Genomic DNA, 115,343 nt, shown 5'->3' on the forward strand with positions numbered 1-115,343 from the left:
TTACAATATCAAACTCTACACTTCTCAATGACTACTGTTGTTTCAGTTCTTAAAAACCAAAACGCAACCCCACCAGCTTTACTTATAGGGTTAAATATGGTGCATCCGGGAGGATTCGAACCTCCGACCGCTCGGTTCGTAGCCGAGTACTCTATCCAGCTGAGCTACGGATGCAGCTTCTAAAATGGCGGTGAGGGAGGGATTCGAACCCTCGATGCAGCTTTTGACCGCATACTCCCTTAGCAGGGGAGCGCCTTCAGCCTCTCGGCCACCTCACCGTTTTTAGTCACAGGCGATTTGTTTTTGACATCTCGTCTCTGTGTGGCGCACATATTACTTTCCTCGCTTTAGAAGTCAAACAATTTTTCCAAACTTTTTACTTTTCAATGATCGTTTGCACATTTCACAAGCAAGATGATTAGTTTAGCATCGAAAATCATATTCATCACGGGGTAATTTCACAATTTTTAAGGTCGTAAAAAAAGACTCATTGTGAAATTCTATCGTAAAAATATGCTAGCAAAACATGTTAATCATCATATGCAGTGCAAGAGAAGTGGTAAGGGCCATAGAATAAAAGGCCAATTAGCCACAGGGAAGCGAGAAAAAATTAAATATAGGAAGGGATATAGATAAAAGACAAGCGTCCATCTTTGCTGTGTGGGTCAAGATATGGACGCTTATTCATTATTATTGATTGTCTGGTTGAGTCTTTTCAGCCTGGATCCGTTGATAAATTTCTTCACGGTGAACAGAAACTTCCTTTGGGGCATTGACACCAATACGAACTTGATTGCCTTTTACTCCCAGTACCGTAACTGTTACCTCATCGCCTATCATGAGTGTTTCACCAACTCGACGAGTCAGAATAAGCATTCTTTGCTCCTTGAAATATTAAAAGAGTCGGGTCTCTAGGTTTCCCCCGCTATTGTCCATCACACACCGTGAAAACGTAAAGCAATGATATACACCTAAAGCATTGATGCCATCAAGGCAATCATTTTTAATTATATACATACAAAATATAACACCACTTACAACACTTTAACAATGTTGCAACAGCGAAAGTTACCTCACGGTGTATGAGGTAACTTCCCCAGTAGCTAGAGCCGTGAAGACACCCAATCTTCTACACTTGCCATAGCTGTTGGTAACGCACTCACATCCGTACCACCAGCCTGAGCCATGTCTGGGCGCCCACCGCCTTTACCACCGACTTGTTGAGCAACATAGGATATCAAATCACCCGCCTTTATTTTAGCAGTCAAATCATTAGTTACACCAACAATTATACTGACTTTATCACCACTTGTTGTTGAAAGCACGATAATCGCTGATTTCAACTGATTTTTGAGATCATCAACCATGGTTCTCAAAAGCTTAGGTTCAGTATTATTTAATTGACTAACAAGTAATTTAACGCCTTTGATATCTTTTGCTTTGCTACTTAGTGAAGCACTTTCTTGCGATGCTTGTTGATCTTTTAATTGCAAAATCTCTTTTTCTAGCTGACGAGATTTTTCCAATGCAGACTTAACTTTTTCAACTAAGCTACTCATATCGCCTTTGAGAAGATGAGCTATCGCATTAAGTTGCTCTGACTGGCTATGAACACTTTCCAATGCGCTCTCACCTGTTGTCGCTTCAATACGACGCACACCTGCCGCTGTACCAGACTCACTGAGGATACGGAACAAACCAATATCACCAGTACGGCTTGCATGCGTACCACCACAAAGTTCGATAGAGAAATCACCGCCCATACTCAGAACACGTACGCGCTCTTCGTATTTCTCACCGAATAGTGCCATCGCACCTTTCGCTTTTGCACTCTCTAAATCCATAAGTTCCGTTTCAATTGGTGTATTCTTACGAATTTGTGCGTTAACGATATCTTCAACTTCGCGCAACTGAGCGGCTGTCATAGCCTCAAAATGTGAGAAGTCAAAGCGCAAGTATTTATCATTAACTAAAGAGCCTTTTTGTGACACATGCTCACCTAGCACTTGACGTAAAGCGGCATGTAACAAGTGAGTCGCTGAGTGATTCAGACGGATTGCATCACGTCTTTCCACATCGATTTTGGCATCAATACGATGATTAATCACCAAAGAGCCTGATTCTACCTTACCAATATGACCAATCGCTTGACCATATTTTTGGGTATCCGTCACGATAAAGCTACCGCTATCATTACGCAACAAACCTGTATCACCGACTTGACCACCTGATTCTGCGTAAAACGCCGTTTTATCAAGGATCACCAAACCTTCTTCACCTGCGTTCAGGGAATCGACTGGCTGGCCATTTTTATAGATGGCAGTTATTGTTGCTAATTGTTCATTATAGGCATAACCAGAAAATTCGCTGTGCTTTTCGACCTTAATCAGTGAATTATAGTCAGTACCAAAGCCACTTGATTCTCTAGCACGACGGCGCTGGTCTTCCATTGCGCGCTCAAAGCCTTCTTCGTCAACCTTAATATTACGTTCACGACACACATCAGCGGTTAAATCCATCGGGAAGCCGTATGTATCATATAAACGGAATACCGTTTCACCATCTAAGGTATCCCCTTTAAGGGCAGCTAGTTCTTCATCAAGTAGCTGTAGGCCGCGCTCTAAGGTACGAGCGAACTGTTCTTCTTCAGTTTTAAGTACTTTTTCAACAGTAGATTGCTGACGAGCCAGTTCATCCGCTGCGGCTCCCATAACGTTAATGAGTGGCGCCACTAGTTTGTAGAAGAAAGTGTCTTTTGCTCCCAGCATATAACCATGACGTACTGCACGGCGAATAATACGGCGCAATACATAACCACGACCTTCGTTGGATGGAATAACACCATCACTCACGAGGAATGCACAAGAACGGATATGGTCAGCAATGACACGAAGTGATTTATTTGAAAGGTCGTTAGAACCTGTCGCTTTAGCGGCTGCTGCGATCAGCTCTTGGAAAATATCGATATCATAGTTAGAGTTGACATGCTGCAATACTGCCGCAATACGTTCAAGCCCCATCCCTGTATCCACTGACGGCTTAGGTAGTGGTTCCATCGTGCCATCGGATTGACGGTTAAACTGCATGAAAACGATGTTCCAGATTTCGATATAACGGTCACCATCTTCTTCAGGGCTTCCTGGAGGACCACCCCAGATATGCTCACCATGATCATAGAAAATTTCGGTACATGGACCACAAGGACCTGTATCCCCCATCTGCCAGAAGTTATCAGATGCGTATGGCGCCCCTTTGTTATCACCAATACGGATAATACGATCTACAGGAATACCGACTTCTTTGTGCCAAATATCATAGGCCTCATCATCGGTCTCGTAGACGGTCACCCACAATTTTTCTTTTGGTAAGTTGAACCATTCTTTCCCAGTTAATAGCTCCCAAGCAAAGTTGATTGCATCATGTTTGAAGTAATCACCGAAGCTAAAGTTGCCAAGCATTTCAAAGAAAGTATGGTGGCGGGCTGTGTAGCCAACGTTTTCTAAATCGTTATGTTTACCACCTGCTCGCACACATCTTTGTGCTGTTGTCGCTCGGGAATATGCTCTTTTATCCAGACCAAGAAAAACATCTTTGAACTGGTTCATCCCTGCGTTAGTGAACAATAATGTTGGGTCATTGTTTGGCACTAGCGAACTGCTACTGACCACCTGATGACCTTTTGTATGAAAAAAGTCGAGAAACGCTTGACGGATCTCAGCGGTGCTTTTACTCATAATTATCCCGATTTCAAGCTGGAAACTGAATTACGAATTGTTGAGATGGAATGTAACATCACCTCTAATCAACTCTCCGATTAAAAAGTGACTGATAAGATAAAGTCTCTTTGTGTAGAAGTAAAATTTATACTCTTCATACTTCAAGTTGTAGCATGGTTGACTATGTTCACTCGTCCTAGTTACAGACATGATACATGTTCTTAGCGACTTATTTTTTTGTCGCCTCGCTGCGCCTTGAATTTTTTGTAGTATAGATACATCCATTCGTGGCTTTCATTGTAAAGCGTCTGAATATTTTCTGAAAGTATGTTTATACCTTTCAATGGGCTATTTTTCCACAGAAAAACCATTGTTCATCCCATTATAGCTCAAATGAAAAACAAAAAAACGCCACTCATTTTAGAGTGGCGTTTATAATCTTCTTATTTATCAAACTAATAAGTTCGTATTAAAATTCTTCTGGTGTCTCATCTTCATCAGTTTCACTGATATAGTCAGCCGCTGCGCTGCTAAACTCACCAGTATGCGTTAAAAGCATTTCACGCAATTTTTTATCGAGTTCTTCTGCAATTTCCCGATGCTCTTTCAGATACGTTGTCGCGTTTGCTTTACCTTGACCGATTTTATCACCGTTATAGCTATACCAAGCACCGGCTTTTTCAATCAACTTATGTTTAACACCTAAGTCGATCAATTCACCATAGGTGTTAATGCCTTCACCATAAAGGATTTGGAATTCAGCCTGTTTAAATGGCGCTGCAACTTTGTTTTTAACAACTTTAACGCGTGTTTCGCTACCTACAATTTCTTCACCATTTTTGACAGCACCGATACGGCGAATATCTAAACGAACAGAAGCGTAGAATTTCAGAGCGTTACCACCTGTAGTGGTTTCAGGGTTACCAAACATAACGCCAATCTTCATACGGATTTGGTTAATGAAGATTAAAAGTGTATTCGAGTTCTTTAAGTTACCCGCTAATTTACGCATCGCTTGGCTCATCATACGAGCCGCTAAGCCCATGTGTGAGTCACCGATTTCACCTTCAATTTCAGCTTTTGGTGTTAATGCGGCCACGGAGTCAACGATAATGACATCAACAGCGCCTGAACGCGTCAGTGCATCACAAATCTCTAATGCTTGCTCACCAGTATCAGGTTGAGAACATAGAAGGTTATCGATATCAACACCCAGTTTTTTCGCATAGATTGGATCTAGCGCATGTTCAGCGTCGATAAATGCACAGGTTTTTCCGCTACGTTGTGCTGCTGCAATAACTTGCAACGTGAGTGTTGTTTTACCAGAAGATTCAGGACCATAAATTTCGACAATACGCCCTAATGGCAAACCACCTGCACCTAAAGCCACATCAAGAGATAAAGAGCCTGTTGAAATAGTTTCTACGTCCATTGAGCGGTCTTCACCAAGACGCATGATAGAGCCTTTACCAAATTGCTTTTCAATTTGACCTAACGCTGCAGCTAATGCCTTTTGTTTGTTTTCATCGATAGCCATGTTCACTCCCTTTGGTGCAATGGACTCTCCCACTGCAAATAGAACGATTGAATTCGGTTTGTTGATGATAAGTATACTGTATAATCATACAGTATCAAGAAGATTTTTAACTTAACATTTGTAAAAGTGTTTCAAGTGCATAAGCGGTTGATTGTAAACGAATTGCATTTCTATCACCTTGGAACACACAATGCTTAGTCGTAATATTAACAGTACCTGTAGAGTGTTTTTGAGCAAATCCAAACCAAACAGTACCAACCGGTTTTTCCTCACTACCGCCACCGGGACCTGCGATACCGCTGACGGAAACCGCCACATCAGCGGCGGCTTCTTTAAGTGCACCAAGCGCCATCTCCGAAACGACTTGCTCACTCACTGCGCCATACTTCTGCAATGAGGCTTCTGTCACACCGATCATCTGGTGTTTTGCCTCATTACTGTATGTCACAAACCCTCTATGAAAGTAATCCGAACTACCGGCAATATCCGTCAATACTTTTGCAATCCACCCGCCGGTACATGACTCCGCACAGGTTATCGTTTTACCTTGTTTTTTGAGGAGCTGACCAAGCTGAACGCTTAATGTTTCGAGATAACTTTCATTTTTCATTTGATTGTTTACCTTTACATGCCTATTTTTTGCGTGCGCGATCCCAGATCCACAACCCAGCAATTGCGATAGCAAATACCGAGCCAAAGCCAATACCGACACTAATCACAGACAACCCAGCTTTCATTGCCAGTGAATATAGCCCTAACATAATAAGCATGGCGCTATTTTCACCTAGGTTTTGCACCGCTATCGCGTTACCAGCCCCAACCGTTTCCTTACCTTTTTCTTGCAGTAACGCATTGAGAGGAACTACAAATAGCCCACCAAAAATCCCTAATACAGCCAAGATGGCGTAAGAAGGCATGAGTTTAGTTTGCAGAGCAAGTAATATCACCATAACGCCAATCACAATCCCTGCGGGAATACAGCGTGATACGGTTTTTAATGTAATAAATTTTGCGGCAAGCCCCGCTCCCACGACAATACCGACGGCAACCGCGGCATTTAGGTAGGTTGGCGTTGCATTATCTTGTAAGCCTAATGCGATAGGAACCCATGCCACTAATAAGAAGCGTAAAGTGACACCCGCGCCCCAAAACATGCTAGTTCCGACCAATGAAAAACGGCTTTCTTGGTTTGCCCACAGCGTGCGGCAGGCTGTCCAAAAATCAATGAATAGTTTTTTAAAATGCCAACCTTTACCAGGGCGAGCGGCAACTAATCGAGGAATATAAAAATTGGCAATTACCGCTAACGCATAAAGCACAGCACAGGTCGCAAGGGCTAATATTAGGCTAACATCAGATAAAATACCGCCAACAACTGAGCCAACTAATATAGCGGCGATTGTTGATGCTTCCATAACGCCGTTTGCTTTTACTAAGTTATCGCCACTGGTTAGTTCACCTAAGATACCGTATTTTGCAGGGGAATATGATGCTGCGCCAATCCCAACAAGCCCATAACAAAGGAATGGGTTAAGACCCAAGCAGATCCCCAGCGCGCCAATAAACTTAAACAAGTTTGAAACTAACATGACACGCCCTTTCGAGAAGCGATCAGCAACTTGCCCTACAAATGGCGCTAAGATGATATAGGTAAATACAAAGACCATCTGTAATACGGGATGGCTCCATTCAGGATAAAACTCCGCTTTTAACTGGGCTAAAATGGCAAATAACAGCGCATTATCAGCAAAAGCGGAAAGAAACTGCGAAGCCAGAACCGCTTTCATCCCTCGGCTCATGAGTGGCGCATTGACATCTTGCATACCTTCAATCCTCTAACGCCATCTGTTTAAGCGTAACGAAATCTGTTTTACCCGTTCCGAGCACTGGTAACTCTTTTACAACACGAATATCCCGCGGCACAGCTAATTCGGTTAAGCCCTTACTTTTTGCGGCAGATGAAAGTGCACTTCTATCCAGCTCTTTATCTGTGGTAAACAGGACCAATGCCTCGCCTTTACTGCTATCCGGTTTCGTAACCACAGCATGATGGGCGTTTGGCGACAAACTGAATACCATCTGTTCAATACTTTCGAGTGAAACCATTTCACCAGCAAGCTTCGCAAATCTTTTGACACGGCCTTTAATCGTGCAGTAATTGAGTTCATCAAGTACGACGATATCACCTGTGTCATACCATCCTTCTTCTTGCTCACCATGCTGGTTTTCTGCCGATGGTTTTTCAAGAATGCCGGGCGCTTCAACACGCAAATACCCTTTCATGATATTTGGCCCTTTGAGTTGCAACTTGCCTCCATTTTCAATCCCGGAAATTGGGATAATACGGGAGTCCATTTGTGGCAATATTTGCCCTACCGTGCCTTCTTTAGAGGCCATCGGAACATTGATAGAGACAATAGGCGCACACTCAGTCACACCATAACCTTCAAGAATACGAATACCGAATTTATCAAACCAAATCTTCTTGGTGCTATCTGATAATTTTTCGGCACCCGCAACGACATAGCGTAATCGTGCAAAATCATATTGATGAGCAAAACGTGCGTAGTTAGCCAAAAATGTTGATGTGCCAAATAACACAGTGCAATTTTTGTCATACACTAATTCAGGGATAACTCGGTAATGGAGTGGGCTTGGGTATAAAAAGACCCGGCTTCCTGAAAAGAGAGGAATAAACAGCCCAACCGTTAACCCAAAAGCGTGAAAGAGTGGCAACGATGACATAAAACGGTCACGAGGCGTAAAGTCTGCGATGGTTTTAATTTGCTCAACGTTTGCCATAAGGCTAGCGTGGCTGTGCACAACCCCTTTTGGCGTGCCTTCTGAACCAGAAGTAAACAGTACTAATGCTTCATCTTCAGCCTTACGAGGGATCACAGCCTTAGCTGGCATTAATAGGTGTTTAACTATCCATAATTTATCTTGCCAAGTTACGGTATCTTTTAAATCTTCAAGGTAAATCCAATTTGCTTCAGTAACTTGCTCTGGAATATGGGTTAAATTGCCTTTTTCAAGAAATTGTCGTGACGTAAAGATAACTTTTGCTTGAGAAGCTTTAAGTGCATTACGAATACCATGGCTACCCGCCGTATAATTCAGCATGGCAGGAACTCGTCCACGCATTAAAGCCCCGAAAATAGCGGCCGCCGTCACTGTTGTATTTGGTAATAATAGGCCAATACGCTCATTTTCATGGGTATAACGTTCGATTATTCGCCCAACGCCTAACGATTTTTTCAACAGCGTTTGGTAGTTATCTTCTTTAAAATTAATATCTTCAATACATGGTGAACGGCGTCCAAAGCATTTTACGCTCTGAATAAATTCTTCAACCAGTGTGACTTGAGGACGGCAAGCCATACGTGCTGACTTCATAATGCTATATAAATGAATACCGGCTAAACGACGGCGTTCAATCGCTTTTGCCGCTTCAGGCATAGGGATAGTTTCAGCGGGTAAAATATGCAGAGTGATTTGAGGAAACCATTTCAAAGGAATAATACCTTTTAGGCGGCTAAAATAACTCCTTTCAGCGCCTTCAATACGAATAGGTACCACTTTTGCCCCTGATTTTGCCGCAACAAATGCCGCACCGTCATAAATTTTCATCAGCGAGCCGTGAACGCTGATACGCCCTTCAGGGAAAATAACGATTGGACGGCCTTTTTCAACTTCTTTGACTAGTTTGCGGATCCCCAGAGGGTTTGCCGGATCAAGAGGAACAATATCAGCATAAGGTTTTAGTAGTTTGATCATTCTCGGTGTTGCAACAGTCGAATAAACTGCAAACACAGGCTTGATAGGTAAAAACAGCGCAATTAATATCCCATCAATGAATGAAACATGGTTAGGTGTAATTAGACATTTGTCTTGATATAACTCTTTTTCGTCTCCCAGTACGCGGATACGAAATAAAAATCTAAGTACTGCCCTGAGCATATTTGCCAGCATAATAAATCCCTATGTTTTGTCTTCTTTTATCATTCCAACAGATAATTATGTCTTGAAAACCAGAATTAAGCTAAGTAGTTTACTCCTAAAGTGCCTTGAAGCACGATGCTTTTAAGCCAAATTTGTTAATTGAGTGATAATTGTCTCGACGGGCAGCTCCGCATCAATCACATAATGTGCGGTTGCTTGATAAAGAGGCTCCCTTTGTGACATGACCTCTTCAATTTCTTCTAATATTGATTTGCCTGTTAAGCTTGGACGTTGATCAGCTTGCGGCTCTGCTGCTAGTCTCGCCGCCAAAACCTCTGGTTTCGCGCTCAAATAGATCACCGTGCCATTATCACGCATCACACGTTGGTTTTCTTCAGATAGGATAATGCCGCCCCCCGTCGATACCACGGCATCTGGATCGGCTATCGATTTTAATACTTCACTTTCTAAGTGACGAAAGTATTCCCAGCCATGTTGTTCTACTATCCGCGCAATACTGGTTCCTGCACGTTCAACAATCAATTTATCGGTATCAATGAATTGACATGCTTTATAATCAGCCAATCGCCTACCGATTGTTGTTTTCCCTGAACCTCTCGGACCTATTATGTAAAACATTTTGATTCATCCCATTGTCATGATCATTACGAGGCATACGCTACGCGTTATAGATTTTTTAGTCTCAAAACAACCAATAATCATAAAAACAAAGCCACACGCTAAGTGTGGCCTAATTATTATTATTTAACTTTTAAGCTCGGTTAAGGAAGTCTCCATAACCAATCCATTTGTATGTCGTCAAGGCATCTAATCCCATTGGACCACGAGAATGCAGTTTTTGTGTACTCACAGCAACTTCAGCGCCTAGTCCAAATTGACCTCCGTCGGTAAACCGAGTACTTGCATTGACATACACTGCCGCAGAATCTACACGTAGGACAAAGTAGTCAGCTTGGCGGATAGATTCCGTTAAAATAGCATCGGAGTGTGCGGTGCCATAGGTTCGAATATGGTCGATTGCCGCATCAATTCCCGAGACAATTTCAACATTCAGATCGAGTGATAACCACTCATCCACTAAGTTTTCAGGCGTGACATCGACCACTTTTGCAGGCCCTTTTTGCAAGTACGGCATAGCTTGCTTGCTGGCATGTAAAGTGACCTGCTGTTCAGCCATTTTTTGGCTTAGTAGAGGTAAAAACGCCGCCGCAATTTTTTCATGAACCAATACGGTTTCAAGTGAATTACAAGCGCTTGGACGTTGGACTTTTGCATTAATCAGCACGTTGATTGCTTTATCAAAATCAACTGATTCATCAACAAATGTGTGACAAACACCAATCCCACCGGTGATCACAGGGATCGTCGATTGCTCACGACACAATTTATGTAGCCCTGCTCCACCTCTTGGGATCAGCATATCAACATAACGATCTAATTTGAGTAGCTGCGCCACTAATTCACGATCAGGGTTATTAATCGCTTGAATAGCATTCGCCGATATGCCGCTATTTTTTAATGCTTTTTGGATCACGTCTGTGATAGCCAAATTGGTATTATGCGTTTCTTTACCACCACGTAAAATAGCCGCGTTACCTGTTTTTAAGCATAAAGCAGCCACGTCAACGGTCACATTTGGGCGAGCTTCATAGATCACCCCAACAACCCCTAGTGGCACACGGCGACGTTGTAAATTTAAACCGCTATCCAACAGATTGCCATCAATCACTTGCCCGACAGGATCGGCTAATTGGCACACTTTTCTAACATCATCCGCGATATTTTTTAGGCGCTCTGGCGTTAGTAATAAACGATCTTGCAGTGCAGGCGACATCCCATTTGCACGAGCTTGTTCTATGTCTTTTTCGTTAGCGGCAAGAATCGCTGCACTTTCTTGTTCCAGTAGATCAGCAATTTGCTCTAAAGCCGCATTTTTTTGTTTTGTACTTAATTGGGCGAGTTGCCATGAGGCTTCACGAGCCGATTTTCCCATTTGTTCTAACATAATTAACCCACTATCATATCGTCGCGGTGGACAGCTACAGAGCCATGTTCATAGCCCAGTATGCGGCCTATTTCCTGTGAATGATGGCCCGCAATCATTCTTAAAGCGTCACTATTATAATGAGTGACCCCGTGAGCAAGATCTTTACCTGCCATATTCCGTATCCGTACAACGGCACCACGGGAAAAATCACCTTCAATTTTTTTGATGCCTTTCGGCAGTAAGGAGCTTCCTTTTTCCATAATAGCAAGTTGAGCGCCATCATCGATATATATATCGCCAGCCGCTGGAGCACCAAAGATCCAACGCTTGCGGTTTTCCATTGGGTTTTTCTGCCCATAAAACCGCGTGCCTACTGGAATATCTTCAATCACCGCGTTGATCACATCTGGCTTATTACCTGCCGCAATAATGACATCTATTCCTGCTCTTCCTGCAACATCGGCGGCTTGCAACTTAGTTGCCATCCCCCCCGTCCCCAGACCAGTAACACTTCCCCCCGCCATTTCACGCAATTCATCATTGATGCCATACACTTCTGGGATCAGTTTTGCATTCGGGTTACTACGAGGGTCAGAATCAAATAACCCTTCAATATCTGTCAATAATAGCAATTTGTCAGCATCACCAAGGATAGCGGCAAGGGCTGATAAATTATCATTATCCCCCACTTTAATTTCAGCGGTTGCGACAGCATCATTCTCATTAATCACAGGCACAATGCCATTATCAAGCAGAGCCTGCAATGTATCTCGGGCATTCAAAAAGCGCTCTCTGTCTTCCAGATCGGCCCGTGTCAACAGCATCTGCCCAATATGAATACCATAAATAGAGAATAGACGTTCCCATAACTGAATAAGGCGGCTTTGCCCTACCGCTGCAAGAAGCTGCTTCGACGCGATTGTCGCTGGAAGTTCGGGGTAATTAAGGTGTTCACGACCAGCAGCGATAGCGCCAGACGTGACAATAATAATACGATGCCCTTTTTGATATTGTTGCGCACACTGCCTGACTAACTCAACAATATGAGCTTGGTTCAATTGCCGTGAGCCTCCGGTCAATACACTAGTGCCTAATTTAACAACAAGTGTCTGGCTATTTTTCATCATTTTTCTGCCATTAAAATTAATCAATACAAATTAGGTATCATTTTTATCAGTTGGCGCGCGTTATGCCAACAGGCATAACGCTAAATTCAACAAAAGTTGGCTTAAAACAATTTTATGCGCTTAATTCCAATTTAAATTCTGCCATTTTTGCGGAAGGAAACAAAGATAGCTCAAGCTCAGAAAGTTGTTTGGAAAGGGATTGATGGAAGGATATGAGGTTCTGCTCAATGATATCAAGGGTTGCATTATCTTTCAGTGGCTTATCTTGCCAAGTACCATGAACATTGTACAAACCCAAATGGTATGAATACTCAAATCCATCTTCATTTGGCGATAATAGCATCCACCAGCCCCAAAACTCGCGTCTTTCTGGTGCTGAATTGACATTAACGCAAACAGTCAGGCTATCGAAAAAATAGCAACCATCTAAACATTGCTTTTCTCGTAGATAAGGTCCTAAAGCAGAAAACTTCTTTAAATACTTCCCATTAGAGTAATCAGTAGGTAACGCCATGTAAGGATCTCCTTTTTGAGAAGATCCCTTTTTAACAAAAGTTAAAAAATAATCAAGTTATTAAATAAAATTAAACAATTTTACTTTTTAACCAATCTGTTGTTTCACTCAGTGACTTTTGGAAGTTTTCAAAAACAGGTGTCTCTGGCAGGGTTAATATATGGCTATCCATTGATGAACGCCTGATCAAATCGGATTCTGCTTTAGGACTATAAATATCACCTTTCCAATAAACCGACATCATAGGCACACGACAACGACGCCCTAAAAGCCCTTGATTTTTTAATGAATAGCAACTTAATTCATGCCGTAATGCCGCACCATCAACATGATAAATTCCTAAACGACTGGCGAAAACATCCAGCTCCATACGTGGAATATCGCGCTGATATTTTTCTTCATGCAATAAACTGTGTACAACTGGCCCTAAGACAGCGACAGCTTTGATTTTATCAGGGCACATATAGGCAAGCCTTAAAGCGACATTGGCGCCAAAGCGCAACCCAACAAGGCCAAAGCGTGTATGGTCTATCCATGGGATTGTGTTTAGCTGGCGAACCACTTGTTCATGGAGTTCACTAGTTTCTTGGGATAGCTTATATTTAATTGAATAGCCAATTGACGGCATATCTAATGTCAACATGGCAATACCAAGTGGCTCAAGGTAGTCACGGAAAAAACGGCAATAGTCGATTTGTAAACTATCCAGCGTTCCACATACCATGACTGTCGGATAAGGCCCCTGACCCGTTGAAGGGATATGTAAAAAGCCACATACCTCTTTATTACCATCGACCTTAAACGCGATTTTTTTCAGTTTATAACGCGAAAATTGTGCGGCGCTATCATAGGCTTTGCATGCCAAGAGAATCGCTTGATCCGCTAATTCATCGCCTTTTATAAAAGGGTAAGCGGCAATACTGTACAAATTGGCAGCACGCAACCATGCCCGACTGGCTTTTTCTCCTCCTTCAAACTGCAAGGCTTTTTGTTGCCATTGCATGGCTTGATGAGACCACTCAAAGCACCAGTTACCGCGACGATTACCAATGATGGTATCAAGTAAATGTTCATCGCTACGTTCGGCTTCTGTTACCGCAATACGGCTCAAAACCTCTTCAATTTCTAAAGCGTCAATACCACGCCAAATCCACAACAAGCGATTGATCATACGATACCAGCCCGCGTGCTGGGCACCACTTAATGCCGAATGGCTATTGACAATAGGGGCGCTATAAGCGGAGTAAGAAACTAATGTTGATGTTTCAGTTTGCTTAACTTTTGGCTTGAACAGTTTTTCGGAGAGATTTTGTTGAGTCATCCTGATAACCTGTCGATTGAGCTAAAATAAAAAGGGAATGCCATTGCATCCCCCTTATCATAACGTTTCGTGTTTAATTTTATTAGGTAATAATGTTTTAAGCATCATAATAAAGGGCACACCCCATATTAGCGCTATTTTTACCTGTCATTTAGATCTAACTCAAAACCGTTATGGTTTATTTATCTTGCTCACACAAAGGCTTTACAAACACCACGCCCATATCCCATGGCTGTTCAATCCACGTGTTTTGTGGAATATCAACGACATAATCATCCACCAATGGGCGGCCTGCTGGTTTTGCAAAAATTGTCACAAAATGTGCTTTCGGGTACATATCACGAATGGCTTTTGCAGTACCACCAGTGTCAACGAGGTCGTCAATGACAATGAAACCTTCCCCATCACCTTCGGCACGTTTAATGACTTTCAATTCACGCTGGTTGTCATGGTCATAGCTGGAGATGCATACGGTATCAACATGGCGGATACCCAATTCACGTGCAAGAAGTGCACCTGGTACAAGGCCACCACGGCTAACCGCGATAATGCCGGTCCATTGTTCGACTGGTAATAAACGTTGTGCGAGTTTACGGGCATGTATTTGCAACATATCCCACGTTACGACATATTTTTCGCTCATAAAATTCGGGTCCCGACTGCTGAGTAATACTGAAATGTGTCTTGCGGAAAAAAGGTTGCGCGAGATTATAGTGATTTGACACAGCAAAAACCAGCAAAAACGGACAATTGTGATGAATTAATATGATTTACACTGACTATTTATAACAATTAGGTGTATGCTGAGAAAATCAATCGTGTGGCCTGAATATCTGTGCCACACCTTTTAAGCAGAATAAGTAGCTAAAAATAAATAAGACCAAAGTCGCTTAAGGAGATCTAACGTGTCTGAACTAGCCAAATTGTCACCACAGCCATTATGGGATATTTTTGCCAAAATTTGTTCAATTCCCCATCCTTCTCATCATGAAGAAGCGCTAGCAACACACATTATCGAATGGTCAAAACAAAAAGGGTTTCATGTAGAACGTGACCAAGTTGGTAATATCTTGATCCGCAAAGCGGCAACACCTGGCTATGAAAATCGTAAACCTGTTGTGCTGCAAGCACACTTAGATATGGTTCCGCAGAAAAATAATGACACGGTACATGATTTTACCAAAGATCCTATCCGCCCTTACGTTGATGGAGAGTGGGTCACGGCAGAAGGCACAACTTTAGGTGCAGATAACGGTATCGGAATGGCATCTACCCTTGCGGTGCTAGCAGATGATAGCGTTGAACATGGGCCACTTGAAGTACTGTTAACCATGACCGAAGAAACAGGCATGGACGGTGCTTTTGGCTTACAAGCAGGTTGGCTACAAGCGGATATTCTGATCAATACTGACTCAGAAGAAGAAGGCGAAATCTATATGGGTTGCGCGGGTGGTGTTGATTTTACAACAACATTTGACCTCACTCGTGAAGCCGTACCGCAAGGCTACAAAACCTTCACCATGACATTAAAAGGCTTAAAAGGCGGTCACTCTGGTGGTGATGTTCATTTAGGTTTAGGTAATGCTAACAAGCTGTTGGCACGCTTCCTTGCGGGCCACCAAGAAGAGCTTGGTTTAAAACTGTTAGAATTCACTGGGGGAACCGTTCGTAATGCTATCCCTCGTGAAGGGCATGTGATTATCGCTGTTCCAGCGGATAAAGTCGCTGAACTAACAGCCCTAAGAGCACGCTATGAAGACATCTTAAAAAATGAACTGGCCGTTGTTGAGCCAAACTTAGTTCTTTTATTAGAAGAAACTCAAAGCAACTTGAAAGCGCTGACTGAAGAGTGCCAAAAACGCTTTGTGTTCTTCTTAAATGCGGCGCCAAATGGCGTGATCCGCATGAGCGATGTCGCAAAAGGTGTGGTAGAAACCTCACTTAACGAAGGCGTTGTCACGATGACGGAAGAGAAAGCCGAAGTGATTTTCCTCGTTCGTTCATTAATCGACAGCGGTAAAAACTATGTCGTGAATATGCTGACATCGGTGAGCAAGCTCGCACAAGCACAATACCGTGCAGAAGGCAGCTACCCAGGTTGGCAACCCGATGCAGACTCACCCGTTATGCATTTAGTTAGCGAAACTTACCAAAAACTGTTTGGTAAAATTCCTAATGTAATGGTGATCCATGCAGGTCTGGAATGTGGTCTATTCAAGAAGCCTTACCCTGATATGGATATGGTCTCTATTGGGCCAACCATTCGTGGTGCGCACTCACCTGATGAGCGAGTACATATCGCCAGTGTTGGTGAATACTGGAAATTATTAACAGCGGTCTTAAAAGCGATCCCTGTTAAAAACTAATTGTTTCTTCAAATACCCGTCTTAATGAACGGTCTAGCTTTATGGGATCAGCGTCATTAATGGCGGGTGTTTTTTAGAAATCTAGTAATAATTGCCTTTCTATCTGTGGGCTTAATAACGTTACATGCAGGCCCACTAGCCTAACACCTCGATCTTTACGGCGATGCTCCCACACTTGCTTAGCTAATGATATTAAGTCTTGCTTGTCTAAAATGGGATAAGCATGCTCTTGAGTTGTTTGCTGAAAGTCATTAAATTTCATTTTTATCCCTTGCCGAGCAATACGGCGGTCCGGTTTCACTTTCATAAGCCTGACTTCCAACTCTTCATATAATTGATTAAGTAATGGTAAGCAATCTTCCCAATGTTGAATATCTTCTGCCAGTGTGCGTTCGACACCAACAGATTTACGTAGCCTATCAGGATTGACTGAGCGTTCATCAATTCCATGGCAACGCTCCCACAGGACTTGACCAAATTTCCCCATCACTTTGATTAAGTTAACCACATCATAACTTTGTACATCACCACAAGTTTCTAGCCCCATATCGAGTAATTTTTGTGCGGTTACCTTCCCTACCCCAGGAATTTTCTTTAATGGCAATGACCAAACAAAGTCGGGCAACGCTTGAGGCGTGATCACGTATTGGCCATTCGGTTTATTTAGATCAGACGCTATCTTGGCTAAAAACTTTATTGGGGCTATCCCTGCCGAAGCAGTGAGTTGCAGTTCATCAAAAATTTGCTGGCGAATGGCTTGGGCAATCAATGTCGCTGAGCCATGGTAATGCTCACACTCACTGACATCCAAATAAGCTTCATCCCAAGAAAGAGGCTCTATTAAATCCGTATACTGGGAAAAGATTTTATGAATGTGTAAAGAGGTTTCTTTATAAAGGGCCATCCTACCCGGTACAACTTTCAGATGAGGGCACAACCTTAATGCAACCGCCGTTGACATGGCGCTATGTACGCCATAACGCCTCGCTTCATAATTCGCGGTACTGATGACACCACGGCGGTCAGCACTCCCACCGACGGCAATTGGAATATTGCGCAAACTTGGGTCATCACGCATTTCTATCGCTGCATAGAAGCAGTCCATATCGATATGAATTATTTTACGCATAGCAATCTGATCGACAAACAACACTGTTCAAATATACAGTATACTTATAGACTGTGCAATTATTCCTCAAGCAAGCAACATAGATGAAAATAATTATTATTTTTATTACCCGAAAAACCACCTCAAAACGACTCATTAAAGATGTTTATAGAATGGTTAATTAGTAGGAAAATAATGAATAAAAATTATATTTCATGGTTTAAAATCAATAACTCTACACATCTCTTTTTATCAACATTTAATCACCTTTCTCTGGCTGGATTACTTGTTGTTACCTCCTCTGCATTTGGGCAAAGTGCATCGGAAGAGGTTAAACAGACAAAACAACAGGATGATGTCGTGCAATTCCCCGCGCTCTCTGTTGTTGGTAATTTAAATTCCAGTGTCGGTGCCGGTAGCTCTGTATTAAAACTGAAGGATATTGAGCGTACTCAAGCTAATAACCTTGCAGAATTAGTTGATCAGCTACCGGGGATCTCCTCATCAGGTTCACCACGCCCCGGTGGACAAACCCTAAATATTTGGGGCATGGGCGATGTGGAAGATGTCAAAGTGACCCTTGATGATGCCCCTAAAGGGTTTGAAAAATATCGCCAAGGCTCTGTGTTTATCGAGCCTGAGCTGATTAAACGCATTGACGTTGATAAAGGACCACATAATATTATGGATGGTAATGGTGGTTTCGGCGGAACCGTTAAAATTACCACCAAAGATCCCGCAGACTTACTACTTGCCGATCAACATTTTGGCGCTATGTTCAAATATAGCTATCACACTAATGATCGCCAAAATATTTACAGTTCAGCACTATATGGTAAAACATTAAATGGCGTTGCAGATGGTTTGCTGTATGTCAGTAAACGAAAAGGGGATGATTTACGCCGCCCCGATGGCACTCGATTTGGCTTTTCGCAAGCTGACCAACTCTCTTATTTACTGAAAACCAACCTTTATCTCAATGATGAACACACGCTCAGTCTATCGGTAATGCGCTCCGAATCAGATAACTTAGTTCCTTGGGCAGCCAAACGAGATGAGTTAGCAACACCAACGCAAAAAGAGATTGAGCAATATGGTTTTGACGGTGCGATAAAACGCAAATTGGTCCAACGGGATCAACAAGATCAAAACTATAGTGTGAAATGGAATTATATCCCTGAAAATAGTGATTGGATAAACCTAACGACAACTTATGCTTGGTCTAAGAGTCAACAGCATGATACCCGACCAGAAAATGCTTCAAAATACTTAACCTCCAGCTTAGGGAATAAAAGTTGGGTTGACTATACCGATCAGCTATTTGATATCCATAATGAAAGTCTATTTGATACTGGTCGTTTAGAACATCAACTTACTATAGGTGCTCGTTGGCATAAAAATGATCGCGGTATTTTGATGTTTGATGCGGGAAAAGCGAAAAACCCTAAATATAACTATGGTTATTATCAGCCACAATTTATGCCAGCAGGTGTTCAAGAAACCACTAGTGTATATCTCCAAGATGCGATTAGTTGGCACACACTCACTGTCACACCGGGCTTACGTTATGACTATGTGCAGAACAAAGGTAAAGGAAACTTAGCCGCAACCTATATGGAGCAAGACCCGCTAATTGGTCATGACTACCGTTCTGTCACTTATAGTGGTATTTCACCTCACTTAGGCATTCTTTGGAAAACGACACCGAATCTCACTTTATTCGGGGATGTTAGCCGCACATGGCGTGCACCTGTTATTGATGAACAATATGAGGTGCAATTTGCCAATAGTAGTTTAACCGGAAGTAGTCGAAACTTGGGTAAGGAGCGCATGGATGGGGTACGTTTAGGCGCAATACTCGACTTTGATCAAGTCATACAGGCCAATGATCAGCTGCAAATACGAACCACGCTTTTTCGTAACAGAGGAAAGGATGAGATATTCCGCCGCCGTGGTGAATACTGTGAAGCCAAGAAAAATGGTACTGGCGATTGTGGTCGCCCCTTATCCAATTACCGTAACTTGCCCGGTTACACCATTGAGGGCTTAGAAATTGAGCTATTTTATGATAGCCCGAATGTATTCGGTAAAATGGCCTACTCCGCTATCAAGGGTGAACGTGACGCTTCCCCTCGAGACCCTTGGTTTGGGCAAAAAACATGGATTGGTGAGATCCCACCAGATACTTTACATGTTATGTTGGGGTATAAACTCCCTCAATGGAATGCCAACTTTGGTCTCACCGGTGACTTTGTTGGTCATCAAGTCCGCTCTCCCGCAGATAGAGATCCTAAAGCCGATTCATGGGGATACCCAAAGTCGAAAGGCTATGCACTCTATGGTGCATTTGCGCAATGGCAGCCTGAATTTATTCCAGATACCAATATTAGAGTGACCGCGACTAACCTCTTTGACCGTGACTACTATCCCTACTTAGGGGAGTCTGTCTCAGGCGTTGGTCGTGATGTTCGCTTAAGTATCACCAAGTACTTCTAAGCAATCGATGGACTCTCATCTCTGAGAGTCCATAATTGACAATAAAATAAAAATGATAATAATAATTATTTTTATTTATGACAACACACACTCCCTCTATAGAAAATAGCGACTTGGCAGAAGAAAGCCAACTTTTGCAACAGCACGCCCCTAGCCTATTTCGCTATATTCTTGCGCGCACACCTGATAGCGATATCGCAAACGAAATTTTACAGGATGTCTTTGTTCATACGATTGAAACATATCGCTGCCAAACTTTGCAATTTCCGAGAGCCTTTATGTACACACTGGCACAACGCAACATCGCCAATTTTTATCGTCGGCAACGCATCGAAGCGGAATATCAACGTTTGCTGGTGGAGCCTGAGCCAGAGTGGAATTTAGAAACTCAGTTAGTAGTCGAAGAGCAATTGCAATTACTGTCTGAGCAACTTGCCAAACTACCTGAAAATATGGAACAAGCTTATTTACTCGCGCAATTTGAAGGGATGACATACCAACAAATTGCAACTCAGTTAAAAGTTAGTCCTAATTCAATCAAGTACTACTTACAAGTAGCAAGAAAAGTATTACAAAAAGAGCTCACTGAAACGTATTTAACTCATTGAAATAACTATTATTATAGGTAATAAATATGACAAAAACAGCAATGCCATCTATTAAAAAAGGGGTGGCTATCAGTTTATTGTTTCTTGCCAGCTACAGTGCAGCCGCTCAATCACCACAAATTGTTGCCCATAGAGCAGGAACGGCAGATGCGCCAGAAAATACGCTTTATGCAATTGAACTGGCTAAAAAAAATAGCGCCGATATTATTTGGCTAACCGTCCAACTCTCTAAAGATAATCAATTTGTTCTATATCGGCCAAGCCAGTTAGAGGCATTAACCGATAAAAAAGGGGTTATTTCCGATTACTCCGCTCAACAACTCACAACGTTCAATGCCGCCCATCAATTTAATAAAAAGGCTCATTTTCAATTACCTTTACAGCAAACCACGATCCCAACACTTGGATCCGTCCTGAAAAAATATCCAGATACTGCGTTTTATATTGATTTAAAATCACCTGACGCCGATCCAGATACTCAAGCAGAAGCGGTGTACTCCCTACTCGAAAAAAATAATGCTTTTAAAAATACTCGGTTTTATTCAACCAATGATGCATTTGTAAAAGCCCTAACCAAGCGCTCCGATAAAATTAATACCTTTGAAAGCCGTGATGAAACACGCACTATCTTAGCGAATAGCGCGATGAATCATCATTGTTCAGTCAGCAGTGATGCACAATCTAAATCGCGTTGGTATGGCTTTGAATTACACCGTAAAGTCGAGGTTGTAGAGAAATATACGTTAGGAGAGGCTCGCTCACCTGCAACGTTGTCATGGGATAAAGAAGCCATTGATTGCTTTAGAAAAAATGGTCAGGCCTACATTGTTCTATTTGGTGTCAATAGTGCGGCAGATTATCAATTAGCTAAAGAAATTGGTGCGGATGCCGTGATGGTTGATTCCCCTAAAACTTTTAAAAGCGAAATCATTAAGTAAATTTTAGCTGGCTTTATCTAATCGGTTTTACGTTAAAGCTATCTATCTTAATTAGACCGCCAAATAAAAAATAAGCCTTAACTGTGAATGTTCGCAGTTAAGGCTGTCATCATACTAATATCGACTATTTAAATAATGCGGTGTTTTTCAAGTGCCTTTTGGCGAGCCTCTTCCCGTGCCATACGTTTTTTACGGGCATCGCAAGGTTCAGGGCAATCACAGACTTTTTCAACACCAATACTGCTTAACCCACCACAGCTACCTTGAATACTTTTGCGCTTAATAATATACCCTAGTGACATACCGAGAAATGCCAGTAGGAATAGGACGAAAGCTGCAATAAAAACATTTAGCATTCTTACATCCTCCTAATTACTGCTTTTTCTGTAAAAATGGCTCGAATGCCTTAGTATAACGCTCTTCAAAGCCTTTTTCTGTCTTAATGATCATAAACACAGGAATATCGAGCTTTTCAGCTAAGGCAAAACCTTCAACAGGCCCTAATACATTAAGCCCGGTCGATAGCCCATCAGCACTCATGCAAGTTGGTGCCAGTACCGTAATCGAAACGAGGTTATGTTTAATTGGCATCCCTGTTTTTGGGTCGATGGTATGAGAGAAGCGCACACCGTCTTGTTCAAAATAGTTGCGATAATCACCAGAGGTAGCTATAGACATATCACCAGGTTCAATCACTTCCTGAGCCGTTTGGTTTACGCCATCGGTTTGTGGTTTTTCAATCGCAATCCGCCAAAGTGCACCTTTACCATTTTTCCCTTTTGTACGTACTTCACCACCAATATCAACCATATAATTATTGATATTAATTGACTCCAAGTATTCAGCCACAACATCAACGCCATAGCCTTTTGCTATCGAAGAAAGGTCGACGTACAATTCAGGGATAGTTTTAATTAAGTTATTGCCCTGCACAGACAGCTTTTCTATACCAACCCATGCACGACGTTTCTCCAATTCACTATCTGTTGGTGCTTTGGTTACTCGCCCTTCTGGCCCAAAGCCCCATAAATTGACTAACGGCCCTACCGTGACATCTAATGCACCATTAGTTAATTCATTAATGCGTATGGCTTCTTTAACAACTTTCGCTGTTGCTGCTGAAACAGGAAAAGGAACATTAACCTCTTTAAATTGGTTGAAGCGACTTAATTCCGAGTCTGGACGATAAGTTGACATCTGATCATTCACTTCTTCTAAGCGCTTATCTATCTCAGCTTGGATAGATTCACTGCTTGGCGATGAAGATTCAGCAACATATTTAATGGAATAGTAGGTTCCCATTGTCTGACCCTGAAGGTTTGCCTGTTCAGGCCCACCGCAGGCAGCCAACAATAGTGTCGCTGCAAATAGCAGCACTGGGGTAATCACTTTTCTGTTCAGCATAATTTTCTCTGCTTCAATAATAAGCGCCCACACAAGTGGGCGCTATACTCGCCATACTTCAAGTTTCAACATTATTGATGGCATTCATTCACACGAGTCACAAAGCTGTTTAAATTCCTAGTCACTCATTGGCCTGCCGTCTCGCTGTACCTCGAATTATTTAAAGTATATACAAACAACTCTAGGGTTACTTAACCACCGAAATCATCCAACAAGATGTTTTCATCTTCTACACCAAGATCTTTAAGCATCTTGATAACCGCAGCGTTCATCACTGGTGGCCCACACATGTAGAATTCACAATCTTCTGGTGCTGGGTGATCTTTCAGGTAGTTTTCATACAATACATTATGAATAAACCCGGTATAACCATCCCAATTATCTTCCGGCAATGCGTCAGAAAGTGCAACATTCCAAGTAAAGTTTTCGTTTTCAGCCGCTAATTGATCAAAGTCTTCTGTATAGAACATTTCGCGCTTAGAACGAGCACCATACCAGAAGCTGATCTTACGTTTCGAATTTAGACGTCTTAACTGATCAAAAATATGTGAACGCATTGGTGCCATACCCGCACCACCACCAATAAAGATCATCTCTGCATCGGTTTCTTTAGCGAAGAATTCACCAAATGGCCCAGAAATTGTCACTTTATCACCCGGTTTTAGCGACCAAATATAAGATGACATGATGCCCGGTGGAACATCCGGATTACGTGGTGGCGGTGTAGCAATACGCACGTTCAACATGATGATCCCGTGTTCTTCTGGGTAGTTAGCCATTGAATAAGCACGAACTGTGGGTTCTTTTACCTCAGAAACATAGCGGAACAAATTAAATTTATCCCAATCCTCACGGTACTCTTCTGGAACATCAAAATCTTCATATTTCACTACGTGTGGTGGACATTCTATCTGAATGTAACCACCTGCACGGAATGGTACGACTTCACCTTCAGGAATTTTCAGTTTCAGTTCTTTAATGAAAGTTGCTTTGTTATCATTAGAAATAACTTCGCATTCCCATTTTTTCACTCCAAAAATTTCTTCTGGTAACTCAATTTTTAAGTCTTGTTTAACGTTCACCTGACAAGCTAAACGGCAACCATCTTTCGCTTCACGTTTATTAATGTGAGAAAGCTCTGTTGGCAGGATATCCCCACCACCTTCTTTGATTTTCACGCGGCATTGACCACAGGAGCCACCACCACCACAAGCAGATGAAACGAAAATCCCTTGGTTAGATAACATACCTAACAGCTTGTCACCTGCGGGAGCTTCAAAGCTCTTATCAGGGTCGCCGTTAACTTCAACTTTGATGTTCCCTGTATTGACTAACTTGGATTTAGCAAACAGGATCAGACCTGTTAGCACCAAGACAATCAGGGTAAACATCACTACGCCTAGAATAATAATATCCATGAATTCTTCTCGCCTTTATAGCTGCACACCGGAGAAGGACATAAAGCCCAGTGCCATCAAACCGGTGGTGACAAAGGTAATACCTAAGCCTTTCAGACCCGCCGGAACATCTGAATATTTCATCTTTTCACGAATCGATGCTAACAGCACAATTGCTAACATCCAGCCGATACCTGAGCCGAATCCATAAACGATAGATTCGCTAAAGTTGTAATCGCGCTGAGCCATGAAAGAGACGCCACCAAAGATTGCACAGTTAACGGTAATCAACGGCAGGAAGATACCCAATGCGTTATAAAGTGACGGGAAATAACGGTCTAAAATCATTTCCAGAATTTGCACCAGTGCTGCAATAACCCCGATAAAGGTAATAAAGTTAAGGAAAGATAAATCGACCCCCTCAACTAATGCACCATCACGCAGTACTAGGTTGTACACAAGGTTGTTGGCAGGTACAGAAATACCTAACACCACGGTAACAGCAATACCTAAACCGAAAGCTGTCTTAACATTCTTCGATACTGCCAAAAATGTACACATACCGAGGAAGAATGCCAATGCCATGTTTTCAATGAACACAGCTTTTACGAACAGACTAATATAATGTTCCATTGACTTAATCCTTCTCTACCTGAGCTGGTTTCAAGGTACGTAATCCCCAAATCAGCATACCAATGATAAAGAATGCACTAGGCGCTAACAGGAACAAACCATTAGGCATATACCAACCACCATTTTGCAATGATTCCATAACGGTAATACCAAACAATTTGCCAGAGCCGAACAGCTCGCGTAGGAAACCAACGAGGATCAGAATGACACCATAACCAAGGCCATTACCAATACCATCCATAAAGCTTTCTACCGGTGGCGCTTTCATGGCATAGGCTTCTGCACGACCCATAACAATACAGTTTGTAATGATAAGGCCGACGAACACCGACAGCTGCTTAGATATCTCATAAGCATAGGCACGCAAAATTTGGTCAACAACGATAACCAAAGAAGCAATAATTGCCATCTGAACAATGATCCGCACACTGCTTGGAATGTAGTTGCGAATTAATGAGATAAAAAAGTTAGAGAACGCGGTAACCAAAGTTACTGCGATGGTCATGACGACAGCCGTTTCCAGCTTAGTCGTTACTGCCAGTGCAGAACACACCCCGAGGATCTGTAACGCAATTGGGTTGTTATCAAACAAAGGCCCAAGTAGGACGCGTTTTACTTCTTTAGAATCAGCCATTATTCAGCGCTCCTTCACGAACTTTTTTCAGGAACGGACCAAAACCGTTATCACCTAACCAAAAATCAAACATATGCTGAATGCCGTTTGATGTTAGCGTTGCACCTGAAAGGCCATCGATACCATAAGGACTATCTGTAGAGCCACTACGGACAATTTTTATTGCCGGTACCCCCTGCTCATTGAACAGTTTTTTACCCGGCCATTGCGCCTTCCATTGTGGATTATCGACTTCACCACCAAGACCTGGCGTTTCACCATGCGAATAATATGTGATACCACGAGAAGTCACGCCATCCACATCTACCGCAACGAAGGCATACATCACCGACCATAGTCCTGACCCATAAACAGGCAGAATAATTTGTGAAATTTTGCCTTGTTCATCTTTCACAAGATAGATTTCAGCTGTATTTGCACGACGGCGAATTTTGGCGATATCTTCTTCAGGTGAAAGTGCAATGCTGGTTTCATCGCTACGTAATTCACTATTGAGGTCAAAGCGACTCTTGCTATCAGAAAGCTCATTAGTTTGGAAGTTCAACAGCTTAGGTTCAATACGGTCACTGTAAACTTTTTGAACTTCTTCCGCTGTCATTTTAGGTTGCAATAGACCTGCAACACTCAAAATATTACGTTGCGTATCTAATAAAATTTGTTCTTGCTGCTTAGATTTTAATCCTACAGCAGAACCGGCTACGACGATAGAACAGACTAGACATAGAATAAAAACGACTATGAACGTTCTTCCGACGCTATCTTTATTGGTTGTTTTTTCATTAGCCACGGGCTTTTCTCCGTTTAATATTTGCTTGAACGACCAGATAGTCAAACAGAGGAGCAAACAAGTTGGCGAACAGGATTGCTAGCATCATGCCTTCCGGATATGCCGGGTTTGCAACACGAATAAGCACACACATTACACCGATCAAAATACCGTAGGCCCATTTGCCTTTATCTGTAAACGAGGCCGAAACTGGGTCCGTCGCCATAAAGATCATCCCGAATGCAAAACCACCTAAAACCATGTGCCAGTACCATGGCATTGCAAACAATGGATTCGTCTCTGACCCGATAAAGTTAAACAGGTAAGACATCGCAATCATCCCAAGCATAACGCCAGCAACGATGCGCCATGATGCAATACGGAAGAAGATAATGAAGGCACCACCAATGAAAATCATCAATGTGGAAACTTCACCGATAGAGCCAGGCATATTCCCTAGGAATGCTTGCATCCAAGAGATTGGCTCACCAGATACCGTATTCATTAACGCGCGCTCACCGCCCGCAGCCCATTGAGAAAGTGGGGTTGCACCAGAGAAGCCATCCGCCGCTGTCCAAACAAGATCACCCGAAATTTGTGCAGGGTAAGCGAAGAACAAGAAAGCACGGCCTGCAAGTGCAGGGTTTAAGAAGTTGCGCCCTGTTCCACCAAAAATTTCTTTAGCGATGACCACACCAAATGTAATACCGAGCGCCGCCTGCCATAATGGGATAGTTGGCGGCACAATCAGGGCAAATAGGATGGACGATATAAAGAAACCTTCGTTGATTTCATGACCGCGGATCAGAGAAAACAGAATTTCCCAAAAACCACCGACTGCAAAAACAACCGCATAGATAGGTAGAAAATAGACTGCACCAAGCAGCATTTTACTACCCCAGCCTGCATCAGGTGTTAATGATGCCCCCAAGAATTGAGCTAAGCGATAGTGCCAATCACTCGCTAAAACTTGCTGTAGCTCAGCCCCACTGTATAAGTGGTAAAGTGCAGGAATGGCTTGGTTACCAACGTTATACATCCCCCAAAACATCGCAGGAAATACAGATAACCAAACCAAGATCATCATGCGTTTCAGGTCTATTGTGTCACGAACGTGAGAACGACCTTTAGTCACCGTTCCTGGCGTATAGAAGACTGTCGTAACAGCTTCAAACAATGGATAGAGTTTTTCTAACTTTCCACCAGGCTCAAAATGATGCTCATGCTTTTCAAATAAATTTTTCAAACCCATGGAATTACCCTTCTAGCTCAATCTTGGTCAGTACATCACGAAGTACAGGGCCATATTCATATTTAGCCGGGCATACATAAGTACACAGTCCCAGATCTTCTTCATCCAACTCTAGACACCCCAACTCCTGAGATGAATCCGTATCTCCAGAAAGGAGGTCTCGTAGCAGGTGAGTTATCATAATATCGAGAGGCATTACACGTTCATAATTACCAATTGGCACCATTGAGCGCTCACCACCATTCATGGTTGTGGTGAAGTTGAAGCGTTTGCCTTTCAAGAAATGGCCAACCGTTGTACGTGTAATGGTGAATTTATTAAAGCCCGGCCAAATCCAGCCGAAAAGCTCTCTTTCACGCCCTTCACGTAATACTGAAACCTGATTATGAAAACGCCCTAAATAGTGATGTGTATCATCACAAGGTACGCCCCACAGTACAGAGCCAGAAATAATGCGGTTATCTCCCTCTTTGAGCTGACCTTTTGTTAACTCATAGAGATCCGCACCAAGACGAGTTTTAACTAAACGTGGTTTCTCAACTTGAGGCCCCGCAAGGGCAATCACGCGATCAGTATATAGATAGCCTGTTGTGAATAACTTACCAATCGCAATGACATCTTGATAATTAAGGTGCCATACTTTTTTATTGAGGCTCACAGGCTCAAGAAAATGAATATGAGTACCGACTAAGCCTGCGGGATGAGGGCCTGCAAATTCGCTATAGCTCACTTGTGGGTGATTATCAGATTTCGCTAAATCCCCCGCGCCATGGCAAACATGCACTTTACCTTCGGTTAAATGGCTAATAATGGTTAAACCATCATTAAAAGCTTGTTGTTGTGAACGAATAATCACAAGTGGGTCAGCAGCAAGTGGGTTGGTATCCATCGCCGTTACAAAAATCGCGGCGGGTGAGGAACCCAGTGCCGGTGAGCGGCTAAATGGACGCGTTCGCAATGCTGTCCATAAACCTGATTTAACCAAGTTTTCTTCGACTTGTTCACGAGTCAATCCTGCAAGCTCTTCACGCTTATAAGCAGCAAAGGCCTCTTGCTCGTCACCATCAATTTCGATAACAACGGATTGGAGTACACGACGCTCACCACGATGAATAGCAATAATTTTACCGCAGGCTGGGCTAGTGAATAAGACACCAGGGTTCTTTTTATCTTCAAAAAGAACCTGCCCTTTTTTAACGTGCTCACCTTCTTTAACCAGCATAGAAGGACGCATTCCGACATATTCTTCACCTAGCAATGCTACGTGTTGAATTTTCGGGCCGTCTTCTATTACTTGGGCTGGCTCACCTGCAATAGGAAGGTTGAGTCCTTTTTTAATTTTAATCATAAGATCTGCACAAGTTTCTAAGTTAACCCTAAGCTAATGATCCTGACATAGACCATAGCGACTCAGTAAATAAAAACAGCTCAAGTTACTCACATAACTCAAGCAAATAATTCTCTTGATATCGTGAAGCTATTCTCTTTCTGCCGCTCGTAATTTTATCAGTTCCCCCGACTTCTGTCCGGATATTCAAGTGACTTAGCTCAAGCAAATTACAATAAATTTTCAACTTTCTTTATAATTATTCGTAAAAAACGAGCATTTACATCATATTTATCGAACGCTGTGCGATTTTCACACAATATCTATTCCGTACGAAACTATTAATAGGCTATATCAAATTACTTTTAGCTCATTTAAAATAGCGCCATAATGTCTTTTTTTTAGGCAAAAATACTCATTTAAATTTGGTTTAAGTATGAATAAAAATATCCTTATTAGCTTTATTTTCAACCTGTTTTTTCTGCAAATTACGGTTGCTGAAGCGAATAACCATTCATTTTTGCTTAATAGTAAAACAACTAACCAGCAAAATTCCGCGATCTTTATTCAGATATTTAAGCAAGAAGGCGTCTTGGAGCTATATCAAAAAGCGCCGAACGGAAAATATAACTTATCTAAAACTTATCCAATTTGTAAGTTTTCGGGCGGGCTAGGCCCTAAAAAGCGCGAAGGTGATCTAAAAAGCCCTGAAGGCTTTTATCAAATAACCGCCTCCCAACTAAATCCAAACAGTCGGTATTACCGATCTATTAATTTAGGTTTTCCTAATGAATATGACCGAGCACAGGGCTATGAAGGTAACTACTTGATGATACATGGCGACTGTGTTTCTGTTGGTTGCTATGCGATGACAGATAAATACATGAGTGAAATCTACCAAACTGTTGAAAGTGCTTTTAAAAGTGGACAAAACACGATTGATGTCAGTATTTACCCGTTTCGAATGACAAAAGAAAATATGTTGATCCACAGAAACTCCAGCCATTACGCTTTCTGGCAGCAACTAAAACCGGCTTATGATTACTTTCAGGATGCAGGCAAGCCCGCACAAATCTCTGTAACATCAGGAAAGTATGCTGTGAATAGCTTGCCAGAAAGGTCGGATACTTTATTGAGACTTCGATCACAATATACGTTGGCCGAGGTGAAATAGCACGAAACTACCCGGTTCAATTTTGTGCCAATTTTCATTACCTGTTAGCGGCTGCGTGGCAATCACTGAAACAATATCGGTTGGTGTTGTGCAACTTTGAAAATCGATCTCAATATCCTGATCGAGTAATTTCGCCTTACCGAATGGAGCTTTACGAGTGATCCAATAAAGATTGGTTGAACAAAATGCCATTACGTAACGCCCATCTGATAGCAGCATATTAAATACGCCTTTACGACGTAACTGCTCAGCCAGCACCGCAATAAAACGGAAAACAGCGGGCCAATTCGAGGGGGTTTTCGGATATTTCGCTGCAAGTTGGCTCAAAATCCAGCAAAATGCTTTTTCGCTGTCTGTTTCACCTATCGGTCGATAATGCCCTGTATTTAGTGAGCGATACCCTTTTAATTGCCCGTTATGTGCATAGGTCCAATTACGTCCCCACAATTCACGCGTAAAAGGATGCGTGTTTGCTAGTGTGACATCACCTCGATTCGCTTGGCGAATATGTGCTATCACCGTTTCCGATTTGATTGGATACTCCTGCACAAAGCGTGCCACTGGGGATAAAAAGCTAGGTTGAGGATCTTTAAAAGTGCGACACCCCAGCCCTTCATAAAACGTGATCCCCCAACCATCTTTATGTGGGCCAGTTTGCCCCCCACGGGATATCAGTCCACTTAGGCTGAAGTTAATATCTGTTGGCACATTTGCACTCATGCCAAGTAATTCGCACATTACAAGACCCTCTATAGTTTAAGAAACTACTTTACCATTTCTTTTTCAATCAGCTGGATCAGGATATGAATCACTTTAATATGGATTTCCTGAATACGATCCGCATAACCAAAATGAGGTACACGAATTTCAATATCTGCGCTACCCGCCATTTTGCCGCCGTCTTTCCCAGTCAGCGTAATCACTTTCATGCCCTTTTCACGCGCAGCACTAATAGCTTTGATAATGTTGCCTGAGTTGCCAGAAGTCGAAATGCCCAGAAGAACATCCCCTTCTTTACCTACAGCCTCAATAAAGCGAGAAAACACATATTCATAGCCAAAGTCATTACTGACACAAGATAAGTGGCTAACATCAGAAATGGCAATAGCAGGATAGCCTGGGCGATTTTCACGGTAACGCCCTGTCAGTTCTTCAGCAAAGTGCATGGCATCACAGTGGGAGCCACCATTACCACACGAAAGCACTTTTCCTCCGGCTTTAAAGGAATCTGCCAGTAACACCGCCGCTTGCTCAATAGCCTGAATATTTGCATCATCACTAAGGAATTTTGCCAACGTATCGGCCGCTTCTGATAATTCACCACGGATCAGGTCTTGATACATGAGATTTCCCCTTAAATTTAACGAGTTTTGTGCCATGATAAACGGCATCAAGATAGGTAATTAATCTTTACTACTCAGATTGTTACACAGGGTACATTTTCTTTCTACATCTGATTACGCTTGATTTATGCATTTAGGGCTAATCAATGCGTTTTGCCTCTTTTTCTCCCTTTGCGCCTACTTCATCTATCTCACAAATTTTTTTATGAAACAATCACCAAACATTATTTGGTGATTTTGTGAGCCAAGTTGTAATTAAGATGTAAATGTCTTGCTAATTGTTTATTACTGGATATAGATTAAGAGAAACAACAGGTCAGACCTCTTACAAGTAGACAGGAGTTTCCCTATGACCCTACTCAGCATAATTCTATTTCTCGCATTAATCGGTATTCTCTGTTACCACAAGACTTCGTTAACATTGAGTACCGTTCTGTTACTTGCCTATACCGCCGTTATGGGGGTACTTGATGTATGGAGTTACTGGATGTTACTGCCAGTAGCTCTTGTATTATTCCCTTTTGTTTTCACTCCCGTGCGTCAATCACTGGTTTCAGTGCGTGCACTGAAACTGTTCCAAAAAGTCATGCCTCCCATGTCTCGTACAGAGAAAGAAGCCATTGATGCAGGAACAACATGGTGGGAAGGTGATCTTTTCCGTGGCGCACCGGATTGGAATAAATTACATAATTACCCAAAACCACAGCTGACGGCTGAAGAACAAGCCTTCATTGATGGCCCTGTAGAAACGGTTTGTGGCATGGTGAATGATTTTGCAGTAAGCCATGAATTGTCCGATCTCCCCCCAGAAGTTTGGCAATATTTACGTGAGCACCGCTTCTTCGCCATGATCATCAAAAAAGAGTATGGCGGCCTTGAGTTCTCTGCCTATGCGCAATCCCAAGTTTTACAAAAATTGGCGGGTGTCTCCGGTATCTTAGCTATCACCGTTGGTGTTCCTAACTCATTGGGGCCAGGTGAGTTGCTGCAACATTATGGTACTGATGAACAGAAAAAACGTTACCTCCCTGGCTTAGCGACAGGTGAAGAGATCCCTTGTTTTGCGCTTACTAGCCCAGAAGCTGGCTCTGACGCCGGTGCTATCCCTGATACTGGCGTTGTCTGTATGGGTGAATGGCAAGGAGAGCAAGTGTTAGGTATGCGTTTAAATTGGAACAAACGCTATATCACTCTTGCCCCCATCGCGACAGTTCTTGGGTTGGCTTTCAAATTATCGGATCCCGATCGTTTATTGGGTGGTGAAACACAGTTAGGGATCACCTGTGCGTTAATCCCCACTAATACCCCAGGCGTCGAAATAGGCCATCGTCACTTCCCACTGAATATTCCATTTATGAATGGACCAACGCGCGGAAAAGACATCTTTGTTCCTATCGACTACATTATCGGTGGCCCTAAAATGGCAGGCCAAGGCTGGCGTATGCTTGTGGAGTGTTTATCTGTAGGTCGTGGAATTACTCTGCCATCTAACTCGACAGGTAGCTTAAAGAGCATTGCAATGGCGACAGGAGCCTACGCTTATATCCGTCGCCAATTTAAATTGCCTATTGGTAAGATGGAAGGGATTGAAGAGCCGCTCGCTCGTATCGCAGGTAATGCCTATTTGATGGATGCTGCTGCTACATTGATTACCTCTGGTATCATGTTAGGTGAAAAACCTGCCGTGCTATCTGCTATCGTTAAATACCACTGTACTCACCGTGGGCAACATTCAGTCATCGATGCCATGGATATTACGGGTGGTAAAGGCATTTGTCTTGGCCCATCTAACTTTGTTGGTCGAGCTTACCAAGGTGCGCCAATCGCCATTACCGTTGAAGGTGCCAACATCTTAACCCGTAGCATGATCATCTTTGGCCAAGGGGCTATTCGTTGCCATCCTTATGTGCTGGAAGAGATGGCGGCAGCACAAGACAATAATCTGCACAAATTTGATAAAGCGGTATTTGGTCATATTGGACATGTTATTAGCAACCAAGTCCGTAGTTTCTGGTTGGGATTAACCAATGGTCGAGGAAGTAGCGCGCCAACAAAAGATGAAACACGTCGTTACTATCAAATGTTAAATCGCCAAAGTGCTAACCTTGCCTTACTTGCCGATATCTCCATGGCTGTTTTAGGTGGTAGCTTAAAACGTCGTGAGCGTATCTCTGCACGCTTAGGCGATATACTCAGCCACTTATATTTAGCAACCGCAACACTTAAGCGTTATGAAGATGAAGGTCGTCAAAAAGCGGATTTACCACTGGTAAAATGGGCTGTAGAAGATTGTCTGTATCAATCTGAGAAGGCGATGGATGATTTATTGAAAAACTTCCCAAATAGAATGGTTGCAGGTTTAATGCGCATTACCTTGTTCCCGACTGGTCGTGCTATGTCTGCCCCTTCTGATCGCCTAGACCACAAGCTAGCACAACTGTTAATGGAGCCATCTGAAACTCGTGACAGGATCGGTCGTGGGCAATATCTGACACCAACAGAGCATAACCCGCATGGTTTAGTGAATCAGGCGCTGTATGACATCATTGCTGCAGAGCCAATTTTTGAGCGCATCTGCCGTCTGAAAGAGCGCAAGTTTAGCTTCACTCGCTTAGATAAATTGGCAGAGCAGATGTTGCCTGAAAATATTATCACACAAGAAGAAGCTGATATTTTACGTAAAGCAGAGGCAAGCCGTCTACGCACCATCAATGTTGATGAATTTGAGTTTGATGCTCTAGGCGTACACAGTGAAAAAAACCCTCGCGAGGAAAATGAAAAGCAAGCTAAGAAAAAGCAAGCCGCTTAATTAGCTGCCTACATTGTCAGCGCCATAAAGCCCCAAGCATATTGGGGCTTTATTTTTTGCATGGAAACTGGCACATAAAAGGAAACTGAATATTTATTAAAGAGTCATAAGGTAGAGGATGGTGTGTCTTTTTATACAATAATCATTTTGTTAGTGGAGCAATCACGCTCGCTACCCATTCCTGCTATAAGGCCCGTTTGTATGGGCATTTCACTGTTCGACACCACTCCCTTTCAAACAACAGATGCTATGTGACTATTGCCTTTAGGTCGAAATACTAAGAAGTTTGGTTAGTAGATAATTACAGCGGCGTTTTTATTTAGCGCTAAAATACAAAACTCCCGATAAATATTACCGAGAGTTTTATCATCAAAAGGCGGTCAGCCTATATTAAGGCTGGAAATTGATTGCTAAAACGGCTTATTTTTTAACCGCAGTAACTTCAATTTCAACCAACCATTCAGGGTGAACCAGAGCCTTCACTTCCATTGCTGATCTAGCTGGTGTCAGAGGCTGAGCTTTAGTACCGAAGAATTGAGTATAACCTTTCATAAAGCCGTCAAAGTCCATTTTTCCTGTTTCTGGTGTTGCAACAAGGAAAACTTGCATTTTAACAACGTCACCTAATCCTAGGCCTTGTTTTTCCAATGCAGACTTAATTGAGTTAAGCACATTGACGGTTTGTTCTTCTGTGTTTTTACCGAATGAACCATCAGCTTGTTTTGATGGAACAACACCGCTGAAATAATAGGTTTTCATATTCGCAGGTACTTCAACTACGCTCGAGATTGGGAAGTCAGGTACTGCGGTACGAACGATTGAAGAATTATCAGCCATCGCTACGCTGCTGGCTAATAGTGCTGAAATTAGTAATGCTTTTTTCATATTCAGTTCCCTATTTTATGATATTGCTTTTTATAAAATCTAGAAATGACCTCTAGTGAAGATGCCATTACACCTTCTCATCAGTCATTCATATAAGAAGCCACTTTGCCCATAATAAAAATGGTCATCAAAGCAGCATAACATTTATGTGTTTATCTCTTACTATTTCAGTTCAAAAGATATCCACTAAGTGCTTAAGAGATATTATCCCTTACTGCAATATTTATGTTGTCAAATTTACCTTTAATTTGGCGATATATTTACCAGACATAAACTATGGTTTTTTAGCCTATATTCAGACGCTACCGGAGTAAATTCAGCGCCATTAACCTATTTTAGTACCACATCCTTTCCATGACTTAACAATGTCATGAAGGTGATGAATAAGCTAAATACGAAATGAGTCAGTTTGTCAGAGACTCTCCCGCTAAAATTACACCAACGTATTTGCTGCGCCACAGATTAATGCTCGTCCTCAAAGATATCGTCTAGTTTAAGGGTATTTAACAAAACGCTTTTTTCTTCATTGTTGAATTCATTATCTATGATAATTAATATCAGCAACTTTAGACAGCCATTCACTTATCTAATCATTAAATCAGCAAAAAACTCTCTAAAACACTGAAGGTTACCATTCGTCCATTCAGTAAATGAATGGTGAGCATTAAAGTGCATCTGAACGAATGGATCAAGGGTAATATTCAATTCTTTACAATAATGACGGCTAATTTTATGGCAATCTAGAATTCACTAAGTGAAGTCATCTACACTATCCAGAATTTATAATATTTTAAAATAACAACTTATTTTTTCAACCCATAAACCGCAGTCTGAATGTAAAAGTAATAACTTTAATCCGCCTACCTGAAAGCGCCCTAATAATAGAAACTCAAAAGATAGATACCAATATCCCTACAGGTTAATTGGACATACGTCTACTTTGGATAAAAAACAATCTATTGGTTTACTCTAAAATAGGGAAACCTACTGCTCTCGATAAAAATAGTTAAACTCACGATACAAAAGTAATATTTATCATTATTCAATAGACTGGCCGTTTTTTATTTATAGGTGGCCTTATTTCAATATAAACAAATAATTTTAGTTATAGGTTCAAGCAATAATAAATTAACCTTAGTTATTACAATGAATATATGTTTATTTTTTCAACATATAAACTTATTTTTTATCGCTTAATTTCTGAGATAGGATGAGTTAAAAACCGAAAGAAAATAGGTCAGGAATAGTATTTTAATAAATGAATTTTAATATTAGTTGGTAACGATACTGCTTTAAAAAGCAGTATCGTCAAAAAAGATTAAAGCTCTAATGCCAATAATTCCTCAATCGTTTGGCGACGGCGGATAAGTTTTGGCGTACCCTCAATTAATAACACTTCAGGTAACAGAGGGCGGCTATTGTAGTTTGATGACATCGACGCCCCATAAGCACCAGTATCATGGAAGACCAAATAATCCCCTACTTGCACATCAGGCAGTAAACGGGTCTCGACCATTCCTCCTTCTTGCTGGGTAAACACATCCCCCGATTCACACAAAGGCCCCGCGACAATAGTCTCTTTTAAAGGTACATTTTCTAATGAGCGCCCCTCAGCAGGTAATACAGAGATATGGTGATAACTCCCATACATTGCAGGACGCATCAGATCATTAAATCCACTATCGACCAACACATAGTGGCGGCTTCCCATCGTTTTAACCGCTCTCACTTCCGCGAGCAATACCCCCGATTCAGCAACCAAATAGCGACCCGGTTCAATTTCCAGTTCAATAGAATGACCTAAATGACGCTCAATTCGTTGGCGAGCAGTGTTCCAAAGGCTGTAATAGTGCTGAATATCGATAACTTCATCTTGTTCTCGATAAGGTGTCGATAACCCACCACCGGCTGAAATCGCCTGAATATCCGCATTTGACGAGATCACTTGTTCAACCATTGCATCACAGACATTTGCTAAGTGTTGATAATCGACCCCAGAGCCAATATGCATATGTAGCCCAACCAATGACAGATTATAACGGCGAATTTGTTCCAGTGCTTTTGGTAGGTCTTGATACCAAATACCGTGTTTACTGTTTTCACCACCTGTATTGGTTTTTTGTGAATGGCCATGACCAAAACCAGGGTTAATACGCAACCAAACAGGATGACCCGATTTTTGCTCACCAATCTGGCTTAATATATCAATAGATCCAGCATTCACCGGAATATCTAACTCAGTCACCCGTGCCAAAGTAGCTCTATCCAGTACATCAGCAGTAAAAACAATTTCTGAGTTTTCACGACCAGCCTGGAAACCAGCTACAAGCGCACGCTCTATTTCACCTAGCGAAACAGAATCAACCTTGACTCCCTGCTCACGCATTAAGCGCAAAATATGAATATTTGAGCAAGCTTTTTGAGCAAAACGCACGGTATCAAAGGGTTTGAGCTGATTTATTCGTTCAATAATCACTGAGCTGTCGTACACCCAAACAGGGGTGCCAAACTGTTCAGGTAACGTCGATAAGTATTCGGGCGTTAAATATTGGCTAGTAGTGGTGGCAAATGAGGTCATGTTTTTCTCGCACGTAAATTTTTCTTATATTGTCCTATTATTCAGAGAAAGTTCGGGAAAAAAAATATCCATTTTGCTAAAGTCTATTCATTTTTGATATAGAAAGAAAAACATCATGCAAACTCTCTCTTGGCGACATATTGAAATCTTTCGGGCGGTAATGACGACGCCGAATCTAACAGAAGCAGCGTTACTGCTAAATACCTCACAACCGACCATTAGTCGAGAGCTTGCTCGCCTTGAACATCTGCTACAGTTCAAATTATTTGATCGCGTTAAAGGCCGATTGCGCCCGACAGCACAGGGATTGCGCTTTTTTGAGGAGGTTGAGCGCTCTTATTATGGTTTAGAGCGGATAAAAAACTCAGTACAAACCATCCGCCGTTTTGATAATGCACAGATCTCCATCATATGCTTACCCGCCTTCGCCCAATCATTACTACCACAAGTGTGCCAAACATTTATGGCTGATTATCCTGACGTCAATCTGACAGTGATCCCTCAAGAATCACCAATCCTCGAAGAGTGGCTATCGGCTCAACGTTATGATTTTGGTCTAACCGAACACTTACAAACGCCACCAGGCACAGAACAACTCACATTAGGCTCGCTGAATGAGGTTTGTGTCTTACCGGCGGGTCATCCCCTTGAGCATAAACCCGTTTTAACACCGATTGATTTTCAGCAACAAAACTTCATTAGCCTGTCACTAACAGACAGCTATCGGCAGATTATCGATACCATTTTTGCCCAACATCAAATTGAGCGAAAAATGGTGATGGAGACGCATTCAGCATCGTCTATCTGCGCAATGGCGTTAAAAGGCATCGGTATTTCAATCGTCAACCCTATCACCGCTTTGGATTTCCACCAGCAATCAGCAGGTAAGCTGATCATTCGCCCATTGAGTTTTTCGATTCCTTTTACGGTGAGTTTAATTAAGCCGATTCACCGGCCATCATCACAACTATTAGATATTTTTACCCAATACTTACGGGCTTCATTTGCCAAAACTGAGCAGGATTTAAGTAGCGCGTTGCTGCATCAGTGACTGCCAATATTCTGAAGTTGTAAACCAGTTACCTAAAAAATCCAGTACAGCTCTTAATGTTGTCGGCATATTTTGGCGACTGGCATACACTGCATAAATTCCCAATGGCTGCGGCACATAGTCGGGTAATAGCTGGAGCAGCTCCCCTGATTCTAAGTATTTTTTGACCGATAAATAAGGCTGCATAGCAATACCTGCACCATTTAATGCCGCTTGAGCCAAAAATACAGATTCATCGGCACTGAGTCGCCCTCCTACTAATACGGAAAAAGGCTCCCCATCTTTTTCAAAACGCCATAAACTGCGCCCAAAAAAATTGTAGGTCAAACATTCCAGTGGCGCTAAATCCTCCGGCTTAATCGGTATTTTTTTATCTTTGAAAAAAGATGGCGCTGCACAAATCACAGAGTGGCACGTTGAAAGCGGCTTGGCTATCAAACTCGGCTCTAATTGATTCGTAATACGGATAGCCAAATCAATCCTATCTTCAATCAGATTCACCGCCTTATTTGTAATACTTAAATCAATCGCCATATTCGGGTAGTGTTGTAAAAACTCGGTTATTGCGACAGAAAGCGCTTGGCTGGCAATCGACTGAGCACAACTAATACGCACTAGCCCCGTCAATTGAGTCGCATCATGTTGCTGTTGTACAGGCAGAGTTAAAGAGAGTGCATTTAACTTTAGCGCTTGTTGATAAACCCCTTCTCCTGCCGATGTCAAACTCAGCCGCCTTGTCGTACGGTTTAATAAACGTACCCCAGCCCACTGTTCCATTTCAGCAAGATATCGGGTCACCATCGCTCGTGACATATCGAGTTTATCTGCGGCAGCACTCATACTGCCATGCTCAACAATACTAATAAAAACCTGTACCGCCGTTAATCTATCCATCTATTTGACCGATTTGTGCAACAAACATTTGCTAATTATGGCGTTTCTCTCATCATTATTGCAATTTAATATACACCCAACTTAACGAGGTTTTTAAAATATGGCTAACAATTAGGAGTTAATGATGAAACAACATGCTATCGCCGCCGCCACTTTACTTGCAATGAGCGCTACATTTGCCCATGCAGCAGAGCTTAAATTAGATATCTATAACCCAGGAAATAACAGTGTATTTCCCGTTTCCTCTGAAATTATCAGCGGTGATAAAGAAGTTGTACTGATCGATGCACAGTTTCAAAAAAATGATGCGCAGGCCTTAGTGAAAAAGATAAAAGCGCTCAATAAAACCCTAACAACCATTTATATCAGCCATTCTGATCCCGATTATTATTTTGGATTAGATACGATCACGAAAGCATTTCCTAAAGCTAAGGTGATAGCGACGAAAGAAACCGTTGAAGCTATCAAAGCATCGAAAGATGGCAAGTTGGCATATTGGGGTGAAGTGCTTAAAAACGAAGCGCCAACAACACTTATCGTACCCGATGTGATACAAGGCAATAGTTTTACTGTCGATGGTGAAACTCTCTTTATTAAAGGAAGTGATGGTCCAGCTCCAGAGCGTACTTATGTTTGGGTTCCATCATTGAAAGCTGTCGTTGGGGGAGTCGTTGTCTCTGATAATATCCATGTTTGGATTGCAGATACTCAAACTCAATCATCGCGACAACACTGGCAACAAACTTTAGAAAGCATTCAAGCTTTACAACCTAAAACCGTTGTACCAGGGCACTTTACTGGCAAATCAAAAATGGATCTTAGCTCTGTTACCTTTACTCAAAATTACTTGAATACCTTTGAGACCATGGCTGAACAAAGTAAAGATGCCAAAGAGCTTACGAGCAAAATGGAGAAGGCTTACCCTCATCTTGATGATAAATCGAGCTTAGAGCTAAGTGCCAAAGTCATTAAAGGCGAAATGCAGTGGCCACAATAAAATAATCTCAATTAGCCTATCTCTATAATGGATAGGCTAATTGAATCACTGAATAGTTAAGGAGCTATCATGAATAAAATCACCTTACATTACATTTATGACCCTTTATGTGGCTGGTGTTACGGTGCTTCACCATTGATTGAAATTGCCAATTCTCACCCTGACATTGTGTTAGAATTACATGGCGGAGGCATGCTGGCAGGCGCATCACGCCTTCATATGGATAATCAATTCCGTGAGCACATCAAACAATCCGATAAACGCATTGCCGCCATGACAGGGCAAATTTTTGGTGATGACTATTTAAAAATGCTGGATGAGCCAAATCTTGTTCTTGATTCAGCACCACCTTTACAAGCCATTCTTGCTTCTGAAAAGCAACAAAAAGCATTAGCGATGTTAAAAGCAGTTCAGCATGCTCATTACGTCTCTGGTCGTCATATCAGCAACCCAAATGTCTTATTAGCGATCGCACAAGAAATCGGGTTAGATAGCGAGCAATACCAGTTTGATTATGCCGAACAAGGAGGGAATAACCTTGAACACCATATTCACTATAGCCGCCAGCTACTGGCTCAATCCGGATCTTCCGGCTTTCCGACCTTACTCATAAAACAGCAGCATAAGTGGCTGCGCGTACCGTTACAAAACTATTTAGGTGATCCTCAAAAATGGCAACAATTTTTGGATTCACTAGTAGCAGCCAATCAATGATGCGCTACGACATCGCGCCATTGAACATCACTAAACACACCAATGGCGCAAATAACCAATAAGTTGCACTCAAAATGATAGCTGGGCCAAAGGGGATACGGGCGATAGCTTTGTGCCGATGACGTAAATAAATGGCCCAATAGTGAAGCCCGCCAATGCCCGCCGCTAACGCAAAAAACTGAGGTAAATTCATAAGCCCGAGCCAAGCTGCACATGCGGCAATCAGTTTAAAATCCCCTCGCCCCATTTGCGGGGATTGGCGGATCTTCTCCATAATTACCGTTAGCAGCATGATGGAAAGGTAACTGGTGATCACCGCATAGATAGCCGAAACCACATTACCTTGCTCAGAGCACACTTGATACACTAACCCTACCCATAATAGTGGGTAAACAAGTATGTCTGGTAAATAGCCTATTTTCATATCAATAATAAATAGACAAACTATTAAATTGAAGAAAATACTAAATAAAATAACAATAATTAATTCATCATTTAATGAAAAATTAAATATTAATAAAGGAAAATAAATAAGTACCAGCCATTTATAACCTATCCTTATCCCATCTTTATTTAAATATTTTTTAGGAATATGTTGTAACATCAACTGTGAAATTTTCGCTGATATAACAATGATAAAAGCCATAAGTAATAGCCTATAGCCACATACATCCCCCAAAAAACAGTATGAATTATCGATAGTTACATTTCCTGAACTTAAGTTGCCTCGGCATACTGTTAGCATTGGAAAAGTTGAAGTAATAAAATTATTAAGATCACTAAAAGATAAAAAAGAGAGATGATGGATAATTTTATGATAGATCCTTTCAATCGGTAATATCATATATTCTCCTTATTCCATTATGGAGTTATATACAAATATACCGTACCTCTATTTATTTCCCTACACAGTAATTCCGACACAATTTATCGTTTTAACCGCGATGATTTTTTGTCGTATTTGATAATATATTATCATTCATCACACCAATACCACACAGGCTAGACTACAAAAAAACCATAAACCACTATAAAATTGAGCTAGCTCTTGATTTTGGCGATTGCATCCCCATATTTTTGATCTGCTATTGCTCTTTTTTAACCTTGTTCTTTTTAAGGAAACTGTATGCGCATTCCACGCATTTATCACCCTGAGCCACTACAAATTAACACTACAATCGCTCTTGGCGATGATGCAGCCAACCATGTGGGGCGAGTGCTTCGCATGACTGCGGGCCAAAAACTGGAATTATTTGACGGCAGTAATCAGGTGTTTTGCGCTGAAATATCAGAGGCGACAAAAAAGAAAGTCTCCGTCAATATTATCGATAGCCATGTTGATGATAGAGAATCGCCATTAGATTTACACCTTGGGCAAGTCATGTCGCGTGGTGAAAAAATGGAGTTTACTATCCAAAAATCGGTGGAACTAGGAGTTAATACAATCACCCCTTTACTCTCTGAGCGCTGTGGTGTTCGTTTAGATCCTGAAAGGTTAGAGAAAAAACGACAACAATGGCAAAAGATTGCCATTGCTGCGTGTGAGCAGTGTGGTCGTAATCGGATCCCACAAATTCGTCCTGTACAGTCACTCGAAGCATGGTGTGCTGAGGAGGATGGGGCATTTAAGGTCAACTTACACCCACGAGCAACACAAAGTATCAATACATTACCTGCCGAATTAAATAAAGTTCGGCTATTAATCGGCCCCGAAGGTGGGCTAAGTGAAGAAGAAATCGCCATGACAGCTAATTATCAATTTACTGATATTCTGTTAGGGCCAAGAGTGTTAAGAACAGAAACGACTGCGCTAACTGCAATCACCGCACTGCAAGTGCGCCTAGGTGACCTAGGTTAAGGAGAAAAAATGATCAAGCTCGGTATAGTAATGGATCCTATTTCATCCATTAAAATCAAGAAAGATACTAGTTTTGCTATGATGCTGGAAGCTCAACGTCGTGGTTATGAAATCCATTATATGGAGATGAATGATCTCTATCTGTATCAAGGTGAAGCTCGCGCAACGACAAAAGTCGTCACTGTCGAAGAAAACCCAAACAAATGGTATGAGTTCAAATCTGAGCAAGATATCGCGCTCGGTGATCTTGACGCTATTTTAATGCGTAAAGACCCCCCTTTCGACACTGAGTTTATCTATGCAACTTATATTCTTGAAAGAGCTGAGCAGGCTGGCGCACTGATCGTCAACAAGCCACAAAGTTTACGCGACTGCAATGAAAAACTGTTTACAGCGTGGTTCCCTGAATTAACGCCACACACATTAGTCACACGTAGCGCTAAACAGCTACGTGAGTTCCATCAAAAGCATGGCGATGTAATTTTTAAACCACTTGATGGAATGGGCGGAGCGTCTATTTTCCGTTTGAAGCAAGACGATCCTAACGTTGGGGTTATTATCGAAACGCTCACCGAGCATGCTAGCCGTTACTGCATGGCACAAAACTATTTGCCAGCAATTAAAGATGGTGACAAACGTGTACTGGTCGTTGATGGTGAGCCTGTGCCTTACTGTCTAGCTCGTATCCCAGCACAGGGAGAAACCCGTGGTAATTTGGCGGCAGGTGGTCGCGGAGAAGCTCGCCCATTAAGTGAAAGCGATTGGGAAATTGCCCGCACCGTTGCCCCAACTTTAAAAGCAAAAGGCTTATACTTTGTTGGGCTTGATATTATAGGCGATCGTTTGACTGAAATTAATGTCACTAGCCCAACTTGTGCCCGCGAAATTGAAGCCGCTTACGATATTTCTATCACGGGTATGTTGATGGATGCCATTGAGCGCGATATAAAAAAATAGTGCCTTCAGCGCTAAAAATAGCGTATTGGTAATGAGAAAAGGCTCATTAAAGTGCCTTTTCTCAACCTTTAAAGGCAATTCTTATCATTAAAATAGGTTACTTACTACACTGAGCCTAAAAATTATGAATTTACAAAATCATTTTTTGATAGCAATGCCATCTCTTACTGATCCCTATTTTGAGCAGTCTGTTGTTTATGTGTGTGAACACAATGAAAAAGGCGCTATGGGGATCGTTATCAATAAACCTATTGATGATTTTTCTGTGAGTACCATGCTCGAGAAATTAGAGATAGCGGTTTCAACAACCAATACCAGCAACCTTGCTAAACCAGTGATTGCTGGTGGCCCTGTTGCTGAAGAGCATGGTTTTATCCTCCATACGCCGATTAAAGGCTTTGCTTCAAGTCTGCATCTCAATGATGACATGATGGTAACGACCTCTAAAGATATCTTAGAAACACTCGGCAAGGACCAGCAGCCTATGCAATCATTAGTCGCTCTGGGATATGCAAGCTGGGAGCCCGGTCAACTCGAAAATGAAATTATGGAAAATAGTTGGTTGACGGTAGAAGCCACACCAGAGTTAGTGTTTGATACCCCTATTAAAGATCGCTGGCAAGCTGCTGCTAACCTTCTAGGCGTGAATATCCATACAATTTCCATGCAGGCAGGGCACGCGTGATGTCTAGCAGAACCCTTCTTGCATTTGATTTTGGTACGAAAAGTATTGGTGTTGCTGTTGGCCAAGAAATCACAGGAACAGCCCGCTCCCTCGCCTCACTGAAAGCCAATGATGGCCGCCCTGATTGGCAACAGATCGAAAAGTTGCTAAAAGAGTGGCAACCTCAATTGGTCATTGTTGGCCTTCCTTTAAATATGGATGGCACTGAACAACTTGTCACCAGCCAAGCGCGTAACTTTGCTAATCGTATCCATGGGCGATTTGGTGTCAAAGTCGAGCTACACGATGAACGCCTATCCACGGTTGCCGCAAAAGCAGAACTATTTGAGCGTGGTGGTTACCGAGCACTGAGTAAAGGCAAAGTAGACTCAGCATCTGCTGTCGTGATCTTAGAAAGTTGGTTTGAGCAACACCTTTAAGCCGCACAATGTTTTCCGAAATGTAATTTTTTTTAATCTACACATGCAAAGGTGCCGTTATCAAGCAATATGCTTTACACTATGGGCATTATGATTATCCACCTAACGTAATTGAACAGAATAATGACCATTCAACGTAATATCTCTGATGTAAAAGCACGTATTGAACGAGCGGCAGCAGAATGTCATCGCTCTGCACAGGACATCACACTACTTGCAGTAAGTAAAACCAAACCTTGTGACGCTATCTTGGAGGCTATCGAGGCTGGACAGCGTCAATTCGGTGAAAATTATGTTCAGGAAGGCGTTGAGAAAATTCAGTTTTTCGCGGATAGACAAGATCTGGTTTGGCATTTTATTGGCCCATTACAATCAAACAAAAGCCGTCTTGTCGCCGAGCATTTTGACTGGTTCCATACGCTGGATCGGCAAAAAATCGCCCAACGTCTAAACGATCAGCGTCCAAGCAACAAAGCACCGCTAAATGTGCTGATCCAAATAAATATCAGTGATGAAAACAGTAAGTCAGGCATAAAACTTGAAGAGCTTGATGAGCTAGCAAAACAAGTTAGCCAAATGCCTAACCTAGTTTTTCGTGGTTTGATGACCATTCCAGCACCGGAAAGCGACTACCAGCGCCAATGCGAAGCTTTTCGCAAAATGGAGCAAGCCTATCAACAGTTACAAACACACTACCCTAGCGTCGACACCCTATCTATGGGGATGACCGATGATATGGCTGCTGCCATTCATTGTGGGTCGACCCTCGTTCGTATCGGAACGGCTATTTTTGGTGCCCGTGACTATCACAAATCATAAGGAGTACAACATGCAACATCGCAAAATTGCATTTATAGGTGCCGGAAATATGGCCCATGCTATTATTGCAGGGCTTGTTAGCCACGGTTACCCCGCCTCAATGATCACCGTCTGTTCGCCAACCCCTGTTCGCCGAGAAAAAATCGCCGAACAATATGGCGTTATCAGCAGTAGTGATAATGTATCCGCTGTGCAACACGCCGATGTGATTGTACTTGCTGTAAAACCACAAATGATGGAAGAGGTGTGTCAACCTTTACAGCATGCCGTGGATTTCAGTAAAAAACTGGTATTGACCATTGCTGCGGGTATCCCCGCTCACCGCTATGCCGATTATTTAGCCCAACCATTGCAGTTGGTTCGTATCATGCCAAATACGCCATCACTCGTCGGTAAAGGCGTGAGTGGTTTATTCGCAGAAGAGAGTATTAACGCCGAAGACAAACAATTTGCAGAGCAATTGATGCAAAGTGTTGGCTCGACAATTTGGTGCGAAAAAGAGCAAGAGATCAATAATATTATTGCGATTACTGGAAGCTCTCCTGCTTACTTCTTCTTATTTATGGAATCCATGCAGCAAGAAGCCGAGAAACTAGGCTATACGCCCGATCAAGCCCGTCAATTGGTCTTAAATGCCGCGGAAGGTGCTGTTGCGTTGTCGAAATCACAAGGCGACACCCCATTTTCCACATTGCGCGAACAAGTGACTTCTAAGGGAGGAACGACAGCGATGGCATTAGCGCAATTTTACGATAGTGGTCTTCCGCAAATGGTAGCAAAAGCGATGCAACGTGCTATCACTCGGGCAGAAGAGATGGAAAAACTTTTTTAATTAACAGCGGGACGAGACATGCAGACTTTACTTTTTGTCGTTACAACCATTATTCAACTTTATATTTTTATCTTACTGCTACGAGTCTGGATGCAGTGGGTACGTGCAGATTACTATAACCCCTTCTCCGTGTTCGTGGTAAAAGCCACGAAACCTGTTATTACACCATTACGCCGTGTTATCCCTTCTATCGGGCCTATTGATACAGCAACAGTTACTATCGCATTTATCTTATCACTTGTTGCTATTGTCTTTAGCTTGTGGATCACCCATACATTGGCCCTTCTCAGTTTTAGTGTTATTCCAATCAGTATTATTCTGTTACTAACCTATGCCGGAAAATTAATTTTCTGGATGATATTGATTAGAGCGATCATGAGCTGGATTAGCCAAGGCCGTAATCCTGTCGACTATTTGTTATATCAATTAACAGAACCATTAATGGCGCCAATCCGTCGCATTATCCCTGCTATGGGTGGGCTTGATTTCTCAGCAATGATTGTCATGTTCATCTTAATTGCGCTGAATTATCTACGTTCTGATATTTCACTGATGATTGATCCAACATTAACAGGCATTCTCTACGCTGTTGGCGTAATGTAATAAGAGCGATTAAAAATGCAAAAGGTTGTTTTAGCTACCGGTAATCCGGGAAAAGTCAATGAACTTGCTGACCTGTTACGTGATTTTGGGATGGATATCGTAGCCCAAACTTCTCTCGGTGTTGAGTCTGCCGAGGAAACAGGATTAACATTTATCGAAAATGCGATTTTAAAAGCTCGCCATGCTTCTCAGCAAACTGGTCTCCCTGCTATTGCGGATGACTCTGGGATCTCCGTTGACGCACTCGGTGGTGCTCCGGGGATCTATTCCGCTCGCTATGCTGGTGAAGAAGCAACGGATGAACAAAACCTGCATAAATTACTCGATGCGATGAAATCGGTGCCTGATGGGGAACGTCAGGCACAATTTAACTGTGTGTTGGTTTACTTACGCCATGCAGAAGACCCAACACCTTTGGTTTTCCATGGACGCTGGCATGGCATCATCACTCATGAACCGAGTGGGCAAGGCGGTTTTGGTTATGATCCTATTTTTTATGTGCCAGAACTGAATTGTACCTCTGCTGAGCTGACGAAATCAGAAAAACAAGCGATTTCACATCGAGGCAAAGCCTTAGCAATGCTATTGGATGCACTCAAGAATGCTTAAGTTGCCACCTCTAAGCCTATATATCCATATTCCTTGGTGTGTACAAAAGTGCCCATATTGTGATTTCAATTCGCATACTCTTAAAGGTGATATCCCCCAGCGAGAGTATGTTGAGCACCTGTTGCACGACTTAGAGATTGATGCAAAATTCATCGGTGATCGCGCCATCAAAACACTATTTATTGGTGGAGGTACACCAAGCTTATTAAGTGCGGAATCCATGCAAGCGCTGATGGATGGTGTACGTCAACGAGTTCATCTTGACCCACAAGCTGAAATCACGATGGAAGCTAACCCGGGTACTGTGGAAGCCGATCGTTTTTCAGGCTACCAAAAAGCAGGGATTAACCGGATCTCTATTGGTGTACAGAGCTTTGGCGATGACAAATTGATTACTCTTGGCCGCATCCACGGCGCTGAAGAAGCGAAACGGGCTGCGAAGCTTGCGACACAGCTTAATTTACGTAGTTTTAACTTAGACTTGATGCATGGCTTGCCTTCACAAACTCGTGATGAAGGGTTATCTGACTTGCGCCAAGCAATTGCGCTTTCCCCTCCCCATTTATCTTGGTATCAATTGACTATCGAGCCTAATACACAATTTGGCTCGCGCCCTCCGACCCTGCCCGATGATGATACATTATGGGAAATTTATTCCGAAGGGCATAAGCTGCTCACTGCGGCAGGTTATCAGCAATATGAAACATCGGCTTATGCTAAGCCTGGTTTTCAATGTGAACATAACCTCAACTATTGGCGTTTTGGTGATTATCTCGGTATCGGCTGTGGCGCTCATGGTAAGATCTCATTCACTGATGGACGTATTATGCGTACCATCAAGACTAAGCATCCTCGTGGTTATATGGAGGGGCGCTATTTGCAAAAATCTTACGATGTCGATGCCCAAGATAGGCCGTTCGAATATTTTATGAACCGCTTTCGGTTATTGGAGCCAATGCCCCGAAAAGAATTTAGTGACTATACGGGGTTGCCTGAATCGGTGGTAAGAGACTCACTTAATGAAGCGCTAAATAAAGGCTATATCACTGAGAATGAGCATGAGTGGCAAATTACCAAACATGGCAAATTATTCTTAAACTCATTACTAGAGCTTTTTCTTGATGAAGAGTAATTTATTTTTGCAATAAAAATATCCCTATCCCGCACCATAAATCACAAAAGCCCGCAGATTAAAGTGCGCTCATAAAATTAGGCGCTTTTAACTGGTGCGGGCTTTTTTAGATCACTTATAGTGCTTTAGCGACTGCATCAACTTGTTCTGTTAGGCTCACTAAACCACCACCTGACAAATACCATAAATCAGACTGCAAGTATGTGATTTTGCCATTTTTGTAGGCTTTCGTTTCTTGAATATTTTGATCTTCGAAAACGGTTTTATCCAGCTTACCTGCCCCGATCGCTTCACTGCGATCCACGATTAAAATCACATCGGGATCTGCCTGTGCGATGGTTTTCGTATCAACGACACGGCGCTTAGACTTATCCGCTTCTGCTGGCTCTGGTAACTCTGCGCGTTGTGCTTTAACAACATCATAAACAACACTTTGGTTATTTGGGATCAATTTGCCATCGTTATGCAGCAGAACTAACACTTTAGACTGTGATTTTTTCGCTTTTTCTTGGGCTACCGCAATAGATTTATCCAACTGAGCCAGTTGCTCTTCTACCGCTTTTTGATTGCCATACAGCTCACCGATTAAATTGATATTCGCTTTCACTGAATCAATGTAATGCTGGCTATTTGTACCTAAATTAATGGTTGGAGCAATTTTAGATAGTTCATCATAAGACTTACCTTGGCGGCCAGTGATCACGATCAGATCAGGCTTTAATTCTGCAATTTTTGCAAGATCAGGCTGTTTCATTCCACCTGCATTTTGCACATTAGCAGCAATATTGCCTTTAATGTAAGCAGGCGCATTGCCCATTGGCAGCGCAACGACCTTATCGCCAAGCCCTAATTTTTGCATTGAATCATAAACACCAAAGTCGAATAAAACCACTTTCTGTGGAGCCTTATTCACTTCAGTCTCACCTGACAAATGTTTGATATTCACTTTTTCAGTGCCTTGTGCAATGACGGCGTTAGGGGTAAATGCCGCTGATTCAGCACTCAGTGCATATGGCGCGGAAAAAGAGAGTAAGGAAACAAGTACAGCAGGAATGAATTTTTTCATATTAAACAATACCAGTTAGTCACTAAACCAAACTTGCATTCTAGAGTGAGCCATTAATAAGTCAATCAAATAAGAATCAATTTCATTTTGATTATTATTATTGATAAAAACATCACATTTTTGCTGTGCTAAATAACAAAGAGGCAGAGCCCAAAATAGGCCTCTGCCTCTTAAAAAAGAAGAGAATATCTCTTACTTCAGTGAATTCATTAATGAAATACGTTGCTGTTCAAGGGAAGTCACTTTACCACACACTTGTTGACCAAACTGTTGGAAGCTATTTTCTTGTTTTTTCCACTCCGCTTCGAGGTCTTGCTGAAGCCCACCTAAATTCCCTAAAAGGCCTTGCAGCGCTTTACTGCTATCACCGCCAGAGAGCAGTTGCTTACGCCCCATTTCATTAATACTGTCCTGTAATATGCCACCTAGACTCTCATTGACCAATTGACGCCCTTGCGTTTCAACTTTGCTCATTGCTTGGTGATGGAAAGCATAACCATCAGGGCGTGTCTCTATGACTTGATTGATCTGACCATTAAGGTCACTTTCTAACTTCGTTAAGCGTTTACGTACATTGCTATCATTACCGATTACTCGGATCACCACTTTATCAAGGGTATTTTTCGAGGCCGATAATTTATTTTGGGTTTCCAATTTGATCCATGGAATATCATTACGGATAGCGGCTTGATAACGAACAGCTTGCTGCCTTTGCTGCTCGGTTACCTCAATTTTTTTGCCATTAAGAGTCACATCACCATTAGGCGTAATATTCAAGTCGCCACTGCGCCCAACCACTTGAACACTTGCTGGGGTTAGAAAGATATCGTCTTTAGGCGTCACTGAACATTTATAATCTGCGGCCTGAGTGCCTGCACTAGCCAATAAAGAAAGAACAATTAAAGTACGGCGTAACATAGTAACTCCTATTAGATCGTTTTACCGATTGATGATATCTAAAACACCGAACGACCAATGCGTTTTGATAATAATTCAAGAGCTGCGCAACCCACCAGCGAGTTCCCCGCCGAATCTAATTCAGGTGCCCATACCGCAACAGAAAACTGGTTCGGTACGACACAAACGATCCCACCACCAACACCCGATTTCCCTGGCATGCCAATACGAAAGGCAAATTCACCAGAACCATCATACATCCCACAAGTCATCATTAAGGCATTAATTTGCCGCGACTGTAGTGGCGTAATAATAGGGTCGATAGAGCAAGATGACATCCCTTGTGATGTTAAGTAAGAGAAGCAGCGTGCCAGCTCTACACAGTTCATACTTAGAGAACAATAATGAAAGTAAGTTTCGAGAACTGTAAGGACATTATTCTCAAAATTACCAAATGATTTCATCAAAAAGGCAATGGCGGCATTACGGCTGGCATGTTCAAGTTCCGAACGCGCAACCGCAATGTCGTAGCTAATATCTGGCTCGCAAGCAAGTTTTCGGACAAACTCTAGCATGCGTTGCTTGGGCGCACTTAAACGTGATTGCAGCATATCTGTAATCACAATCGCTCCCGCATTAATAAAAGGGTTACGCGGAATACCTTTTTCCATTTCAAGCTGGATCAAGGAGTTAAATGGTAATCCTGATGGCTCTTTCCCGACGCGTCGCCAAATTTCATCTTCTTCATAACGCGTCATCGCTAAAGTCAGGCTCAGTACTTTTGAAATTGATTGGATAGAAAAACGTGTCTGAGCATCTCCCGCCATAAAAATTTCACCGTCAGCAGTATGCACCGCAATCCCCAATTGATGAGGAGGGACATTCGCGAGAGCAGGAATATAATCTGCGACCGCGCCTTGACCAATTAAAGGCCGTACTTGGTCTAAGATATCGTTCAGTAGTTGATTAGAAAATAGACGGCTCACTGTACTTCACTCCAGAAAACAAAGGCATCCTAAAAGGATGCCTTTGGTCGTAATGACCATTAGAGTTCGTAAAACAAATAAGAAACCCAATAAATCGATTACCGACTTAAGAAATTATTCCCACCAAACATCAAATAGCTCTGAAACAACGATATCTTTCATGCCTTTTGATTTTAGCCAGTTTTCGACAATGGTACGGTGTTCTTCAGTACATTTACCGATTTTTTGCAGGCAAACAATACCTTCCCAGCTCATATAACCACTTGCTTCAAACGCTAAGCCATTAGGTTCAATTGCTTCAGCAATCAATGCATCAACGGTACGATCGACTTCTTCGATAGGCGTACCTTCTTCAAAGCTCCATTTTACAATGAACCCTAACTCTTGGAATTCATCAATACGTAGTTTTTTACGTAAACGACGACTGCGTTGTTGCTTAGCCATTATTTTGTCCTCTCAAACATTAAATCCCATACACCGTGCCCCAACCGCTGGCCGCGTTTTTCAAATTTTGTTTCAGGTCGTGTTTCAGGCCGAGGTACATAATCCCCTGATGCAGATAAGTTTTTATACCCATCTGCATGGCTCATCACTTCCAACATATGTTCCGCATATGGCTCCCAATCCGTCGCCATATGAAAAACACCGCCCTTCACTAGTTTAGCGCGAATTTTATCGGCAAAAGGCCCTTGCACAATACGGCGCTTGTTATGTTTTGCCTTATGCCATGGATCTGGGAAAAATAGCTGAACCATAGATAAACTTTCATCGGGGATCATACGGTCCAACACTTCAATTGCGTCATGACACATGACACGTAAATTTGTCACATTTTCTTCTTTTGCGGAAGCAAGGCATGCTCCAACACCAGGCGCATGGACTTCAATCCCTAGAAAGTTTTTTTCAGGATTTTGTGAGGCCATTGTGACTAAAGAGGCCCCCATACCAAACCCTATCTCAAGTACAACAGGATTTTGGTTATTAAAAATTGCGGCAAAATCTAAAGGCTGTGCAACAAAATCGATCCCCATCGTTGCCCATTCACTTTGTAGCGCATCTTCTTGGCGTTGCGTCAAACGTCCTTGACGACGGACAAAGCTGCGAACGCGGCGCATAACCCGCCCTTCTTCATTATATTCTGGGGAGATGACGTTATTGATCATAATATAAAAATTCTACGAATTGATTGCCTAATCAAGTAAATAAGCGAAAATGACTACCCTTGCCGACTATTTTCAACAAGTTAGTAAAACGATTAATAATACAAACTTCACATGAAAGTGCAGGGAGTTTATCAAAACTCATCCAAGGTTGCAGGTGAAAATTGGATAACTTTACACTCCAGCACACAATAAGCGGTTTACAGCTTGTCCGGTCTATGTTGCAATCCTGACTATCTCTGATTTTAATAGAATTACCGATAAAAATAATATACTCAATGGAAGCTCAACAATTTTCGCTCGCCGTGCTTAATTGGTATCACCAATATGGCCGGAAAACTTTGCCGTGGCAAAAAGAAAAAACGTCATACCATGTCTGGCTCTCGGAAGTCATGCTACAACAAACCCAAGTCAGTACGGTTATTCCCTATTTCGAAAAATTTATTCGCCGTTTTCCCGATGTAAAAGACCTCGCGAATGCCCCCTTAGATGAAGTATTACATCTATGGACGGGGCTGGGCTATTACGCACGCGCTCGCAATTTGCATAAGGCCGCAAAAGTCATAGCAGAACGTTTCAATGGGCAGTTTCCAACTACATTCGATGATGTTGTGGCCCTTCCTGGTGTTGGTCGCTCTACAGCAGGCGCTATTTTGTCGTTATCACAACAACAGCACTATCCAATATTAGATGGTAATGTTAAACGCGTGCTCGCTCGCTGCTATGCCATCGAAGGATGGCCAGGGAAAAAAGAGGTCGAAAATCGCTTATGGGATATCAGTACTGAGGTTACCCCTAAAGAAGGCGTCCAGTTCTTTAATCAGGCTATGATGGATTTAGGTGCTATGGTATGCACCCGTAGTAAACCGAAATGCGAACTTTGCCCCCTGCATTTAGGTTGCATAGCCTATGCTAACCACTCATGGCAGGATTACCCCGGTAAAAAGCCGAAACAAAAGATCCCTGAAAAGACAGCTTGGTTTCTAATTATGCAGCAAGGCGATCTCGTTTGGCTTGAACAGCGACCACCTTCAGGTATTTGGGGAGGGCTATTTGCCTTCCCTCAATTTGAAACCCAAGAGCAAATGAATGCGTGGCTTTCTCAATCCGGTATTCAACATGATACGCCAGAACAATTAATTGCGTTTCGCCACACATTCAGCCATTTTCATCTGGATATTATTCCTGTTAAAGTTAATATTCAGGCATTTACTTCAGCCATGGATGAAGGTAAAGGACTTTGGTATAACTTAAATCTCGGTGCAACAATCGGCCTCGCTGCGCCGGTTGAAAGCTTACTTCAACAGCTTGCCGTGCCGCCTGATATTCTGAGGAAAAAATAATGAGTAGAACAATTTTTTGTACTTTTTTACAACGTGACGCTAAGGGGCAAGATTTTCAGCTCTATCCGGGTGAGCTAGGAAAGCGCATTTTTAATGAGATTTCGAAAGAGGCTTGGGGTCAGTGGATGGCAAAACAAACCATGCTGATTAATGAGAAAAAGCTCAATACCATGAACCCTGATGACCGTAAAATGCTAGAGCAAGAAATGGTTAAGTTCCTATTTGAGGGACACGATATTCATATCGACGGCTACACACCTGAAAAATAATTGATTGGTCTACCTATCTTAGGTAGACCATGAGCTTGAATACTGTGGAATGTATGAAAAAACTGTTAGCCTTAACGCTGCTGGTGCCTCTTCTTATCTCCTGCTCCAGCAATAAAGAGTCTGATTTTAATCCTAACTATGTGAAAGACACCAATGGGTTCGATATCCTTATGGGGCAATTTGCCCACAATATCGAAAATATTTGGGGGATCAAAGAAGTTCTCATTGCAGGCCCTAAAGATTATGTTAAGTATACCGATGAGTATCGTACCCGTAGTCATATCAACTTTGATGCTGGGACGATTACAGTAGAAACCATCTCCGCCGTAGAGCCTTCAGAACATTTGAAAAAGGCTATCATCACTACCCTATTAATGGGTGATGACCCAAATTCTATCGATTTGTATTCTGATATTAATGATATACCTCACAGCCAAGAGCCTTTTCTATTTGGGCAGGTATTAGATAACACAGGTGAACCCATTCGTTGGGAATGGCGCGCAAATAAATACGCTGAATACCTTGTTAATAATAAGTTGCAGCGCCGGCAATCAGGTATGAATGTCATTTGGTCTGTGACCATGCAACTGGTTCCTAACCACCTTGATAAACGCGCTCATAAGTACCTTCCTTTTATCAGGAAGGCATCGGCTAAATATGGGGTTGATGAGTCACTTATTTTAGCCATTATGCAAATCGAATCGAGCTTTAACCCTTACGCGGTAAGTCGTTCCGATGCGTTAGGCTTGATGCAAATCATGCCAAATACCGCGGGTAAAGATGTTTTCCGTTCGCAAGGTAAGTCAGGGGTTCCGAGCCGTAGTTACCTTTTCGATCCGGAAAAAAATATTGATACGGGAACTGCTTATTTGGCAATTTTACAAAATAGCTATTTAGGTGATATTCAAAACCCAGTGTCACGCCGTTATGCCGTAATAACCGCTTATAACGGTGGTGCTGGTAGCGTCCTTAGAGTCTTCCACAGCGATAAAAAAGTGGCTGCACAGAAGATCAATCAGCTCGCCCCTGGCGAAGTTTATCAAACGCTATCAACAAAGCATCCTGCTGCCGAATCGCGTAATTATCTGATAAAAGTCGATAAGGCTCAAAAGAATTACCGTCTCTAAAGGCGATTAATATTAGTACAAAAAGCACTCGTTTCAGTATATAACTGGCGAGTGTTTTTTATTTTATCGTCTTTTTATTAGCCTTACTGTTCAATAATCAGCTAACCTGTTGAAAAAAAGCGCATACGAAATAAAGTTTTTCGAATGTTCCTTGACTCCAACTGTGAAATCAGGTTTAATACGCCTCGTTGCCCGGATAGCTCAGTCGGTAGAGCAGGGGATTGAAAATCCCCGTGTCCTTGGTTCGATTCCGAGTCCGGGCACCACTTTCACTTCTACAGTGGTCTCCTCAGTTAGTTTAGTTCCTCATAATGATTAAGTTATCTTCTATTCCACCTAAACAAACTCAATACGATATTTGCTATTTAAGCATAGCTTGTTCGATATAATTTAAAGACCATTTTATAGCGTACCACTCCCGACAGATATGAGCCTAAAACAAAGAACATAAGGCTTCTGGTAAGCGTACTCCGAGCAAACCTAATAGTTGCCGTTACTGATTGCTTTACGAGCAAAAAGAAATAATTATCGATTGGTGTTTGCCCTGATATTTCTCTTGCTGATGCCCGCGTTATACGTGATGAAGCCAATATGGTATTAAAACGAATGGGGTATAATAGTAAAGCAACGGGGCATGGTTTCCGCCACACTATGAGTACTATCCTGCATGAAAAAGGGTTTAACAGCACTTGGATTGAAACTCAATTGGTGCATAAAGATAAAAATTCCATTCGTGGAACCTATAATCATGGTCAGTATTTGGAAGGAAGAAGGGAAATGATGCAGTGGTATGCGGATTATATTGATGAGTTAGAGCATAAATCAAACTGAATAATATCATTTAGCCACCTTTGCGAATATTCGTAAAGGTGGTCATTACCTAGACTTTATTTTTTCCTAAGTACTGATATCGCGCTATAATTTAACCTACTGCGACAAGTATACAGCCACCTGAACATCCACAAGCGACTTTATGGCCTTTTAGCGCGACAGGAATACCATTAATTTTCATTAAATTATCCCCTTCAACGATAGTTCCTGTTTTTTACATAAAGGGTAATAAACTGGGTCGCCCACACAGGCGACTCTTTGGGTTTGTTTGGCGAGAGAGGAAGCAGTCAGCACCGTACCACCAGTATTCGTCGTATCATTTTTTAAAATGATTTTTCTGCTGTTTACGGTGCTACGCATTAAGATATTTCTCCTGATACAGTTTCACTAAAATCTGTTCGACCTTTTTCTAAAACGTCAACGAAAAATGTTTTTTTATCAAATGATAAAATATTTTACTAGACTGGTAATCTATAAAAGAATCATATCTGAGTTAGTCATTTATAAAGTGAAAATTCTACGACACTAGTTTATTTTTATATATCTTAATAATAATCATTTCCAAATACATCATTCAAAAAAGATTCAAAATTACTATATTCCTTTTGGAATAAACCATCATAAGAGTGAAAGTAAACTTCGCCATAACTATCTTTCTTAAGGGATAAAAGCAAGGTATTTCCCCCATTATCATAACCAAAGGGTATAAAACTTCCCTGCTCATAGTGTACTGATTTATTATTCAGTATTACATCCAAATCACCAATATCCTCAATAAGCTTTTCAATAGGTAACTTTCCATACTTTATAGGGTTAAAACCTCCAAAATAAGAATTTATATTGGAATCTTCACCAATAAAGCCACCATTAATGGTAAGATAGTGTCGCTTAAATGCTTCTGGCAATTTAGCTATAAACAACAATTCAAATTGATTTAACTCATCATTAGATAAGCTTTTTTCAGGAAACACTAATTCTATTGTCATATAATTGGCTCCTTATTTATTGGGTAATCTAAATGGATATTCACTAACATTATTTGTGTCCTTGAATTGGCTCACTCCACCTTTATGCTGAATCCCATTATGTGAATCCGAAACAACTAGCTGCATAGTACCTTCATTAGTAATTGGATCATAATCATCTAGGTGGTGCCAAAGATAACGTTCCCCATCTAACATAGGTGTGGATTTTTGTCCAAATCCAGCCATATTTGCAGCTTCAAAATCATCAGGATAATTCCCTGTATACTTAATTTTTACTATAGGCTCAACTGGAGTACCATCTGGCTTCAATCTATCAGGATTATGATATAATGCCTTGCTTTTCGAATAGTCTAATCCACCATTCTCATTAATAATAACATCATCATATCCACGAGCCTTGAGTTTTTCTTCAACTGATTTACCGCGTAAGCTTACATACGTAGGTTTTACATCCTTTCGCTCAACCGTCAGAATATAATCGCGAAAATCCACCGGCTCAACATCGTGCCCCGTATGCCGCCAGACAATATCGTCATCCGCAACAGGCAGTGTCTCAGGTCGATAATCGAAATCATGAATATCAAACCCTTCAGGCTTATCGACTTTTTGTGGCAGAGGGGAAGGCCCTGCATGAATAATCGGCCCTTTTGGAATATCATCAATCCGCGCTGAGATATTAATAATATTGCCTGACGCCGCTACCCCCATATACAGCTGAGTACCACCATCCACATCAAATCGGTATACTTCAATAGGCGCCAGCAGACTGAGTGCATGACCAAGGGATTGATACGCAGGTAAGCTGATGACTTCCATTCTTTCAGCTCCAGATGCCAGCTGACCTTTAATCACAGGAACTTGCGCTTTATCACTATCCGGCTCAGTATGAAGAGCAATCAGCTGTGATGCCGCTGCCATTGCGACTGCGGTTTTATCAGTTGAGGCAAAGCCCACTCGCAAACGTGTCGGTGCCGTTCCCCATATCCGCAATTTCCAATAAATCCTGCTGGGTTAAACTATCGCCTTTATAATAGTGAGCCACCATAGCGAAAAAGATCTTCCTGCCGTCCATGGTGACGGGAAATGATACCCGCAAAACTTGTTCTAGCTCATTGGAAATGTTCTTACTTGAGCTCTGTTGTGTTGTACCCCAACCAAAATCGTTCTCTTGTTGCCCTACAGCAGCACCGGCAACACCACCACTTAAGGCTCCTCCCATTCCCATGCTCCCACCCAAACCACCGAAGAAAGGAAATGCCTGTGCAGTCCCAATCGGATTGAGTGCATTGCCAATGGTACTGAATAAGGATGAAACCCAGTTAGCTTCAGACTCAGATTGTTCAGTTGCTGACGGAATACCACAGGTATACGCACTGTAATCACACTCCCCAAAATTCGCCAAGTCTTCGACCGCATCACCAGCATCTGTATTGCCTTCGCCGCGCAAGATAGATTTGGCAAATACCGGTTCGGCAATGCGTTTAATTGCTATCACGCGGTGGAGGTCGTAGGGGAACCACAGTTGATAGCCTTCATCTCGCTGTTGATAATGGGCTGAACGGCTGATTTGCCCTGCCGTCATACGGTGAACGGTCTCGGGCAATCCGGTGTTAAATTCACCCGCGCGGTGCTGTTCACTGAGTGAATAGCCCTGTTCGCGACAAAAATCTTTCAACGATTTATCTTTGCCTTGAATCGCCGTCGGAGGAGATAGGGTGGTCAGTGCATCCGCCAGTGACTGCGGCTCAAGGGTTAAAGTATACGGGCGTGCCGTCATGCCTTCGGCGTGTATTAGCCCTTGCGTATCACTGCTGCCCGCTAAGGTGCGCCCTGTGCCACGTTCGGATAAAGTATAAGCCACGCCAATTAATGGTTGTCCTTTATCATCCACCAATTGCAGGTTAATCCAAAATCGGTAGTTGTCACAGATAATGCAAGATTCTGTTTTTTGACTCATGACGGCTCCGTTGTCGAGGGTATCCAGCCCAATTGTTGGGCATAGTCGGTAAACTGGGCGAGGGTGCGTGTGGCGACGTTACCGGCTAATATGGGGGAGATATGCAACCAACCGACCAAGCGTTCGTGCAATTGCCCTACAGGGGTGTCGAGCGCCAGTGCGTTATCAGGTTGGTTCTCCCACAATTCACAAGCGAGGTTTTCTGCCATCAGTTGGATGCACGTTTCAGAGTTCTCCCACGCCGTTTGTAAATGCTCACCCAAGGTAAACGGGTGCACTTTCAGCTCGGGTATCAGCGGCGGACGGTCACGGGCGGGCGATATCAGGCAGACAGGTTGTGTGTCAGTATCCAGCATCACTTCATGCACCGGGTTCATCAACACATACCAATCCGCTTCGCGCATGCTGGGTATCAAGATATTGGCGATGCGGCTGTCCATTAAGCGTAATACCACCATTTCGCCATCCAGTTTCACTAATTGACGTTGTTGCCAATGGTGTAACTGCGCGTCCCACGCCATCGGGCTGCGGTAAGCCCAGCCCCAACTGGGGTCACTGAAGCCTTTGCGGTCAAGCAGCTGCCCGAGTGGGACGGCGGCGCTCGGTTTCAATTTCACCAACCACGGACTTTGTGCGATTAAATGGGCCAAGGGGGTGCCGTTATACAGCGGAAACGCCTGTTCAATCCAATCGTTGGCAAACAGCACATCCGTCGGGTTGGGCTGCGCCAAGGTATTGAGCAGTAAATACACCGGGTCACGGTGAGGCTCACTCAACCACGTTGTCCAAGGCGTCGGTCTCATGCATTGCCTCCGTTGGGTTTAATCACCCAACTGCCAGTGGCTTGAGCTTGCATCGCACAGTACGGTTTGATGGGGTATGGCGGAGGTGCAAACGGAGCCACCCCGTCAGGGAGCTGAAGATTGACCGCTTGCCCTGAGCCGCCTCCACTGTCACCAATCGCCACATTGCCCGAGGTAAACACGTTGCTCGGGGTGATGCGCACAAAGCTGCCACCGACTTTAAGCGTGATTTCGGTGGCGGCTTCAATCACCACTTTGCCTTGGCTGCTCAGATGGGTTTCTTGTCCGCTTTCACTGACCAATGCACCATCCACTTGCTGATGGTAAGCCCCCAGCACTTGCTGAAAAACATCGCCTTCGGTTAACGCTTTTTGCGTGCCTTTGACATGGAGGTGGTCATCACCCGCAATCTCAGCGTAGCGATGTTGGTCAATGCGCTGTTTGCTGTCCCGCTGAATATGAGTGTGATTATCGTTTTGAATGTGCACATTCATATCACGCTGTGCGTGAAAATAGATTTCTTCGTATCCGGCTTTGTCTTCAAAACGCAATTCATTAAACCCTTCGCCTTTATGAGTACAAGTTTTAAAGGTGGTACGCGTTTTTTCGTTGGGTAAATTTAACGGTGGTTTATTGCGTCCATTGTAGATGCACCCCGTGACAATCGGCCTATCAATATCCCCATTCAGGTAACTGACTAAAACCTGTTGCCCGACGTGAGGAATACTCATAAACCCATAGCCATTGCCACTCCAGCCGTGTGACACTGGCACCCAGCAGGAGGCGCCGTGGTCGGGCGTGCCGCGTCTATCCCAATGGAAATAGACCACCACTTCCCCTTTGCTGTTGGTATAGATTTCCTCTCCCGGAGGCCCCACAACTGTCGCTAACTCATCACCATCAGCAGTCGGTTTATAGCGATACGGCGGTCGCCACTCTTGCGTCTCTGGGATAAACGACACACTGTTGGACAACTGCGTTCCTTCGCCGCCACTGTTGTCGGCAAGGGGTTGTACGCCGTGATGTGATACCCTGACCACCTGCCAACGCTTATTCATACGCTCATTGGGGTGATTGGTTAAAGTAAACATCTTACCGGGGTGCAAGGCAAAACAGTTGGTGCTGGCGTGCCCCATTTGACGGTTATTTTGCGATTGTTCATAACGAATTTGATTGAACGTTTCCCCTTCCGCGTCTTCTTGGAAGCGACCATAACTTTCGAACACTTCGTGTTGGTGGTGCACGTCACCAACGACTTGATGGCTGAGCGGATGAGAAGGTCGCTGTTGATTGTAATCTTTATCAATACGAATATCGCTGCACAGCTGCTCGGCATAGCGCCATGTAGTAGCAGTACTGTCGGTAGTATCAGTATCGGCTTGCGGGTTATAAGTGAGGGTAATCCCTGCCGTCATTCCTAAATGGCGGTCGCTGTAAAACAGTTTCGGGCCTTCCTCAAACCAAAAGGTAATCCCTTCTTCGGCGGCGAGGCGGCACCAAAAATCATACATCGTTTCACGCTTTTGGGTAATGTACGGGCGTTCAAGGTGCTCTTCGGGATGATAAAACAATTTATCGTGTTTAATGTGCGATTCATTCAGCAAGGTTTCTAATATCTTTGGTACGGTGGTATCTTGGAAAATACGGCTGTCTTGCTTGAGAGTCATCACCCACATTTCTGGGCGTATAACAAATTTATACCATGTTTTCACTCCATCGGTATTCAGATTCTCGGCGCTTGCCAATAAGCCTTGTACCTCACGAATTTTTATCCCATCCCGCTTCACAGTCAAGGAAGAAGCCCCGCCTAATATATCATGGAAATCCACATCAAGTAGGGAGCTGACCGCATGAAGAGTTAAAGTAAATAGTTCTGACAACCCCTCTTGTAGATCAAATTCGGTAACCTGAAAGGTGTCATCGGGAAGCCCATCGATACGACAGTTAAACACCAAACCAGAGTTTAATTCCCCGTTATACCATGCTTTCAAGAAGGGATCTCGCTTCGCGGTACGGCGTTCTTGTTCCGCATAAGCCCTGCCAGCTGGTGTCATTTTGACTGGAGGTGGGTTAGCGGATTTACTTGAGTTTTGAGTGGACATACATGCTCCGTTTGAGGATCATACCGCGCCACAAACTACTATTGATAAAAACCATTCATCGCGAATGAGTCATGGCTAATAGTAGAAAATCACGATTAAACCTCGACAATAACCAGCAATAAGCAACCAGATAAATAAGTTGTTCGATGTATCAATGTATCCAACCGCGATACTTAAATTTAAGTTAAGTATCCTACAAAACGAAACAATTTCGGTAAAGGCGCCAAAAGCACATTTTCAGATAATCATTATTGGAGTAATAAATAAAATTAAAATACCAATAAAAAAACAAATATAGGCTTTTATATCGTTTTTTTGAAAATTCTTTTCTCATAAACACCCGCTTTTCTGTAAATAGATAACTTACCTCTAGAGCTAATCTTCATTTACAGCTGCTAAAGAGTAATATAATGTGACATTCGGCTATAATACTGGTCACACCGCTTTAAAAAGCCGTTGTATTTCTTTAATAGGAAAATAGACAACATTATGAACTCTTGGCCTTATCCTAAAATTGTTGCCCATCGTGGTGGTGGCAGACTCGCTCCTGAAAATACACTCGCAGCCATTGATATTGGCGCAAAATATGGACATACCATGATCGAGTTTGATGCCAAACTTTCCCATGATGATCAAATCTTTTTATTACATGATGATACTCTTGAGCGCACCAGTGATGGTCATGGTATTGCAGGGGAATTAAATTGGGAGCAATTATCAAATATCGATGCTGGAAGCTGGTATGGTCCAGAATTCGCCAAAGAGCGGCTGCCTTTACTCTCTGAGGTCGCAAAACGTTGTCAGCAACATGGCATGATGGCAAATATTGAGATCAAACCAACGACAGGCTTGGAAGCTAAAACAGGTCAAATTGTTGCGCTTGCAGCTCGTCAACTGTGGCAAGGACAAACAGCCCCATTGATTTCATCTTTCTCAATTGAAGCACTAATTTCGGCTCAACAATACGCTCCTGAACTACCGAGAGGGTTATTATTAGATGAATGGCGAGATGATTGGCAAACCCTTACAACACAGCTTGATTGTGTCTCCATCCATTTAGATCATACATTATTGGATGAAAAACGCGTAAAACGCTTAAAAGAGGCTGGCTTATACATTTTAGTTTATACCGTTAATGACCCTGCCCGTGCTTCGCGACTATTAAACTGGGGAGTTGATGCAATTTGTACGGATGCGATTGATATCATTGGCCCCAACTTTGGTGCCTAATTAAATAAATTACATACTGATCTATAGACACCTACTATTTCACTCGCCGCATAATTAAAAAGCATAAAGCCAGCATTGAATCTCACTTCTGGCTTTATGCTTATCACGATGAAGATTGCTATCCCCCGACTCTAATTTGCTTTTAACGATGGAGCTGATTGAAAAATAGTGCAACCGCCTTAGTGATGTTTTTGGGTACCGTGTTTAATTATGACTGATATTAATTTTTAATGCTGCGGCAATTGCGATAGGCGAAAATGTCACGCTCCCCACTAACAATGCAGCTAGAATCGCAAAATAACTCCCCAAAGGCATATTAAAACTATACGCTTCCATTGTTCCCGTTGCATAAATGAGCACAGGAATATACAGCGGCAGCACCAGTAAACTCACGAGTACTCCCCCTTTTTTCAGAGATACCGTTAAAGCAGCCCCTATTGCACCAATAAAGCTCAGGATCGGTGTACCTAGCAACAAAGTACCCGCAAGTACAGAAAGGGTATTCGCGTCAAAAGAGAGCATTAAAGCTGCTATCGGTGAAAGTAAGATTAGCGGCACTCCAGTTACCAGCCAGTGAGCAATCACTTTAGCCAATACCGTTAAAAATAGTGGATGCGGTGCGAGCAACAGTTGTTCTAACGAACCATCCAGATAGTCATCTTTAAAGAGACGTTCGAGCGATAATAAAGAAGAAAGCACCGCGGCTACCCAAAAAATGCCAACAGCGATACGTGCTAATAACTGAGGCTCAGGCCCTATGCTCAATGGAAATAACGTAATAACAATTAAGAAGAACCATAATGGGTTTACCAATTCAGAAAAACTTCTAAATGCTATTTTTAGTTCTCTTTTAATCACTAGCCAAAACATTATTCATATCCGCCCGTCAGTTTTAAGGATCCAAAATGCCCCGACATAGCTTGATGAGAAGTAAAAAGAATGATCCCACCTTGTTCAGCATGCTGATGAAAACGTTCGGTAAGACGTTTCACGCCTGCGACATCAATAGCAGTAAAAGGCTCATCCAACACCCACAAAGGAGCTTCACTTAACCATAACCTTGCAAGATTCACTCGCCTTTGTTGCCCCGCTGATAACTGACCAACAGGAACATCTTCATAGCCAATGAGTGACACTTCTTCGAGAGCCGACCACAAACTATCCCCGGCAGGATGGCGATGCTGCATCTGATAATAAAACTGTAGGTTCTCATAAGGAGTGAGTAGTGATTTAACGGCTGGCTTGTGCCCTAAGTAAAGTAATTGACGAGTAAAATCTTCTTTTAACTGATGAATCGAATATTGCTCCCACAAAATATCCCCTTCATCGGGTTTTAACAGCCCAGCCACCATACGTAATAAGGTCGTTTTACCCGCACCATTAGGCCCTTCAACTTGTAAAATTTGGCCGGGCAATACGGTGAAATCCAGCTTTTGAAAAAGCATCCTGTTTTGCCGCTGACAACTGATTTGCTCGGCAGTTAACATAGTGTTTTATTCCTGTTATTCGTTTTTCGCCACTTTATTTAACAGAATATCACTAATACTGTCATTTGATATTGTTTCACCGCAAAGCACTTTCATCAAAACTTCGCCCCCTAAAGAAGATAATGAAAACAGCATGTCGGGGTTAAGCAGGCGAATTTTATCTATATTGCTTTCTTGGTTAACCAATACCACCGTTTTTACACCTTCACCAGCAAGTTGTTTTATCCCTAAGAGAACAAAAGTACTTAAGGCGTCGCTATCTGTCATCACTAATACATATTTTGCCTGTTTAACATTCGATTCGGCTAATAGCGCTGTATCTGTAGGGTCACCAGTGACGATATTATCTTTCTCAGGATAATGTGCGCGATGACTTTCTTGGCAGATCACCGCAACTGGCAGTTCGCGATTTTTTAACCCTTCATACATGCTTACCGCCATTGGCGTACTACCAATTACAACATAATGATTTTTCATATAAGAAAACCTCTTGCGAACAATTTCCTTTGTTCCTTTAGCTAACAGCCCTACAACATAAACCACTGATGTTGTAAAAATTGTAATACCAAGAATAATGACCGTAACAGTAAATACCCGAGCATCTGTAGAGACTGGCACTATATCGCCGAAACCGACGGTCGTCATACAAACTAACGCGAAATAAAATGCCGTGGTTCCATCTTTAACGACGGGTAGAAATTCATTACCGATATAGAGTGTGCCAAAAATGGAATAAAGCAATAATGCAATGATACAAGTTATCGCCACAAATCCCGCACTGGTTAAGCTGTGATGATGATAACGCTTCCAAAAAAAGCTCAACGCCAAAAAAAGGACCAGCGAAAAATAACCTTGATGAAGGTTTTCCGTTGCAATTTTTAAATCAACAAACGAAATAATGGCCAGTAAAAGCAGTGAAAACACCCATGCGATTCGGGCGCCATTAAGCATGAAAAAAGATAAAAATATCAATGAAATTCCTAACAAAAAACGAGGGATATCAAGCAACTTCATAAAGCCGAGAGATTTAAGCCACTCACTAAACCCATTCGCTCGCCAATCAATATAGTCAGTATAAGCCCCCAATACAGGCTTAATAATCATAAAACCATCAAAAATGATAAGTATTGAGATGATTAAACGGATAAATAAGGATGATTTCAGAAAAGCAATAAACGCGTTATCTGACATTTTTCCTTCACCCTCTGCTCAGATAAGATTACATAAAGTCTATATAACACATGTTGGTCATTGATGTTAGTTAGAATGCCGTTCTTCGGTTGATTTTATTGGTATAACCGACATATCCTTATATCAACTGATACAGTTCCATTTTTATACTTAGGAGAAATAAAATATAAAAAAAGCCTAACTATCAAACTGAAGCTATCTTAATTTGACTTTATTTCCTGTGTAAAATTAAACCAAATATCAACCAAATCTCATCAATTATTAGTTGTTTATTTTATTGAACTTAATTTCTAAGATAATATCTAAAAATCGATTTTTGGCGTTTTTTCTTATTACCTAACATGACTTAAGAATAAGAGTTCAATAAATTATGGTTAATTCTACGCAAGCAAAGAGATTTAGCTGGACAGCTTTACTGTGGTTGCTCATCTATTTCTGGTATTTCTCATCATTGCTCCAAATCTATGTTGTTGTTACAGGACAAAGTAACACCGTCGGATTAAGAGACTCTTTACTGTACAGCACACTCTGGTTAATCCCTGCGCTCTTTTTCCCTAGAAGGATCAAATTAGTTGCCGGCATTATCGGTATCATTCTTTGGCTTTCATCTGTCATTGCACTCGCTTATTTTGTCGTCTATGGGCATCAGATCTCACAAAGCGTCATGTTTGTGATGTTTGAAACAAATACAAATGAAGCAGGTGAATTTTTAAGGCAATACATTAGCTTTAAAGTTATCGCGGTTATATTGATTTATACTCTGGTCGCGATTTTCTTATGGTCACGACTAAAACCAGTGACCATGCCAGTGTCAGCGAGATGTGGTGTCTCTTTGCTCGTGCTAATCATCTTATTTGGCGTACCTTATTATAATAAAGGAATTAAACAAGATAGGCCGTTCGCCAATGTCATGTCTTATGTGAATAGTAAACTTGCCTATGCTGCGCCTTGGCAATTTGTTAGTGGCTATTTTCTCTATAAAAACCAGTTAGCCAATATGGAAGAACTGATCCGTGATAACAGTAAGATCCCGCCATTAGAAAACTTTATCGATGCTAACGGCAATACGCCGAGAACTTTTGTTTTGGTCATTGGTGAATCAACAAGTCGCGATAGGATGAGCTTATATGGTTATAAACGCCCAACAACACCAGAGCTTGAGCAGCTAAAACAACAGTATCCCGATAATTTGTCTGTATTTAACGATGTCGTGACCTCTCGTCCTTATACAATAGAGGCGCTCCAGCAAATTCTCACGTTTGCCTCTCAAACTGAGCCCGAGTTATTTAATTCGCGCCCTTCAATCATGAATATGATGAAGCAAGCTGGATTTAAAACTTTTTGGATCACAAACCAACAGACAATGACGGAGCGTAATACGCTATTAACCGCTTTTTCTCGACAAACAGATAAACAATATTACTTAAATAACGATATGGCCCAAAGTTCACGTATTTACGATGAAGTTGTGCTAGCCCCGTTTAAAGAAGCTCTGGCCGACCCTGCTGAGAAAAAATTTATTGTTGTTCACCTACTTGGAACCCATATGCGATATGAGTTCCGTTACCCTGAAGATAAAGCCATCTTTAAAGGTAAAGATAGTCTGGTGCCAAGTAACCTCAAAGAGAGCCAAGTCGAAGATTACAATGCTTACGACAACGCACAACACTACAATGATTATATTGTTTCCACATTAATTAAAGATTTTGATTCATCAAAAGAAAATGGCTTTTTAGTCTTTTTCTCTGATCATGGTGAAGATGTCTTTGATACACCTCCTCATGAAACTTTAGGTCGTAGTGAAGGCAAACCAAGTCGTGTGATCTACAATGTTCCATTCCTAGTATGGCAATCTCCTGAATGGTTACAAAGCCATAATTTTAATTTGAACAGTAAAACCGATAGGCCTTATAGCACCATGGATTTTATCTACTCATGGTCTGATCTCGCGGGCTTTAACTACAAAGGCTACACTCCTCAGAAAAGCCTATTTAGTGACGAATACCAACCACAGCCGCGTTACATTGGTGACCCTGAGAATAAATCCTCTTTGATGCTGTATGATGATTTGAAAAAATAATTTGTCAGTAAAGCATCTTCTACCTAAGATGAAGAGCCTTTAGCGGCTCTTCATCTTTTTATTAAGAAACGTGATAGTTACTGAATTTTGCCATCTTGCCGAATAAATTTGACTTCACCTTGCCAAAACTCAGCAAGAAAAACAGATTCGGGCTTATCGATCCCATGTTTAACCATCTGTTTATTTAACCACTCTTCGTCTTTTTCTATCGATTGCAATTCATTTAGCCTAACAACACCATCTTTCATAATAATCACTGATGGCATATTTGTTGGATCACAAATAACCGTTAATTGCCCATCTGGTTCAATCTGGGCATAATAGATTTCTTGGAATGAATGAACCCCTTGTGCATGAATTCTTGAGGATATATTCAAAATATCAATTTTATTCCCTTTTTCTAATATATTTTCCATAATAAAGTTTCCTTTACTAATAATAGGGATAGGATTGCCGATAGTCACGTTGCGAATAAAGTTAAATTTTTTAGTTAAATAGTTTAGCCCTGATATAAAAAACACACCTATAAAGAGTAAAGTGATGTACTGATATAATGGGATTGTATCGCTATAAATCACACCACCAATAATTCCACCCAACACAAAATTCCCAATAAAATCAATAGGTGTCATCTGTGACAGCTGCGTTTTCCCAGACAAATTCATATGAGTAAGAACAATGGCAAAACCAATGATAAACTTGACTACAACAAGCATATAGTAATAACTCATATAAGACTTCCTTTCGTATACTCACGTTTTTATGAATTTTAGTTAAATAAACCAGCATATTATTTTTTTGCTAATATCCAAGATTAATTATAGCGAAATAATAAAGCTCGTCTTTTTTATTAAGTTAAATATTGATATCAAGCATTAAAATCACTATTTTGCTGATAATGCTACCTTTTTATTTCAGGTAACTTTCAGAGACAACTGATTTTTAATTATTAAAAATATGAGTTATATTTATAACATGCTATTGATAGCAGATCCGTATCCACTTACATCATGCTAAAGGAAATATTTATGAAAAAGAAAATATTAAGTTCTCTTATTCTAGCAGGTATTATCGCTATGGCGGCAGGTTGTGATGATTCATCAAAGACAGATCAAACGATGAAACAAACTGAAGAAAAAGTGGAGCAATTAAAAGATGCTGGTGAGCAAAAAGCAGCCGAACTTAAGGATAGTGCAGAAGCAAAAGCGAATGACCTTCAAAAACAAGCTTCAGAAAAAGCGGATGAAATTGCAGATAAGGCTAAAGAAGTAAAAGAAGCTAGCGAACAAAAAGCAGCTGAGCTTAAAGAGAACGCTACAGAGAAAGCTAATGAATTGAAAGAAGCTAGCGAGCAAAAAGCGGCTGAGCTTAAAGAGAGCGCTACAGAGAAAGCCGATGAATTAAAAAAGGCTAGCGAGCAAAAAATCTCTGAATTTAAAAATAGTGCCACAGAGAAAGCTAACGAACTTGAAAAACAAGCTTCAGCTAAGGCAGATGAGCTATCTGATAAAGCTAAAGAGCTAAAAGATGCGGCTGATAAAAAATCAGATGAATTAACTGAATCGGCAAAAAATAAGCTATCAGAAACAAATGATAAAATAGCAGAAAAAAGCCAAGAAGTGAAAACAGACTCAATCAATAAAGCAGATGAACTAGCGACTGATGCCAAAAATAAAACTGAAGAATTAAAAGCAGAAAACAAATAACTATCTATGCTAGATAACTCGGTTTATTCTCAAAGCAGGTCTACGCTGGCCTGCTTTTTTTATATTTTTATGCTGAGAAAGTAAAGCACACAAAACCATGTCCTGTTCCCCCTCAATTCTGGTATAACAATTTAAAACCGAAATAATATAAACACGTTACCTTATAAATTGGAGACAACATGCAAGTGAGATATAGCCTTGGGTATACTGATCCTAAAATCGTTAATCACGCTTTCGCGCTTCGCCAACAAGTTTTTACCCATGAACAAGGCTTTCCTGCTGAAATCGATGTAGATGTATATGATGATGACGCATTACATGTGGTGCTATACCTAGAAAATAGCCCTGTTGCTGTACTACGTTGTATTTTACAAGCCGACAAAGTGATAAAAGTGGGCAGAGTCGCGGTACTTAAACAATATCGAGGCAAAGGCTTTGGACGTAAGTTAATGAAATTTGTTGAGCAGTACGCTATCGAGAACCAATTTCATGCTGTAGGACTATCTGCACAACATACCGCAATCGCCTTTTACGAAACATTAGGCTATCACACACAAGGCGAAATGTATGACGAAGATGGTATGGATCATATCTATATGGTTCTACCGTTAATTTAAGTTCTAACGCCTTGAATTTTCCATATCACCCCTTATGATCAATAAAGTGATGCTTTTTTGTACGAGGTGATTATGGCAAATGGTTGGGCTAACGAAAATGCGGTTCAAGAACAAATTGATGCCACTCTTGATGACGCTATCGCTAAGGCTCGCAGTCAACTCCATTCAGGCGAAAGTGCTGAATACTGTGTTGAATGTGGTGAGCCTATTCCTCTCGCCCGCCGCAAGGCACTCCCTGGCGTACAGCTCTGTATCACTTGCCAAAATGCCGCCGATCAAAAAAGTGCCACATTTAGTGGTTATAATCGCCGAGGGAGTAAAGATAGTCAGTTACGGTGAATATGCCCTATTCCTAATAACACCGAAACTCTACCAATATTTATTTCTACCTAAAATCCGAATATTAATGTTAATTTAATTAACCTTTCTAAGCTTTTTATCTAACTTTTTGTTAAATAGTTAAAAAGATAACAACAATGATAGTTAATAATGTGATTTATAAGGCTATATTTTCATGAAAACATAGAGGTTTTTCCTGTTTATTTGAAACCAGTCTCGATATATGGCAATATATCCGCCGGTTTTTTCGCAAATGGAGTAATAACAGCTAAAAAAACATTTGATAGCAACGGGCGCAATAACCGTTTTTATCGCTATCTCTGCAAACTGTTTCATTATTGTTCTTTCTACTGTTTCCCCACTGGGAACCCTTTCGCAATTTCATTGTTTCATTAAGAAGGACAGCGCGTTGCATACCCAACAGATTATTGGTATGTCAAAAATAAAATAAATCAAAGAAGGTTGTTATGAGTCAAAACGATACTGATTCTAAAAAAAATCGCTCAAAAATTAGTCCCCCGGTATTTTATACCTCTGCACTTGTGATTATGGTTATTGTTGGTTTTGCCGCCATCATGCCGGAAGTAGCAGAATCTCATCTAAGTCATCTTCAACAAAACCTATTCAATAATGCTAGCTGGTTCTATATTCTAGCTGTCGCTATCATTCTTTTGAGTGTGACTTATCTGGGACTCTCTCGTTATGGACAGATAAAACTCGGCCCCGATCACGCACAACCTAATTTTAGCTATGTGTCTTGGTTTGCCATGCTGTTTTCCGCAGGTATGGGGATAGGGTTAATGTTCTTTGGTGTTGCAGAGCCTGTAATGCACTACCTCAACCCACCAGTCGGTGATCCGCAAACGGTTGAAGCCGCGAAAGAGGCAATGCGTTTGACCTTCTTCCATTGGGGCTTACACGCTTGGGCGATTTACGCCATTGTGGCGCTGATTTTAGCCTTTTTTAGCTACCGCCATGGGTTACCGCTGACCCTCCGCTCCGCACTGTATCCTATTATTGGTGATCGTATTTATGGCCCTATTGGCCACTTTGTCGATATTTTCGCGGTTGTCGGTACTGTTTTTGGGGTTGCGACATCATTAGGCTTTGGCGTATTGCAGGTTAATGCAGGGATGAATCACCTGTTTGGTCTGCCTGTTAGCCCAACCGTACAAGTTATTCTGATCGTTGTCTTTACTGGCCTTGCGACGCTGTCTGTGGTTTCAGGCCTAGATAAAGGGATCCGCATTCTTTCTGAATTAAACTTAGGTTTAGCCTTTATATTGATGCTGCTGGTGTTGATCTTAGGGCCAACCGTTTTATTACTGAAATCATTTGTTGAAAACACAGGTGGTTATCTATCCGAGATAGTCAACAAAACCTTTAACTTGTATGCCTATGAGCCTAAATCCAGTGATTGGTTAGGTGGTTGGACATTACTTTATTGGGGTTGGTGGCTCTCTTGGTCGCCATTTGTTGGGATGTTTATCGCGCGAATTTCACGTGGACGTACTATTCGTGAGTTCGTCACTGGCGTTCTATTTGTTCCTGCTGGCTTTACTTTAATGTGGATGACGTTCTTCGGTAATTCCGCCATTAACCTGATTAAAAACCAAGATGCCGTTAAACTGGCAGAAACAGTACAATCAGATGTTTCACTCGCCCTGTTTGAATTTTTAACCTACTTCCCTTTCTCTACCGTACTGTCATTTTTTGCTATGCTGATGGTGGTCGTCTTCTTTGTCACTTCGGCTGACTCTGGGGCAATGGTTGTTGATACTTTAGCATCGGGTGGTGATTCAAATACCCCAGTTTGGCAGCGTATTTTCTGGGCTGGTTTAATGGGTGTCGTTGCTATCACATTATTACTTGCAGGTGGCTTACAAGCACTACAAACCTTAACTATTGCCAGCGCCTTACCGTTTGCGATGGTACTATTAGCAGCAATTTATGGCTTATTTAAAGCATTGCGTATTGATGCTTATAAACGTGATAGCCAACAATTAGCCACAATTGCTCCGACAGCGAGCCGCAATCCAATTCCATGGCAACGACGCTTACGTAATATCGCGTATTTCCCAAAACGTAACCAAGTAAAACGTTTTCTTGGTGAGGTTGTTCATCCATCGATGGAAATGGTCTCAGAGGAGCTTGAGAAGCAGAATACGACTTGCCATATCTATAATGATAAAGATGATAGGATTGGCTTCGAGGTCGATTTAGGTGAGGATATGAACTTCCTATACGAAGTTCGCTTGCGCTACTATGTTCAACCTTCTTTTGCCCTTTCTGGCATGGGAACAGAGAGCGATGATGAAAAAAGCGAAGAGCAGAAATATTATCGTGCAGAGGTTCACCTTAAAGAAGGTGGGCAAGACTATGATGTTATGGGCTGGACCAAAGAACAGGTCATCCATGATATTCTCGACCAGTACGAGAAACATATTCACTTCCTACATCTACTAGGTAAGTAAACAACAAAAAGCCCCCTAATCAGAATGTTGCTGATTAGGGGGCAATTTATTTATTGCCCACGACATGCGAAATTCGCCCTAAGCGCTCTCTTTTTTATCCGCAATATGGCTGTAATCAGGGCTTTCTAAAGCAATTAATTCATCCAGCAGTGCAGTTAATTGTTGCATTTTCTCCTGAGAAAATGCCTGCTCAATTTTTTGATAGCCCTCTTCCACTTCTTGACGTGCTTTATCGTACAATGTTTGACCACTAGGCGTCAGAGAAACATAGAGCTTACGCTGATCATTGAGTGGCTTTAAGCGAAAAATTAACCCTTCCCGCTCCATACGAGTCAAAATCCCTGTCAAACTTGGACGAAGAATACAGGTTTGAACTGATAACTCATGGAAATCAATAGAGCGTTTATCGGCAAGTACTCGGATAATACGCCATTGCTGTTCAGTCAAATTGTATGACTTTAAAATAGGGCGAAAGAACCCCATTGCGGTCTCTCTTGCCTGTAATAATGCAATTGTCAATGATTCATGCATAAGTTTAAAACTCACCACTCTAAAATGTTTATTTAATACCAATTAAATTGGTATTACACAATCTATTGCGCCTTTACACCGCAAATTTACCCTTAGTGATAGCCTATTCTATCCACTTAAAACCAAGGTTAGCACGGTAAAATAACAATCACAAAGAAAAACCCCAAAATATTAATGAGTAAACAATTCAACAGCAAACCAAAAAGTTAATAAAAAGTTACAATAAAAATTCAAAAAAAATATCAGAATACTGAATATCAATGGGTTACATAAAAACCTTCTGAATATGTTAAAGAGATCACAATTAAAATTAACAATTTCTCTAGCCTATTGCCAATTACCACTTTATACATTATTAATATATTAACAATCATTCGAAATCATCGTTTTCCTAATAAGGAGTTGTCAATGAAAGGCACTGTATTTGCCGTTGCCCTCAATCATCAAAGCCAAGTGGCTCACTGGCATGAGGCATTCGGGCAAGCCCCTTATAAAACCCCACCAAAAACACCTGTGTGGTTTATAAAGCCGCGTAATACTCGGATCAATTCAGGGGAGCCTATTTTGCACCCTGCCGGTGAAGTGGTGCAAAGTGGTGCAACACTAGCACTGGTTATTGGTAAAGATGCACGTAAAGTCAGCCAGTCAGAAGCCAAAAATTATATTGCGGGCTTTGCATTAGCAAATGAAGTCAGCCTACCTGAAGACTCATTTTATCGTCCTGCTATCAAAGCAAAATGCTGTGATAGTTTCTGCCCTATTGGGGAAATGGTTGAAACAACATTAACTGCCCCTGTCGACATTATCACCCTCATCAATGGTAAAGAAGCTGACCGTTGGTCTACAAAAGATCTGGTTCGTGATGCCAGTGAGTTAGTTGCCGCACTCAGTGAATTTGCCACGTTAAAAGCGGGTGATGTGATACTGATGGGCACGCCTCATCAACGCGTCACCATTCAGCCTGGTGATGAAGTCACTGTTCAAGCAGAAGGCTTTCCGAGCCTAAGCAATAACGTTGTTGTGGCAGGAGGACAATAATGAAACACGCAAAAATTCGTTACCAAGGTACTGAGTATTCCGTTACGGTTGGTGAAAACGAGCAAATCACATTACCAAATGGCCAAGTTATTGCAGGCGATGATGCTAATGTTGAATGGTTACCTCCTGTTAGAGGCACACTGTTCGCACTGGGCTTAAATTATGCCGACCATGCTACTGAACTTGATTTCAAGCCACCTGAAGAGCCTCTGATTTTTATCAAAGCAGATAACACATTAACAGGCCATCGCCAAGTTTCGGTGCGCCCCGATAATGTTGACTATATGCATTATGAGTCAGAGCTTGTTGTGGTCATTGGTAAAGCGGCATACAAAGTATCACAAGAAGATGCGATGGATTATGTTGCAGGCTACACCGTATGTAATGATTATGCGATCCGTGACTATTTAGAAAATTACTATCGCCCCAACCTGCGTGTTAAAAGCCGTGACACTTTAACGCCTATCGGTCCATGGGTTATCGATAAAGATCAGGTTAAAGATCCCCATAACCTTGCGCTATATACCTATGTAAACGGTGAGTTGCGCCAGAAAGGAACCACTGCTGATCTCATTTTCAATATCCCATTTTTAATTTCCTATCTCAGTGATTTTATGACACTGCAACCGGGTGACATGATCGCAACAGGAACACCAAAAGGCCTTTCTGATGTCGTACCTGGTGATGAAGTGATCGTTGAAGTTGAGGGTGTAGGCCGGCTGATTAACTATATTGTCAGCGAAAAAGAATATGAGGAACGAGTGTAATGACTAAGATTAACCATTGGATCAATGGCAAAAATGTTGCCAGCAAAGAATATTTCCAAACCACCAACCCTGCAACAGGTGAAGTACTCGCTGAAGTGGCTTCTGGTGGTCAAGATGAAATAAATCAAGCCGTTGCGGCAGCCAAAGAGGCATTCCCTAAATGGGCTAATACGCCAATGAAAGAGCGTGCTCGTTTGATGCGCCGTCTTGGTGAATTGATCGACCAAAACGTCCCTGAAATTGCAGAAATGGAAACTCAGGATACAGGTTTGCCAATTCATCAAACCAAAAATGTGTTGATCCCTCGTGCTTCACATAACTTTGAGTTTTTTGCCGAAGTCTGCCAACAGATGAATGGTCGTACCTACCCTGTTGACGACAAAATGATGAACTACACCCTGATCCAACCTGTTGGTGTCTGTGCACTGATCTCCCCTTGGAACGTGCCATTCATGACGGCAACATGGAAAACAGCACCTTGTTTAGCCCTAGGTAACACCGCTGTTTTAAAAATGTCTGAACTGTCACCATTATCAGCAAACCGTTTAGGTGAGCTGGCATTAGAAGCGGGGATCCCTGCTGGCGTACTTAACGTTGTGCAAGGTTACGGCAGCACAGCAGGTGACGCTCTAGTCAAACACCATGACGTTCGTGCCGTTTCCTTTACTGGTGGAACAGCAACAGGCCGCGTGATCATGCAAAACGCGGGTCTGAAAAAATATTCGATGGAACTTGGCGGCAAATCCCCTGTTCTGATATTTGAAGATGCCGATATCGAACGTGCATTAGATGCGGCTCTGTTTACCATTTTCTCAATTAATGGTGAACGTTGTACTGCCGGTTCTCGTATTTTCATCCAAGAAAGTATCTACCCTGAATTTGTTAAGCGCTTCGCTGAGCGCGCTAATCGCCTAATTGTCGGCGACCCAACGGATCCAAAAACACAAGTTGGTGCCCTGATCAGTGAACAGCATTGGAACAAGGTATCCGGCTATATTCGCCTTGGTGTAGAAGAAGGGGCAACATTACTGGCTGGTGGCCCAGACAAGCCAACCGACCTACCTGCACATCTGAAAAATGGTAACTTCTTACGCCCGACCGTATTAGCAGATGTCGATAACCGTATGCGTGTTGCGCAAGAAGAGATCTTTGGGCCAGTTGCCTGCTTGATCCCATTCAAGTCAGAAGAAGATGGCCTACGTATGGCAAATGATGTTGAGTATGGTCTCGCATCTTATATTTGGACACAAGATGTCAGCAAGATCCTCCGCTTATCACGCAACATTGAAGCCGGTATGGTGTTTGTTAATACACAAAACGTACGTGATTTACGTCAACCATTTGGTGGCGTTAAAGCCTCTGGTGTTGGTCGTGAAGGCGGTGAATATAGCTTTGAAGTTTTTGCAGAAATGAAGAACGTTTGTATTTCCTTCGGGGATCACAACATTCCTCGTTGGGGTGTTTAATTTATTGAGATATTTAGTTTATTGGAAATTCAATAATAAATATTTAATCTAACTTATGCCCTAAATAATTCGGGCTGTAGCGAAAAATCACTCACACGCTACAGCTCGAAATATCACGGGGGAGGTAAAAACTTATGGGTAAATTAGCACTTGCGGCAAAAATAACGCATGTTCCATCCATGTACTTGTCAGAATTACCCGGCAAACATCATGGCTGCCGCCAATCCGCCATTGACGGTCATAAAGAGATCAGCCGCCGCTGCCGCGAACTTGGTGTTGATACTATTATTGTTTTTGATACTCACTGGTTAGTTAACAGTGCATATCACATCAACTGTGCCGATCACTTTAAAGGGATCTATACGAGTAACGAACTCCCTCATTTTATTCGTGATATGGAATATGAATATGATGGTAACTCCGAGCTTGGTCGCATGATCGGTGAAGAAGCCCGTAAACTAGGCGTTCGTGCTCAATCCCACGAAATCCCAAGCCTAACGTTAGAATATGCCACCTTAGTTCCTATGCGCTATATGAATAGTGATCGCCACTTTAAAGTGATCTCTATTTCTGCATTTTGCACCTCTCACAGTTTTGAAGACAGCCGTAAATTAGGCGAAGCCGTACTCACAGCCATCGAAAAATATGATGGCACGGTTGCCGTACTCGCGAGTGGCTCATTATCGCATCGCTTTATTGATGACCATCGTGCAGAAGAAGGGATGAACAATTATACCCGTGAATTTGATGAGCAAATGGATAAGCGTGTCGTCAAATTGTGGCGTGAAGGCCGTTTTAGTGAGTTCTGTAAGATGCTGCCGGAATACGCTGACTACTGTTATGGCGAAGGTCATATGCACGATACGGTGATGCTATTAGGCATGCTAGGTTGGGATAAATATGCAGAAAAAGTTGAAGTGCTGACCGATTTGTTCGCCAGTTCAGGTACCGGACAAATTAACGCTATTTTCCCGTTGCCAAGCTATATCACCGATAAACAAAAAGTCAGTGCGTAAGGAGTCGTCATGCCGCATTTTATTGCTGAGTGTACCGACAATATCCGTGAACAAGCGAATTTGCCTGAGCTATTTTCCAAGGTAAATAGTGCATTAGCAGGAACTGGCATTTTTCCTTTAGGCGGCATTCGTAGCCGTGCTATTTGGTTAGATACTTGGCAGATGGCTGATGGTAAACATGATTACGCCTTTGTCCATATGACACTCAAAATTGGTTCAGGGCGTTCTCTTGAAGATCGTCAAAAAACAGGTGAAATGCTATTTACCCTTATCAAAGAACACTTTGCTCAGTTAATGAGTGATAGGTATCTCGCTCTATCATTTACCATGGAAGAGCTTGATCCCGTGTTGAATTACAAACAAAACAATGTTCACGCTTTATTTAAATAAGGAAGCCTGATGCCGACGCCATTCGATAAACAGATCCCTCGCTACTTGATCCCATTATTAGGGTCACTGGTTGCATTTGGGCCATTATCGATAGATATGTATCTGCCTGCTCTGCCGCAAATGGGAAATGACCTCCAGGCGAGCCAAGGGCAGATGCAGTATACACTCGGCGCATTCTTTGCTGGCTTCTGTATTGGCATGTTGTTTTATGGGCCACTCAGCGACATTCTTGGTCGCCGTAAGATGCTGTTAAGTGGCCTAACTATTTTTACGCTCGCAAGTTTACTGTGCGCGCAAGCCTCTTCGGCTGACGCATTAATTGCTTTTCGTGCGTTACAAGCCTTCGGTAGTGGAGCCGCCATTGTCATGGCACGAGCCATTGCTCGAGACGTTTACCCAACAGGTGAACTGCCTAAAGTTTTATCTTTGATGACGTTAGTCACTATGATAGCGCCCTTACTGGCTCCCCTACTCGGTGGCTTTTTATTAATTCACTTTCAGTGGCAAGCGATCTTCTATCTTCTTGCACTGATAGGTCTTTGTTCTGCAAGTTGTATTTTCTTCTTGCTTCCTGAAACCTTGACACCGCAGAAAGAATCTAAAAATTTACTCAGTGTCGCGTTTCAAAATTACGCTCAAGTTTTAAGCGATAGAGAAGCACTGAGTATTATCGGTACGATGGCATTCTCTTTTGCGGGTATGTTTGCCTTTATCAGCGGCTCTCCCTTTGTTTATATCAACTATTTTGGCGTATCGGAGCAGCACTACGGTTTATTATTCGGCTGTAATATTCTCGGGATGATAGTGGTATTACTACTGAATGTCAGACTGCTCAAAGTATACAGTTTAACTCGCATACTCTGCCTACAAAGTGGTGCGCAATTACTGTTTGGGCTATTACTACTCATTTTCTACCAGCAAAGCCTGCCTATTATTGTTATTCTGGTGGTGCTGTTTTTATCGATGGTCAATGCTATCGGTACAAATAGCTTATCACTGTTATTGCAGCATCGAGGAAAAATTGCCGGTAGCGCCAGTGCGCTTGCTATTTCGATTCAATTTGCATTGGCGGCGCTGGCAAGTGTTGCAGTTTCTGTACTACAGGATGAATCCCCATTTGCTATGGCACTGGTTATGGCTGTCTGTGCCGGATTAAGTTTCACAAGCCAACGTTTCTCGGCTAAAAATGTCCGCTCACAGTTAGTCTCAGTGCCTTCGGAGAAAAAAGAAAAATGAGTATCAATGTCAATTCTACCTTATTCCGCCAGCAGGCTTATATCAACGGTCAATGGGTTAACGCCAACGACAATAGTCAATTCGATGTCACTAACCCTGCGAACGGTGAAGTCATTGCAAAAGTCAGTAATGTAGGTGCAGCACAAACCCAACAAGCGATTGATGCTGCGGAAAAAGCCCTACCCGCTTGGCGTGCTAAAAGTGCCAAAGAGCGTAGCCAAATTCTTAATAAGTGGTTCCAATTGATGATGGAAAACCAAAAAGAGCTTGCAGAGCTACTCAGTTGGGAGCAAGGCAAATCCATCACAGAATCAATGGGTGAAATCGCCTATGGTGCAAGCTTTATTGAGTGGTTTGCCGAGGAAGGTAAACGCGTTTATGGCGAAACAATCCCATCTCCACTTCCTGGTCGCCGCTTAGTGACGATTAAACAGCCTGTGGGTGTGGTCGCTGCGATTACGCCATGGAACTTCCCAAATGCCATGATCACCCGTAAGGTTGGTCCAGCACTGGCGGCAGGATGTACGATGGTACTGAAACCTGCGGCTGAGACCCCATTATCAGCATTAGCACTAGCAGCATTAGGTGAAGAAGCTGGTATCCCAGCAGGGGTGTTCAACATCGTGCCAGGTACAGATGCAAAAGCCATTGGTGGTGTACTCACATCAAGTCCTGTTGTTCGTAAACTGACTTTCACTGGCTCCACTCGTGTCGGCAAATTACTGATGGCACAATGTGCCGATACAGTGAAAAAGCTATCATTGGAGCTCGGTGGCAATGCGCCTTTTATCGTGTTTGACGATGCCGACCTTGATGCCGCCGTACAGGGCGCATTAGCGGCTAAATTCCGCAACAGCGGGCAAACCTGTGTTTGTGCTAACCGTATTTTAGTTCAAGAAGGCGTCTATGATGAATTTGCTAAACGCTTAGCAAAAGCAGTCACTGAGCTAAAAATCGGCCCAGCAACTCAAGCCGATTCACAACAAGGCCCTCTGATTAACCAAGCTGCGGTTGATAAAGTCACCGAGCATATTGCAGATGCAGTTTCTAAAGGCGCACGCGTACTGGCAGGCGGTAAACCTGCTTCATTAGGCGGATTGTTCTTCGAGCCAACCGTATTAGCAGACGTCACCGAATCTATGATCGTCGCCAAAGAAGAGACTTTTGGTCCATTGGCGCCTCTGTTTAAGTTCCGCGATGAACAAGAAGCCATTGATTTAGCAAATGATACCGAATTTGGTCTGGCTTCCTATTTCTATTCTAGAGATATCGGCCGCATCTACCGTGTTGCAGAAGCACTCGAAAGCGGCATGGTCGGTATCAATGAAGGCATTATCTCAAATGAAGTTGCCCCATTTGGTGGCATTAAGCAGTCAGGGCTGGGGCGTGAAGGTTCACGTTACGGAATTGAAGACTATCTGGAAGTGAAATATCTCTGCTTCGGTGGGCTATCTACAAACTAATTTGACCTTTACAGATTAGCGCACTGCCATCTGGCAGTGCGGGTTAGAAAGCGCCCAACGTTTCTTGCGTGATAAGCAGAGTTCAACAGGAGCAATACTCGCATGTTACAAAAAGATGTCATATCGCAAGTTGCACAGCGCCTTAATCAGGCCGAGAAAACACGTGAACAGATCCGTCAGATTTCATTGGATCATCCACAAATCACCATTGAAGACGCATACGCTATTCAACGTGAATGGGTTGGCCTAAAAATCGCTGAAGGTCGTTCACTGAAAGGCCATAAAATTGGCTTAACATCGAAAGCTATGCAGGCTAGTTCTCAAATTGATGAACCTGACTACGGTGCACTTCTCGACGATATGTTTTTTGACGATGGTTGTGAAATTCCAACAGATCGTTTTATCGTTCCACGTATTGAAGTTGAGCTAGCATTTGTTTTAGCAAAACCCTTAAGTGGCCCAAACTGCACCCTGTTTGATGTTTATAACGCAACTGATTATGTCATACCGGCACTTGAGCTTATTGATGCCCGTTGCCACGGTATTGATCCTGAAACAAAGCGCCCACGCAAAGTATTCGATACCATTTCAGATAATGCGGCGAATGCGGCGGTGATCTTAGGGGGGAGACCAATCAAACCTCGCGACCTTGATTTACGATGGATCAGTGCATTGCTGTACCGTAACGGTGTTATTGAAGAGTCTGGCGTCGCGGCTGCGGTACTTAACCACCCTGCAAACGGGGTTGCTTGGCTGGCAAATAAACTCGCGCCACACAACGTCCAACTAGAAGCTGGCCAAATCATTTTAGGCGGCTCATTTACTCGACCGGTTCCTGCTCGTAAAGGGGATGTATTTCATGTGGACTACGGCGTGATGGGTTCCGTCAGTTGCCGCTTCGTATAAGGAGATCATCGTGGATATCCTACAAAATAAATTTAAACATGCACTAAAAGAAGGTCGACCACAAATCGGTTTATGGCTGGGGCTATGCAGCTCATATAGTGCTGAATTGGTGGCTGGAGCAGGTTTTGACTGGCTACTGATTGATGGTGAACACGCTCCTAATAATGTACAAACAATATTAACTCAATTACAGGCAATCGCACCTTATCCATCGCAGCCGGTTGTACGTCCACCTTGGAATGATCCTGTCATTATTAAACAGTTATTGGATATTGGGGCACAAACATTATTACTGCCTATGGTGCAAAATGCAGAGCAAGCACAGCAAGCTGTTCGCGCCACACGCTACCCTCCGGCGGGGATCCGCGGTGTGGGGAGCGCTCTAGCACGTGCATCACGTTGGAATCGTATTCCTAATTATCTGCAACGGGCCAATGATGAGATGTGTGTCATTGTGCAAGTCGAAACCCGTGAAGCTATCAATAATCTTTCGGAAATATTACAAGTCGAAGGGATCGATGGCGTCTTTATTGGGCCAGCTGATCTCAGTGCAGACATGGGCTATTCAGGTAATCCAAATCATCCCGAAGTGAAGGCAGTCATCGAAAAGGCTATTGTCCAAATTCGTGCTGCGGATATTGCCCCTGGTATTTTAATGGCAGCGCCAGACGTCGCTGAACATTATTTAAAATTAGGTGCACTATTTGTTGCGGTTGGTGTGGATACAACATTGCTAGCGCGTAGCGCAGAAGCATTAGCGGCTCGCTTTGGCAATACCGTTTCTGAAGTGACATCTAACACACCCAGTGTGTATTAGTGATTTGCAATACAGTAGTAAACACCCAAAGCCATTAAGATAACTCGATCTTTCGGTTGTAAATACTTCGAGTTTGTCTCTAAGCGCTAAGCAAAAATCGCCGAGGAGCATGGATTATTGTGTGACTCGGATAGATAAGCAAGAGCGAATAATGAAACAACTTGGAATATGGCAAACCAATTACCCTACAAATATCAATCTGGTGGCTAAGGGAAAACAACATTAACAACCCTGTACCTACGGGGCAGACATGTTATATGGCTGCCTAAGAGCTTTTTGTACCCATAATAGCATTAAATGCATATAAATGAGGGAATTACAAAATGAGCAATTTATCCAATGTTGCTGAAAAAAATCCTGCTGAACAGCATAAAAATTTAACTGAACCACAACAACGCGTAATTAAAAAATTATTTCGCCGCCTAATTGTCTTTTTATTTGTATTATTTGTTTTTTCTTTCCTTGACCGCATTAATATCGGTTTTGCGGGTCTGACTATGGGGAAAGACATTGGTCTGACATCAACGATGTTTGGCCTTGCTGCCACACTATTTTATGCAACCTATGTTATTTTTGGGATACCTAGCAATATTATGTTGGGTATTGTGGGCGCCCGCCGTTGGATTGCCACCATCATGGTACTGTGGGGCATCGCCTCAACAGCCACAATGTTCGCAACAGGCCCGACAAGCCTCTATATTTTGCGGATGCTAGTCGGCGTCGCCGAAGCTGGCTTTTTACCGGGTATCCTAGTTTATTTAACTTACTGGTTTCCTGCTTATTTCCGCGCCCGTGCTAACGCTTTATTTATGGTGGCCATGCCTGTCACAATGGCATTTGGTTCCCTAGCATCGGGTTACATCCTCGAAATGGATGGTATTTTAAACCTAAAAGGCTGGCAGTGGCTGTTCCTGCTGGAAGGTTTCCCTTCAGTGATCTTAGGCGTGCTGGTCTGGTTCTACCTTGATGATTCGCCAGATAAAGCAAAATGGCTAACGAAAGAAGACAAAGAGAGTCTTCAAGAAATGATGGAGCAAGATAAGTTAGAATTGGTTCAGCCGCACGGTTCGAAAAGCCATACGGCATTACAGAATACTAGCTTATGGAAAGAGATTTTTACCCCTGTTGTCTTAATGTATACCGTGGCCTATTTCTGCCTGACCAATACGCTCAGTGCCATTAATATCTGGACGCCACAAATTATGCAGAGCTTTAATGAAGGCAGTAGTAACGCCATGATAGGCCTACTGACGGCTATCCCTCAGTTCTGTACTATACTTGGTATGGTGTATTGGAGCCGGCGTTCTGACAGATTACAAGAACGTAAAATGCACACCGCACTCCCCTACCTATTTGCAGCGGCAGGTTGGGTATTAGCGGCACTGACACATCATCCTGTCATCCAATTAATTGGTATCATTATGGCATCGACAGGTTCATTTACCGCAATGGCTGTATTCTGGACCACGCCAGACCAATCCATCAGTTTACGTGCTCGTGCTGTTGGTATTGCTGTTATCAACGCAACAGGTAATATTGGTTCAGCGGTCAGCCCACTACTGATTGGTTGGCTAAAAGACCAAACAGGTAGCTTCAATTCAGGGCTGTACTTTGTCGCTGGGTTGTTGGTCGTTGGGGCGCTATTAGTCGCATTTATCCCCATGAAGAGCTCACGTCCTAGAGCAACACCGTAATATTCAAAGATAACAAAATAGTCGAGCCGCAATCCTCTGTATTGCGGCTCGAAACCAACAGAGTAAAGGGAGAATGTGGTGTCATCATTAATAACCAATATTGATATCAGTAAAGATTATGATGAAACACAAGGGAATGATGATGTTCATTACCAAACATTCGGTAATATGGCCGCCTTTTTTGGCCGTGATATGCAAGCACATCGACATGATGGCTTTTTTCAGTTGCACTACCTTGAAACAGGTCATATCACATTACAACTTGATGACCTACGTTATTCAGTCCAAGCCCCTTTATTTATTCTAACGCCGCCTTCTGTTCCTCATGCCTTTTTTACTCAAGAAGATACAGATGGGCACGTGCTGACCGTTCGCCAAGATTTAATCATCCCTTTATTAGAATCACTTTACCCTGCTAACCCTGATTTAGTCTCTATTCCTGCGATTTGTTTGTCCGTTGCTGATAAACCCGATGACCTTGAAACTTTTAATCACTATTGGGCACTAATGGCTCGCGAATCGGCCAATAGCTACGCCGGACGCGATCAGGTATTATCCTCTTTAGCTCAAGCGCTATTTACTTTCCTATTACGCTCAATTCCCCTTGATGACCACCCAGTTAGTGGTGTAAGAGGAGAACATCGCCTATTCCAACGTTTTAACCAGCTTATTGATTCACACTACCATGAGCACCTTTCTGTTCCCGAATATGCAGACAAACTGGGTGTTACCGAATCTCGTCTCAAAGATATGTGCCGACGTTTCGCTAACCGCCCCCCCAAGCGCCTGATTTTTGACCGCATATTACGAGAAGCGAAACGTATGCTATTGTTTTGTGACAGCCCTGTATCAGAAATAGCCTACCAACTTGGATTTAAAGATCCGGCTTACTTTGCACGCTTCTTTAACCGTTTAGTTGGGGATTCCCCTAGCCAATGGCGAGATAAAAATATCCACTAATCTATGATAGTTAAACTTAATCATGACACGTGGTTATTGAAAATTTTAACGCTGTCTATTAACGCGTTTCTCTGCTATTTATCGCAATAACCATAATAAAAATATTTAATAAACTGCTTTATTTATAAATTGTTCATTACTAATATCTATAAGTAATAATCAATGCGTATTTTCTATTTTTCATTGTCATTTTATTTATTAATAATAACTATTAAAATGAAATAAATTAACAATTACTATTTATTCAAATTTCACAATTACATCATATTTTAAAATTAAATCAGGATGTTATATAACGTATCTCTATAGATTATTTACATATTAATCAATTAGGTATTTTTACTTAATTCTATAACTAAATATTATATCAAAATAAGATGATTTACCTAAAAGACCATGGTAAAAATCACTCATTCTACGTGTAATGGTGTTTGTTATTCTCAGGGTGAAGGTTAACTATGTACGATGATTTAAATTCATTAAGCCGTCAGCTTAAAATGGATAATTTTTCTTTCCTTGAAATTGAAGAAACCACTCAATCCAAGGATGAACAGCCATTATCTAATATGGCTATTAAGCAAGAACTCCCATTACCTGAGAAAATTGAAGTGGTTTCTGAATCAACGACTCAGCCCCAGCCAACCCAACCAAATGAGTCTTACTCAACAATTAATGAGTTTTCTCATTTCCTTAATTATAAAAATAATCACTACCATAATACAGCGGACTCAGCTTCTCATACGGAGCAACTTGTTATACTGAGTGAACTCTTTTCAAGTATTAGTAAAAAATAAAATACTCATTTACCTATAGTATAATAAAACCTCATTATGAGTTAGTGATATGCAAAAAACACTCAAAATCGTTACGTCTATACTTTTGTTATTCTTATTTATTTTATTAATTATCATTCCTCTAGATAGTGATAAACAGTTTCTATTAGGAGGCGTGTTAATTGTATTTACATTCTTTATTGGAATATTTAAAAATAAAAAACTACAGCTTGCCTTGATATTAATATCACTACTTTGTACTTCTCGTTATATCTGGTGGCGGGCAACAACGACCCTTTATTTTGATTCTTATATTGAGCTGATTTTAGGATCATTACTATTTATTGCGGAACTATATTCATTAGCTATTCTATTATTCGGTTATATTCAAACCTGTTGGCCATTAAAAAGAACGATCGCCCCCTTACCGAAAGATACTTCATTATGGCCAACGGTTGATCTATTTATTCCAACCTATAATGAAAGTATTGATATCGTCAAAGATACAGCGCTTGCTGCACAGTGTATCGAATATCCTAAAGATAAATTAAAAATTTATATATTAGATGATGGAAAGCGAGATGAGTTTCGCCAGTTAGCTGAAGATATTCAAGTTGGCTATATGATCCGCCCTGATAATAACCATGCAAAAGCAGGAAACCTTAATCATGCATTAACAAAAACGCATGGTGAACTGATTTGTATTTTTGATTGCGACCATGTAGCGACACGCGTATTTTTACAAGCAACAGTAGGGGCATTTTTAGTCGATGAAAAACTCGCTTTGATCCAAACCCCCCATTATTTTTACTCTAAAGATCCCTTTGAACGTAATTTAAGTGCGGCTAAAAGAGCGCCGCATGAAGGTGCGCTATTTTATGGTCCAGTGCAGCAAGGTAACGATAATTGGAATGCCGCGTTTTTCTGTGGCTCTTGTGCGGTAATTCGCCGCAGTGCCTTAAAAGAGACAAATGGATTTGCGGTAGAAACGGTTACCGAAGATGCCCATACGGCCCTTAAATTGCAGCGTAAGGGATGGAATACCGCTTTCTTAGATATTCCTCTTTCAGCGGGTTTAGCGACTGAACGCTTAACTTTGCACATTAACCAACGTATACGTTGGGCACGAGGCATGACACAGATTTTTCGCGTCGATAACCCGCTATTAGGTAAAGGTCTGACATTTACACAACGTATCTGTTATTTAAATGCCATGCTACATTTTCAGTATGGGCTACCTCGAGCGATTTTCCTCTTATCCCCTTTGGTTTTTATTCTATTTGATTTAAATATTATCTCATCATCCGCAACACTCATATTTTCTTATGCGCTACCTCATTTGATTACTTCTAACTATGTCAATTCAAAACTTGTCGGTAGCTATCGCTATTCTTTCTGGGGGGAAATTTATGAAACAGTGATGGCTTTTCATTTAATACTCCCAACATTGATGAGCTTAATATCGCCAAAACTCGGTAAATTTAATGTTACTGATAAAGGTGATTTAACAGATAAAAACTATTTTGATCACACGGCCGTTCGCCCGCTCCTTATTGTCGCCGTACTTTTAGTCGCCGCAATTGGGATTGCCTTATTCAAATGGATTATGGGTCTATATCATTATATTGATGACGGTGTCATTGTGATTAACCTTATATGGGGTATTTATAGCTTACTGATTGTCCTCGCTTCTATATCGGTAGCAAAAGAGACCAAACAGTTACGTCGAGACACGAGGGTTCCTGCATCAATCCCTGTGACCGTTTATTTTTCTGATAATAGCGTTATAGAAACTCAGTCCATTGATCTCTCCATGAGTGGGGCAAGACTTAACTTCCCATTTGAGCATAATGTTACACAGACATTTATTACACAAATTGCCATTGGTATAGGCAAAGAAAGAGCATTTATCCCGATCCAGCAAGCATGGATTGATAATAAGCAATTAAGAATGGAATTTGCTCACTTAACTCATGCTATTCGACGTGATGTTGTACGTGTTGTATTAACTCGAGCAGATGCTTGGTTTAAACCTAAACATGCAAACGACAAACCATTAAGGTCATTTATCGACGTGCTGCAATGTGCATTTGAATTGTTCATTATCCGTAAAGATAAGAAGGCCACGGATAATTCCATTTTGCTTTCAAAACAAAATAGTAAAGAGCAGCATCATGTTTAACCGCCTGAAATTAATATTTATCGCTTACGCGTTATTAATAAGTCATACGGCCGCATTTGCCGTAGAGAGAGTGGATACACAGAAAAAAGTTTCTGCGCCATTAGACTTTATATTAAATAATGGGCTAATAAAAAATAGCGATGTTATAGACACTACCGCTGAAGAAATTACCTTGAAAAAAATTGGCCTCATAAACGGCCTGACCTTAAGTGGTGATAAACTCCAATCTGGTATTAGTTTTACTTTGCCCTATGATTTTATTGTTATAAATGCAGAAATACGCTTAATCATTTCAATCAAAGAAACTGAAAATATCGAAAAGGATAATTTACAAATAACGCTAAATGATCAGTCTTTAGGTTCGATACCGTTATCTCAACTTCATGAAAATAAATCGACTTTTACTTTAAAAGTGCCAAACGCCATTCTCTCTTCTAAGAACAATTTAAACTTTCAGATCATTAGTAATGATGACATCATTAATAATGAGTGGACATGCCAGCGCCCAGACTTAAAAGATCTTAATCTTGAGATTTCCCCTTTAACCTCAATGGCATTAAAAGGGGTATTAATGAATACGCGTAAATCACTCATGGATTTTCCTCGGCCATTTTTAGATCCTTTAAAAATGAATAGCAATGAACTTGCTTTTATCTATGCCGCTTCACCGACCCCAGATACCTTAATGGCCTCTGCCATTGTAGCCTCTATTTTTGGCATCAAAAGTGGGGAAAAAGGGAACCATTTCAATGTTTATCTTGATGAATTACCGGAAAAGCATGCTGTTTTATTCACAATGGCGGATGAGACCATTTCAGGGATCTCCTTTAATCAGGCTAAAGGCCCAAATATCAGAATTATAGATAACCCTGTAAACGAGAAATACAAAATCTTGGTCATTAGTGGACGTCATGCACATGAGCTGCGTCAGGCCGCTTACCAACTCTTTACACCTGATTTACCTGACAGCAGCGATATGGCTATCGCCAACTATCATATACAAAAACGGCAAGCTTATGATGCCCCTAACTGGCTTTCGGCGAAAAAAATAATCACTTTCAGCCAAATAATTAAAAGTCGCGACGCCCTGCAATCCCGCTTGTTTTGGAATGAAGAGAAAAACATTATTTTTCGCCTTCCACCTGATGTATTCATGTTATCAGGGAACAAAATCCCCGTGAAAATAGACTATACGTTTGATGGTAAAAATTGGATTGATATGAAGCATTCGATGCTAACTATCGCATTGAACTATCAATTTTTAAAAAATATTTCTGCTCAAAAACACAGCATTATTAGTCCAATCGCGGAGTTTTTTACTAATAACCACGACAACAGCACAACACTTTATCTTGATAGCGCAAGCTTATTTGGTGAAAACAGACTAAGCTTTTATTTTAATATCACACCGCATCAAGAAACGCCTTGTAATATCCGTAATAATGGTGAGATTGTTAATCAAATATTGTCTAGCTCTACATTTGATCTCAGTAATATTTCCAATTTTGGGGAGCTACCAAATACGGCTTGGTTTTTAAATGGCCTATTCCCATTTACGAAATATGCCGATTTATCAGATACCGTCATTTTATTAACCAAAAATCCAGCTAAAGAAGAAATCGCATTAATGCTTCATTTAATGGAAAAAGCAGGACGCATTACTGGCTTTCCGGTTAGTCAGGTCACCATACTCACTGATACAACAAAACCACAAAATAATTTAAAACTCACGAGTTCGAATATTATTGCAATCTCTAAATTAAAAGAGATCGCAGCATTCAAGCCACTAATAAAAGATACCTCTTATCATTATAGTTATGGGCAATTACAAGTCATGCCCCCTTCTCTATTGCAGAAACTGAAACTGCTTCTACTCGGAGAATGGAAAAATCAATTTGAAGAAGCAAACAATATTTTAATAAATTCACAAAAATGGCGAGGATTACTCAGCTTCCCATCACCTTGGTCTAGCAACAAAGTCGTGACCATTTTAACTGCGACTAACAGTGAACAACTGAAAAAACTCCATGATGATATTGATAAGCCTGGAAGACAACAACTCGAATCGGGTGATATCTTGCTATTTAATGATTTTGATGATGTTAAGGTTCTGCGAGTTAATGCATCATTTTTATCAGGCGAATTACCGCTACACACATTAGTCCTTTGGTTTTTTAGCCAACATTTATTTCTATTAATGGCTATGTTATTTACCACCTTATTCCTTATGAGTTTGTATTTGTTTAAAAGATTAAAAAACCATGAATCCAAACGTCTATCAAGGATGAAAAAATAAAATGAAAAATAGCTTATTAATAAAAGTATTTATTACTTTGCTCTGTGGTACATACTCACTATCGACGTTAGCTCGATCATTAGAAAATGAAACAGCCATTAAAGTTCTATTAGAAAAAGCCAATTATTGGCACAGTAAATCTAACTATGACCTTGCTTACGATGCGCTGAGTAAAGTTTTTGCCATTGAGCAATATAATATTGAAGCATTATATCTAATGTCATATTACAAAATTCAGCAAGGTAAAAAACAAGAAGCGGCTCTCTGGGTTAATAAACTCAAAAAATATGCCCCAGACGATCAGCGGCTTTCACAATTAGCCCAGTTTTCGCCCCGTGAAAATCGTTCCGATGAGATACTCAAAAAAGCCCGAGAATTTGCAACACAAGGTCAGATTGAACAAGCAATACAGGCGTATGACAAATTATTTACGCATAATCCACCTAGTGGTGACTTAGCGATTGAATATTATGAAACACTCGCTGGCAGTAAAAAACACCTAGAAAAAGCAATCGCTGAGCTAAGAAAAATAGCACAGCAAACACCATCAGATGAGAAGGTACAGCGTATTCTTGCAACGGTATTAACCTATCAAGAGAAAACAAGGCGAGAGGGAATTCAAAAGCTCATCCAGATCGAAAATAAAGATAAGGCGGTGGTCAATTCATTGAAGCAAGCACTACTGTGGTTACAACCCGATGAAAAAGATCTGCCCGCTTACCAGCATTTTATGAATTTATCACCAAATGATAGCCTTGTAATGGAACACTATAACAATCGCATTGGTAACAGTGATATTCGTGCTGGATTTACGCTATTAAATAGAGGTAGCCTTGAACAAGCAAAGCAAAAATTCACACAAGCGCTAACAAATGATCCTAAAAATATCGATGCCACTGCGGGTCTGGGTTACGTGGCGCTCCGTCAAAAAAACTATCAAGAAGCAGAGAAGTTATTAAGTGAAGCGGCTAATAACACAACGGATCATAAAAGAGCCCAATGGTTAAAAGATATCAAAAATATTAACTACTATTCGCAACTAGATAGAGTTAAACAATTAGCGCGTAATCAGCAATTTGATCACGCGATTAGCTTACTTAAAAGTACCAGTGTGAGTGACCCACAGCAGCAACTTGCTCTCAATTTATTACTAGCACAAACCTATCGTGATAAAAAAGACTATGCTAGCGCAGAGTCGTTATATCGGACGCTTCATCAAAACTACCCTAATAATAAAACAGTAAAAGAGCAGCTAGTCTGGTTATTTAACGAACAAAAAAAATATCAAGAATTAGAGCTATTATTACAAACCTTCTCTCCTACTGAGCGCTATGATTATCAGCAAAAAATAAATTTCAGTGAGCAATACCGAAAAAATGCAGAAAAAGCACTTAATAATGGCTTAGTGAATGAAGCGGAAAATATTCTCACACAAGCCATTAATAAAGATCCTCAAAATGCTTGGCTGCACCTCGATTACGCCAGACTGCTACTTAAAAAAGGTGATCATCATAAAGCAAATGCAGTGATGAATAATTTGGTTGCAACCTATCCTTCACCTGCAACTTGGCATAGCGCGATCATTTTGGCAAGCGAGCAAAATCACTGGAAGGATGTATTGAATTTAATTCATAAAATTCCTAGTGGATCACAAACGGCAGAAATAACAGAGCTTAAACATCGCGCTAAATTTAATCAACAAATTGATATTGCCCAACACTACATTGATAGTGGGAATCACAATGCAGCATTAAATACCCTAAAAATAAATATTAAATCATTACCTCAGAACCCAGCCGATATTGGCCGCCTTGCTCAGCTATATATAGATGCGGGTGATAGTCAAATGGCGCTAAATGTGATCCATCAAAACCTATCCGTTGAACCACAAGGAAGCCTAAAAGATTATACACAGCAAATCCTTATCTTACGCCGCTTAGGATACTTTGCAGAAGCCGAGAGCTTGATGAACTCCCCGGCTTTACTCGCCACAACCAGCGAAAAAGAGTTAAATCACATTAGAGCGGGCTACCTCAGCGAACAAGCCGATTTATTTCGCGAAAAAGGTCATCTCAACGAAGCTTGGGAAATATTAGCGCCAGAAATAAAAAATGATCCGAATAATAGCCAACTCTTATTAGCTGTTGCCCGAGTTTATCAATCAAATGATCAACCCGAGCAAGCGAGTGATGTTTATCAATACCTATTAGCTATTTCCCCTAAAAATCAGGATGCATTAATAGGCTTAGTTGATCTAGCAATTAACAATGACGACAGTGTGGCAGCAAGAAAATATTTTGCAGAGATCAAGGCAACCAACAAAACCGATTACCTGATTTTGTCGGCTCGCCTTGCTGAGCTGGAAGGTCATAATACCCAAGCACTCAAATTATTAAAAACAGCACAATGGGGATTAATTCAGCCGCAAGAACAGCCAACTTATTTACCAGTAAATCACCCATTAGCTGGGCAAATACTCATGCACACTCAGCACAATCCTCGCCAAAAGGCCCAGTTAGACCATATTGAAATGATGCTTACAGATTTACAGCAAAAAACATCTGTCGCATTGAATAATACCATTCAGGTAAACAGCCACTCAGGGGAGTCAGGATTAAGCAAATTTACCGAAATCAAAGAGACCCTCACACTCTCTCTTCCACTGCTTGATAATATTAAGTTAGCGCTGAGCGTATCCCCTTCGGTTATTAGTTCAGGCAAAACTCCCGCTGAAAATGCCAGCCTTGTGGGCAGTGGAGCGTTAACGAGAGCCAATCGCCGTAGCCTAGTTGAAAGTGCTTCACGCGCTAATGTACATGCCGATGAAATTAATAGCCGTTCAATTCAAGGCTTAGAATCAAATATTTTATTGAAAGGCGATAACTTTCAATTGGATTTCGGGCATACCAATAGTGATGGCTTAATTGTTTCCTTAGTTGGCGGAGCTGAATGGTCAATTAACACCTCACCACATAGCCAATTAACTTTAGCAGCCGAACGGCGAGCGGTAACTGATAGCCAACTTTCATACAGTGGGCTTAAAGATAGTGTAACAGGTAGAACATGGGGAGCCGTGACACGCAATACGCTGTCAGCACAATACGCATGGGATAATAGCCATTATGGTACTTATGCCAAAGTTGCCGCTAATAAGTATATTGGTACCCACGTTCCTAATAACCAATCTGTTGATCTCAATGCTGGCTCTTATATTTATGGAATAAATGAAAATAATAAAACTCTAAAATTAGGCGCTAATATTCATTATATGGGATTTGATAAAAACCTTAATTATTATACATTAGGGCATGCAGGGTATTTCAGCCCACAGAAATATATTGCAGTTTCATTGCCTATTTCTTATGAGCAAAAATTAGATAATTTATCAGTAAAATTAAATTCCACTGTTGGATATCAATCGTACACGACTGAAAGTGCAGATTATTACCCTACAGATAGACAACTACAAGATGAATTAAACAGTTACACAGATAATGATGAATATATAGATACTCACTATAAAAAGAGCAGTAAAAATGGCATAAGTTATTCTTTTGGCGTAGAGACTAACTATAAAATATCACCATCTTCATTTATTGGAGCGAATGTTAGTTATAATACTTTTGGTAATTATGATGAGACAAAAGCTAATATTTACTTTAAATATTTATTCGACAAAGATATACTAGGAAAATAAAAATGATGTTTGACCAAGATAGTTACTTACAACGTGGTTATAAAACAGGCTGGCATGATTTAATTAATTTTTTATTTTATGAGTTTTCGTCAGGTGAAACTAATGAAGGCTGTAAAACGCTACGGCGAATTGGGCAACAGCTTGGTGAATTACACACTATTGAGAATTCAAGTACATTAAGTCAATTAGAAAAAAATATTAATACTGTTCTAGAAGTGTTCAATTGGGGGTTTGTTAAAATGGCACCCGCAAATAGTGAATTGCTTATTATGCATTGTGCGTGGCCTCACGCGCCTAAATCGGTCAATAAAAAATGGCGTCGAGCTAGCGCTAGTATTTTAGAAGGCTTATATACTCAGTGGTTAACATCGCAAGGTGGTAATAAATCAGTGCCTGTATTGTGGAATGAAAATGCAACTGAAGATATTTTCATATTTCGTTATGCTTTATTTAAATAGATTCATCAAATATAAATTGTCATGATTAATAAAACCAAAGAGTTATCAATAAAAAATGAAAAAATCTCATTGGACTTAATCATTGGTCAAACCTGTCTTTTTTTATTAATTGATATATATGGAAGAGTTTCATATGTTAGTCAACGTTTCTTAGAAACTTACAACTACAATCGTGCAGATGTTATTGGATATAAGCCAAGCATAATAAATAATCAGTTGATTTTAGAAAAAAACAGTCTTGATTTTATTTCTAATTATAGTAACACTGAAGATATTATTTTTATAACTAAAGAAAATAAAAAAATATTTTTTATAGCTAGATTAATGGAGATAGAAGAAAATAGCAACAATGCCTATCATTACTGTCTTATTTTATCTGAAGTAACAAGGCTAATAGCAGCTAAGAATAAACTCTCTTTCCAAGTATACCATGACCCTCTAACTGGACTATTAAACAGATATGGTTTTTATAGAAAAGGCAAAGAAGCTCTTAAATTAGCCAAAAATAGTAAAACAGAATGCTATTTGGCGCTTATTGACATTGATAAATTTAAAAAAATAAACGATACCTTTGGTCATGGTTATGGTGATCGACTATTAAAACAGTTCACTAAAAATGTAAAAAAGCACTTACCGAGTGAGGTTATTTTTGCTCGATTAGGTGGCGATGAATTTGTGTTAATGGTGAATGACATACATCATCATCATGCAGAATCTATCTTTTGGGAGCTGGTTCACTTTATGGGGACTTATTCATATTGCCATTTAGAAGGAGAAGTATCGAATATCAATATTAGTGTCGGCATTGCACAATACCCGCGTGATGGTGAGCGTTTAGGGAGTTTAGTAAAAAATGCCGATATAGCCTTATACCATGCGAAAAAACAAGGAGGAAATCAAATAAAGAAATGTATTTAGGTTTAACTATATAGCTGTTTTAACTAATAAAATTTAAAACCGTACTTAGTTGAAAACTACACTCAACAAGTAAAGATTATAATAAATATTTTATTTATCAAGGATTATATATGTTGAAAGCTGTCATACCTGTTGCGGGGTTAGGTACTCGCATGTTACCAGCAACAAAAGCGATACCTAAGGAGATGTTACCTCTTGTAGATAAACCTATTATACAATACATAATAAAAGAATGTTATATGGCGGGTATCAATGAAATTATATTTGTTACTCATTCATCTAAAAATTCAATTGAAAATCATTTTGATACCTCTTTTGAATTAAAATCGTTATTAGAACAAAAAGGGAAAGAGCAATTACTCAATGAAATAAATGGTATTTGCCCTGAAAATTTAAAAATTATGCATGTTAGACAAGGCTGTGCAAGCGGTCTAGGCCATGCGATATTATGTGCTCAGCCTTTTATTGGTGATAATGATTTTATTGTTGTTTTACCAGACGTCATTATTAATGAATATGCTTGTAATTACGCATCTGATAATTTACCCGCAATGATTGACCGCTTTTACTCGACAGGAAAAAGCCAAATATTAATTGAACAAGTCAATATCGAGCATGTCGAAAATTACGGGATTGTAGATTGCCATAATGAGGTTACTCATAGCGGAGAGTTTAATAATATCTATGCGATTGTAGAGAAACCACATAAAGAGAGTGCGCCATCAAACTTAGCTATTGTTGGCCGTTATGTTTTAAGTAAAGAGATTTGGCCATTGCTGGCAAAAACACCTATTGGTAAGAGTAATGAAATCCAACTGACGGATGCATTATCCATGCTTCTGAAAACCCATGCTATCGAAGGTTATCACATAAAGGGGCGTTCTCATGATTGTGGCGATAAAATGGGGTATATGAAAGCGTTCTTTGAATATAGTCGTCAGCATCAAACATTTGGCTCACAGTTTCATCGCTGGTTGAAAGATTCGGTAGAAACTGTTTAATCATAACGCCTATTTATAGGGTAGATTTTATGAATCAACAAAATCCAATCGCTAGTCTGATTTTTAGTTATATGCCTAATGCGAGATCTTGTTCTTTATTTTTTATATTTATTTGTTATTCAAATAGATATAACAACTTTAAAAATCAGGATTGGATTTTTATTGCTAACAGAATAAGAAGATTACAATTAATCATGCTAATTCTTTTTTATTAAAAAAGTATGGGTCGTATTGAGAAATATTTTACTTCTGTCTGAATAAACTTATCTGATAATGATATCTCCTATGTAATACCTTAACAATGATGGATTAATTCGAGATTTCATTATGAATGAGTTTAGTCATCAGCTAAGTAAAACTGACTTCATTGAAAACAGATGTTTTATTATCCCATTACTTTAATGATTTTTGTTTAATTTTTATTAGTACTCATTCTCAGTCATGTAAGCAATGGACAATAACAACGAAATTTGATTTTTAAACCACAGCAGAGGCAACAAAATGAATATTAGAGATTTCGAGTATTTAAACGCATTAGGTAAGTTTCTTAACTTTAAAAAAGCGGCTCAATATTGCAATGTAGCTCAACCAACCTTAAGTATTCAGATTGGTAAACTAGAAAACACACTCGGCTGTTTTCTGCTAGAAAGAACCACCCGTCGGGTTAACTTTACACCTTTGGGTCTACAAATCTTAGAGCACAGCAAGATTATTTTAAAAGAGATAGAAGAAATTAAAGCCATTGCACAGCAATCTACAAATAATAATATAAAAACTTTTCATATTGGCATTTCTGATTCATTACCAGAGTATTTTGCCTCCTACATTACAGAAGCCGTCTTAGCAAGTGACCCTAATATTAACTTAATAGTCACGGTGGATAGCTCAGAGGAACTGTTTGCCCAGCTCGCCTCGATGTCCTTAAACTTGCTGATCGTTTCTTCAACAAAATGCCCCGATAACTTTATTTCAGCCTCCTTGATAAGCTTCCCTATAAACCACCAATTTGTCACCCAAAAAGGACATAGCACAGAGCAGCCAACGAGTATTTTAGGTTCGTATTCAGAAATAAAATCTAAAATCTGTTTTCGAAATGGCGATAGAAATATGGATAACTACTTGCACATTGGTAACTTAATCAATGAATCGATAGATCTTTTATTGAAAAAAAACCATATCGCCTAGCGCTTCTCTTACTGGAACTCAGCGTGCTACATATCGAAAACTCAATCTTCGCTATTGTAGTACGCTTAACCTAAGAGAAGTTTTAGCACCGACAGCGTCTTGCAATGCAACTTTTTGTTAACTTTATTATTGTCATCGGTTCTCGATAGAGAAAGATCAGCACACCTTTTTTTCTTCCTAGGAAAAGTACTTTTTCTTTTAAAAATCACTGATAAAGCAATTTTTATTGGTAGTTTTTTTATCAAAAAATCCTGTAAAATTTAAACTCATTAAGTAGTTAATAAATTTTAATTTATTGAATTAAATGATTATTTTTATAGTGTATAGATCATTTGTTAATATTAAAAATACTACCGTGATCACATTCTTATCATAAACTCTCTTTTTCAACGAAAAGTACCAGCGATCCTTTCTAAAGTCTCTTTCTTATTTTTAAATAAAAAGCTTCAATTAAGAAACATAAAATAAACATAAAATTAACATAATCCAGATGCCAGCGAAAATATGTACCCTATGATGCGCCGGCGCTGTTTGTGAGATAACGAGGTAGACATGAAACCAGAAGATTTTCGCTCAGATGCCAAACGCCCATTTAACAGCCAAGAATATTTAAAAAGCCTACAAGATGGCCGTGAAATTTATATCTATGGTGAGCGTGTTAAAGATGTCACCACTCACCCAGCATTTCGTAATTCAGCCGCTTCAATAGGACAGTTATATGATGCACTCCATGATAAAGCAACTCATGACAGCCTTTGCTGGGGAACAGATACCGGAAACGGCGGCTATACACACAAATTCTTCCGTTTCGCCACCAGCGCCGATGAACTGCGCCAACAACGTGACGCCATCGCTGATTGGTCACGCCAAAGCTATGGATGGATGGGACGCACTCCAGACTATAAGGCGGCATTCGCCAGTTGTTTAGGGGCTAACCCAGAATATTACGGCCAATTCGCTGATAACGCGCGTAATTGGTATAAACGTATTCAAGAAAGTGGGCTTTATTTTAACCATGCGATTGTTAATCCACCAATCGATCGCCATAAACCTGCTGATGAAGTAAAAGATGTCTATATCAAGCTGGAAAAAGAAACTGATGCAGGTATTATCGTCAGCGGCGCAAAAGTGGTTGCCACTAACTCCGCCCTAACTCACTACAACTTTATCGGTTTCGGCTCTGCACAAGTGATGGGGGATAACCCTGATTTTGCACTGATGTTCGTCGCACCAATGGACGCTGATGGTGTGAAACTAATTTCACGCGCATCATACGAATTAGTTGCTGGCGTAACAGGCGCACCTTTTGACTACCCACTATCAAGCCGTTTTGATGAAAATGATGCGATATTAGTCATGGATCATGTGTTGATCCCATGGGAAAACGTATTAATTTATCGTGATTTTGATAGAGCGCGTAATTGGGCTGTACAAGGTGGTTTCGCTCGCTTGTTCCCATTACAAGCCTGCGTGCGTTTAGCGGTTAAATTGGATTTCATTACAGGCTTACTGCAAAAAAGCCTTGAATGTACTGGAGTTGTCGACTTCCGTGGTGTACAAGCAGACTTAGGTGAAGTGGTCGCATGGCGTAATTTATTCTGGTCACTTACCGATGCAATGACTTCGGAAGCGAAGGCTTGGGAAGGCGGAGCCTATCTGCCAGATACGCAAGCAATCCAAACTTATCGCGTAATGGCACCAATGGCCTATACGAAAATCAAGAATATCATAGAAAGTAATGTCACCAGTGGTTTGATATATCTACCATCCAGTGTGAAAGACATGAACAACCCAGAAATCGATAAGTATCTGGCAAAATATGTGCGTGGCTCTAACGGTATGGATCATGTAGAACGTATCAAGGTGTTAAAGCTAATGTGGGATGCGATTGGAAGCGAGTTTGGCGGACGTCATGAGCTTTATGAAATCAACTATGCGGGTAGTCAGGACGAAATTCGTCTGCAATGTCTACGCCATGCTTATGGTTCGGGTAATATGAAAGCAATGACAGATATGGTTGACCGCTGCCTGTCTGATTACGATCAGCATGGTTGGAAACGCCCACACCTGCATAACAACAACGATATTAATAAGTTAGATTCGCTGCTGAAATAATCGGCAGCAGGAGGTCAATATGTCTTTAGAAAATGAACATCGCCTGCGTTTCAGAGATGCGATGGCAAGTCTTGGTGCAGCAGTTAACATAGTCACCACGGATGGCACAGCAGGTTGCTGCGGTATTACTGCAACAGCAGTCTGTTCAGTCACGGACACGCCACCCACTTTGATGGTGTGTGTTAACCGCAACAGCGCTATGAATGCGGTCTTTCAAGAAAATGGCCGCCTGTGTGTCAATATCCTTAACCATGAACAAGAAGAGATGGCGTGCCACTTCGCGGGAATGAAAGGCTCTACAATGGAAGAGCGCTTTGCTTGGAGCATCTGGGATAAAGGTATTTTGCAACAACCATTATTGAAAGATGCACTTGCTAACCTAGAGGGTGAAATAACCCAAGTGCAAGACATTGGTACGCATTCTGTTTATTTGGTTGAAATGAAGCAGATTATCGTGAGAGAAGAAGGTCACGGGTTAATTTACTTCAAACGTAAATTCCACCCAGTTATGCACCAGACATTAGCAGTAACCGCATAACGAATTAAACCATCAATATGCTTAGAGGGGCTATGCGATATAGCCCCTCTTTTTGATCCAACGCTAAGAAAGTCCTTTCTAAGCAATATGTTCCTACCGATACAGTCACCCTTCTTTTTTTCAATATCCCAACAAACACTATGTAATTATATTGACTGCCTAAATACAAATTAGTCATGTTTATAATTTTTCTAAATCAATACATTAGTACAAATCTATCTTTTATTGTTAATGCTTAGTTATTTTATTGAATGATAATAATTATTATTTACAATCTCATTACCAATTGATCTTTAACAATAATGGCTATGAAAAATGACACTATGAAGCCTGTCACTCGGCTTCTTCAATTAATGATTGGTGTGAGTCCGTTTATGGCAAGCGGCATGATGACTGCACAGAGTGCAACTCAAGAACCAACACAGCTAGGCCCTCTCAAAGTTTCCGCAAAATCACAAAAGGAGCTAGATGCTGAATATCCTTATTTGCAGCTTGGCTCCTCGTCCTATATTGATGGCAAAACCGTTGAGAGATTCCGAGGTAATTCAGCTGCCGATTTTCTACGTGGCGTCAGTGGCGTCCATCTTGGGGATATTCGTAATGGCGGAGCGTTAGATGTCAATATTCGCGGTTTACAAGGCCAAAGCCGCGTTCCCGTTATTGTCGACGGTACGCAGCAATCCATTGATGTTTACCGTGGTTACGCTGGTGTACAGCAACGCAGCTATTTAGACCCCGACTTGATTAGCCATGTTACCATCGACAAAGGTCCTACCCTTGCGACAGATGCCGCGGGAGCTATCGGAGGAGCGGTGCGGGTCACAACCTTACAACCTGCCGATGTTATTCCGAAAGGTGAAACTTTTGGGGTACGTTTAAGAGGTGGGCTTGCCAATAACACGGTCTCAGAACGATCCGGTTTTTATACTAAAACCAAAGAGAGTAATGACGCCAATCCGTGGCCGAATATGAATAGCCGCTTTGGTAGTGTTGCTATCGCAACAGATCAGGATCGCTATCAATTACTTGCAGCTTACGCCTACCGTAATCAAGGTAACTATTTTGCAGGTAAAAACGGCGCGAAACGCTATCGTGACGCCCATTATTCGTCAACGGGTGGCACGGGGATGACAACAGCCGCGGTGATTGACGCCTATCCTGCTGGAAAAGAGGTTCTTGATACCCATAGCCGTAGTGAATCTTGGTTAGTCAAAGGGGCTGGCGAGCTTACTGATACCCAAAAGCTCGAGTTAATTTATCGCCGTTATGACGCTAAATGGGGTGAAATCATGCCATCGATGATTACAACCCCCAATAGCAAAGGGGAATCTAATCAATTTATCCCGAGTAAAATTACCATTGATTCATTATCAGCAAAGCACAATTTTGATCCGGATAATGATTGGGTCAATTTGACCTCTGAATTGTGGTATACCCACTCAGTCAGCCGTATGTACAATGCAAATATCGGTAACGTTCCTGTTTTCGATCAAAGTACTGAGCAGCGTCCAGACCCACAAAGTGAAGAGTACAAACAAGGGCTATTATCCGATATTAAAGCGGATAGATATGGCGTGAATTTAACCAACCGCTCAACGTTCGAAAATCGTCTTGGTGAGTTTAATTTAACAATTGGTGGTGCTTTCCAGTATGAAGATACCGGCCCTAATTCACCTGTCCTAAAAGAAAATCTGCAAAAAAACTATTTCTTGCGCAGTGGTGTTCGCAAAGAGTATAGCTTATCAAGCTCCCTAGAATATAAACCCGTGAATTGGTTAACAGTTCAAGTTGGAGGGCGTTATACCGAATATCATGTTAGAGATAGAAACAGCACCGCTTATGCGGCGAAATCTCGCACTCAAGAGTACACGTTTGCTCGCTTAAAGAAAAACGGTGAATATTTCACCAAATGGCCTGAAAGCTGGTATATGGAGTGGTGGCCTGATGAACAAGGAAACTACACGTTAGACTCTTTAAAGAAAACCCCATACGCAAACACAACGCTTGGCGAAAAGTATGACTTTGATGGTTATGACCCTGACCCAAGAGGGGAAAAAGGTTATCTGAAAAAAGAAGTCACCACAGAATATGCTTACACCAAACCTATTGAGCGGAAAGGAAGCGATTTCAGCCCACAGGTAGGGCTGGCATTTCACCTTGATGACAATAGTCAAATCTATGTTAAATACAGTGAAGCCGTTAAGAACCCAACTATCTTTGAGTCAACTTTAGGCAACTGGACCTCAATGCCGTCTGCTGATTTAAAACCAGAGAAAAACAAAGTTCTTGAAATCGGTGCATCAACTGTACAAAACTCACTATTTACCGAAGAAGATAAACTCGCCGCTAAGGTATCCTGGTTTAAGAGTGACTTACATGACATGATCACTCGAGGCTATCACCCAAATAACGCTTCTTGGTTCATAGAGAATGTGGATCTTTATAAAACATCCGGTATTGAATATAGCTTAGCTTATGATCAAGGTCGCTTCTATGCTGATGTATCGGGTAACTACTATTTAGAAGCCACAACGTGTGATACGAAAACTGCTGAGCGTTTTCGTCAGTACGCTTATGGCGATCCTAATACCCCAAACTGTGTGAATGGTGGCTTTGGCACCTCGTTAGTTAATATCACTAACCCACCCAAATACAGCATCAATACAACACTTGGGGTGAGGCTACTTGATGAACGCAACTTAGATATTGGCGTTCGCCGTATCTATAATAGCGGCCCTACTCATAAGTTAAACCGTTCATGGAATACCGTTGGGATGACGGGAACCCAGTTAATTTATTTATCAACCGTGACTTATGATGCTTACGCTAATTATCAGTTCAACCCTAATGCGGATATCAACCTTACCGTCACTAACCTCACTAATGAATACTATGTTGATCCAATGGCGCTTAGCTTGATGCCTGCGCCAGGTAGAACGGTTTCAGTTGATTTTACTTATCGCTTTTAAATAACAATTCCTGCCCAAGGAGTGGGCAGGAAGATGACAATTAAGCTTCAATTTTTTTCATATAACGATAGTGAGAAAAGGTGACTAACAATGCAATAAACGCAATACCAGCCCCTAGCATAAACCCGCCAGAATAGCCTACCGCCGCCGTTAGCCCCACCAGCATCATTGAGCTAGCCAATTCACCAATATCACGAGTACTCTGTACTGCTGTCATATCCGTTCCTGCTTGCGTATAGCGAGAAGCGAATTGCATACCCGCGGTCATAATCGCCACAGAAGTGACACCGGAAGATAATGAACCAAGTGTGATACAGGTAGCCACTAATGCCATTGATACGCCGCTCATCGACTGGAATGTCCATAATAGCGATGAGAGTAATGCGAATAATAGGCCAAATGAGAATGCGCGCCAGACGCCGATTTTACCAATCAACCAAGCGCCGCCCCCACAACCTAACACTAACGTGACCATGCCACCCGCCATTCCCATTTTCCCAATCTGAGCCAGCGACCAACCTGTATCATTTAAGAATAATTTTGCCAAACCAAAACCAGAAACGGCGGTCACCGCAGAAAGTAAGGTTAGCAGCAGTAGACGAGGTGCACCTTGACGCTTAAAGGTTTTTAATAAGCTCGCTTTTTCATCTTCCTGAATGGCTTGTGATGTTTTTAATGGGCACAACGAAATAAAAAACAGACTTAACAACGGCACACAAGCCAAAATCGCTAATGCCATATGCTGACCCAATGACTCACTCATAATCATCAGCCCTGCACCACCAATAAAAAAGCCAGCCATCACGCCCGCTATCTGCACGGCATTGATTTTTGATAGCATTGAGCCGCTGACTTGCTCTGCCGCCATACCGTCGGTGGCAATATCTTGTGTCGCACTCGCTAAAGAAGCAATAAATAGCAATACAACACAAGCCAGTGCATTTTCCACAGAGAAACCAATAAAGCTAAGTGCAAACATGGTGAGTGTCACGATAACCTGCATAGGAATAATCCAGCTCTTACGACGTCCTAACCGTTTTCCCCAATGGTTATCAACAAAAGATGCCCATAAAAATTTTACTACCCAAGGTAAGCCCACAAGTGGCAAAAATGCGAGTACCTTTAACTCACCACCATCATGTCGTAAAAAGGTAGGTAGAGCATCCATCGCAATCCCCATCGGTATACCTTGAGCGAGGTATAACAATCCTAAGGTCATCACCAGTTGTTTATTCTGTAACAGATCTTTCATATCCACTCCGACCACTTTTTTGTGTCGCAGATAACTTAGCCACACATCCAAGTGTTAATAACAAAAACAAGCCACAAAATAGCAGCATGACATCAATACGGTTAAAGCCAGCAGGCTGCTGCCATAACGAGAAAATAAATGCGATGAAAAAGAGTAAAGTTGATAAAGCAGCAATTAAAATCAGCATCTTGCGAGCATTTTTAATCACTAGACAGAGGATAAAAATGCCTCCCCAGCACAGGAAAAAAGCACTTATTGGCAATGTTAATGACAGAGACATCACAACCAGCAATGCGCTTACTGACAGCAACAGTCCACCACAGCATCCAACGATCCCCCCGGCAATCCGCGAGGCAGCATGCCGCCAACACCACATTGCCAACCCACTCGCTACCAAGACACAGCCACTAAATCCGGCGATAAAATGCAAAACGCTAAATAGCGTTTCGACGTTTGGTAGCCATTGATACTGGCCATAATGCAGTGGTTGAATACTGATAAAAGCACGAGTCCAGAAAGCGTGATCAGAGGAGTCTCGAACACCAACAAGCCGCCCTTCATTCAAATCAAAACGATATTGCTCAAAGTTAGCACTACCCGGTTGCCCCGCGTGTACTCCACCAATCACCAATGAATCGCCTTGGCGCATCAAGGTTTGTGGCGTAAAAGAGGGATAAGTTTGTTTAAGCCACTCGAATACTTGCTCTGGTTGATGCTCGCGTAGAACTACTTGGTGGTTATCAACCTTACGAAAGCCCCCCATCAATTGCTGCATGACCAACTGTGGATTATCAGGGCTTACACTTGATGCCAAGCCAACGGTTCCTAACGCACCTAACCCTGAAAGCGCCCCTGTCACAGCAAATAAAATTAGCCATGGATAGCACCATAATCCCAGCCAATTATGCAGATCATGAATAAATAAGCGTAAATTCAGCCGACGCGGTAAGCGCATCATCGAAGCTAGCTTGCGGCGGTTAATAATAAAGCCGCTAATTAACAGTACTGCCAACGCAAAACCAAATAGGCTAATCAGAATACGTCCTGGAAAATCAATAAATAGGTTTTTATGCAATGTGACCAGCCACATTGCAGGAGTATTCTGCGCTAAAGCTTGGCCCGTAATGGCACTATAGCTGTTATCGCACTGCCCCATCCCAAGGCAAAAAGTGATGGTAGGATTGGCTGATTGAGGTAACTGCACCAATGCAGCCTCTGGCTGTAACGTTAGTAATTGTGATAGCGGCAGGAGTTCTCCTGAAAGGGGCGCTTTATTCCACCAAAGACGTAAAGCATCACTTCCTAAGCTCCAAGTGCCACTTAGCATAATCACAAATAAAAAAACGCCCAAAAATGCACCCGCACTACGATGTAGATCGGACATTCTGCGCGTCAGTGGGACTTTCATTGTCCTCCCCCCCACAGCAATAACCACAATAGAGGAAGCGGCCACCATCCGTAACTGCGTAATAACATTTGTCGCCAGCTACTCGCGGTAAAGCTGTAGACAAACATCCCCATGGTGCAAAAAACGGCAAGAAAAACTGCTCCATACAAGCGGTTTAGAAGATCATCCGAAGGGTAAATGCGAACGAATAATAGGGAGAGAACAACTCCCCCTATTAAAGTGCCAATGACAGAAATCGCACTGACTAATTTCATTAAAAATCAGCCTTTACAGTCAACATCACGTTACGAGGTTCGCCGTAACGGTTATTCCATTGTGGAGAGAAAAGACCTGAATAATAGCGGCGATCGAATAAGTTATTCACATTGACCGCTGCGCTCCACGTTTCGTCAATTTGATACCCCAAACGCGTATTAAAGAGTGCATAACCCCCTTGACGTAAAGTGACATTGCCGTTGGTGGTACTATAAGCACTTTGTGCTTGCATACCGCCCCCAATGCTCCATTTACGTTCATCCCAAGGAAGATCGTAGTTGGTCCATACACGTAACATATGACGAGGCGTTAACGTGTTGTAGGCATTACCTTTGTTTTGGCTATCATCGCGATATTTGGTGTCTGTATAGGTGTAGCCGACAGAGACATCCCAAAATGGCGTAATATAGCCAACACCTTCTAATTCAAAACCTTGGCTACGTACTTTGCCCCCACTAATAAAGTAGTTATCAAAGCCTCCCGTCGGGTGATCAGGGTCAACTTGAGGATTGTTTTTGATATCTATCTGATAGATAGCCCCTGATAAGTTCAAGCTACCGTTGAGTAATCCCGCTTTAATCCCCGTCTCTAGCGTTTGCCCTTCAACGGGTTTCAGCATTTTACCACTCCAGGTTTTCGCGGTTTGAGGCTGATAAACGGTTGAATAGCTGCTATACCAAGACCAATCTTTTGCAAAATCCCAAATCACACCGCCATAAGGGGTGATCCGGCCATTTTCAGTAAATTTAGACGTTGGCGATTTCAATTCCCACCAGCTATCGCGAGCCCCAATGATCACCGTGACAGGCTCTACAACCTTAATGCGCCCCATACCATAAACGCCTTTTTGAGTTGTTTTCGTTGCACCTGGAGAGCTATAAGGCCCGACATTAGGCTTAGGTACGCTGTGTGGATCCCAGCGATAGACGTTCACGGGAACATTCAGTGAAGGGTCAAATTCCGCGCTATACTGCTTTTCACTCGCATGCGAGTAATTAACCCCCATAATCACATCATGCTTCTGCCCCCAGCCTTCAACCTTACCATTCAAGCTTGTATCAAGACTGATTTGTTCATTGCGGAATTTATAAGCGCCCCCCATTAGCATGGCGCCATCCCCAGTTTCAGGGTCGATATTGCCCCATGCACCTGCATAAATTAGGCGAGCATTAACATGTTGATATTCAGTATTGAGTTTGTATTGCCAATCATCATTGATCTGGTGCTCAATCGCAGCAAAGGTGCGTGTGGTATCCCATTTAAAACGGTCCCAATCCACATCAAGGTAGGTTTTACGCGGAAGATGCAAATCACGACCATCTTTCCCCATAGGTACGCCAGCCATATTGGTGACTGAATCGATAGTTTGATATTGTGCACCAACACGTAATAAAGTATCAGGGGTGAGATCCGCATCAACCGTCGCGTACATTAAACGTGTTTTTTGATCGGATACATCATAGAAGAAATCCTTATCCTCCCACGCCATCACAAATCGCCCACGCACACTGCCTGATTGATTGAGTAATCCACCAACATCCGCTTCACCGCGATAACGGTTCCAACTCCCCGCTGTTAAGCTGAGTTTCGCCATATCTTCCTTTGGTGCATGTTTGCGAACCATATTGACCGTCGCAGCAGGGTTTCCCATTCCATGAAGTAGCCCATTGGAGCCACGTAAGATCTCAACACGCTCATACACCGCCATATCTTGCGGTGAACTCGCCATATTACCGAGCAACGCTGGCACACCATCAATTTCAAAGGAGTCAATTTGGAAGCCACGTACATAGTAGGCGGTCGTTAACTTGACGTAAGGGGCACTCGTTACCCCTGTGGCTCTTTGCATAACATCGTCAAGGGTTTGTAGGTTCTGCTTTTCGATTTGCTCGCGGTCAATAACACTGACAGATTGTGCAACTTCTCTTGGTTTTAGGGCTATTTTGCCTAATGTTGTGACGCCAGGCTCCACATAATCGTCATCAGCACTGGAGGTCGTTGTTACTTGCATGACATCATGCTTAGGTTGCGAGCTTTGTTCTGCCCCTGCTGATAAAGCCCATGGAGCAGTTGCTAAAAACAGTGCGCAAGGGGCAAGTTTTAGCCCTTTTAAGCGCTTAGCATTATGAACGGACAACATTTTCTACCCTAAAAAGTTAAATGATAATTGTTATCAATTTAGCAATTAATGGGGTGGGATACTTTCGAATGCCGGATTTTGTCTATCGCTATCCGGCAATAACTAACGTTTTTTGAGTTGATTTGGTGAGATGCCAAAGCGCTTACGAAAAGCGACGGAGAAGTGAGCGGGAGTATAGCCAACCTGATAAGCCACGGTAGAAATATTCGCATCATGGACGCTCAACAGCTGATAAGCCGTTTCCAATCGATACTCTTGCAACCAACCGTAAATACTATTACCAAACAGTTGGCGAAACCCTTGCGTTAACTTACGAGTATTCATACCAACACGCTTCGCTAATTCATCCAAGCTAGGCGGGGATTCTAACTCCTGCATTAAGATAGATTTCGCTATCTGCAAATTATCAATATCACGTTGACGCAATTTAGGCGCTATTTGCGATGGCTCATGTAAAAAGTGATCTAAGCATAACGCTGTAATTTCAGTCACTTTAGCGCATAAGTAGAGCTGATGTAATGATGGATGAGTAGGACAGGCAAATAGCTGCTGTGTCATTGCTAGCACACTTGCAGGAATTGAAAAATGTAATAATTGAGCTTTACTTGGATGATAGCAGCTTTCAGGTAACTTTAATTGATGTTGTTCCAACCATTCAGGTGAAATATCGATCATCGTATATTTCATCGGTTGGCAGGCGCGAAACAGGTTGCATAGCTGGTAATTTTTCTGGCTGCCAGAGAGTATCAATGAGGGTGAATTAACCTCGACATTATGTCCAGAGCTGCTACGACAACCCATTGCGCCTTGATGTATGGCCACTAACTTCAGGCCTGCCTGTTGTTCTTCATTAATCCCCAGATCATGTGGGATCACAAACTCACCGCGACTGATGCGCACAAAAGGCCCAACAGTATAATCTTCGCGGTTAGAATGCGCTTGATTAAGTTTATCTTCAGAACGTTGCTGCATGATTTTTTTCGAAACAAAGGCGATGTGCTGACTATCTTGTCAAATAAATAAGAAAATAACAATCATTATCATTTGCAAATTGTGCAATGCCAATTATTTTAGATTGAATAATCTGGCGTAATGCTTTGGATTAAGACGTAAAAATAACAACAAGGTTATCAAGATCATCAAAATATGCGCTATCCAAACCAAAGCAAAACTTTGGCTTACCTCATGTAACCAAGCAGCAAATAGAGGCCAAAAGGCCGCGATAATAAACCCGCCAGCTTGCATCAAGGAGGTTAATGCCCCCGCACTCACAGGGTGCGGAAGATGATCAAGAGAAGCAATAATACTCAATGCAAAACACCCACCTAACCCAATACCGATTAAACAAACCCACAAAAAAGCGAATAACTGAGGGAAAAACACTAACCCTGTAAACCCGATCATTTGGCTACATAATGTCACAATCAGCCAAAATCGACGGTCAATATTGTGAGAAGCAAGAATGGGAATTAACAAAGCAGAGAGGGCTTGAAACACGCTCAGTAAGGCAACCAGTGAACCACTATCAGCACTGCTCATACCTTGCTCAATAAAAAATGGCGCTAACCATGTGACTACCGTTCCATATCCTGCATTAACAAGGCCAAAACCAACCATGAGTAGCCAAGCCCTCGGCTTCGCTAAAAAGACAAAAACCGATCCTCGCCCATGGTTTTGATGCGTGGCTGATGAATCGATATTAACGACAACGGCGATTAGTGCAAATAAAGCGGGTAATGCCATCCATGCTAAAGCAATTTGCCAATGTCCTGAGGCTGTTGTACATGATTGTGCCATCTCGTTACAAGAAATATTGGCAAGCATCGGGGTCAACTGTGCACCCATCGCCCCACCCGCCATTAACATCGCGGAGTATAGCCCCGTCATCGCGGCCATTTTTTGTGGGAAACGTAATTTAATTAGTCCCGGAAATACCGCTTGAATATACGCAGCTCCCACACCACAAATAAAAGCGGTGATTAAGAGCTGCTCTCCATTAGTCACAAATAGACGCGATAAAGAGCCGATAAGCAACAATAACATCGCAAGGCTAAGCCCAACTCGCTCACCTAGCCTTTGGTTCAAGGCAGGAACAATTAAAGCGCCAACCCCCATTAATAGCATCGGTAACAGCGTCAGTAATGAAATGCTTTGGTAAGTCATCCCCGTAGTTTGGATAATCCCCTCGATCAGTGGACCTGGCCCCGTGATAAAGGGCCGTAAATTGATCCCGACTAATACGATGGTCATAACCAAACCTAATGAAGCGGTTTTATGCCCAGCCATTAATGTTGTTGTTCCCGCCAGAAAGTATAAAGCGCGGATTGAGCCTCATTTTCGGGTTTTAATTGAATAAAAGTCAGCCCATGTTGTTGCTGTGGCTCGACTCTCAGTGATTGGGCGATAGCCTCTGTCGATAAACCAAATGGCTCTGCATCTTGATTTGAATACGCATAAACAATCCGCGAAATCCCCGCCATACGCATCGCAGCTAAACACATTGGGCATGGCTGACCACTCGCATATACCACACAATCTTCTAACCGAGTGCGTTTTAAGGTTTCGCCTGCTTGACGTAGCGCCATTAGCTCTGCGTGAGCCGTTGGATCGTTCAGCTCAAGCATCTGATTAACACCTGTTGCAACCACTGCGCCATCACGCACAATCACGGCGCCAAATGGCCGTCCACCTGCTTTGACATTCTCTTTAGCCAGTGAAATAGCTTGTTGTAAAAATTGTTTATCTTGCATTATTTCGCTCCTGAACGTTCAAGGATGTCAACCAAGTTGCTATATCCTTTCTGCTTTGCCAACGTCAATGGAGAATTGCCTGACGCATCTGCTAAATTAACATCAGCACCGCCTTTGATAAGTTGCGTCACAATCGTGGCATATTTTTCGCTGCCATCACCGAGTATGATAGCTTCTATTAATGCCGTCCAACCAAGTCTATTTACATGGTTAACATTAACACCGGCATCAATTAGGGTTTGCACAGTTTTCACGTGACCGCGTTCAGCAGCGGGGATCAATGCGGTTCCCCCATAGCGGTTAGTACTTGCTAGATCTGCACCATTTTCTAGTGTCATCTCTAAAATTTCTTGTAGCCCTCTGGCCCCCGCATACAGATAAGGTGAATCTTGGATTGCATCACGGGCATTGACGTTAGCCCCCTGCTCGATTAGAAAGCGAGCCACTTCGATTTGATTGGCATGTGTCGCTGCCATTAAAGGAGTACGTAAACGTAAATCACGCTGTTCAATATTTGCACCTTGCTTAAGGGCTTGAGTCACCCCAGAAAGATCCCCTTTTTCAGCAAGAGTCACCAACGACGATGAGTCTACTTGTGCAAATGATTTGGCCATTAATATCAGTGATATACTAAGAATACCTAACATATAAGCTAACCACTTGGTCGTTAAACACCATTTTTTCATTGTGCTCCTCCTTTGTCGTCTATTTAATCTACTGAAAATATATGCTATTTAAAAATTAAATATTTAAATGTCAGGTATCTATAAAATGAATACATTGCTGAATTTTATTCTACTTAAGACCTTTATTACTGTGGCAGAAACCGGTAATTTCACCGTCGCTTCACAACATTTAAACTCAACTCAATCCACGCTAAGCCAGCAAATCCAACGCTTAGAGGCTTTGGTTGGACAGCCTTTATTTATCCGTGGTCATCGTATGCTCACACTGACGGAAACCGGCGAAGTACTTTTCAGTTATGCAAAGAAGATCATCGCGCTCAACGATATGTTTTTTATGAAAATCACGGGAAATGCGGTGATCCAAACGCTGCGCTTAGGTTTTCCGGAGGATTTTGCTTCAGGGCAAGTAACCCCGACTCTCGCCGCTTTTATGCATGAACACCCCAATATTCGTTTAGAGGTCACAAGTGGTCTTAGTCGCCAGTTATATCAACACTACCAGCAAGGAGCGCTTGATTTGATTATCGTTAAGCAGCGCAAGGGGGAATTTAAGAGTGATTATCGCTGGCCGGAGCCGTTATGTTGGCTAACGAGCACCAATAATGAGTATTTAAATGCCGATTCTTTGCCTTTGATTGTTTTCCCTGAAAATGGCTTGTATCGTAACGATATGTTCCGCTTACTGGATATTGAACAGCGCCCTTGGCATATAACTTACACCTGTTCAAGCCTTGCAGGTATTCAAAGCGCCATTGCTGATGGGCTTGGGATCAGCTTACTGCCGTTACGCGCTAAGTTACCACAACATCGGATCCTGACGGAGCAAGAAGGTTTCCCCGCCGCCGAAGAGATGGAAATAGCGATGCATGTCCACGATAGTTCCGACGCGATTAAGGTGTTAGCAGAACGGTTGGCAAGACAGCTTGAACAACTTTGATAAAGAACATGATATGCAGAAACTCTTTGATCACCTAATCACGCTAGAAAAAAAGCTACATCATTATTCAAATAGAGATAATTTAGAATTTCTTGAAAATATTCTGCACCCAGCGTTTTTAGAATTTTGCCGCTCTGGTGTGAGCGCCGATAAAACAGAGACACTTTTAGCCCTCACCCAAGCTAATAATTTATTGGAAATTCACTCCGAAAATTTCCAATGTGCACAGATAGATGCGAATACAGTGCTCATCACCTATTTAAGTTTTCAACTTGATAATGAGATACGTATTAAACAAACACTACGTTCATCGATTTGGAGCAAAAATCATCACAACCAATGGCAGCTCCGTTTCCACCAAGGAACACCAAGCTCGTTATAAATGCTTTTTTGCTGCATCGTAAACGTCATTACGATTACACTTTCCTATGACATATAAACAAATTTCGTTTATTTACTCTATGCAATTTCATGGCTACTATTTTATTTGTTTATTGAAAATAATATCTAATAAATTTAAATAGTTAATGGAATAAATAAAAGGAAATTAAAATGAAAAGACACCCTATTCGGCCTAACTACGACCCCTATAATTGTAATAGTGGTATACCTCATATACCTGATACACACTGGGATCCACATTCAAAAGCATGGGAGTTCAATGATGTACAAGTTAATCATGACTTCATCCCAGCAAGCTTGCCGCCTGAAGTCAAGGATGCATTAAAGAACAATATTTGTCTTGTTTGTGGTGAAAAGAATTGTCCGTACCTTAAAGAGAAAAATTTTCAAGAATTAATTAAAGCGATCAATAGTGGTGATAAGACGGGTGCTTTAAGAATTTACAGTCAAAGATTTGCGCAATTCAGGAATATGAAAAAAAGCATTATTATGGCGAGTTTAGATAGAGCCAGAGTCGCAAGGGAAAGACAAGGTCCATGTGGTTATTCAGGGCCTATACAGTCAACAGGTATTATTGCAATGCCAGGGATATGGAGTGCGTGGAAAGATCTCCTCACAAGTATGCCAAATGAAATTACCAATACTCCCCATTCGTATACAGTTAATTTTAATAATTCATCAAACTTAGAGTCATCATTTGATGTGGAGATTAAATATCCAATATCTAGTGGAATGAAAACGGTTAATACAGTGGGACCAGGAGCTTATCTTATTGAAGCTACTGGTGGTGGAACTGCAAGTATACGCATAAAATCACATTCAGTACCTATCACGGTCAGTATAAGCTTCCCTAAATAATTCATTATTTAACTATATAAAACTAAAAGAAGTACAACGTGATTTCTTTTAGTTTTTAGCATTTCGTCCATAACTTTCTAAAATATTATTTATTACTTTTTTATCCGAAAATGCCTGTCTATATCCATTTTCAGA

Annotated in this window: 103 protein-coding genes, 3 tRNA genes and 2 pseudogenes (1 of these 108 running past the window's edge); 54 read left to right on the forward strand and 54 right to left on the reverse strand. The window is 41.7% G+C overall.

The window, feature by feature from the left end:
- Positions 1–97: 97 nt before the first annotated feature.
- From PR709_RS06960 to gpt, 14 genes are all read right to left on the reverse strand, one after another.
- Positions 98–174, reverse strand: a tRNA-Arg gene (locus PR709_RS06960).
- Positions 175–185: 11 nt separating this feature from the next.
- A tRNA-Ser gene (locus tag PR709_RS06965) sits at positions 186–278 on the reverse strand.
- A 412-nt stretch (positions 279–690) separates the two neighbouring features.
- Complete coding sequence (csrA, locus tag PR709_RS06970) at positions 691–876, reverse strand: carbon storage regulator CsrA (protein ID WP_004264815.1); 186 nt, start codon at positions 874–876, stop codon at positions 691–693.
- A 227-nt stretch (positions 877–1,103) separates the two neighbouring features.
- Positions 1,104–3,734, reverse strand: coding sequence for an alanine--tRNA ligase (alaS, locus tag PR709_RS06975; RefSeq protein ID WP_004923165.1), 2,631 nt, complete (start codon positions 3,732–3,734; stop codon positions 1,104–1,106).
- Between the two features lie 451 nt (positions 3,735–4,185).
- On the reverse strand, positions 4,186–5,253 hold the full coding sequence (recA, locus tag PR709_RS06980; RefSeq protein WP_014656658.1) for a recombinase RecA: 1,068 nt from the start codon (positions 5,251–5,253) through the stop codon (positions 4,186–4,188).
- 106 nt (positions 5,254–5,359) lie between these two features.
- Positions 5,360–5,863: a nicotinamide-nucleotide amidase gene (gene pncC / locus PR709_RS06985; RefSeq protein ID WP_004923172.1), complete on the reverse strand. Its 504-nt coding sequence runs from the start codon at positions 5,861–5,863 to the stop codon at positions 5,360–5,362.
- Positions 5,864–5,885: 22 nt separating this feature from the next.
- Complete coding sequence (gene lplT, locus PR709_RS06990; RefSeq protein ID WP_004923175.1) at positions 5,886–7,076, reverse strand: lysophospholipid transporter LplT; 1,191 nt, start codon at positions 7,074–7,076, stop codon at positions 5,886–5,888.
- Between the two features lie 4 nt (positions 7,077–7,080).
- Entirely contained in the window at positions 7,081–9,225 is a 2,145-nt protein-coding gene (aas, locus tag PR709_RS06995; protein WP_004923177.1) for a bifunctional acyl-ACP--phospholipid O-acyltransferase/long-chain-fatty-acid--ACP ligase, read from the reverse strand.
- Between the two features lie 111 nt (positions 9,226–9,336).
- Positions 9,337–9,834 (reverse strand): shikimate kinase AroL, encoded by a 498-nt coding sequence (gene aroL, locus PR709_RS07000; RefSeq protein ID WP_004923298.1) that lies wholly within the window; start codon positions 9,832–9,834, stop codon positions 9,337–9,339.
- 133 nt (positions 9,835–9,967) lie between these two features.
- Complete coding sequence (gene proA / locus PR709_RS07005; protein ID WP_004923180.1) at positions 9,968–11,221, reverse strand: glutamate-5-semialdehyde dehydrogenase; 1,254 nt, start codon at positions 11,219–11,221, stop codon at positions 9,968–9,970.
- Between the two features lie 2 nt (positions 11,222–11,223).
- A complete protein-coding gene (proB, locus tag PR709_RS07010) occupies positions 11,224–12,327 on the reverse strand; it encodes a glutamate 5-kinase (RefSeq protein WP_014656662.1) in 1,104 nt (367 codons plus the stop codon).
- 115 nt (positions 12,328–12,442) lie between these two features.
- Positions 12,443–12,844: a sigma factor-binding protein Crl gene (crl, locus tag PR709_RS07015; protein WP_004923183.1), complete on the reverse strand. Its 402-nt coding sequence runs from the start codon at positions 12,842–12,844 to the stop codon at positions 12,443–12,445.
- 70 nt (positions 12,845–12,914) lie between these two features.
- A complete protein-coding gene (gene frsA / locus PR709_RS07020; protein ID WP_004923186.1) occupies positions 12,915–14,165 on the reverse strand; it encodes an esterase FrsA in 1,251 nt (416 codons plus the stop codon).
- Between the two features lie 178 nt (positions 14,166–14,343).
- Positions 14,344–14,808: a xanthine phosphoribosyltransferase gene (gpt, locus tag PR709_RS07025; protein ID WP_004923189.1), complete on the reverse strand. Its 465-nt coding sequence runs from the start codon at positions 14,806–14,808 to the stop codon at positions 14,344–14,346.
- A gap of 262 nt (positions 14,809–15,070) precedes the next feature.
- Here gpt and pepD point away from each other — a divergent pair, with 262 nt between their 5' ends.
- On the forward strand, positions 15,071–16,531 hold the full coding sequence (gene pepD, locus PR709_RS07030) for a beta-Ala-His dipeptidase (RefSeq protein WP_004923192.1): 1,461 nt from the start codon (positions 15,071–15,073) through the stop codon (positions 16,529–16,531).
- Positions 16,532–16,604: 73 nt separating this feature from the next.
- Here the strand turns inward: pepD and dinB are convergent, their stop codons facing one another.
- Positions 16,605–17,660, reverse strand: a complete 1,056-nt coding sequence (dinB, locus tag PR709_RS07035) for a DNA polymerase IV (RefSeq protein ID WP_014656663.1) — start codon at positions 17,658–17,660, stop codon at positions 16,605–16,607.
- Positions 17,661–17,834: 174 nt separating this feature from the next.
- On the opposite strand from dinB, the gene PR709_RS07040 reads away from it, so the two are divergent.
- The 3 genes from PR709_RS07040 to PR709_RS07050 all read left to right on the forward strand — a co-directional run bounded on the left by PR709_RS07040 (position 17,835) and on the right by PR709_RS07050 (position 21,681).
- Positions 17,835–20,135, forward strand: a complete 2,301-nt coding sequence (locus PR709_RS07040; RefSeq protein WP_042116992.1) for a TonB-dependent hemoglobin/transferrin/lactoferrin family receptor — start codon at positions 17,835–17,837, stop codon at positions 20,133–20,135.
- Positions 20,136–20,212: 77 nt separating this feature from the next.
- Positions 20,213–20,743, forward strand: a complete 531-nt coding sequence (locus tag PR709_RS07045; protein WP_004923195.1) for an RNA polymerase sigma factor — start codon at positions 20,213–20,215, stop codon at positions 20,741–20,743.
- Positions 20,744–20,769: 26 nt separating this feature from the next.
- Entirely contained in the window at positions 20,770–21,681 is a 912-nt protein-coding gene (locus tag PR709_RS07050) for a glycerophosphodiester phosphodiesterase family protein (RefSeq protein ID WP_004923198.1), read from the forward strand.
- A gap of 128 nt (positions 21,682–21,809) precedes the next feature.
- Here the strand turns inward: PR709_RS07050 and nqrM are convergent, their stop codons facing one another.
- From nqrM to PR709_RS07090, 8 genes are all read right to left on the reverse strand, one after another.
- Positions 21,810–22,037 carry a (Na+)-NQR maturation NqrM gene (nqrM, locus tag PR709_RS07055; protein WP_004923200.1) on the reverse strand — a complete coding sequence of 76 codons (228 nt, stop codon included), beginning with the start codon at positions 22,035–22,037 and terminating at the stop codon, positions 21,810–21,812.
- A 16-nt stretch (positions 22,038–22,053) separates the two neighbouring features.
- On the reverse strand, positions 22,054–23,085 hold the full coding sequence (locus PR709_RS07060; protein WP_042117002.1) for an FAD:protein FMN transferase: 1,032 nt from the start codon (positions 23,083–23,085) through the stop codon (positions 22,054–22,056).
- A 191-nt stretch (positions 23,086–23,276) separates the two neighbouring features.
- Positions 23,277–24,503, reverse strand: a complete 1,227-nt coding sequence (gene nqrF / locus PR709_RS07065; protein ID WP_004923204.1) for an NADH:ubiquinone reductase (Na(+)-transporting) subunit F — start codon at positions 24,501–24,503, stop codon at positions 23,277–23,279.
- 15 nt (positions 24,504–24,518) lie between these two features.
- Positions 24,519–25,115: an NADH:ubiquinone reductase (Na(+)-transporting) subunit E gene (gene nqrE, locus PR709_RS07070; protein ID WP_004923207.1), complete on the reverse strand. Its 597-nt coding sequence runs from the start codon at positions 25,113–25,115 to the stop codon at positions 24,519–24,521.
- Between the two features lie 4 nt (positions 25,116–25,119).
- Positions 25,120–25,749, reverse strand: coding sequence for an NADH:ubiquinone reductase (Na(+)-transporting) subunit D (locus tag PR709_RS07075; RefSeq protein WP_004923209.1), 630 nt, complete (start codon positions 25,747–25,749; stop codon positions 25,120–25,122).
- Positions 25,742–26,536 (reverse strand): Na(+)-translocating NADH-quinone reductase subunit C, encoded by a 795-nt coding sequence (locus PR709_RS07080; RefSeq protein ID WP_004923212.1) that lies wholly within the window; start codon positions 26,534–26,536, stop codon positions 25,742–25,744. The genes PR709_RS07075 and PR709_RS07080 overlap by 8 nt, the downstream gene beginning before the upstream one ends.
- Positions 26,529–27,767, reverse strand: a complete 1,239-nt coding sequence (locus tag PR709_RS07085) for an NADH:ubiquinone reductase (Na(+)-transporting) subunit B (RefSeq protein ID WP_004923214.1) — start codon at positions 27,765–27,767, stop codon at positions 26,529–26,531. The genes PR709_RS07080 and PR709_RS07085 overlap by 8 nt, the downstream gene beginning before the upstream one ends.
- A gap of 4 nt (positions 27,768–27,771) precedes the next feature.
- Entirely contained in the window at positions 27,772–29,115 is a 1,344-nt protein-coding gene (locus PR709_RS07090) for a Na(+)-translocating NADH-quinone reductase subunit A (protein WP_004923217.1), read from the reverse strand.
- A 415-nt stretch (positions 29,116–29,530) separates the two neighbouring features.
- On the opposite strand from PR709_RS07090, the gene PR709_RS07095 reads away from it, so the two are divergent.
- A complete protein-coding gene (locus tag PR709_RS07095; RefSeq protein WP_004923220.1) occupies positions 29,531–30,268 on the forward strand; it encodes a L,D-transpeptidase family protein in 738 nt (245 codons plus the stop codon).
- Here PR709_RS07095 and PR709_RS07100 read toward each other — a convergent pair.
- Positions 30,239–31,006, reverse strand: a complete 768-nt coding sequence (locus PR709_RS07100; RefSeq protein WP_004923223.1) for a class II glutamine amidotransferase — start codon at positions 31,004–31,006, stop codon at positions 30,239–30,241. The genes PR709_RS07095 and PR709_RS07100 overlap by 30 nt on opposite strands.
- Before the next feature lie 26 nt (positions 31,007–31,032).
- Positions 31,033–31,611 carry a D-sedoheptulose 7-phosphate isomerase gene (gene lpcA, locus PR709_RS07105; protein WP_014656671.1) on the reverse strand — a complete coding sequence of 193 codons (579 nt, stop codon included), beginning with the start codon at positions 31,609–31,611 and terminating at the stop codon, positions 31,033–31,035.
- A gap of 349 nt (positions 31,612–31,960) precedes the next feature.
- Between lpcA and fadE the strand changes: the two genes are divergently transcribed.
- Complete coding sequence (gene fadE, locus PR709_RS07110; protein ID WP_004923318.1) at positions 31,961–34,420, forward strand: acyl-CoA dehydrogenase FadE; 2,460 nt, start codon at positions 31,961–31,963, stop codon at positions 34,418–34,420.
- 420 nt (positions 34,421–34,840) lie between these two features.
- Here the strand turns inward: fadE and PR709_RS07115 are convergent, their stop codons facing one another.
- Both PR709_RS07115 and lysA read right to left on the reverse strand, forming a co-directional pair.
- Positions 34,841–35,305 carry a RidA family protein gene (locus tag PR709_RS07115; protein ID WP_004923225.1) on the reverse strand — a complete coding sequence of 155 codons (465 nt, stop codon included), beginning with the start codon at positions 35,303–35,305 and terminating at the stop codon, positions 34,841–34,843.
- A 1,318-nt stretch (positions 35,306–36,623) separates the two neighbouring features.
- Positions 36,624–37,883 (reverse strand): diaminopimelate decarboxylase, encoded by a 1,260-nt coding sequence (lysA, locus tag PR709_RS07120; RefSeq protein ID WP_272570839.1) that lies wholly within the window; start codon positions 37,881–37,883, stop codon positions 36,624–36,626.
- Positions 37,884–37,998: 115 nt separating this feature from the next.
- On the opposite strand from lysA, the gene PR709_RS07125 reads away from it, so the two are divergent.
- Positions 37,999–38,934 carry a LysR family transcriptional regulator gene (locus PR709_RS07125; protein ID WP_004923231.1) on the forward strand — a complete coding sequence of 312 codons (936 nt, stop codon included), beginning with the start codon at positions 37,999–38,001 and terminating at the stop codon, positions 38,932–38,934.
- On the opposite strand, the gene PR709_RS07130 is transcribed toward PR709_RS07125, so the two are convergent.
- Positions 38,908–39,828: a LysR family transcriptional regulator gene (locus PR709_RS07130; RefSeq protein ID WP_004923234.1), complete on the reverse strand. Its 921-nt coding sequence runs from the start codon at positions 39,826–39,828 to the stop codon at positions 38,908–38,910. The two genes, PR709_RS07125 and PR709_RS07130, sit on opposite strands and share 27 nt — an antisense overlap.
- Before the next feature lie 124 nt (positions 39,829–39,952).
- On the opposite strand from PR709_RS07130, the gene PR709_RS07135 reads away from it, so the two are divergent.
- Complete coding sequence (locus PR709_RS07135; protein WP_150375917.1) at positions 39,953–40,825, forward strand: MBL fold metallo-hydrolase; 873 nt, start codon at positions 39,953–39,955, stop codon at positions 40,823–40,825.
- A gap of 69 nt (positions 40,826–40,894) precedes the next feature.
- Entirely contained in the window at positions 40,895–41,539 is a 645-nt protein-coding gene (locus tag PR709_RS07140; protein WP_004923238.1) for a DsbA family protein, read from the forward strand.
- Positions 41,540–41,543: 4 nt separating this feature from the next.
- Here the strand turns inward: PR709_RS07140 and PR709_RS07145 are convergent, their stop codons facing one another.
- Complete coding sequence (locus PR709_RS07145) at positions 41,544–42,185, reverse strand: prepilin peptidase (RefSeq protein WP_004923331.1); 642 nt, start codon at positions 42,183–42,185, stop codon at positions 41,544–41,546.
- Between the two features lie 480 nt (positions 42,186–42,665).
- On the opposite strand from PR709_RS07145, the gene rsmE reads away from it, so the two are divergent.
- The 9 genes from rsmE to hemW all read left to right on the forward strand — a co-directional run bounded on the left by rsmE (position 42,666) and on the right by hemW (position 49,453).
- Positions 42,666–43,397: a 16S rRNA (uracil(1498)-N(3))-methyltransferase gene (gene rsmE / locus PR709_RS07150; protein WP_004923239.1), complete on the forward strand. Its 732-nt coding sequence runs from the start codon at positions 42,666–42,668 to the stop codon at positions 43,395–43,397.
- Between the two features lie 9 nt (positions 43,398–43,406).
- Positions 43,407–44,354 carry a glutathione synthase gene (gene gshB / locus PR709_RS07155; protein ID WP_004923244.1) on the forward strand — a complete coding sequence of 316 codons (948 nt, stop codon included), beginning with the start codon at positions 43,407–43,409 and terminating at the stop codon, positions 44,352–44,354.
- Between the two features lie 124 nt (positions 44,355–44,478).
- A complete protein-coding gene (locus tag PR709_RS07160) occupies positions 44,479–45,039 on the forward strand; it encodes a YqgE/AlgH family protein (protein WP_004923247.1) in 561 nt (186 codons plus the stop codon).
- Positions 45,039–45,458 (forward strand): Holliday junction resolvase RuvX, encoded by a 420-nt coding sequence (gene ruvX, locus PR709_RS07165; RefSeq protein ID WP_004923249.1) that lies wholly within the window; start codon positions 45,039–45,041, stop codon positions 45,456–45,458. The genes PR709_RS07160 and ruvX overlap by 1 nt, the downstream gene beginning before the upstream one ends.
- 123 nt (positions 45,459–45,581) lie before the next feature.
- Positions 45,582–46,277: a YggS family pyridoxal phosphate-dependent enzyme gene (locus PR709_RS07170; protein ID WP_014656679.1), complete on the forward strand. Its 696-nt coding sequence runs from the start codon at positions 45,582–45,584 to the stop codon at positions 46,275–46,277.
- Between the two features lie 10 nt (positions 46,278–46,287).
- Positions 46,288–47,109 (forward strand): pyrroline-5-carboxylate reductase, encoded by an 822-nt coding sequence (gene proC, locus PR709_RS07175; RefSeq protein WP_036941558.1) that lies wholly within the window; start codon positions 46,288–46,290, stop codon positions 47,107–47,109.
- A gap of 18 nt (positions 47,110–47,127) precedes the next feature.
- On the forward strand, positions 47,128–47,712 hold the full coding sequence (locus PR709_RS07180; RefSeq protein WP_004923256.1) for a YggT family protein: 585 nt from the start codon (positions 47,128–47,130) through the stop codon (positions 47,710–47,712).
- A 15-nt stretch (positions 47,713–47,727) separates the two neighbouring features.
- Positions 47,728–48,321, forward strand: coding sequence for an RdgB/HAM1 family non-canonical purine NTP pyrophosphatase (gene rdgB, locus PR709_RS07185; RefSeq protein WP_004923259.1), 594 nt, complete (start codon positions 47,728–47,730; stop codon positions 48,319–48,321).
- Positions 48,314–49,453, forward strand: coding sequence for a radical SAM family heme chaperone HemW (hemW, locus tag PR709_RS07190; protein WP_004923262.1), 1,140 nt, complete (start codon positions 48,314–48,316; stop codon positions 49,451–49,453). Before rdgB ends, hemW begins: the two co-directional genes overlap by 8 nt.
- Before the next feature lie 115 nt (positions 49,454–49,568).
- Here hemW and PR709_RS07195 read toward each other — a convergent pair whose 3' ends face one another.
- The 5 genes from PR709_RS07195 to trmB form a co-directional block, all read right to left on the reverse strand.
- Complete coding sequence (locus PR709_RS07195; protein ID WP_004923266.1) at positions 49,569–50,519, reverse strand: siderophore ABC transporter substrate-binding protein; 951 nt, start codon at positions 50,517–50,519, stop codon at positions 49,569–49,571.
- 192 nt (positions 50,520–50,711) lie between these two features.
- Entirely contained in the window at positions 50,712–51,437 is a 726-nt protein-coding gene (locus PR709_RS07200; RefSeq protein WP_014656683.1) for a DUF2884 family protein, read from the reverse strand.
- A 38-nt stretch (positions 51,438–51,475) separates the two neighbouring features.
- The gene (gene glsB / locus PR709_RS07205; protein WP_004923272.1) at positions 51,476–52,402 is read right to left on the reverse strand and encodes a glutaminase B; all 927 of its coding nucleotides are present in this window, start codon (positions 52,400–52,402) and stop codon (positions 51,476–51,478) included.
- Between the two features lie 114 nt (positions 52,403–52,516).
- Positions 52,517–52,846, reverse strand: a complete 330-nt coding sequence (locus PR709_RS07210) for a YggL family protein (RefSeq protein WP_004923275.1) — start codon at positions 52,844–52,846, stop codon at positions 52,517–52,519.
- Complete coding sequence (gene trmB / locus PR709_RS07215) at positions 52,846–53,565, reverse strand: tRNA (guanosine(46)-N7)-methyltransferase TrmB (RefSeq protein WP_004923278.1); 720 nt, start codon at positions 53,563–53,565, stop codon at positions 52,846–52,848. The genes PR709_RS07210 and trmB overlap by 1 nt, the downstream gene beginning before the upstream one ends.
- A gap of 275 nt (positions 53,566–53,840) precedes the next feature.
- On the opposite strand from trmB, the gene mutY reads away from it, so the two are divergent.
- From mutY to PR709_RS07240, 5 genes and pseudogenes are all read left to right on the forward strand, one after another.
- Positions 53,841–54,905: an A/G-specific adenine glycosylase gene (mutY, locus tag PR709_RS07220; RefSeq protein ID WP_004923281.1), complete on the forward strand. Its 1,065-nt coding sequence runs from the start codon at positions 53,841–53,843 to the stop codon at positions 54,903–54,905.
- A complete protein-coding gene (locus PR709_RS07225; RefSeq protein ID WP_272570840.1) occupies positions 54,905–55,174 on the forward strand; it encodes an oxidative damage protection protein in 270 nt (89 codons plus the stop codon). Before mutY ends, PR709_RS07225 begins: the two co-directional genes overlap by 1 nt.
- 53 nt (positions 55,175–55,227) lie before the next feature.
- Positions 55,228–56,301 (forward strand): membrane-bound lytic murein transglycosylase MltC, encoded by a 1,074-nt coding sequence (gene mltC / locus PR709_RS07230; RefSeq protein ID WP_004923287.1) that lies wholly within the window; start codon positions 55,228–55,230, stop codon positions 56,299–56,301.
- A 190-nt stretch (positions 56,302–56,491) separates the two neighbouring features.
- A tRNA-Phe gene (locus tag PR709_RS07235) sits at positions 56,492–56,567 on the forward strand.
- 322 nt (positions 56,568–56,889) lie between these two features.
- A pseudogene (locus tag PR709_RS07240) lies at positions 56,890–57,132 on the forward strand (tyrosine-type recombinase/integrase); the annotation flags it as partial.
- A gap of 91 nt (positions 57,133–57,223) precedes the next feature.
- On the opposite strand, the pseudogene PR709_RS07245 reads toward PR709_RS07240, so the two are convergent.
- The 6 genes and pseudogenes from PR709_RS07245 to PR709_RS07270 form a co-directional block, all read right to left on the reverse strand.
- Positions 57,224–57,492 (reverse strand): annotated as a pseudogene (locus tag PR709_RS07245) (PAAR domain-containing protein).
- Between the two features lie 185 nt (positions 57,493–57,677).
- Positions 57,678–58,118, reverse strand: a complete 441-nt coding sequence (locus PR709_RS07250; RefSeq protein WP_004927418.1) for an SMI1/KNR4 family protein — start codon at positions 58,116–58,118, stop codon at positions 57,678–57,680.
- A 12-nt stretch (positions 58,119–58,130) separates the two neighbouring features.
- On the reverse strand, positions 58,131–59,108 hold the full coding sequence (locus tag PR709_RS07255) for an HNH endonuclease signature motif containing protein (RefSeq protein WP_230084788.1): 978 nt from the start codon (positions 59,106–59,108) through the stop codon (positions 58,131–58,133).
- Complete coding sequence (locus PR709_RS07260; RefSeq protein WP_004927413.1) at positions 59,053–60,075, reverse strand: hypothetical protein; 1,023 nt, start codon at positions 60,073–60,075, stop codon at positions 59,053–59,055. Before PR709_RS07260 ends, PR709_RS07255 begins: the two co-directional genes overlap by 56 nt.
- Positions 60,072–60,878 (reverse strand): DUF4123 domain-containing protein, encoded by an 807-nt coding sequence (locus PR709_RS07265; RefSeq protein WP_004927410.1) that lies wholly within the window; start codon positions 60,876–60,878, stop codon positions 60,072–60,074. The genes PR709_RS07260 and PR709_RS07265 overlap by 4 nt, the downstream gene beginning before the upstream one ends.
- Positions 60,875–62,980: a type VI secretion system Vgr family protein gene (locus PR709_RS07270; protein ID WP_272570841.1), complete on the reverse strand. Its 2,106-nt coding sequence runs from the start codon at positions 62,978–62,980 to the stop codon at positions 60,875–60,877. The genes PR709_RS07265 and PR709_RS07270 overlap by 4 nt, the downstream gene beginning before the upstream one ends.
- 489 nt (positions 62,981–63,469) lie before the next feature.
- Here PR709_RS07270 and ugpQ point away from each other — a divergent pair, with 489 nt between their 5' ends.
- Positions 63,470–64,210 carry a glycerophosphodiester phosphodiesterase gene (gene ugpQ, locus PR709_RS07275; RefSeq protein ID WP_004927402.1) on the forward strand — a complete coding sequence of 247 codons (741 nt, stop codon included), beginning with the start codon at positions 63,470–63,472 and terminating at the stop codon, positions 64,208–64,210.
- 204 nt (positions 64,211–64,414) lie between these two features.
- Here the strand turns inward: ugpQ and ccmB are convergent, their stop codons facing one another.
- Genes ccmB through PR709_RS07290 form a run of 3 tightly spaced genes read right to left on the reverse strand, consistent with a single transcriptional unit; the run spans position 64,415 to position 66,888 of the window.
- Positions 64,415–65,080: a heme exporter protein CcmB gene (gene ccmB / locus PR709_RS07280; protein ID WP_004927397.1), complete on the reverse strand. Its 666-nt coding sequence runs from the start codon at positions 65,078–65,080 to the stop codon at positions 64,415–64,417.
- Positions 65,080–65,697 (reverse strand): cytochrome c biogenesis heme-transporting ATPase CcmA, encoded by a 618-nt coding sequence (ccmA, locus tag PR709_RS07285; protein ID WP_014656733.1) that lies wholly within the window; start codon positions 65,695–65,697, stop codon positions 65,080–65,082. Before ccmA ends, ccmB begins: the two co-directional genes overlap by 1 nt.
- Before the next feature lie 15 nt (positions 65,698–65,712).
- Positions 65,713–66,888, reverse strand: coding sequence for an ion channel (locus PR709_RS07290; protein ID WP_040132859.1), 1,176 nt, complete (start codon positions 66,886–66,888; stop codon positions 65,713–65,715).
- A 370-nt stretch (positions 66,889–67,258) separates the two neighbouring features.
- Between PR709_RS07290 and PR709_RS07295 the strand changes: the two genes are divergently transcribed.
- Positions 67,259–68,968: a phosphoethanolamine transferase CptA gene (locus tag PR709_RS07295; protein WP_004927389.1), complete on the forward strand. Its 1,710-nt coding sequence runs from the start codon at positions 67,259–67,261 to the stop codon at positions 68,966–68,968.
- Positions 68,969–69,045: 77 nt separating this feature from the next.
- Here the strand turns inward: PR709_RS07295 and PR709_RS07300 are convergent, their stop codons facing one another.
- Positions 69,046–69,699: a DUF421 domain-containing protein gene (locus tag PR709_RS07300; RefSeq protein ID WP_014656734.1), complete on the reverse strand. Its 654-nt coding sequence runs from the start codon at positions 69,697–69,699 to the stop codon at positions 69,046–69,048.
- A 297-nt stretch (positions 69,700–69,996) separates the two neighbouring features.
- On the opposite strand from PR709_RS07300, the gene PR709_RS07305 reads away from it, so the two are divergent.
- The 4 genes from PR709_RS07305 (at position 69,997) to PR709_RS07320 (ending at position 74,104) form a co-directional block, all read left to right on the forward strand.
- Entirely contained in the window at positions 69,997–70,674 is a 678-nt protein-coding gene (locus PR709_RS07305; RefSeq protein ID WP_036941715.1) for a hypothetical protein, read from the forward strand.
- A gap of 179 nt (positions 70,675–70,853) precedes the next feature.
- Complete coding sequence (locus tag PR709_RS07310) at positions 70,854–71,291, forward strand: GNAT family N-acetyltransferase (protein ID WP_004927383.1); 438 nt, start codon at positions 70,854–70,856, stop codon at positions 71,289–71,291.
- Positions 71,292–71,363: 72 nt separating this feature from the next.
- On the forward strand, positions 71,364–71,630 hold the full coding sequence (locus tag PR709_RS07315; RefSeq protein WP_004927380.1) for a DksA/TraR family C4-type zinc finger protein: 267 nt from the start codon (positions 71,364–71,366) through the stop codon (positions 71,628–71,630).
- 467 nt (positions 71,631–72,097) lie between these two features.
- Positions 72,098–74,104 (forward strand): BCCT family transporter, encoded by a 2,007-nt coding sequence (locus PR709_RS07320; RefSeq protein WP_014656736.1) that lies wholly within the window; start codon positions 72,098–72,100, stop codon positions 74,102–74,104.
- A gap of 78 nt (positions 74,105–74,182) precedes the next feature.
- Here PR709_RS07320 and hpaR read toward each other — a convergent pair whose 3' ends face one another.
- On the reverse strand, positions 74,183–74,635 hold the full coding sequence (gene hpaR / locus PR709_RS07325) for a homoprotocatechuate degradation operon regulator HpaR (protein ID WP_004927374.1): 453 nt from the start codon (positions 74,633–74,635) through the stop codon (positions 74,183–74,185).
- A 408-nt stretch (positions 74,636–75,043) separates the two neighbouring features.
- On the opposite strand from hpaR, the gene PR709_RS07330 reads away from it, so the two are divergent.
- The 22 genes from PR709_RS07330 (at position 75,044) to PR709_RS07435 (ending at position 104,520) form a co-directional block, all read left to right on the forward strand.
- On the forward strand, positions 75,044–75,673 hold the full coding sequence (locus PR709_RS07330) for a fumarylacetoacetate hydrolase family protein (RefSeq protein ID WP_004927370.1): 630 nt from the start codon (positions 75,044–75,046) through the stop codon (positions 75,671–75,673).
- Complete coding sequence (locus PR709_RS07335) at positions 75,673–76,440, forward strand: fumarylacetoacetate hydrolase family protein (protein WP_004927367.1); 768 nt, start codon at positions 75,673–75,675, stop codon at positions 76,438–76,440. The genes PR709_RS07330 and PR709_RS07335 overlap by 1 nt, the downstream gene beginning before the upstream one ends.
- Positions 76,440–77,906: a 5-carboxymethyl-2-hydroxymuconate semialdehyde dehydrogenase gene (gene hpaE / locus PR709_RS07340; RefSeq protein ID WP_004927363.1), complete on the forward strand. Its 1,467-nt coding sequence runs from the start codon at positions 76,440–76,442 to the stop codon at positions 77,904–77,906. The genes PR709_RS07335 and hpaE overlap by 1 nt, the downstream gene beginning before the upstream one ends.
- A 134-nt stretch (positions 77,907–78,040) precedes the next feature.
- Positions 78,041–78,922, forward strand: coding sequence for a 3,4-dihydroxyphenylacetate 2,3-dioxygenase (gene hpaD, locus PR709_RS07345; protein ID WP_004927362.1), 882 nt, complete (start codon positions 78,041–78,043; stop codon positions 78,920–78,922).
- Positions 78,923–78,931: 9 nt separating this feature from the next.
- A complete protein-coding gene (locus tag PR709_RS07350) occupies positions 78,932–79,312 on the forward strand; it encodes a 5-carboxymethyl-2-hydroxymuconate Delta-isomerase (protein ID WP_004927358.1) in 381 nt (126 codons plus the stop codon).
- Between the two features lie 9 nt (positions 79,313–79,321).
- Positions 79,322–80,548, forward strand: a complete 1,227-nt coding sequence (locus PR709_RS07355; RefSeq protein WP_004927355.1) for a Bcr/CflA family multidrug efflux MFS transporter — start codon at positions 79,322–79,324, stop codon at positions 80,546–80,548.
- Positions 80,545–82,011, forward strand: coding sequence for an NAD-dependent succinate-semialdehyde dehydrogenase (locus PR709_RS07360; protein ID WP_004927350.1), 1,467 nt, complete (start codon positions 80,545–80,547; stop codon positions 82,009–82,011). The genes PR709_RS07355 and PR709_RS07360 overlap by 4 nt, the downstream gene beginning before the upstream one ends.
- A 102-nt stretch (positions 82,012–82,113) precedes the next feature.
- The gene (gene hpaH, locus PR709_RS07365; RefSeq protein ID WP_004927346.1) at positions 82,114–82,917 is read left to right on the forward strand and encodes a 2-oxo-hept-4-ene-1,7-dioate hydratase; all 804 of its coding nucleotides are present in this window, start codon (positions 82,114–82,116) and stop codon (positions 82,915–82,917) included.
- Positions 82,918–82,927: 10 nt separating this feature from the next.
- Positions 82,928–83,734, forward strand: a complete 807-nt coding sequence (gene hpaI / locus PR709_RS07370; protein WP_004927343.1) for a 4-hydroxy-2-oxoheptanedioate aldolase — start codon at positions 82,928–82,930, stop codon at positions 83,732–83,734.
- A gap of 323 nt (positions 83,735–84,057) precedes the next feature.
- Positions 84,058–85,428, forward strand: coding sequence for a 4-hydroxyphenylacetate permease (gene hpaX / locus PR709_RS07375; RefSeq protein ID WP_004927339.1), 1,371 nt, complete (start codon positions 84,058–84,060; stop codon positions 85,426–85,428).
- A 75-nt stretch (positions 85,429–85,503) separates the two neighbouring features.
- Positions 85,504–86,388 carry a 4-hydroxyphenylacetate catabolism regulatory protein HpaA gene (hpaA, locus tag PR709_RS07380; RefSeq protein WP_004927338.1) on the forward strand — a complete coding sequence of 295 codons (885 nt, stop codon included), beginning with the start codon at positions 85,504–85,506 and terminating at the stop codon, positions 86,386–86,388.
- 458 nt (positions 86,389–86,846) lie between these two features.
- The gene (locus PR709_RS07385; protein ID WP_004927336.1) at positions 86,847–87,182 is read left to right on the forward strand and encodes a hypothetical protein; all 336 of its coding nucleotides are present in this window, start codon (positions 86,847–86,849) and stop codon (positions 87,180–87,182) included.
- 49 nt (positions 87,183–87,231) lie between these two features.
- The gene (bcsA, locus tag PR709_RS07390; protein ID WP_272570842.1) at positions 87,232–89,343 is read left to right on the forward strand and encodes a UDP-forming cellulose synthase catalytic subunit; all 2,112 of its coding nucleotides are present in this window, start codon (positions 87,232–87,234) and stop codon (positions 89,341–89,343) included.
- Positions 89,336–91,639 (forward strand): cellulose biosynthesis cyclic di-GMP-binding regulatory protein BcsB, encoded by a 2,304-nt coding sequence (locus PR709_RS07395; RefSeq protein ID WP_004927332.1) that lies wholly within the window; start codon positions 89,336–89,338, stop codon positions 91,637–91,639. The genes bcsA and PR709_RS07395 overlap by 8 nt, the downstream gene beginning before the upstream one ends.
- 1 nt (position 91,640) lies before the next feature.
- Entirely contained in the window at positions 91,641–95,336 is a 3,696-nt protein-coding gene (locus PR709_RS07400; RefSeq protein WP_004927328.1) for a cellulose synthase subunit BcsC-related outer membrane protein, read from the forward strand.
- Between the two features lie 2 nt (positions 95,337–95,338).
- Entirely contained in the window at positions 95,339–95,794 is a 456-nt protein-coding gene (bcsD, locus tag PR709_RS07405) for a cellulose biosynthesis protein BcsD (protein ID WP_004927325.1), read from the forward strand.
- Between the two features lie 21 nt (positions 95,795–95,815).
- The gene (locus tag PR709_RS07410; RefSeq protein WP_004927322.1) at positions 95,816–96,712 is read left to right on the forward strand and encodes a sensor domain-containing diguanylate cyclase; all 897 of its coding nucleotides are present in this window, start codon (positions 95,816–95,818) and stop codon (positions 96,710–96,712) included.
- Positions 96,713–96,822: 110 nt separating this feature from the next.
- Positions 96,823–97,713, forward strand: a complete 891-nt coding sequence (gene galU, locus PR709_RS07415; protein ID WP_004927318.1) for a UTP--glucose-1-phosphate uridylyltransferase GalU — start codon at positions 96,823–96,825, stop codon at positions 97,711–97,713.
- A 501-nt stretch (positions 97,714–98,214) separates the two neighbouring features.
- On the forward strand, positions 98,215–98,898 hold the full coding sequence (locus PR709_RS07420; RefSeq protein ID WP_004927309.1) for a LysR family transcriptional regulator: 684 nt from the start codon (positions 98,215–98,217) through the stop codon (positions 98,896–98,898).
- Between the two features lie 552 nt (positions 98,899–99,450).
- Positions 99,451–101,013: a 4-hydroxyphenylacetate 3-monooxygenase, oxygenase component gene (gene hpaB, locus PR709_RS07425; RefSeq protein WP_004927302.1), complete on the forward strand. Its 1,563-nt coding sequence runs from the start codon at positions 99,451–99,453 to the stop codon at positions 101,011–101,013.
- 19 nt (positions 101,014–101,032) lie between these two features.
- Complete coding sequence (gene hpaC / locus PR709_RS07430) at positions 101,033–101,551, forward strand: 4-hydroxyphenylacetate 3-monooxygenase, reductase component (RefSeq protein ID WP_004927299.1); 519 nt, start codon at positions 101,033–101,035, stop codon at positions 101,549–101,551.
- Positions 101,552–101,859: 308 nt separating this feature from the next.
- The gene (locus tag PR709_RS07435; protein WP_230084787.1) at positions 101,860–104,520 is read left to right on the forward strand and encodes a TonB-dependent receptor domain-containing protein; all 2,661 of its coding nucleotides are present in this window, start codon (positions 101,860–101,862) and stop codon (positions 104,518–104,520) included.
- A 40-nt stretch (positions 104,521–104,560) separates the two neighbouring features.
- Here the strand turns inward: PR709_RS07435 and PR709_RS07440 are convergent, their stop codons facing one another.
- The 8 genes from PR709_RS07440 to PR709_RS07475 form a co-directional block, all read right to left on the reverse strand.
- Entirely contained in the window at positions 104,561–105,772 is a 1,212-nt protein-coding gene (locus PR709_RS07440) for a RhtX/FptX family siderophore transporter (RefSeq protein ID WP_004927293.1), read from the reverse strand.
- Positions 105,750–107,180, reverse strand: a complete 1,431-nt coding sequence (locus tag PR709_RS07445; RefSeq protein ID WP_036941739.1) for a PepSY-associated TM helix domain-containing protein — start codon at positions 107,178–107,180, stop codon at positions 105,750–105,752. The genes PR709_RS07440 and PR709_RS07445 overlap by 23 nt, the downstream gene beginning before the upstream one ends.
- Positions 107,177–107,434: a hypothetical protein gene (locus tag PR709_RS07450; RefSeq protein ID WP_004927288.1), complete on the reverse strand. Its 258-nt coding sequence runs from the start codon at positions 107,432–107,434 to the stop codon at positions 107,177–107,179. The genes PR709_RS07445 and PR709_RS07450 overlap by 4 nt, the downstream gene beginning before the upstream one ends.
- Complete coding sequence (locus PR709_RS07455) at positions 107,434–109,575, reverse strand: TonB-dependent siderophore receptor (RefSeq protein WP_004927285.1); 2,142 nt, start codon at positions 109,573–109,575, stop codon at positions 107,434–107,436. The genes PR709_RS07450 and PR709_RS07455 overlap by 1 nt, the downstream gene beginning before the upstream one ends.
- A 102-nt stretch (positions 109,576–109,677) precedes the next feature.
- The gene (locus tag PR709_RS07460; protein ID WP_004927282.1) at positions 109,678–110,547 is read right to left on the reverse strand and encodes a helix-turn-helix domain-containing protein; all 870 of its coding nucleotides are present in this window, start codon (positions 110,545–110,547) and stop codon (positions 109,678–109,680) included.
- Positions 110,548–110,640: 93 nt separating this feature from the next.
- Positions 110,641–111,861: a cyanate transporter gene (locus PR709_RS07465; RefSeq protein ID WP_004927279.1), complete on the reverse strand. Its 1,221-nt coding sequence runs from the start codon at positions 111,859–111,861 to the stop codon at positions 110,641–110,643.
- Positions 111,861–112,325, reverse strand: a complete 465-nt coding sequence (locus PR709_RS07470; RefSeq protein ID WP_004927277.1) for a nucleoside deaminase — start codon at positions 112,323–112,325, stop codon at positions 111,861–111,863. Before PR709_RS07470 ends, PR709_RS07465 begins: the two co-directional genes overlap by 1 nt.
- The gene (locus tag PR709_RS07475) at positions 112,325–113,011 is read right to left on the reverse strand and encodes an ankyrin repeat domain-containing protein (protein WP_004927275.1); all 687 of its coding nucleotides are present in this window, start codon (positions 113,009–113,011) and stop codon (positions 112,325–112,327) included. Before PR709_RS07475 ends, PR709_RS07470 begins: the two co-directional genes overlap by 1 nt.
- A gap of 85 nt (positions 113,012–113,096) precedes the next feature.
- Between PR709_RS07475 and PR709_RS07480 the strand changes: the two genes are divergently transcribed.
- From PR709_RS07480 to PR709_RS07490, 3 genes are all read left to right on the forward strand, one after another.
- Complete coding sequence (locus PR709_RS07480; protein WP_042117405.1) at positions 113,097–113,948, forward strand: LysR family transcriptional regulator; 852 nt, start codon at positions 113,097–113,099, stop codon at positions 113,946–113,948.
- Positions 113,949–113,961: 13 nt separating this feature from the next.
- Positions 113,962–114,330: a nuclear transport factor 2 family protein gene (locus PR709_RS07485; protein WP_223854846.1), complete on the forward strand. Its 369-nt coding sequence runs from the start codon at positions 113,962–113,964 to the stop codon at positions 114,328–114,330.
- A gap of 170 nt (positions 114,331–114,500) precedes the next feature.
- On the forward strand, positions 114,501–115,208 hold the full coding sequence (locus PR709_RS07490) for a colicin Z family toxin (protein WP_004927264.1): 708 nt from the start codon (positions 114,501–114,503) through the stop codon (positions 115,206–115,208).
- A gap of 48 nt (positions 115,209–115,256) precedes the next feature.
- Here PR709_RS07490 and PR709_RS07495 read toward each other — a convergent pair whose 3' ends face one another.
- Positions 115,257–115,343, reverse strand: partial view of a hypothetical protein gene (locus tag PR709_RS07495; RefSeq protein WP_004927262.1) — the 3' end only. It continues 318 nt past the right edge of the window; the window shows 87 of its 405 coding nt (coding positions 319–405); the start codon falls outside the window, past its right edge — the gene reads right to left on this strand; it ends in the stop codon at positions 115,257–115,259.

Origin of the sequence: Providencia sp. PROV267, from assembly GCF_028477825.1 — a bacterium.
GTDB lineage: Bacteria > Pseudomonadota > Gammaproteobacteria > Enterobacterales > Enterobacteriaceae > Providencia > Providencia stuartii.

Coding starts and splice junctions, on each gene's coding strand:
- PR709_RS07170 (WP_014656679.1), top strand. CDS start 45,582: ATGACCATTCAACGTAATATCTCTGATGTAAAAGCACGTATTGAACGA.
- PR709_RS07090 (WP_004923217.1), bottom strand. CDS start 29,115: ATGATTAAAATTAAAAAAGGACTCAACCTTCCTATTGCAGGTGAGCCA.
- mutY (WP_004923281.1), top strand. CDS start 53,841: ATGGAAGCTCAACAATTTTCGCTCGCCGTGCTTAATTGGTATCACCAA.
- PR709_RS07095 (WP_004923220.1), top strand. CDS start 29,531: ATGAATAAAAATATCCTTATTAGCTTTATTTTCAACCTGTTTTTTCTG.
- PR709_RS07320 (WP_014656736.1), top strand. CDS start 72,098: ATGAGTCAAAACGATACTGATTCTAAAAAAAATCGCTCAAAAATTAGT.
- hpaC (WP_004927299.1), top strand. CDS start 101,033: ATGTCTTTAGAAAATGAACATCGCCTGCGTTTCAGAGATGCGATGGCA.
- hpaE (WP_004927363.1), top strand. CDS start 76,440: ATGACTAAGATTAACCATTGGATCAATGGCAAAAATGTTGCCAGCAAA.
- PR709_RS07225 (WP_272570840.1), top strand. CDS start 54,905: ATGAGTAGAACAATTTTTTGTACTTTTTTACAACGTGACGCTAAGGGG.
- nqrM (WP_004923200.1), bottom strand. CDS start 22,037: ATGCTAAATGTTTTTATTGCAGCTTTCGTCCTATTCCTACTGGCATTT.
- fadE (WP_004923318.1), top strand. CDS start 31,961: ATGACCCTACTCAGCATAATTCTATTTCTCGCATTAATCGGTATTCTC.
- PR709_RS07290 (WP_040132859.1), bottom strand. CDS start 66,888: ATGTCAGATAACGCGTTTATTGCTTTTCTGAAATCATCCTTATTTATC.
- PR709_RS07160 (WP_004923247.1), top strand. CDS start 44,479: ATGAATTTACAAAATCATTTTTTGATAGCAATGCCATCTCTTACTGAT.
- PR709_RS07395 (WP_004927332.1), top strand. CDS start 89,336: ATGTTTAACCGCCTGAAATTAATATTTATCGCTTACGCGTTATTAATA.
- PR709_RS07455 (WP_004927285.1), bottom strand. CDS start 109,575: ATGTTGTCCGTTCATAATGCTAAGCGCTTAAAAGGGCTAAAACTTGCC.
- PR709_RS07100 (WP_004923223.1), bottom strand. CDS start 31,006: ATGTGCGAATTACTTGGCATGAGTGCAAATGTGCCAACAGATATTAAC.
- PR709_RS07350 (WP_004927358.1), top strand. CDS start 78,932: ATGCCGCATTTTATTGCTGAGTGTACCGACAATATCCGTGAACAAGCG.
- bcsD (WP_004927325.1), top strand. CDS start 95,339: ATGATGTTTGACCAAGATAGTTACTTACAACGTGGTTATAAAACAGGC.
- PR709_RS07295 (WP_004927389.1), top strand. CDS start 67,259: ATGGTTAATTCTACGCAAGCAAAGAGATTTAGCTGGACAGCTTTACTG.
- dinB (WP_014656663.1), bottom strand. CDS start 17,660: ATGCGTAAAATAATTCATATCGATATGGACTGCTTCTATGCAGCGATA.
- hemW (WP_004923262.1), top strand. CDS start 48,314: ATGCTTAAGTTGCCACCTCTAAGCCTATATATCCATATTCCTTGGTGT.
- PR709_RS07400 (WP_004927328.1), top strand. CDS start 91,641: ATGAAAAATAGCTTATTAATAAAAGTATTTATTACTTTGCTCTGTGGT.
- PR709_RS07335 (WP_004927367.1), top strand. CDS start 75,673: ATGAAACACGCAAAAATTCGTTACCAAGGTACTGAGTATTCCGTTACG.
- PR709_RS07470 (WP_004927277.1), bottom strand. CDS start 112,325: ATGCAAGATAAACAATTTTTACAACAAGCTATTTCACTGGCTAAAGAG.
- PR709_RS07130 (WP_004923234.1), bottom strand. CDS start 39,828: ATGGATAGATTAACGGCGGTACAGGTTTTTATTAGTATTGTTGAGCAT.
- hpaD (WP_004927362.1), top strand. CDS start 78,041: ATGGGTAAATTAGCACTTGCGGCAAAAATAACGCATGTTCCATCCATG.
- PR709_RS07145 (WP_004923331.1), bottom strand. CDS start 42,185: ATGGCTTTTATCATTGTTATATCAGCGAAAATTTCACAGTTGATGTTA.
- PR709_RS07125 (WP_004923231.1), top strand. CDS start 37,999: ATGCAAACTCTCTCTTGGCGACATATTGAAATCTTTCGGGCGGTAATG.
- nqrF (WP_004923204.1), bottom strand. CDS start 24,503: ATGGATATTATTATTCTAGGCGTAGTGATGTTTACCCTGATTGTCTTG.
- mltC (WP_004923287.1), top strand. CDS start 55,228: ATGAAAAAACTGTTAGCCTTAACGCTGCTGGTGCCTCTTCTTATCTCC.
- proA (WP_004923180.1), bottom strand. CDS start 11,221: ATGTTAGAACAAATGGGAAAATCGGCTCGTGAAGCCTCATGGCAACTC.
- PR709_RS07330 (WP_004927370.1), top strand. CDS start 75,044: ATGAAAGGCACTGTATTTGCCGTTGCCCTCAATCATCAAAGCCAAGTG.
- PR709_RS07050 (WP_004923198.1), top strand. CDS start 20,770: ATGACAAAAACAGCAATGCCATCTATTAAAAAAGGGGTGGCTATCAGT.
- PR709_RS07180 (WP_004923256.1), top strand. CDS start 47,128: ATGCAGACTTTACTTTTTGTCGTTACAACCATTATTCAACTTTATATT.
- PR709_RS07265 (WP_004927410.1), bottom strand. CDS start 60,878: ATGAGACCGACGCCTTGGACAACGTGGTTGAGTGAGCCTCACCGTGAC.
- PR709_RS07305 (WP_036941715.1), top strand. CDS start 69,997: ATGAAAAAGAAAATATTAAGTTCTCTTATTCTAGCAGGTATTATCGCT.
- hpaX (WP_004927339.1), top strand. CDS start 84,058: ATGAGCAATTTATCCAATGTTGCTGAAAAAAATCCTGCTGAACAGCAT.
- PR709_RS07355 (WP_004927355.1), top strand. CDS start 79,322: ATGCCGACGCCATTCGATAAACAGATCCCTCGCTACTTGATCCCATTA.
- PR709_RS07480 (WP_042117405.1), top strand. CDS start 113,097: ATGAATACATTGCTGAATTTTATTCTACTTAAGACCTTTATTACTGTG.
- PR709_RS07040 (WP_042116992.1), top strand. CDS start 17,835: ATGAATAAAAATTATATTTCATGGTTTAAAATCAATAACTCTACACAT.
- PR709_RS07135 (WP_150375917.1), top strand. CDS start 39,953: ATGAAACAACATGCTATCGCCGCCGCCACTTTACTTGCAATGAGCGCT.
- proB (WP_014656662.1), bottom strand. CDS start 12,327: ATGAAAAATAGCCAGACACTTGTTGTTAAATTAGGCACTAGTGTATTG.
- galU (WP_004927318.1), top strand. CDS start 96,823: ATGTTGAAAGCTGTCATACCTGTTGCGGGGTTAGGTACTCGCATGTTA.
- nqrE (WP_004923207.1), bottom strand. CDS start 25,115: ATGGAACATTATATTAGTCTGTTCGTAAAAGCTGTGTTCATTGAAAAC.
- hpaB (WP_004927302.1), top strand. CDS start 99,451: ATGAAACCAGAAGATTTTCGCTCAGATGCCAAACGCCCATTTAACAGC.
- PR709_RS07300 (WP_014656734.1), bottom strand. CDS start 69,699: ATGAGTTATTACTATATGCTTGTTGTAGTCAAGTTTATCATTGGTTTT.
- aas (WP_004923177.1), bottom strand. CDS start 9,225: ATGCTGGCAAATATGCTCAGGGCAGTACTTAGATTTTTATTTCGTATC.
- PR709_RS07200 (WP_014656683.1), bottom strand. CDS start 51,437: ATGTTACGCCGTACTTTAATTGTTCTTTCTTTATTGGCTAGTGCAGGC.
- PR709_RS07045 (WP_004923195.1), top strand. CDS start 20,213: ATGACAACACACACTCCCTCTATAGAAAATAGCGACTTGGCAGAAGAA.
- PR709_RS07115 (WP_004923225.1), bottom strand. CDS start 35,305: ATGAAAAAAGCATTACTAATTTCAGCACTATTAGCCAGCAGCGTAGCG.
- PR709_RS07410 (WP_004927322.1), top strand. CDS start 95,816: ATGATTAATAAAACCAAAGAGTTATCAATAAAAAATGAAAAAATCTCA.
- PR709_RS07075 (WP_004923209.1), bottom strand. CDS start 25,749: ATGGCTGATTCTAAAGAAGTAAAACGCGTCCTACTTGGGCCTTTGTTT.
- PR709_RS07435 (WP_230084787.1), top strand. CDS start 101,860: ATGAAAAATGACACTATGAAGCCTGTCACTCGGCTTCTTCAATTAATG.
- PR709_RS07210 (WP_004923275.1), bottom strand. CDS start 52,846: ATGGCTAAGCAACAACGCAGTCGTCGTTTACGTAAAAAACTACGTATT.
- lplT (WP_004923175.1), bottom strand. CDS start 7,076: ATGCAAGATGTCAATGCGCCACTCATGAGCCGAGGGATGAAAGCGGTT.
- PR709_RS07460 (WP_004927282.1), bottom strand. CDS start 110,547: ATGCAGCAACGTTCTGAAGATAAACTTAATCAAGCGCATTCTAACCGC.
- csrA (WP_004264815.1), bottom strand. CDS start 876: ATGCTTATTCTGACTCGTCGAGTTGGTGAAACACTCATGATAGGCGAT.
- PR709_RS07360 (WP_004927350.1), top strand. CDS start 80,545: ATGAGTATCAATGTCAATTCTACCTTATTCCGCCAGCAGGCTTATATC.
- PR709_RS07085 (WP_004923214.1), bottom strand. CDS start 27,767: ATGGGTTTGAAAAATTTATTTGAAAAGCATGAGCATCATTTTGAGCCT.
- PR709_RS07260 (WP_004927413.1), bottom strand. CDS start 60,075: ATGAGTCAAAAAACAGAATCTTGCATTATCTGTGACAACTACCGATTT.
- ugpQ (WP_004927402.1), top strand. CDS start 63,470: ATGAACTCTTGGCCTTATCCTAAAATTGTTGCCCATCGTGGTGGTGGC.
- PR709_RS07450 (WP_004927288.1), bottom strand. CDS start 107,434: ATGAAATTAGTCAGTGCGATTTCTGTCATTGGCACTTTAATAGGGGGA.
- PR709_RS07440 (WP_004927293.1), bottom strand. CDS start 105,772: ATGAAAGATCTGTTACAGAATAAACAACTGGTGATGACCTTAGGATTG.
- hpaH (WP_004927346.1), top strand. CDS start 82,114: ATGTTACAAAAAGATGTCATATCGCAAGTTGCACAGCGCCTTAATCAG.
- PR709_RS07420 (WP_004927309.1), top strand. CDS start 98,215: ATGAATATTAGAGATTTCGAGTATTTAAACGCATTAGGTAAGTTTCTT.
- PR709_RS07475 (WP_004927275.1), bottom strand. CDS start 113,011: ATGAAAAAATGGTGTTTAACGACCAAGTGGTTAGCTTATATGTTAGGT.
- lysA (WP_272570839.1), bottom strand. CDS start 37,883: ATGACCTCATTTGCCACCACTACTAGCCAATATTTAACGCCCGAATAC.
- PR709_RS07310 (WP_004927383.1), top strand. CDS start 70,854: ATGCAAGTGAGATATAGCCTTGGGTATACTGATCCTAAAATCGTTAAT.
- PR709_RS07315 (WP_004927380.1), top strand. CDS start 71,364: ATGGCAAATGGTTGGGCTAACGAAAATGCGGTTCAAGAACAAATTGAT.
- PR709_RS07270 (WP_272570841.1), bottom strand. CDS start 62,980: ATGTCCACTCAAAACTCAAGTAAATCCGCTAACCCACCTCCAGTCAAA.
- PR709_RS07490 (WP_004927264.1), top strand. CDS start 114,501: ATGAAAAGACACCCTATTCGGCCTAACTACGACCCCTATAATTGTAAT.
- rdgB (WP_004923259.1), top strand. CDS start 47,728: ATGCAAAAGGTTGTTTTAGCTACCGGTAATCCGGGAAAAGTCAATGAA.
- bcsA (WP_272570842.1), top strand. CDS start 87,232: ATGCAAAAAACACTCAAAATCGTTACGTCTATACTTTTGTTATTCTTA.
- lpcA (WP_014656671.1), bottom strand. CDS start 31,611: ATGTATCAAGACCTGATCCGTGGTGAATTATCAGAAGCGGCCGATACG.
- PR709_RS07465 (WP_004927279.1), bottom strand. CDS start 111,861: ATGGCTGGGCATAAAACCGCTTCATTAGGTTTGGTTATGACCATCGTA.
- ruvX (WP_004923249.1), top strand. CDS start 45,039: ATGTCTAGCAGAACCCTTCTTGCATTTGATTTTGGTACGAAAAGTATT.
- gpt (WP_004923189.1), bottom strand. CDS start 14,808: ATGAGCGAAAAATATGTCGTAACGTGGGATATGTTGCAAATACATGCC.
- ccmB (WP_004927397.1), bottom strand. CDS start 65,080: ATGTTTTGGCTAGTGATTAAAAGAGAACTAAAAATAGCATTTAGAAGT.
- proC (WP_036941558.1), top strand. CDS start 46,288: ATGCAACATCGCAAAATTGCATTTATAGGTGCCGGAAATATGGCCCAT.
- hpaR (WP_004927374.1), bottom strand. CDS start 74,635: ATGCATGAATCATTGACAATTGCATTATTACAGGCAAGAGAGACCGCA.
- PR709_RS07140 (WP_004923238.1), top strand. CDS start 40,895: ATGAATAAAATCACCTTACATTACATTTATGACCCTTTATGTGGCTGG.
- ccmA (WP_014656733.1), bottom strand. CDS start 65,697: ATGTTAACTGCCGAGCAAATCAGTTGTCAGCGGCAAAACAGGATGCTT.
- PR709_RS07485 (WP_223854846.1), top strand. CDS start 113,962: ATGCAGAAACTCTTTGATCACCTAATCACGCTAGAAAAAAAGCTACAT.
- PR709_RS07060 (WP_042117002.1), bottom strand. CDS start 23,085: ATGCTGAACAGAAAAGTGATTACCCCAGTGCTGCTATTTGCAGCGACA.
- pncC (WP_004923172.1), bottom strand. CDS start 5,863: ATGAAAAATGAAAGTTATCTCGAAACATTAAGCGTTCAGCTTGGTCAG.
- PR709_RS07250 (WP_004927418.1), bottom strand. CDS start 58,118: ATGACAATAGAATTAGTGTTTCCTGAAAAAAGCTTATCTAATGATGAG.
- frsA (WP_004923186.1), bottom strand. CDS start 14,165: ATGACTCAACAAAATCTCTCCGAAAAACTGTTCAAGCCAAAAGTTAAG.
- rsmE (WP_004923239.1), top strand. CDS start 42,666: ATGCGCATTCCACGCATTTATCACCCTGAGCCACTACAAATTAACACT.
- trmB (WP_004923278.1), bottom strand. CDS start 53,565: ATGATCAATAACGTCATCTCCCCAGAATATAATGAAGAAGGGCGGGTT.
- alaS (WP_004923165.1), bottom strand. CDS start 3,734: ATGAGTAAAAGCACCGCTGAGATCCGTCAAGCGTTTCTCGACTTTTTT.
- crl (WP_004923183.1), bottom strand. CDS start 12,844: ATGGCGTTACCTACTGATTACTCTAATGGGAAGTATTTAAAGAAGTTT.
- recA (WP_014656658.1), bottom strand. CDS start 5,253: ATGGCTATCGATGAAAACAAACAAAAGGCATTAGCTGCAGCGTTAGGT.
- PR709_RS07385 (WP_004927336.1), top strand. CDS start 86,847: ATGTACGATGATTTAAATTCATTAAGCCGTCAGCTTAAAATGGATAAT.
- aroL (WP_004923298.1), bottom strand. CDS start 9,834: ATGTTTTACATAATAGGTCCGAGAGGTTCAGGGAAAACAACAATCGGT.
- PR709_RS07445 (WP_036941739.1), bottom strand. CDS start 107,180: ATGAAAGTCCCACTGACGCGCAGAATGTCCGATCTACATCGTAGTGCG.
- PR709_RS07195 (WP_004923266.1), bottom strand. CDS start 50,519: ATGAAAAAATTCATTCCTGCTGTACTTGTTTCCTTACTCTCTTTTTCC.
- gshB (WP_004923244.1), top strand. CDS start 43,407: ATGATCAAGCTCGGTATAGTAATGGATCCTATTTCATCCATTAAAATC.